Consider the following 115,343-nt stretch of genomic DNA (forward strand, 5'->3'; position numbering starts at 1 on the left):
TGCTCGGTGGTTTATTTACCGCAAATGTCCCAGGTGCCATGCCTGCGGCAATGAATGTGATCGCCAATTTTATTCCGCAAGGCTGGGTGTTGAAATCCTGGCGCATGGTCATGGATGGTCAATCCGCTGGTGAGTTGCTCGGACCGTTCGTGGTGATGGTTGGGATGGGTGCGGTGATGTTCGTCATCGGTGCGATGATGTTTAGGAGACGCTTCGCTTAGACAATGGACGATTGACCATTGTCTGCGGTCTTTGGTCCACCGTCAGGAGAAATTATTATGAGAATACTCGATCTTGCCCTCAAAGATTTATCCCAGATGTTTCGTGACAAACGGTCATTGTTGTTTCTTGTTGCGATGCCGATCGCGTTCACGTTCTTTATGGGATTTGCATATAGGAACGCAGGTGGCGACCCGAATGCGGACACTCGAATCCCGTTGGCGGTGGTTAACCCCGAACCAGATGCTGTTTTGAACAAGGCGCTTGTTGAACGGCTTGAGACTTCCACTTCAATTCGTGCAGAAAGCATGAATGAAGAAGATGCGATGAACGCCTTTTATAAAGGCGATATGGCTGGGGTGTTGAAAATCCCTGTTGGGTTCAGCGAGCAAGCCTCGGCGGGGAAAGATGCGCAGATACAATTGATTGCAGATGCAAACTCCGCAGATGGACAATCGCTGTATCAATTGTTACGAGTCCCAATATCCCAACTGATGGGCGCGGTGGAAGTCAGTCGCGAGAGTGTCGATGTGGTCAATGCGTCGGATCCATCGGCTGAACAAAGCGCAGCATTCGAGCTGGCATGGAGCAAATGGACGGAATCGTCGAAGGTTTCGTTAGTGAAGGTGGAACAGGAAGTCGCTAAATCATCCGATTGGACGGGTGGCAATCCGTATAATCAATCGTCGCCTGGAATTTTGGTGCAGTTTGCGATCTTCGGTTTAGTCACCTCGGGGCAGATCCTCGTCCAGGAGAAAAAGACTCGCACATTGCAACGTTTGATCACGACCGCGATGAAGCCGTGGGAGATCGTGATGGGGCATATGTTGGCGATGTTCACGGTCACCTTCTTGCAGACCATGATGTTAGTGCTGTTTGGTCAGTGGGTGTTGAAGGTTGATTATTTGCGTGAGCCATTGGGTGTGTTATTGATAGCAGTGACGTTGGGATTGTGGATCGCCTCGATGGGATTGTTGATCGGCGTGACCGCAAAGGAAGAACAAAATGTGATCCTATATGCGATGATCGCCATGTTCCTGTTCTCTGCATTGGGTGGCACATGGTTCCCGCTGGATGTAACTGGTGGTGCATTCGCAACGATCGGTAGGGCGATGCCTTCCGCCTGGGCAATGAATGGCTTGCAAAACATTTTGATCCGTGGACTGGGGTTGGAATCGGTGTGGACGGCGGTTGGGATGTTGCTTGCCTATGCGGTCTTTTTCTTCTTGCTGGCAGTTTGGCGATTTAGGAAGATCGAAATATAAGCGATTGAAGAGAACCTGGTTCCCCTATCCACTCGGATAGGGGAAAACCATACTTCTGCATGATGTATAGTGCTTTTGGCTGTATATACTGTTGATAGAGACCAAAAGGAGGTTTCTTATGAACATGAAAAAGTCGAATATCTTTTGGGGGTTGTTGCTGATCGTGGGCGGTGGGTTCGCATTGGCGCAACAGCTTGGATATATTAAAAACCTATCGCCTCAAGTAGGCATGTATGCCTTTGCTGTGATCGCCGTGATCGCCTTGGTGATGTATGCCCTGAGCAATTGGAGGGAATGGGGCTGGCTCTTCCCTGCAGGTGTGTTTGGCGGGTTGGCTGTGACCGCTGCGCTGGCGATCAATAAATTTGACAATCCAGCGGTTGGCTCACCATTATTCTTTGGGCTTCTCATTCCATTTGTTGCCGCATACCTCACAGACCGCGCTCGCAACTGGTGGGCGTTGATCCCTGGCGCTGTAATGTTGTTCCTGGCGCTGACCACGTTGTTGGTGGAGAATGTCGGCGGAGAATGGGTGGGTTCCCTGTTCCTGTTCCTGATTGCACTCAGTTTCTTTGTGGTGTATCTGAATAACCGCACACGCACCTGGGCTTTGCTGGTTGCCTACATTATGTTTGTATTGAGCATTGCTCCTGCCATGGCATCGGGTGGAGAATTGGCAGCCTACTATGGCGCGATCTTCCTTTTGGCTGTAGCATTGCCTTTTTTCATTGTCTACTTCCGATCCATAAAAAACTGGTGGGCGATCATACCTGCTGGTGTAATGACAACCCTTGCTGTCATCACAGGGGCGGCCATCGCGGGGTGGATAAAGAATGAAGACCAAGGTGGATATGTCACTGCCGTATTGCTGGGCGGATTTGCCGCAACGTTCGCTGTCGTCTGGCTGCGTCATGCCATGCCGTGGGCGAAGATCGTGACGATCGTTCTCGCTGTGCTGGCAGTTGGTTCTGTCTTGTTCGCTTCATACACCGAAGTCTTCTGGCCGTTGGCGATCATTTTGGTGGGAGCCTATCTGCTCTTCACAGCACTGAGACCGAAAGCAGTCTGACCGGTGATCTGATAACCAATACACTCAAACCGCGTCCCGTTTTAGAGACGCGGTTTTTTGTCATATGCTTCTATTCACAAATTAATTCGAAAAAGTGTAATTTGTGATTGCACTGGGTATACTTGGCTAAATTATTTCTCGGTATACATTCCCCATTTGGGGATGGTGTTCACTACATCTTACGGGTAACATAGAATACATTATGGAAATCTCACAAACCATTCACCTGCTCGGCGATTTGCTAGGGGAAGTTATCTCTGATCTTGAATCTCCTGCCATCTTTCAAACGGTGGAGCGGATCCGCGCGGAAGCCAAGGCGCGTCGTGCCGGTGATCGTGAAGCGGCCGGGCGCTTACAGGAACTGATCTCAGCTTTATCGTCCGATGAAGCGCGTGCTGTATCTGCCGCATTTGCCACATACTTCGACTTGGTGAATATTGCTGAAGATCATCAACGCGTCTTGTTGATGAGGCAAAGGCAGGATCAGAAATACCCGAACCCTGTGGATGAATCCATTGGCGAATCCATTGCCATACTTAAACAGCGTGGCGTCACCAGTGGACAGATGAAAGAACTTTTGGAAAATCTTTCCATTGAGTTGGTGCTTACGGCGCATCCGACCGAAGCGCGGCGGCGTACTGTCTTATCGAAGATAGAAGGCGTGGCGCAGTTGGTTCAGGAGTTCAGCGATAACCAATCATCGGAGCGTAGAAGCGCCGAGATATTGCAGTCCCTGCGAACCGAAATTTCAGCACTATGGCTCACCGAACGTGCCCGCCTTAATCAATTGGCCGTGACCGATGAAGTGAAGACCGGTTTGTATTATGTGGATGCGTTTTTCTGGAAAGCCATTCCCGCTGTCTATGAAGACCTCGAGAGAGCACTAAAGATCCATTACCCCGAACTGCGTGCCCCTGCCACATGGTTGAAGCTGGCCTCGTGGATCGGTGGCGACCGTGATGGCAATCCAAATGTTACCGCTGAAGTGACAGCTGAGACGCTTCGTTTGCATCGCGGCCTTGCCGTTGAAAATCATCGACGCAATATGCAGGTACAGTCACGCCACTTGAGCATCAGTTCACGGCTTGTGCCTCCTCCTGAAAAATTAATGAATTGGGTTGAGGAGCGGCGTCCGTTTCCATCCCATGTTGCTTATATTGAAGAACGATATGCCACCGAGCCGTATCGTCTTGCGCTTTCCCTGTTGGTGGCCGATCTTGCTACCGCCTCGCATGACGATATGAAGGCTAACCTTATGAGCAACAAACCGCATGAGGCGCAGATCTCGTTGGAGAAATTGCGTGAACCTGTCGATATCATCGTCAATGCCATGCCGAAAGCACTTGCCGAGAGTGGGTTGAAGACGACGCAAAGCCAGTTAAATATTTTTGGACTCCACGCCGCCCGACTCGATATCCGCGAAGACTCATCCCGTTTCAACGCTGCCTTAAGTGAAGTGTTGCGTGCCTTGGGGATTGCATCGGACTTTGAGCATCTTCCCTATCCCGAGCGGACGCTTCTTCTCTCCCGATTGCTTGGTGAGAAAACGCCGGAGCTTTCTCAACATCCGGGCGTTACCTCCGCCACCGCCGAGACGTGGGCCTTGTTCCAACTCATCGCCCGCGTTTGCGATGTTTATGGGAGTGAAATGCTGGGGGCGATTGTCATCTCCATGGCGCATTCAACAGCCGATGTGTTGACGGTCCTTTTGCTTGCTCGTTGGGCAGGTTGTAAGTATGTACCTCCCATTGCCCCGCTCTTTGAATCGATTGATGATCTGCTGGGCGCCTCACAGATTTTGGAATCATTGTTTACCTGTGAACCGTATCGTAAACATCTTGAGTTGCACAACAATGAACAGATGGTGATGATCGGCTATTCTGATAGCAACAAGGATGGCGGTTATCTGATGGCGAATTGGTCGCTATATAAGGCGCAAGAGGAAATTACCCGCACCGCCCACGATCATCACATTGGCCTGACCATTTTCCACGGCCGTGGCGGGACCATTGCTCGTGGTGGCGGCCCGGCTGGTCGTGCCATCCGTGCCCAGCCTGCGGGGAGTATCAATGGTCGCTTCCGTCTCACCGAACAGGGAGAGATCATTGCCTCACGATATGCCAACCCGTATCTGGCGCATCGACATCTTGAACAGATCGCGAGCGCTGTCCTGTTGGCTTCGGCCCCAGTGGTGGGGGAGCAGGTTCAGGTCCCGGCCAAGTGGCGTGAGGCGATGGATGAAATGTCTGTCGTGGCGAAAAAGCAATATCGGCAGTTAGTCTACGAAACGCCCGGTTTCATTGACTTCTGGCAATCGGTTACGCCCCTTGATGAGATCAAACGTCTACAAATTGGTTCTCGCCCGGCTTCGCGGTCCAGCACCAGTGCCGTGGATAAGATCCGCGCCATTCCGTGGGTATTCTCGTGGATGCAAGCCCGCTTCAACCTGCCAGGTTGGTATGGACTTGGCACCGGCTTGGAGTCCTTTGCGGACCAATCCTTGTTGCGCGAGATGTACAACAGTTGGCCCTTCTTTAGGAGCTTGTTGAACAATACAGAAATGTCCCTGATCAAAGCGGATATGGACATTGCGTCGTTATATATGGAGTTGGCGCCGAATCATGAAGCGGCCCACGCAATGTTCAATCATATTACCGATGAATACAAACGGACACGTAAAGTTGTATTATCCGTCAGTGGGCATACATCTTTGATGCAAATGGAGCCGATCACCCAGAATGCCGTCCAAATGCGCAACCCGTATGTGGACCCGTTGAACTATATTCAAGTGGAAGTCTTGCGACGTTTGCGTTCTGTGAAGAATCTCGATGTGACGGAAGCCGAGACGCTTCGTGAGGCGATGGCGCTCACGATCAATGGCATTGCGGCTGGGTTGAAGAATACAGGCTAATGTTGTGATTTTGGCATCAATCAGTTTGTTGGTTGATGATGCGACTACAGAAAAAATCCCGAAGGAATATCGTGACCTTGTGCAAGGTCAATGATATCCCTTCGGGATTATAAAAATATTTCAACGATCGATATTTATGTGCCCCTTCATGGTCGTTGAAAGAATAATCGATCTTATTCGCTCAATAGTGTTTTGAACTTGTTATCCCCGGCCACTTTGGCGGTGGCGGCGGAGCGGGTGTGGACATCCAGTTTTTCGAAGATGGCTTTCAGGTGTCTCTTCACTGTGTTGGTCGTGATGACGAGCCTCTCGGCGATCTCTTTGTTCGTCAACCCTTGTGCTAACAGATCCAATACTTCGCGCTCACGGTCGGTGAGTGCGCTCAATTCGCTGAGCGATTGGTGAGATTGTTTGGTTTCATCGATCACACGACGGAAGGCCACGCGGTCAAAGGCTTGCTTCTCGATGTAAGCGGAGATCGAATATTCCGAATACACTCTTTGTATCTCATCTGGGTCAGATGTGCCGCTGACAACCACAGTGGGAATATTGTTTGCTTTTGCGGCAGATAACAGGTGATAACCGTCCATGTTCATTTCGCCGGTGTCTTTGTCCCACACGTTGCTGGTGGTGCCTTGGAGCGAAAGGTCAATGACTGCCAGTGTGAACCGTTCTCTGCGTAGGTAACCGAAAGCATCGCCGAAACTGGCGCAAGTGCGCACCTGGAAACCGGCATCCGTCAATTGTTCCTCCAGGATGCTTCTCCAACCGGCGTCATCTTCCACGACAAGGGCTTTTTCGTTTATAGGTTTGGGTGGAGGGTTATATCCCTTGATCGGGGAGGTGGGGGGATTCGAAGCAGAAGCAGGCGTCGGGTTGGTCTGAGCCGGGGGGCTGACGAGGATACGGTACACCACATCGCGGAACTGACTGCGGTGGAAACTTTCCTTCCGAAGAAATGTGAAAGCCCCATAATCCGTAAGGGCGGTGACAGCCAACTCAACAGTTGCGAAGCCGGTCAAGAGAATGGCGCGGCAGTTGGGGTCGAGCTTGCGCACGGCATCAAGTACGCGCAGGCCATCTATGTTGTTATGGTCGTTTGGCGAGAGCGAGAGGTCAACGATGGCAACACGATGGGGCTGTGCCTTAAGGCTTTGTGTTGCCTGTTCAAGATTTTCAGCAACATCCACCTCAAGACCGCAATCAATGAGGATCTCGCTGAGGATCTGTTGCCAGGAATGATCGTCTTCGATCACAAGCGCGCGCGGGGTTTGTGGTTTCATTTTATTGTTGCTCCGTATTCACAGGTAGGCGCAAGCGGAATGTTGTGCCATGTTGCCCGTCACTCTCAACGGTAACAGAACCGCCGAGGCGGGTCATAAGTGTTTTGACCCACCATAGGCCAAAACCCATTTTGCCGGGGTGCGCACCCGCTCGCCCGGAAAAATTTAACTCAAAGATTTGGTTATGAAGTTCAGGTGAAATGCCGGGACCGCTATCAGTGAGCGATATCTCAACCCAGCCATTGCCCGATGTACCTTGTATAACGATCAAGCCGTGGCCGTGCATGGCGGCGATGGCATTCTCGATCAGGTTGACGAACACAAACGTCAGGTTCTGGCCGCCTGCGATAACAGTGGGGAGTTCATCCAATCCATTAATTTCAATGCGGACCGCGGCAGGCACTTGCACGTTACGAAGCGCATCGGCCACGCGTGAGGCGATCTGCACTTTGCCCATGCGAATGGGGCGTAAGTGCGAAAGATTTTCCTGTGCCACTTGCATCGCTTCACCGGCGCTTCGTTCGATCTCTGCCAGATTGTTGGAAAGATAGGTGTCTTTCTCCAGTAATTTTTTATATTTATCTTGAATGGATTGAATACGCACAGGGATCGTGCCGACCTTGTTATTCATGTTGTGCAAAAGGTTGGCCGAAATATCACCAACTGCCGCAAAGGTTTCGGCTGTCCAATGTTGTTCTTGCGAGGCGCGTAATGCCTTTTGATGGGATTCATTCTGGACGGCAAGCACTGCGTAATTAGCAAGACACGCCAACACTTTCTTATCCCATTCGGACTGGACGCTTCTTCCTCCGCCCGGTTCTGTATTGAACACCCCAAACATTCCCAACGCTCGAGCCTGCTCTCCTTTCGGGAGAGGCATGAGCAGGGAGTTTGGTTCGTCTATTTTTTCCGAAATTTTCCCTACGTTTTTCACTGAACCGTTCGATGATACAAGTTGCAGTTCGCCCGATTCGTTCGAAAGCCAGATCGCGCTTGATGTTGTATTGAGCAACTCACTCGCCATCACACAGAGACGGTCCAGCACTTTTTGGGTGGGTTGTGAGATCAAGAGTTGCGCAATTTCCTGTAAGGCATCCAACAGACGTACTTCCTGAATGGCAGTGATGGCATGAGTTGCCAATGACTGCAACATGTGATTATCTTCTTCTGTGAACCCGTTTGGCTTGGGGCTTTCGAGGTTCAACACACCTTCGAGACGTCCGCTGGCATCGATCAAGGGCACGGCCAATTCTGAGCGCATCTCCAATTCAGAATCCAGTGGGTAGTAGATCTTTGACCATTGTTCGTTGCGCAGGTCTGGGATGAGAAGGGGCTCGCGCGTTTGTGCGACCCGTGCCATGATGCTGTTTCCACTCAATGGGATTCGTTCGATCAATGGATGTTCGAATTGAACGCCGCTGACAGCACTGGTCACCAGATAGTTACCGCTCTTGTCCACAAGACGGAAGATGCCGTATTGTGCGTTGGTGATCTCAAGCGCCAGTTGCAAAATGGAATCCAATGTCTCTTCGAGGCGCAGGCGGGAGGAGATCACAAGCCCTGCGCGGCGTAGTTGGTTGAGTTCCTCATCTTTGCGTGTCAGGTCGCGCTTGATGCCAGCCAATCGGTGTGAATGATAGATCGCCATAGCGGCTTGATTCACAAAATTATCGAGCATCAATTGTTCGAGGTGAGTGAACTGTCGCTCTTCATGCAGATAGATATAGAGAATACCCACAGCCTGTTTCGCAACGATCAACGGGAAACAAGCCACTGCCTTGACGCCCAATGCGGCGTGATAGGGATGTACATCTACATCTGCCTCTGTGTAAGAGAAGGCGCGTTGTCGGCGTTTGAGAACCCGCATGCCGATACCGTTGGGACGAGGTGCATCGTCCTGCCAGTTCGTTGTAGCGGCAGATTTGCGTTCTTCCGGTTCGGCAGATACGCGCGATTCTTTCTCGAACGAGTCTGTGATCTGGTTATAGGTGTAGATCACTGCCGAAGAACCCGGTACTACGCGGATGGCACTGTCCACGATCAATTGCAGACTCAATTCGTTTGAGCTTTCATCGTCTGAGCCGATGTGATTGATCGCGTTGCTGATCTGGTTGAGGATCGCCAGTGCTTCGAGCAAGCGGGGGTCTGAATCTTCCGAGGAGGGGGAGGATGGTGTATTCATCTTAAACAGGGGGGCCGGTGATGATAATTTTCCCATTGGAATGCCGTCTGTGCAAGTTATTAACCGTTATAAAACTGGAGCAATTTCCAGCCAAGTTGTAGCGCGAAGAAGGCCAGCGCAACTCCACAGAAGATGTTTACCCAGCGGAAGAACACCGGAGTGAGGTACTTGCGTCCCCAAGCCACAAGGCCTGCCACAACGAAACACCAGAGTATTGCGCCGAACAAGAATCCAGCGAAGAACAAGGCAAAATGGATGGGTTCAGGTTTCCCTGAGATGGAGGCGAAGACTGTCGTCCCCAGCCCGGTCCAAAAGACGATGTTCATCGGATTGCCGAGCGAAAGGAATGCGCCGCTGGCAAAGTCACCACGGTTGAATGTAGGTGCATTGGTATTGAGCTCTTTTCCATGTTGTGCATCTTTGAAGGCGTCCCACGCGAGTTTTAGCATCAATGCGATGCCGATTAGGCTGAGAATGACTCGGGCAACAGTGTTTTGAACAATGAAGGCCAGGCCGGTCAGCGCGATGATCGCCCATGTGGTATCTCCTACAAGCGAGCCGAACTGCACGAACAACGCCGGGGTGAAGCCACGTACCGTGCCGCGTCGAACTGTCTCTGCCGTCACTACACCGGGCGGAGCACAGAATGCAATTGCCAGAAAGAAGGAGGAAATAAAGAGAGACATGGAATTTATGTGGGAAAGGCCGAGGAACACCTCGGCCTTTCCACTTCAACCAACCAGGAGAAACTATTTTTGTTAATTAGCAGTCGTAGTACAAGGTGAATTCGTAGGGTGTCGGGCGCAAGCGGACGGGGTCAACTTCGACCTGGCGCTTGTAGCTGATGTACGCTTCGAGCAGGTCCTTGGTGAAGACGTCACCCTGGAGCAGGAAGTCGTGATCGGCTTCGAGGGCATCGAGCACAGCGCTGAGGGAGGACGGCACCTGCTTGATGAGCTTTGCTTCCTCTGCGGGGAGTTCGTACAAGTCCTTGTCGGTGGGATCGCCGGGGTCAATGCGGTTCAAGATACCATCGAGACCAGCCATGAGAATGGCGGAGAAGCACAGGTACGGGTTGCTGGAAGCATCGGGTGCGCGGAATTCAACGCGTTTGGCCTTGGTGCTCTTGGTGACCGGGATGCGGCAGATGGCCGAGCGGTTGCGCTGTGAGTAAGCGAGGTTGACGGGTGCTTCGAAGCCCGGAACGAGGCGGCGGAAGGAGTTGGTGGTGGGGGAGGTCAAGGCGAGAAGTGCAGGAGCGTGCTTGAGCAAACCACCGATGTAGTATTTGGCGTTCTGTGAGAGACCAGCGTAACCAGCGGCATCATAGAAGACGTTGGTGTCGCCCTTCCACAGGGAGGAGTGACAGTGCATACCAGAGCCGTTATCACCGAAGAGGGGCTTGGGCATGAAGGTTGCGGTCTTGCCGTTCTTGCGGGCAACGTTCTTGACGATGTATTTGTAAGTGAGGAGCTGATCGGCCATGCGGGTCAGGGTGGCGAAGCGGATGCCCAATTCAGATTGACCAGCGGTGGCAACTTCGTGGTGATGAACTTCCATCGGGATGCCGGCTTCTTCGAGAGCCATGAGGATTTCACCACGAACGGTTGTGAGAGTATCGGTGGGGGGAACGGGGAAGTAACCGCGCTTGGGGGAAATCTGTCCGCCTTTGCCATCGGCAACGCCACTGTTCCACCAACCTTCATCGCTGTCTACATGATAGAAGGATTCGTTCGTGCTGCTGCTGTAGCTAACACTGTCGAAGATGAAGAACTCAGCTTCAGGTCCGAAGAAGACCGTATCAGCAATACCGGTCTGCTTGACATAGGCTTCGGCTTTGCGGGCGATGTAGCGTGGGTCACGGCCGTAAGGTTCGAGGGTGATGGGGTCATGCACGTCACAGGTGAGGACGAGGGTCGGGATCTCAGCAACAGGATCAATGAAGGCGGATGCGGGATCGGGAATCAGGAGCATATCCGATTCATGAATCTCCTGGAAACCGCGGATGGATGAACCATCGAACGGAACACCTTCCTTGAAGAGATCTTCATCGAGGCGGCGTACAGGAATTGTGAAATGCTGCCAGGTACCGGGAAGGTCAACGAAGCGGATATCCACCATCTTGACTTCCTTACCCATTTTGATGACATCAGCAACTGTCTTTGCCATTTTCTATCTCCTTATTCTTTTGGTATTAATTGTTTCAAATAATTACGCGGGTCATTGTAGTGGTGCGGTAGGTACCCGTCCATTACCCAAACGGAGTATATTTTTTGTGGTTGAAATTAATTCAAGTTGTTGTTTTTAAAGAGCATAAGAGTGTAGTGTTGTAAAGAGAATATAGTAGTTTTGCGTTAAGGAATTTTGGTAAAACAATATCTTGACCTTCTCCACTCATCAAGTACTCTCAACAAGTCCTTATTGCCATGTACTTGTTTCTTTGAAGATAGCACCAGCCAATAGAATACAACGTTTGGCGATCTCTTCAGGTGGATATGGCCTTCCCTGTTCAAGCCACCAAGTGATTGCTTCCACAAACATGGTTGCTACAAGATCTGGAACAAACTCATCTGATGTTGGGTAAATGGGTGGAGCGGCATCGGGGCTCCATTGGGGGGATAAGCGCCCAAATTCTTTGACCAGGTCCACTAGAGCTGCGCGCATTTTCAGCACAAACCACGGGCTACCTTTCCGTCCAAGTAAAGCACGATAGAGTCTTTCGTATTCTGCAATGTGCTCGAAGAACTTCACCCAGATCTGCGGTGAATGTGCTGTTTCTATTTCTAAGACAGCATTGAATAAAGCCTGCATGGCCTCTGCGAAGATTTGCTCCACCAGATCATATTTATCCTGATAGTTGCGATAGAACGCCGCCCGACTAACCATCGCACGTTTGGTTATCTCGCCCACGGTGAGTGCATCAAAACTTTGCTCCTCAATTAACTCAATTAATGCATCCCGCAACAGTTTCTGCGTTCGCCGAACGCGTAAATTGTTCTCTGGCTGGGTCATTTTGCGCTCCTTGTCTCGTTTGAGACAAATATCTTAGATTGAATCTTGTTTCTCCGAGTCTGTCTGAATACACTAAAACTTGGACAGAATAACTCATGCGACACAACATGTATCTTATACATCAAATTTTCAATATTAAGGAGTAAACAAAATGAATGATCCTGAGCGCAAGAAAACAATTTGGTACGTTGTGATATTTTCTCTTCTCATAGTGGCAGTGACCTTTATCGCTCCACTGTTGGGAGGTAGCCTAAGCAAACCTGGACCTGGAGTCATACTCTGGGGAATGGCTCCCATGCTCGTAGCGCTTCTGATGCGGACAGTAACTCACGATTGGTCTGATGCGGGTTTCAATCCTGCGATTCGAAAAAATGTCAGGTGGTATATCTTCATTATTTTAGCCAGCTCTGTCATGGTGGTGTTGCTGTTGCTTGTGGGGACAATGACTTCATACTCATCAGTCTCTGGTTTCTCCATGGCACCATATCTAAAAATGGTATTACCGGGTATGGCTGTGTTCTTCATAACTGCAACCTTTGAAGAAGTTGGTTGGCGGGGATACATGGTTCCCAAATTGGCTTCCATTGGAATAAACACATACCTTGCATATGCGATTGGTGCGGTTGTATGGGCGACATGGCATCTACCCTATCTTCGCGAACTTGCGTGGGTTTCTTCCGTGCAGGAAGATGTTCTATCCTCTATTCCCAGACTCTATTTGATGTTTTTTGCCTACTCGATTCTTTATAACGAGATAAGGCTCATTACAGGCAGCGTGTGGTCAGCCGTACTATTTCACAGCTTTGTCAATGCGATTCAGCATCCGTTGGCTGCCGAATATCTCAAAATCGTACCCGGCCAAGAGTATCTTATCTCATTCAGTGGACTCTTCATGATTGCTTTCGTTGGCATCCTGGGAATAGCCTTGAACCGGTGGCGAATGAGAAATGCCGGCCTTCCAAAATCATTCACCCTCAAATCGAGTGTCGCAAAATAATACAAATCACGGGCATGGTAAAAAATTCGGCCCATGGATAAAGGAGATACAAATCATGAAAACGTTAGAAAAGCCAGAAACAGTCCGTCCCATTGAGGAAAACAGCGCGGCAGAGTCGCTAATCACTCTCCAGAATGTGATCAAGACCTACACCACGCCTGCCGGTTCCTTCAAGGCGCTTAGAGGCATTAATCTACAAATCAAAAAGGGTGAGTTTATGGCTGTTGTCGGTAAGTCGGGTAGCGGTAAATCCACCCTGCTTAACATGCTCACGGGGATTGACCGGCCTACATCCGGAGATGTGATTGCCGGGCAAACGGCCATCCACCAATTGAATGAAGGGGAAACTGCCCGTTGGCGCGGACTCAATGTTGGAATTGTCTTTCAGTTCTTTCAGCTTCTACCCACATTGACTATTGTGGAAAATATCATGCTGGCAATGGACTTTTGTAAAACCATCCCGGTGCGTGAACGCAAGCCGCGGGCGCTGAGTTTGCTCGACCAGATCGGAATTGTCGAGCAGGCGTACAAACTCCCAGCCATGCTTTCTGGCGGACAACAACAACGTGTTGCTCTGGCGCGCGCCCTGGCAAATGATCCGCCTATCCTTGTGGCGGATGAGCCTACCGGGAATCTGGATACCGAGACCGCCCGTGATGTTTTTCAATTGTTGCAGGCTCAAGCGGCTGTCGGGAAAACGGTTATCGTCGTCACCCATGATCTGGATTTGGCGGCGCAAGTCAACCGGACGGTTTCCATCGTAGATGGCTGTGTTGTCAAAGAGAGTTGACCATGATTATCAATGCTTCCTGGCGCAAAGCCTTTCGTGATGTGTGGGAAAACAAAGCCCGTACCCTGCTGGTGATTTTAGCTCTGGTTGTTGGAATTGTCAGTGTAGGCACAGCAGCAGTTGCCTATTCGATCCTCCCACGTGAAATGGACAAGAATTATCTCTACACCGATCCCGCCTCGGCAACCTTGTGGGTTGAACCTATAGATGATGAGCTGATAAAAACAGTGGCCGCGATGCCTCAAATCGCTGGAACTGAAGCAAGCTCCTATATTGTTGGACGCTTCCAAATTGCCCCGGGGGAGTGGCGTGAACTCTGGTTATATGTCATTCCCGACTTCAATAAGATACAACTCGATAAGTTCACGCCAGAGCAGGGAGCCTGGCCTCCAGCCACTGGCGAAATCCTGTTGGAGCGGACCGCCGTAAAGGTTGCCCAAGCAAAAATGGGTGGTGACGTTATTGTCAAGATTCCCAATCAGAAAGAACGTACCCTATCCTTTACCGGCACAGTGCATACGCCTGGGTTGCCGCCAGCCTGGGTGGAAAGCCGCGTTTACGGATATATCACCCCGGAGACTCTGGCTCTTTTTGGCGGCGCCTCAACATTGGGACAGTTGAAGATTCTTGTCGCCGAAAATCAATTCGACAAAGCTGCCATCACTCAAACGGCTTATGAACTCAAGGGTTGGCTGGAAGAAAATGGCCGAACCGTTTCGCGGATTGATATTCCTGAACCCGGCAAGCACGTCCATGCTGACCTGATGTCAGCCTTTATCACGATGATCGGAGCCATGGGTTTACTTGCCCTGATCATGAGCGGTGTTTTAGTGACCGTTATGATTTCCGCCATGTTGGGTCAGCAAATCCGCCAGATCGGTATCATGAAGGCGATTGGCGGCAACGCCGGGCAAATCGCCGGTATCTATCTGGTCATGGTTTTGGCGCTGGGGCTGGTGGCATTGGCTATTGGTTTGCCTATCAGCCTTGCGCTGGGGCGCGCCCTGTCCAACTATGAAGCCGTGCAAATGCTGAACTTTGAAATCTTTGATAATCGTGTTGACCTGTGGGTTTATGCACTGATCGTCATTGTGGGATTGCTCGTTCCGTTGCTAGCTGCTGCAAACCCGATTATCAAGGGGAGCCGGACAACGGTTCTAGCCGCGCTGAGCGATTATGGAGTCGGAAAAGGAAAATTCGGCTCCAGCCGGATGGATGTCTGGCTCAGCGCCTTGAAAGGGGATACCCGAATGTTTTTACTTTCGCTGCGGAATACATTTCGCCGCCGCAGTCGTCTGGTGTTGACGTTGTTGACTTTGAGCGTTGCGGGTGCCAATTTCATGACCGCCATGAATGTTGGCGCTTCCATTGATGAGTCGATCAAACGTAAATTCGACGCCATGCCTTATGATATCGAAATCGCTTTCAGCCGGTCATATCAGTCGGGCGAAATCGAACAAATCATCAATCAGGTAAATGGTGTGGAACGTGTGGAAACCTGGGGTGGCGTCCAATCATTCGTTGTGTTGCCGGATGGCACGCTGGGAAAGCCATTGCGCCTAACGGCTCCCCACCTTGATACAAAGCTTTCGCCGAAGCCGCCCATCCTCAAGGGACGTTGGTTACAGTCAGACGATCAAAACGCGATCGTGGCAAGTGATGCTCTGCTGGAGTTGTACGGTATCGATGCGGTAATCGGCGAAAAAATCCTGCTGGACATCAAGGGTCAAAAGACAACCTGGCAGTTGGTTGGCGTCTCGCGGGAATTCATGGCTTCAACTGCGTATGTTCCTTTCGATTATTTCACGCAAGTAACGAAGTATGAAACGAGCACCATAGTGAAGACGACCAATCCGGACTTAACCAGTTGGGTAACCAGAAATCTGGAAATTCAACTCGACAGCGCAGGATTCGATGTGTTCACGATGTGGAAAACAGAGGATGTTCGCAAGGTTATGGAAGATCACATGGTGCTGATTACCGGTATCCTGTTGATTATGGCGGCTCTGTTTGCCACCATCGGCGGGTTGGGCCTGGCTTCAACGATGAGCCTGAATGTGCTGGATCGAACTCGGGAATTGGGGATTATGCGAGCTATTGGCGCCACCACCCAAAATGTTCTGCAAATTATCCTTTTGGAAGGTGCGCTCATCGGAGCGCTGAGTTGGGTATTGGCAGTCATCCTTTCCATTCCATATAGCGGGATGATGGGTCAGGTATTCGCTCTTTTACTGAAAAATCCCATCAATCTCACCACTTCCATAACTGGATGGAGCATCTGGTTTGTGACTATTATTTTTATTGGCACTATTGTCAGTGCCTTGCCTGCCTGGAACGCTGCAAAGCAGCCCGTAAATGAAGTGTTAGCTTACGAATAAACGTAATTTGTGCCGAGGCGACAGTCGTCGTTTTAGACGGCTGTCGCTCAAACACATCGAATTAGCAGATGGGTGAGATTTTGCGTAATCCCTAAATGATTGCATACATGCAACGGTATAATTCACATCCATGAGCGACCATTTGCACAACATTGCGAAACGATTTGGGAATTCATTTGGTGTCGTTGAACCGCATCTGAAAACCGCGCTCGCCTCCGCCGCTGACCCTGAGCGTTCGCTGGTCTATCTCGAACGTCTCCTCGAGAGCGCGGACGAATCTTTGTTGCACGCGCTTGTGCAAAACCCACGCACGATTGAAAGCCTCGTTACTATTTTCTCTGGCAGTCAATTTCTGACAGAGATCATTCTGCGCAATCCCAAACATGTTCATCTTCTCTATCATCGCACAGCACTGACCAAACGCAAAAGCCCCGGCATGATCCATGTGGAAGCATCAAAGATCATCAGTGATACGCCAGATGAACATGCGCTGGATGCCATCCGCCGTTATCAACGCGGAGAACTTTTGCGGATCGGTGCCAGTGACTTACTCGACCTTTACGATTTTCGCACCGTTACACAACAACTCTCCAACCTTGCTGATGGACTCGTCCGTGCCTGTCTTGACCTGGCCAGCAAACAAAGTGGCATCAGCGCCAATGATTTTGTGGTCATCGCCATGGGCAAACATGGTGCTGAAGAACTCAACTACAGTTCCGATATTGATTTACTCTTTGTCTCTGCAAATGATCCCATTGAAAAGCTTAAACTTGGCGAGCGTCTGATCGAGAACATTGGCGGTGTCACATCGGAAGGCTTCCTCTACCGCGTAGACATGCGTCTCCGTCCGTGGGGGAGAGATGGCTTCCTCGTTACCACGCTCGACGGTTACCTTCAATATATTCAGCAGAACGCACGACTGTGGGAAAAACAGGCGCTTCTCAAAGCCCGTCCGATAGCAGGAGACATCACGCTCGGTGAAAGACTCCTCGCCCAAACTGAGCCGCACATCTTCAGTCACGAACCCGAAGAAGTACGCGCCAGCGTCTTCTCGATGAAACAACGTACCGAACAAGTCCTCCAGCAAAAGGGACGTGATTGGGGCGAAGTCAAACTCGGCGAAGGTTCGATCCGCGATGTGGAATTCGTTGTCCAATATTTGCAACTCGCATATGGCAATCATTATCATGATCTGCATGGACGTGCCACATTACAGATATTGCCTCGTCTCGCTCGCCATCATCTTCTCACCGAAGAAGAAACGCGCATCCTTGCCGATGGCTATACTTTCCTCCGCACCATCGAACATTACATTCAGGTCATGCACTATCAACAGACCTACACCATGCCGTCTGAGCCTGAAGCCCTCTCATTACTTGCAGGTCGCCTCGGTTTTGCAAATACACAAGCGCTCACGCATCGTTATGAGGAACATCGCAAAGCCATCCGTGCCATCTACCTTCATCGCGTTGGCAACGAACCTGTCAAAGAGACCCAGCCGCAGGTTGTACAACACATCGCACGCCTCGGCGCTGATTATGTTGATTCTTTTTCCAACGAAGAGATCCAACATCACGCTGACCTTGCGCGCGGCGTCAATGAGCAAACTCCTGCCATCGTTGAAGCCAAGCCACTTGGCAAAGACGCTTGGCGTGTGACTGTTGTTGGCTACGATTATCTTGGTGAGCTTTCCATTATCTGTGGTCTCTTCTTCGTCTTTGGATTTAATATCGTGGACGGGAACGCCTTCACCTACGAACCTTTGCCCGAAGCCCCAACTTCATCCCGTCCGAGATTCAATCGCTTCGATGAATCTCCCCGACGCCTGCCTCCGCGCCGACCGGCCTCATCCTCCCCTGAAACAGATACCCGTCGCAAGATCGTGGATGTGTTCACTGTAGAATCGAATCCTTTCATTCATCACGATGCCTCGATCTGGGATACTTACACCAGCAACCTCCATCATCTTTTACGCATGATGCGCACAGGTCAAAGGCGTGAAGCGCGTGGCGAATTAGCCGTCCGTGTGGGGCAGGCATATCAGAATGTATCCAGAAAAACTTCCTTTCTGCCTCCCATCAATATCGAAATCGATAATGATGCCGACGAACGCTACACCATCCTTCGCATTGACGCGCCGGATACATTTGGGTTCCTCTACGAATTCACCAACGCTCTTGCATTGACCCATACCTATGTCACGCGCATGATCGTGCAATCCATTGGTTCCCGCGCGCAGGATATTCTGCATGTGACAAATGACAACGGTGCCAAGATCACATCCCCTGAAAAGCAAAGGGAGTTGCGCTCAGCTATTGTGTTGATCAAGCACTTTACGCATTTACTCCCGCATTCCCCAAATCCATCCACTGCCTTACTGCACTTCCGTGAATTCCTTGCTGAACTCTTCAAGCGTCCCAACTGGACGGATGAGATCATCTCCATCGAAAGCCCGGATGTCTTGAATGCGCTTGCTCGTTTGCTTGGCGTGAGTAACTTTCTTTGGGAGGATTTCTTGCGCATGCAATATGCCAATCTCTTCCCCGTAGTCACAGATATGGACGCACTCTCCTCGTCCAAGCTCCGGCCACAACTTGAAAGCGAACTGACAGAGGCGCTTGAAAGCAATAAAGTGGGCGATATCGAATACCCCGATTGGCGTGCCACGCTCAACGCCTTCAAAGACCGTGAACTCTTCCGCATTGACATGCGCCACATCCTCGGGTTGACCAAGGAATTCGAAGATTTCTCGGCTGAACTTACCGACCTTGCCGAAACAACTTTGTGTGCCACCCTCGCCCGTTGTGACTTGGAACTGCGAGCTGTACACGGCGATCCGATCTTGGAAGACGGTCAACCATGCGGTATCTCACTTCTTGCCCTCGGCAAATGCGGCGGGCGTGAGTTGGGCTTCGCCTCTGATATTGAATTGATGTTCGTGTACGCAGGCAACGGTAAAACGAACGGGACCGAAATCATAGACACGGCAACTTATTTTGAGAAACTTGTTCGCTCTGTCCTCAATGCCATGCAGACTCGTCAAGAAGGTATCTTCCAAATCGACTTGCAACTACGCCCCTATGGTAAAGCGGGAAGTATGGCTGTCCCCTTTGATTCGTTCCGCAAATATTATGCACCCGATGGCGCGGCTTGGGCATACGAGAGGCAGGCTTTGGTCAAGATGCGACCGATCATGGGCGATGCAGAACTCAATGCTGAGTTATGCAGATTGCGAGATATTTATGCCTATGAAAGTGGTCCGTTCGATGTGACCGCCATGCGTGCCATGCGCGAGAAACAGGTCCGTCACCTCGTCACAGGCGGAACGTTCAATGCCAAGTTCAGCCCCGGTGGGTTGGTGGATATCGAATATCTCATTCAGGGATTACAGATCGATCATGGCTCTCAAAACACCGCCTTGCGCTTGACCAATATTCGTGATGCCATGTCCGCGTTGCACACGGCCGGGATCCTTTCCGACGATGATTACAGTGTTTTGAGAAAAGCTCATACCTTCCTACGCTGGTTGATCGACTCTTTACGTGTTGTGCGTGGTAACGCCAAAGATGTGACTGTCCCGCTTTTTGGAAGTGAAGAGTTTGTTTTCCTTGCCCGCCGCCTACGTTACGAAATGGATGTGGAACATCTGCGCGATGACCTGACTCGTTATATCGCTGATGTGCAAGAGATCAATAGCCGCTTGCTGGCATAGATTCTGTTTGAAAAGTTAACTTTTCAAACATCTCCACTCTTCTGCCAAAAGCCCACATCGATCCATTTTTCAAACTTTCTACCCACTTCTGAAAAATGCGCAACTTTTTTGAAGCCGCATTTTTCATGGAGCCTAACACTTGCATCATTGGGTAAAGCTATACCCCCAATGATGGCATGGTATTTGTGGGAAACTCTAGAAAGTAACTCCGAATACAGCTTGTATCCACTCCCTTTTCCACCAAGTCCGTTCTTTAGGTAGATTGTAGATTCAATGGAATTTTCGTAGGCTTTTCTTTCCCGAAATCTTGAAACATAAGCATAACCGATCACTTCTTGGTTTTCTTCATATACAAGATAAGGTCCGACTTGCCTGTAATTTTCCATTCTGCTGACAATATCCTCGGGCGTGATCGTTTCGGTCTCAAAGGTTATTGAAGTATGGAGAATATAGTAATTGTAGATCTCAGAGATCGTTTGGGCATCGGAATTAAGGGCTTCTCTTATCATTTATTCTTCCTTTGAGACAATATATATGGCGGTTGGAGAAAATCCCAACCGCCATGTTCTTTGATACCTATTCGTGACGTGAATGATTTTCTAATACGTCAATAAATAATTTTCAAGTTCCCAGTTTGTCACTTCAAGCCGATAATCATCGTACTCAAGTCGTTTGGCATTGATGAAGACCTCATGGGTGTGGGCTCCCAGCGCATTGCGGACAACTTCGTCCTCTTCCAATGCCTTGAGTGCCTGATTGAGTGATGTGGGCAATACGTCTTTCGATGAGTAGGTGGGTTTCTCAAGCAAGTAGATATTTTCTTCCGTCGCTTCAGGGACAGTCAATTCACGGCGAATGCCATCCAACCCGGCGGCAAGCATGACTGCAAAGGCGAGGTAGGGATTGCAACTTGGATCGGGGCAACGCAATTCAATTCTTGTTGAGTCGCTTTCTGACGCTCGCGGCACACGGATGAGTGCTGAACGGTTGATGCGCGCCCAACTGATGTATACGGGGGCTTCATAACCAGCCACCAATCTTTTATATGAATTGACCAAAGGTGCAAGAATGGCGCACATCCCGCGGGCATGTGCTAATTGACCCGCGATAAAGTGCTTGGCGATCTTTGAAAGTCCATGCGGATCGCCGTGATCGGAGAAGGCATTTTTGCCGTTAGCGATATACGTGAGACTTTGATGAACGTGCATACCACTGCCGTTGATTCCGCGAATGGGCTTGGGCAGGAAGGTGCAATACAATCCATTGAGTTGGGCAATGACCTTGAGGGCCACGCGCAAAGTTACGGCGCTGTCAGCGGTGGTCAAAGCATCAGAATAACGGAAATCAATTTCCTGTTGGCCATGAGCGCCTTCGTGATGCATCGCCTCTACTTGCAGGCCGAGCGCCTCGAGCGTGGTCGCCATCTGGCGTCTCAATCCAGCAGACATATCTGAAGGCGCATCGAAGTAACTTCCGCTATCGTAGGGGACGGGCGGGATCAGGCTTCCATCGGCATTGGGTTTGAGGAGAAAGAATTCAAGTTCTGGGCCGGTGTTGTAACGGAAGCCCATTTGAGCGGCTTCATCGATCACAGTCCGCAAGATCGAGCGCGGGTCGCCGGGGAAAGGTTGCCCATCGGGGGTGAACACATCGCAGATCAGGCGGGCGGTGGCTTCTTCACCTTTCAACCAGGGGATGATCGCAAATGTGGCAGGGTCGGGGCGCAAGTGCATGTCGCTCTCTGCTACACGGGCAAACCCTTCGATCGCTGAACCATCGAACCAAATACCGTTTTCAAGCGCGGGGATCAACTGATGCGCAGGAATGGTAACGTTTTTGACCACTCCCACGACATCGGTGAATTGCAGGTCAATGAACTTGATATTATGTTGTTCAGCCTGTGCCAGAATGTTTGCAACTGAGTCTTTTGAGTGATTCATGGTTAATCCTGTGCCCAAAATGGACGCTCTTTCGCCTGATTTTCTTTTTCCACCCTATTATGCACTGTCCCGAACGTTTCTGCAACTCGACATTACCATCCACATGTCTTATGCATGTTTACTTTGGATTTAAGAATGCGGCTCTTTTTTGACCTTTAGCCTGCTTCGGCTTAACAGAACATTTTCGCCCGATAGATTTTCTCTACGTTTTTATCTGTCAAACGGTTCTTCAATCCCGAAGGGATGCAAAAAAATCCAAGTGATGAATCAAATCCCGAAGGGATGTCAGATGGTTATCATAAAACCGTGGCATCCCTTCGGGATTATTGTAAAAACAATGTACAAATCTATAATCCTTACACTCCTTACGGAGTTGCTTTCCGCTTAAGCGAGTGTAAAGACAGCTTCAATTACTGATTAAGATACTGTAACCCCAACGCTAACAGAACCAAACCGACGATGATGCCAACAGCGATCAATACACCGCGGACTACCTGCATCTGTGCCATGGACATGGACGAGCCAGAAGATGCGTTTGACGATTTTTCCAAGATAGAGAGGTCAGCGTTTTCAGGATGATCGAGTGCCTCGATGAAGGCAGTCATATCCGAATAGCGATCATCAGGGTTACGAGCCAGACAAGTAGCAACGATGGCGGCAATCTGTGGAGTAATGGCGGGGTTGACGTGGTCAAGACGCGGTGCTGTGTTATTTAGGTGTTGTGCCATGACGACCATATTGTTATCGCCAGTGAAAGGCATTTTCCCCGAAAGTAGTTCAAACATGATCGTACCGAGAGCGTATAGATCGGTACGTTGATCGCCTCGTTGTCCTTCAATTTGTTCGGGGGCCATGTAGTCGGGCGTGCCCATTGTGGCGCTGAGATTCGAATAGGTGACGCGGTGAGAGCCTTTTGTCAGTGCCAGACCAAAGTCCATGATGACGGGTTGTCCGCTGGCCGTGATGAGAATATTTTCGGGTTTGATATCGCGATGGACTACATCGTGGGTGTGGCAGTAAGCCATCCCGTCGGCAATTTTTCGGATGAGCGAAACAACTTGATCGGTCGGTAGGGGAGCGGAGCTTTCGATCAAGGACCGCAACGATTTCCCATCCACGAATTCTGTTACGAGATACGGGACGCGGTTATATTTCCCAGAGCCAAGACCCTTGAGTATGGCGGGGTGATCGAGTGTTTTCATCACTTCCAGCTCGCGTTGGAAGCGTTCGAATTGGGCGGGGTCACCAAGCATGGATTGATCAGGAATCTTAATGACTACCTCACGACGATTCACTAAATCGAAGGCACGGTAGATATCGCTCATGCCTCCCTGAGCCATGTGTGCCTGAATCTGAAAGTGATCGAACTGATCCCCGATCTGTAGCATCTTACCGGCAATTATAGCATAGGAGCTCATGACAAAAATTTCCTCAAACCTTTAAACCAACTATTCTCTTGCGGGGATTCGTGTTCGGTGGATGTTTCTACTAATTTTTTTAGGTGGAAGACCACTACAGATGCATTATCGTCTGTGTGGTGTTGCAAGGCAAGCTCAACTAACTTTTGGCTGATCGAATTGGCTGATGTATGCTTGGCGGCGACCCGTGCAAAATCGTTATCTTCGATCACCGACCAGACACCGTCAGAACACAAGATCAAGCGATCATCCTCTTTTAGTTTGTGCTGTGTAATATCAGGCTGGACGAACAAACCGATGCCAATGGCTTTATTCAATACCGAGCGTTGAGCATGTGTGCGTATCTTATCGGGGGAAAGGATTTTGGCACGGACCATATCGCCTACGGTTGTGTGATCGGCGGTCAAGCAGGTGGCTTGCCCATCACGGATAAGGTACACGCGGCTATCGCCTACATGTGCCAGATAGGCCATATTGCCAACTACATAGGCGGCAGTCAGTGTGGTGCCCATGCGCCCGGCTCCTAGTTGTTGTGCCTTCTGATATACCTTGAGGTTGGCATTTTCAACGCCACGTTGTAAAGTCTTGGGGATCGAATTGCCATTCTGACTGGCTATGATCTGAGAGAAAGATTCCAATGCAAGCGAACTTGCCATGCCGCCATGAGCATAGCCACCCATGCCATCTGCAACTGCAAATAATGAGCCGTTTGCGGTTTGTTTATCGTTTGCCCAGTGAATCGAATCTTGATTGTCCTCCCTTACGGGACCGACGACGCTCAAGCCGCTACTTTCAAATTCTGGGATGTACTTTCTCAAAATAGATGGTCTCCCATTTCAAGCCGTGCAATCATCTGGGGTATTCATAGTGACAGTCGGTAGCCCGCGCGTTACATGAAAATTCTATGGATGTACATGCAATTTGTGAAGGGGCTCTTTGATAGATGGATAATTCAGCATATCCATCTCGTGTATCTTTTGAAGTGGTTGATGACAACAAAATACGAGGTGAGTAGATTCTATTTGGGTAATTCCCCGCACACTATTACCCGAATGGGCCATTTAGATATGAACATAGAACCAAAATGAAAAGGCTTGAGACCCCATTTATAGATTAAGCGCTCTTGAAATAATTACTTGATGATCTATTTTTGTTTGACAAAATAATAGGCTATGTTTATCAACAACCAGATCCCTGCAATGCTGAGTGCGACTGTGCTGGCTTGGGCGGTAATGCCCCCGGCGCTTAATCCAATTCCTAACGCCGCAACAACAATACCGATATTGACCAACAAGCCAACGATGGGGAGGAGTATATGGCGGAAGATATTGAAAGAAGGGTCGCCAATAAAAGTAACGATGGTCAACAAACACAGCAAACCATACAGCAGAAATGCACCTAGGTTGGATGCGAGGATAATGCCCATCAAAACAGGCAAGCCGCCAATGATGCCAGCCGCCCCAACGATTGCTGAAACAATGCTGATGAGAATGACCGTGTTATAGGGCGTTGCATATTGAGGATGTAAGAAGCCAAGCACATCTGGCATTTCTTCATCCAGTGCCATGGCAAAGCTGATGCGAACGCCGTTGTTGATGGCGGTCAATGTGCCGCCAAGCAGAGCGATGCCAACCATGAAACCAATGAGGAGCATCAATGTAGCTCCATAGCCACCTAAAAGCAGGTCACCGATCTGAAGCGTTAGATCCCCAATGGGAGCATGAGAAGCCGTCGCATTGATGTGTACATTCAAAGCAAAGCCTGCGGCGAAATATCCGATCAGGTATGTGAATACACCTTGAATGATCAAAGCAAGAACCGCACTGCGCGGAATATCACGTTGTGCATTCGAAGCAGATGCCGCCAATGCTGTGGATGATTCGAATCCAACCATCAAGATCATTGCCAGCACTGACTGGAAAATCACGCCCTTTACATCATGCGGAATCAACACCGAAACCGCGGAGGGATATACCCATTCGGATGGTGAGAAGCCCGCTGGGTTCACCAAGCGGAATGCAATCGCCAACGCGCCAAAAATAACCAGTGTCGTTAATTGGATGGTGTTCAACACCACGCTGGTTGTGGTTGTTCCAGTAATTCCACGTAAAGCCAGAAAACCAATGAATGCCGCGAACGAAGCGGCAATCAACGCCTCACCATATACGGTGGGGCTATTGCCAAAATAACGTAACAAATAATCTACAAGAATTCCCAGGAAAGCGATGAGCACACCCGGATAGACCCAATAATATAAGTGGGCCGTCCAGCCAGTCGCAAACTTGACCATGCGTGCCAAAAATTTAAAACGTGGATCGACCTGACGGGCGAAGAAACGGTCAGCAAAATGATATGCACTACGGAAGCCCGCTTCAGGATAACGCCGGGCCAGTTCGCCAAACGAGAAAGCTGTCAACAACGCGGACAGCAATGCCAGCAAGACCCCAGCCCAAATATCTGCGATGCCGCTGAAATTAGCAGATACCTGCACTTGATAGAGCAACCACAAGAACGCGCCGGGCGCAGTTAAGGCCATGGCGTTGATGGTGATGCCCGTCAACCCGAGCGTTTTGCGGACAGGGTTGAGGTCGGTCTTATTGGTCATGCTTTACCTCGTTGCTGGAATCGGATTTTAACCAGCTTTCAAATTTTTCTATAAATAATACCAAAGGCCATAACATGACGATCCGTGCGGCATCTACAAGGAATTGGAGCCATTGCAACCAGTTGAAGTGACGGGTATTCGTCCCATCAAGCAGGATGCGTGCAATGACCATTCCCATACCGAGATAGATCAAAGCAGGCGCGGAGATGTTCGTAGCGGTTTCATGCATGGTGTTTTTCTATTTACTCAAAGAATGAATAATACCTGAAAATATTTTGTAGACCTGACAGGTCGTATGAGAACCTGTCAGGTCCATAAATTTACCTAAGCGATATTACTTTGCGTCAGCCGCAGGTTCCCAGTCAACAGGGTAAGCCACGGATCCCATTTCGGGCATATCGAGACCGCCCAATTCGTCTTCACGGGAAACACGCAACAGTTTGAACGAGTTGCAGACCTTGAAGAAGAGATAGGATAAGCCAAACACTGTGATGAAAATTGCAGCAACTTCAGTAAGTTGAGCCAAAATCTGGGTTGAGCCACCGTAGAGCAAACCAGTGACAGCGCTTTCGACACCGTTCCAGGCGGCAGTATCGGGGTTGCCATTGGCAAAGATACCTACTGCGAGCACGCCCCAGGCGCCGTTGAACATGTGGACCGGCACAGCACCGACGGGATCGTCGATCTTGAGTTTCTCAAGCAAGTTGGTAGCGAAGATCACCAACACACCAGCGATGAGACCGATCACTACAGCGGCCCACGGATCAACAAAAGCACAGGGAGCAGTGATAGCAACGAGACCAGCGAGAAGACCGTTCACAGACATGCCGGCATCTGGTTTCTTGGAAGGTCCGAACAGCCACATGTAAGTCATGGCAGCTGTACCACCAGCGGCACCAGCCAACAAGGTGTTGATAGCAGCGACCACAGCGAGGTTACGGAAAGCGCCAACGAAGCCGAGGGATGAACCAGGGTTGAAACCGAACCAACCGAAGAACAGAATGATGGTACCAAGAACACCAATCGTGATGTTACTGCCGGGGATGCTGTTGGCGGAACCATCCTTGTTGAACTTGCCGATGCGAGGTCCGAGTACGAGTGCGCCAGCCAGACCAACACAACCACCGATCATGTGTACAACGCCGGAGCCTGCGAAGTCTACTGCGCCGTTACCGAGCCCGGCAACACGACCGAGATTCTGTAACCAACCGCCGCCCCAAACCCAGCCACCGACCATCGGGTAGATGAACATACTGACCCACAAGCCCATCGCAACGAAGCCGATGAAGCGCAAGCGTTCAGCCATTGAACCAGTCGGGATGGTAGCTGCGGTATCCATGAAGACCATCTGGAACAGGAAGAAAGAGAGAATACCAGCGTTCGTTCCGAGACCAGCGAGCATGAAGCCACTTCCGCCAAGGATGCCGAACTGGCCGATGCGGATCAAAGGTGTAGCCATGAGACCCTGCCAATCACCAAGTGTGATGGGGGAGTGTGCCCATTCACCAGCGATGACGCCGGCGCGGGCGATCTCAGGATATGCCGCATTGACGCCACCGAACTGGAAGGCGAAACCGGTCAACCAATAGCCAACTGCGCCGATACAGAAGACCATCATGTTCATCATCATGGTGTGGGTAACATTCTTGTTACGGGTGAAGCCCGTTTCCACCAATGCGAAACCAGCCTGCATGAAGAAGACAAGGAAGCCGCCGAGAAGCATCCAGAAGATGTTGAGGCTTACGGTAATATCGTTCACCTGATCTGCGGTAGGACCTTCATCCTGGGCAAAGGCAGGGCTGGCAATGGCGAAGGTAAAGATTACGACCAAGGCCAGCAAAATCAATGACAATTTCTTTTTGTTGGTAATTTTCATTTCTCAATTCTCCTTTGTTTGATTTATTATTTTGTCTTGACGTATTGCTCAGCGTATTTCAGCACATTGCTCATTTCGGCGGGCTTGATGAACAGTGTGAGACGTCCAAAGAAAGAGGGATGGTCAAACTTCAGTTTCGATCCCGAAGCGGCAAATCCTGAAAAATCGCTCCACGGATAGAAGATGCCTTCGCCGACGGATACACCTTTGGTTGTGAACGTGTATCGCATGGGCAGGAGTAAAGTGATGACCGCTACGGCGGCGATGATCCCGGCCATGCTCAAGGGGAGCCAGCCAGTGACCACACCAAACACAATGCCCGTCAACAAGGCGAGTAAACTTGAGCGATGCAGTACAAAGCGTGATGGCAATCCCATCGGGATGCTCTTCAATGCTTTGCCGGGCGCAGGCTCTTTGATCTTAGGGCGAGCCTTGGCAACCATGCTCATCAACAGCAGGGCGATCATGACGTAACCGACATAAGAAAGTATGACCATATGTTTAACTCCTTTGATTTTCTAAAAGATCAATACCAGCCAATTTGAAATTTGTAGAGCAGTATGATCGATGTCACTATCATGACGATCAGTGTGGGTGGGACCGCGATGATCAGCCAACGTTTCCAGCCAATGGACCCGTGATTGTGTTCCATATAAGAATAGGCAACCACATTGGCAGAAGCGCCGATTGGCGTCAGGTTGCCGCCTACATCTACACCCATTGCCAGAGACCAAACCATCATGGAGAGCGCCGGTGTGCCGGGAATGGCCGCCAAATCTTTGAGCACAAAGGTCATTGCCAAGGCCAGTGGCACGTTATCTAAAATTCCACTGGCAAGGCCAGGTCCCCAGTGCAGGGCCATGATCAAAGTATTTGGGTTGGAGGCTGTGGCCAATGCCAATGACTCTGCAAGTGTTTCGAACAGGTGGACCTTCTCTAGGCCGCCGATCATCATAAACAGCCCAGCAAAAAACAGAATGCTTTCGCCGTCTACAGTGACCAGAACTGTTTTGCGTTGGTCATCGCGTAATGCGATCAGTGCGATTCCAGCAGGGATCAAAGCCGCTACCGCCGCATTGATCGGCAAACCGGTCAAATTACTCAATGGGATGTGGAAGATTAAAAGGGTCACCGCCATGAGAAAACCAGTCAGGCCGACGCGGGTCAGATGAACGTGGAGAGGTTCGTTGTGTAGTTCGTCGATCTTCTCGATCATTTCAGGGGTAAGTGCTACATGTGCTTCTTTCAAAGACTTTCGGTTTTTCAAGAAGGCATATATCACGATGATCAGCGCCCCGATTAATGCAATTGGGCCTGTGTTGGCAACAAAATCTGAAAAGCTAAAGCCCAAAGTTGTGCCTAGAATTACATTGGGTGGGTCGCCCACCAATGTAGCGGCGCCGCCTGTATTGGCGGCGCATACTTCAGCGATCACAAGCGGGACCGGGTCAAGCTTCAACAGTGTGCAGAGCTGAAGCGTCAATGCCCCGAGGAACAACATTACAGTGATGCTATCCATGAATGCCGCAAGGAAGGCGGCCAACAAAATCAAGATAATAAATAAAGGTACGGGATGATAATTGACCTTGCGGAGAGATGTCATCGCCAGCCAGGTAAAGAAACCTGCTTTTACAAGGATCGCCACGAGTGTGAACATACCAGCCACTAATCCCAGTGTTTCCCAACTGATATAGGTCAAAGCTTCAGCGGGAGTGAGCACACCGAACAGGATCAACAGTGAGCCACCAAGGAGCGCCACCCAATGACGTGGGAATTTTTCACTTGCTATCGCGATGTATGCCAGAACAAAAATAGTCAGGGCGAATATCATGGGGTTTATTTTATGGATTCAAGGTGATGCGCCTATTACCCCGATGGAGCAAATTCATCTATACAGTCATGAATCGCGCAATGAGTAGTAGTTAAAACGTCACCCAAATGGAGCATTAAGGTGGGATTTGAATCTCGCGAGTCCATTTCGTCGCCCAACTGTGGAATGTTTGTATTGTTCAACTCCCAATTAGTCATTGCCCAAACAGGTAATTATGTACCACTTAAAAGCCACGATAACGGAGCTGAGTATTCAAACAGATGGCGGTCTTATAAGCCATTACAACGTTATGTATGGTTTTGGCATCCTCGAACTTTTTCGCAAATGAATGTCTCAAAACCATTGACATATATTCAATGCAGAGTAGAATACCGTCCAACATGTTTAGAGATAAAGCAAGTATCCTTATGGAAGCCAAATCAAAGCGCAAGCCCGTCTCCACAACCTCAGTTGTCGGGATCGGGCTTGTTTCGGTAAAGCAGAAAAAGGATAACGTCTCTCTGTAGTTCTTTGTGTCTATCTGTATGCCGTCATAACGCCTTCCGACAACGGAAGGCGTTTTTTATTTTCACTCAAAGGAGAGTTCATGGTTGAAATTCTTGATACAACACTACGTGAAGGAGAACAGACTCCCTATGTCAACTTCACAGTAGACGAAAAGATCGAAATAGCAAAAATGCTGGATCGCGTCGGTGTGGACATGATCGAAGCTGGTGACCCATCCGTTTCGCCAAATGTTGCCAAAGCGATCGAACGCATCGCCTCTCTCGGACTTCGGGCTGAGATCGTGGCCCATAGCATTGCCTCACGCCCCGGCATTGACAAGGCCAAAGCCTGCGGCGCAGACCGTGTTGCGATCTTCTATGCCACATCGAAGATCCACCTCGATGCCAAGCTACACAAAACGCAAGATCAGGCGATTGACATCATCCGCGAACATGTCAGCTATGCCAAAAGCCTTGGCTTGAATGTACGATACACACCCGAAGATGCCACGCGCACAGACTTTGAGTTCTTGGTCAAAGTTTGTAACGCCGCCATCGAAGCAGGCGCGGACCGTATCAGCTTTGCCGATACGCTCGGCATCATGCAACCTCACACTATGTTCGAGCGTGTGCAGGCGCTTCGTGAGCGACTCGATCCTTGTAAGATCGATTTGCATTGTCACGATGATTATGGCCTTGCGCTGGCGAACGCCATGGCAGGTATTCGTGGTGGCGCGAACTGCATCCATACCACGGTCAATGGTTTGGGTGAGCGCACCGGCATTCCCGATCTGGCAGAGACGATTGTCTCATTCCATAATCTTGAAAGTGTGGAAAAGTTCAACCTGCAACCGTTGATGGAACTTTCCAGTTATTTGGAAAAGGTCTCTGGCGTTTTGCTTGCACCGAACAAACCCATCACAGGGCAGAATGCCTTCAGCCACAAAAGCGGAGTTCACACCAACGGTATTCTCAAAGACCCACGAACCTACGAACCGTTTGACCCAGCCATTCTCGGACGTGAACGTAAGATCGTCATCGATAAGTACACGGGCAAAAGTGCTGTCGCTTCACGGTTGGAAGAATATGGCATTGAGGTCAGCGCGGCCGAGTTGGAAGTGATCGTGACGCGCATCAAGAATATCGGCGATCAGCGGAAACAGCTTTTCGATGCGGATATTCTCGAGATCGCTGAGCAGGTTACGGGTAGAGAGATCGATGTCATCCCACGGGATATCAGCGCGATGGTGATGATCGAGGTCGAATCGCATGTGTACACTTCGGCTGTGGTACGTCGCATGCGCGGATTTACCAACGTGTCGAATGTCTATGAAGTGACAGGCGACTACGATATCAGTGTGTTCGTCAGCGTGGAGAATGTGGCCGCATTGAATAATCTGATCGAAGAGATACGCACTGTGCAGGGCGTCAAACGGACCGAGACACGCATGGTCTTGAAAAAATATAACGGAAACGGAAAGTAGTGACGGGCAGCTGCCCGTCACTACACAAGAATTAAAGGAGATTTTATGGGAACCCTAATTGAAGAAATTTTTGGACGTAGAGCAGGCCGACCCGTGCAAGCGGGCGAGATCCTGTTGTTGGATGTGGACTACATCATGAGTCACGATAACACCACACCGCTGGCGATCAAGGCATTTCGTGATATCGGCAAACCGATCCATGATAAGAACCGCATCGTGCTTCATCTCGATCATGCTTATCCCGCGCCGAATGTGTTGGCGGCGGAGAACCACAAGAAGATCATCGAGTTCGTCAAAGAACAGGACTTGCCCCATTTCTTTCATCAGGGCGTTTGTCATCAAGTGATGCTTGAAGAAGGTTTCATCACGCCGGGTGCCATCGTCATCGGCGCGGACTCACATTCGAACACGTATGGCGCGATGGGCGCTTTTGGTGCTGGCCTCGGCTCAACGGAGATCGGTGTGGCATGGGTGACGGGTAAATGCTGGTTCAAAGTGCCTGAGACGATCCGCATTGAGTTGAAGGGCAAAGCGCAACCTGGAGTTTATGCCAAGGATGTAATGATCTACATCGCGGGCATGATGGGCATGGATGGCGGTACGTATCGTTCGGTGGAGTTCGGTGGTGAGTATATTGATAACCTGCCGATGCACGAACGCATCATCTTCCCGAACATGTCCACGGAGATCGGCGCGAAGTGCGGTTTGATCGCGGCGGATGATGTGACGATCGATTATCTTGAAAACCAGACTCCCGCCAAAGGTCCGTTCGAGAAGATTCAACCTGTGAATCCGAGATACGAGCGTGTGATCGAAATTGACGTTGCTACGCTTGCACCGCAAGTGGCTTGCCATCCTGATGTGGATAATGCCAAACCGTTGACGGAAGTCGAGGGGCTGGAAGTGCACGAGGTTTATATCGGCACCTGCACCAATGCTCGTTATGAAGATCTGGAGATCGTAGCGAACATGTTGAAAGGTAAAAAAGTAAATCCGCACACACGTGTCATCGTCACACCTGCCAGCAATCGCATTTACAAAAAGGCATTGAACAACGGCTTGATCGAAATTTTGATGGACGCAGGTTGTACCGTGACCGGCTCAGGCTGTGGCGCATGTATCGGGCGTCACGGCGGCATTCTTGCGGCAGGCGAACGTGCCTTGACCACGATGAATCGCAACTTCATTGGGCGTATGGGCAGTCCGCTTTCGGAAGTGTATTTAGCCAGCCCGGCCACTGCCGCGGCAACAGCTTTGACGGGTCGTATTACTGATCCGCGCAAAAGTTTGGAATTAATTTCTTAACACAAAGGACACGAAATACACAAAGTCTTTTTTAAATCCCTTAGTGACCTTTGTGCCCTTCGTGTTTGAAAAAAGGAGAACATATATCATGGGAAAAGCTTGGACATTTGGCGAAAACATGAATACGGACGAGATCATTCCCGGCCGTTATAACATCACGATCGACCCGCTTGAATTGGCAAAAAACGTTTTTTGCGAGGTCAAGCCTGAATATGCAAAGAATGTAAAACCCGGCGATGTCATCGTCGGTGGGCAGAATTTTGGATGCGGTTCTTCACGTGAACACGCACCGATCGCGATCAAAGGCTCGCAGGCGAAATGCATCATCGCTCCGTCGTTTGCGCGTATCTTCTTCCGCAACTGCATCAACATCGGCCTGCCCATCCTCGAATGCCCCGATGCCGTTGCCGATATCACCGAAGGTGACGAAGTGGACGTTGACCTCGCTACGGGTCAAATTTTCAACCGCACCAACGGTCATCAATATCAAGCGAACGCTTTGCCCGATTTCGTTTTGAAGATCGCCGAGGCAGGCGGCATTGTCAATTTCTTGAAGACGCACGATATTCAGGAATTGATGTCGTAGATGTCATAGCGAGGAGCGCTCGTGTTTTTTGCGACGAAGCAATCTCCAACTTAACAAGGAGATTGCTTCGAGCGAAAAGACATCGCCCTCGCAACGACATGGAATGAGATTTATGACATATAAAATTTGCTTACTCCCCGGCGATGGCATCGGCCCCGAAGTGATCGCTGCCGCCGAAAAAGTTTTGCGCGCCCTGCCTTTGGATTTTGAATTCACCCGCGCAGATATCGGATTCGGCGCCTACGAACGACTCGGAACGCCATTGCCTGATTCGACCCTTGAACAGATCCGCCTCTCTTCTGCAACGTTGTTTGGTTCTGTTACGACGCCTCCCAACATCCCCGGATATTTCTCTCCTGTCGTGCGGATGCGTCAATCGCTGGACTTATACACCAACCTGCGCCCGTGCCGCTCCATTCCACATGAGTCATCGCGTTCGGGCATAGACATGGTCATTGTCCGTGAAAACACCGAAGGACTCTACTCTGGGATCGAGCGACTTGAAGATGATGGGAACCGCGCGATCACTGAAAGGGTTATCACTCGCAAAGGTTCGGAAAGAATCATCCGCAAGGCATTCGATATCGCAAGACAACGAGAACACAAGATCGTACATGTTGTCCATAAAGCGAATGTGCTTCGCCAAACCTGTGGATTGTTCCGTACAGTGGCGTTGGAAGTTGCAAAAGACTATCCCGATGTCACCATGTACGAAATGCTCGTGGACACTTGCGCGATGGAACTTGTCCGTGCGCCCGAGCAATTTGATGTGATCGTTACCACGAATCTCTTCGGCGATATCTTGAGCGATGAAGCCTGCATGTTCGTTGGCGGACTTGGCGTTGCCTCCTCTGGCAATATCGGAGTAGATGCGTCAGTGTTCGAACCCGTCCACGGAAGTGCGCCTCCACTGGTGGGCACAGGCAAAGCGAATCCAGTTGCGACCTTCCTTGCTACAGCGATGATGTTGGATTACCTGAACGAAACAGAATCTGCTGAACGTTTGCGAAAGGCCGTTGAGACTTGTATTGCGAATAAAGAGTCCACGCCTGATCTGGGTGGAACGTTAAATACCGATCAGGTGACGGAAAGAGTTATTGGATATTTGTAAAAGAGTACACAAGAAAACAAGTAGACAAGTAAAAGAAACACGTAAACAACGGAGCACCTATATACCTGTCTACTTGTTTACCCATCTACCTACCCTAAGGAGAATTTATGACCCGAGTTGGATTTTTATACACCCGCCTCCGCGCTGAGGAAAAATATTTACTGGAAGAGTTGGAAAAGCGCCCTGACCTTGAAGTCGTCCGCATCAACGATGGTGATTCGTTCTTCGATATCCATAAACTCCCTGAGCCTGTAGATGTATTGTTTGAACGTTCCATTTCCTATTCACGTGGGTTGTACATTTCACGCATCTTTGAAGCGCATGGTGTCCCTGTTGTGAATCCATCTGTTGTTGCCGAACGATGCGGTGACAAATACATCACGAGTCAGATCCTCGCGGCGAACGGAATCCCAACTCCCAGAGTGCTGATGGCTTTTGACGAAGAGGCAGCTCTAAAGGCGACAGACGCGATGGGGTATCCATGTGTATTGAAACCCGTGGTCGGTTCATGGGGACGTCTCATCGCAAAAGCGGATAATCGTCACATGGCTGAATCGTTGATCGAACACAAGTCATCGCTGGGAGTCAATCATCAGGTGTTCTACATTCAGGAATACATCAACAAACCCGGACGTGATATTCGCGCGTTTGTGATCGGCGATCAATGCATCTGTGCCATCTATCGTTCATCCGAAAATTGGATCACCAACACGGCGCGTGGCGGCGTTGCCACGAATTGTCCTGTCACTGACGAGATCGCGGATCTTTGTCAACGTGCGGCTCGTGCGGTGGGTGGGGGATTGCTCGCGCTTGATCTGTTCGAAACTGATAACGGCCTCACGATCAACGAGATCAATCACACGATGGAGTTCCGCAACAGCATCGCAACGACAGGTGTGAACATCCCTGAAAAGATGATCGAATATGTCATACAACAAGCGAAGTGATGTAACCTTCATTTCCAATTCGTTTGTTGACTAGACATTGTACACAGAGGTACAATGTCGACGATTTCATAGGAACAACATGCCCATCTATAAATTCCTCGTCCACAACAAAACCAACGACCCGCGCAACGGCGGGTACTTACGAGATTCTCAGGCACTCGGCTTTCAGGGCTTGCAACGGATCAGTGTGCAAGACCTGTACTTTGTTGAGGGTCAACTGTCGCAGGAAGAATTGCAACAGTTGACCCTCAAACTTTTAAGCGACCCTGTCACGCAATCGGCTTCATGGACTGAATTGCCATCGCCTCATTCTACGGGTGAGCCTGATTCAGTTATTCTGGAAGTTGCCCTTCGCCCCGGCGTGACAGACCCCGTCGCCGAACAACTCGTCCGCGCCGCACATGAGATCGGGCTCAAGGGAGTCCATCGTGCCGCAACGGGTTCAAGGTTTCAGGTTGAGGGTTTGCAGGTTGAACAGGTTGAGAAACTCGCAAAAGCATTATTAGCGAACAACGTTATCCAACACTGGGCGCTTGGCGAGATCAAACCTTCATTCCCTGAAGAAGTTGCTTCAAGCGGAGCCGTTGAACTCATCCTCATCCGAGACCTGTCCGATGATGAACTGCTCGCCCTCTCGAAAGAACGCCGCGCCGCATTGGACCTGGCCGAGATGCAAGCCATCAAGGATTACTTCGCTAAAGAAGGCCGTGACCCAACCGACGTTGAATTTGAAACCATCGCTCAAACATGGAGCGAACATTGCGTCCATAAAACATTCAAGGCGAAAGTGACCATAGACGATAGACGACAGACCATATCTCCCGATGGTCAATTGTCCATGGTCGATAGTCTGATCAAGACCTATCTCAAATCAGCAACCGATAAAATTGCTGCTCCCTGGGTCATCTCTGCTTTTGTAGATAACGCAGGCATCATTGACTTTGATGATGAATACGAGATCAGTTTCAAAGCCGAAACACATAATCATCCCTCTGCGGTCGAACCGTTCGGTGGAGCGAACACAGGCGTCGGTGGAGTCATCCGTGATGTGTTGGGTGTCTCTGCAAAACCGATAGCGAATACAGACATCTTGTGCTTCGGTCCGCAAGACCTTGACCCGAAGTCCCTGCCTGAAGGTGTCTTGCATCCGCGTCGCATTCAATCGGGCGTTGTCGCAGGTGTGCAGGATTATGGCAACAAGATCGGCATCCCCACTGTCAACGGTGCGATTCTGTATGATGAAGGCTATACAGCTAATCCACTCGTCTTTTGCGGATGTGTTGGCATCGCTCCCAAAGGCAAACATCACAAAGACCCTCAAGTCGGTGACCGAGTCATTGTTCTGGGCGGTCGCACAGGACGTGATGGTTTACGTGGCGCAACCTTTTCATCCATGACGATGGACGCACAAACTGGCGAAGTCTCTGGTGCGTCGGTGCAGATCGGCGACCCTATCACCGAAAAGGGATTGATCGATGTCATCGTTCGCGCCCGTGACTTGGGACTCTACAACGATATCACTGATTGTGGCGCAGGTGGCTTGTCCTCCGCAGTGGGGGAGATGGCTTCTACCATCGGCTGTGATGTGGACTTGACGAAGGTCCGTTTGAAATACCCCGGACTTGCTCCATGGGAAATTTGGCTCTCTGAAGCACAGGAGCGTATGGTTGTCGCAGTTTCACCGGATAAAGTTTCTGCTTTACAAGAACTTTGTGACACCTTCGATACCGAGCTGACGGACATTGGTGCATTCACAGGTGAAGGTCGCTTGATTGTGCGTTATGGCAAATCCCCTGTCGTCAACATGGACAATGAATTCCTCCACGATGGTATTCCGCAGAGGCAGTTAAAAGCAGTTATCAGTGACCAGTCATCAGAAATGGTCCATCGTCCATCGTCTATCGTCAATATCAAAGACCAGCTGCTTTCCCTCCTCTCTTCTCCTAACATCGCATCCAAAGCGTCAGTCATCCGCATCTACGACCACGAAGTGCAAGGCGGGACAGTCGTCAAACCGCTCACTGGTATCGAAATGGATGCGCCCTCCGATGCGACTGTGCTCAAACCCATTGGCACAAAGGGCACAAAAGGGATTGTCCTTTCGAATGGAATCAACCCCGAATACGGCAAACGCGACGCTTACAAAATGGCATGGTCCGTCATGGACGAAGCTATTCGCAATGCGGTTGCTGTTGGTGCGGACCCGAAACGTATTGCTGTTCTCGATAATTTCTGTTGGGGTGATCCACTCCGACCTGAAACGCTTGGCACATTGGTTGAAGCCTGTCGCGGATGTCACGATGCGGCGCTCTTCTATGGTGCTCCATTCATCAGTGGCAAGGACTCGCTCAACAACGAATATCTCGGCACGGATGGTCTGCGCCACTCTATTCCGCCCACGTTGCTCATCTCTGCCATCGGTGTCGTTGACGATGTGAGCAAATCCATCACAATGGATTTGAAAGAAGCGGGCAATCTCATTTATCTTGTTGGCGAATTCACAGCCGAACAAAAAGCTGTGCCCGATGTGCCGCAATCCACGATGCAGGTCTATCAATCCTTGTATCAAGCCATCACAAGCGGACTTGTCCGTTCGGCGCATGATCTCAGCGAAGGTGGTCTTGCTGTCGCTGTCGCAGAGATGTGTATCGGCGGCCGTCTCGGTATCCAGCTTGAAGTCAAGGATGACGCGCTCTTCAACGAGGTCAACGGCTGTCTGCTTGTTGAAGTCACACCAGCGAACATATCCGCTTTTGAAAAACAATTTGCTAATCTGCCTTTCCAAAAAATTGGCGATGTCACTGCTAAACCCATTCTAAAAATTTCAAACGTTGAGATCGCTGTGGATGATCTGGTCCATGCATTCAACAACCCTGATGCCCTATGAAACCAAAAGCACTCGTCCTCCAGGCCCACGGCTCCAATCGTGATTTCGACGTGATGGAAGCGCTGACCCTCGCAGGTGCGGACGCAATCGGCGTTCCACTCAATGAACTGCGACAAAACAAAACGCTTCTCACGGACTTCAACCTGCTCGTTGTCCCCGGCGGCTTCTCCTACGCGGACGCCCTCGGCGCAGGCAAACTCCTTGCCCTTGACCTCGCTTCCTATTTTCAAGAAGAGATCACTGCGTTCGTTGATGCAGGCAAACCTGTTATCGGTATCTGTAATGGGTTTCAGGCGTTGGTCAAGTCGGGTATCTTGCCGGGAGAATCCCCCTCTCACAGCGGGAGAGGGGATAGGGGTGAGGGAGAAGTCACCCTCACCTTCAATGCTGAAGGTCATTTCGAATGTCGCTGGGTGAACCTTGCTCCTGTATCGCAAACCTGCATCTGGACAAAAGACTTGGAAGAGTCGATTATTTGCCCCATCGCTCATGGTGAAGGCAACTTCCAAGCCTCCCGCTCGTTTCCACTTTCCTCGTTCATCGAAAGTGACCAGGTTGCACTTACGTACACTTACCCTGATGGCGCCCCTGCCAACGGAGATTATCCCGCCAATCCGAACGGCTCTATTTTAGACATCGCTGGCATCTGTAATCCACAGGGCAATGTGCTGGGACTCATGCCGCACCCAGAGAATCACATTTATCCACATCAGCATCCGCAGTGGACTCGTGGTATCAAAGGCAATAGCGGATTGGCATTATTTGAAAACGGCGTGAAATACGCGAGCGCACTATAAGTACTCGGTGGTTGAGTAGCCGCGAGTGAAACGAGCGGCGTATCGAAACCACCAATAAGCAAATTTCTTTTGTTATATGTTGGTTTCGATACGGGCTTCGCCCTACTCAACCAACGGAGTAAAACTGGTAATCATGATTGACAAACAGCATCTCACTGAACTTCTTCCATCTGCTCTTGGTGAAACAAACTTGCCTTTGCCCAATAAGCAGATGGGCAAGGTCCGCGAGTGGTATGACCTGCCCGATGGTATACGCCTCATCGTCACAACGGATAGACTCTCGGCGTTTGACCGAATCCTTGCCAAGGTTCCATATAAGGGGCAAGTATTGAATCAACTCTCCGCATGGTGGTTCGATCAGACCAAAGACATTATCCCGAATCATTTGTTGTCTGTACCCGACCCGAACGTCTCGATTGTCACCACTGTTAAGCCGCTCGCCATCGAAGTCATCGTGCGCGGATACATCACAGGCGTAACAACAACCGCTTTGTGGTATCGCTACTCCATCGGCGAGCGGGATATTTATGGCTATAACTTCCCCGAAGGCTTGAAAAAGAATCAAGCCTTGACCGAACCCATCATCACGCCTACCACCAAAGGCGGCGAGACGGGACACGATGAACGCCTGACCTGCGCTGAAGTGACCGAGAAAGGTTTGCTCGATGAAAAGACTTGGAATCAAGTTCAATCCGCCGCACTCGCCATCTTCAAACGTGGGCAGGAAGTTGCGGATAAAGCAGGCTTGATTCTCGTGGACACCAAATACGAATTTGGCATTGCTCCTGACGGAAGTGTGATGTTGATTGACGAAGTCCATACGCCTGACTCATCTCGTTATTGGAAAGCGGACACTTACCAAGCAAAATTCACCGCAGGCGAAGAACCTGAAAATTTCGACAAGGAATTTGTCCGCATCGCTTACGCCGAAAAAGGCTATCGTGGCGACGGCGAGATTCCGTCCATGCCCAATGAACTTTGGACGGCGGCAAGCGAACGCTACATCACCATCTATGAAATGCTCACGGGCAAAGCGTTTGAAGCAGGCGCGTATCCTGTCGAAAATCGCTTGATTGAGAATATGAGAAAGTTAGGAATTTCCTAAACAGGAATAAATAATTGGAACCAGATTGTATGAAGAAGTTTTGGGTTGTTGGTTTTATTGTAGTTTTTCTGTTTGCTGCCATGTATTTTGCAGTCAATAATTTTTTAACCCCAATCAATTTGGGGGCACAACCATTTCCTTTGACAAAAAAATGGGCGGTTTCTTTAAATAGCGGATCAATATTCGACAGTATTGTTGAATTATCAAAAACTGGAGACGGAGTTTTACTTGCAAAAACAAAAGAAGGTATTTATGCTTTGCAGGAAAATTCTGGTGCAGTGATGTGGTTCTTTGGGCTAAAAAATCAACTCCAACCACGCCCAGCCATTGCATTTGATGGAATCATTTATACATCAGACAGCAAATATCTTTTAGCAATCTCTCAAAAAGATGGAAAACTAATTTGGGAGCAGGCAGTTGGTAGCGCCAATTGGATAGTTGATGTTTCAAAAGACATGGTGCTTGTCAATGAAGTTGCGAACGATATAGTTTCTTTTGATGCTAAGACAGGCAATTTGCTTTGGCGTAAAGGGGTTGGACGAGGCTTTGTTGCTGCATATATCGATGGTGATTTAATTTATATTCCAGACAACGGTATAGAAGCAGTCGACGCTCAAACAGGTTCAGTAGTTTGGGGTGATGGGGATGATCCAATCGGTGATTCTGCTTTCCTAGATGGGGTTATTTACTATGCACTGGGAGACAGCATTATAGCTTTCGATGCTAGAAAAAGAATTGAATTGTGGAGTGTGTTTTTATCAGGCTTTGGTTTCAAACGTCCATTAATTCACGGAGACTATGTATTTGCGATTGACAGGGATTATCTATATGCTATTCGTCGTTCCAATGGTTTTCTGGAGTACAAAATCGCATTAGATGCCCCACAAAGCCCAAGTTTTTTAGATGACGAAGTATATGTTAGAGGTCTATTTAATCGAGCTATTTGGGTTTTTGATGTAAATACTAAAAAACAAATAGGCTTGTTAGGTACTGCAATGCCAGTATTGCTAGGCGTTGAAAATCAAGACATGATATCTGGTAGAGATATGCTGGTATTTGCTACAGGCAATCGCCTGTTCGCTTACAAAAAATAATTGAGGAATATCGATGAATTCATTAATTGCCATCATCATGGGTTCCAAGTCTGATTGGGAGACGATGGAACATGCTACCAAGGTTCTCGATGAGTTGAAGATTCCATATGAAGTGAAAATCGTTTCGGCGCATCGCACGCCTGATCTGCTTTTTCAATTTGCAGAGTCGGCTCATGAGCGTGGCATTGAAGTCATCATTGCGGGAGCAGGCGGTGCGGCGCACTTGCCTGGCATGACTGCCGCCAAAACGCATCTGCCTGTGCTTGGTGTGCCTGTCCAATCGAAGGCGCTCAATGGCATGGATTCGCTGCTCTCCATCGTGCAGATGCCTGCGGGCATTCCTGTCGGCACGCTCGCCATCGGTCGTGCGGGAGCGGTCAATGCGGCGTTGCTAGCGGCGTCCATCGTTGCCAACAAACATCCCGAGCATCTCGATGCCTTGCTTGCCTATCGCGCCAAGCAGACTCAGTCCGTTTTGGATAACCCCGATCCGCGAGCAGATAACGGATGACAATGATCGGTATTTTAGGAGCGGGACAACTGGGACGGATGCTGGCATTAGCTGGATATCCACTCGGACATCGCTTCCGCTTCTTAGACCCCGCTTCGGACTCACCTGCAGGTTTGCTCGCTGACCATTTGGCATTGGACTACGCTGATACATCTGCCCGCGAGCAATTCGCAAATGGACTCGATGTAATCACATACGAGTTCGAGAACGTCCCTGTGGATGCGGCGCGACATCTGGAGAAGTTCGTCCCTGTCTACCCGCCTTCAATTGCGTTGGAGAAAGCACAAGATCGATTTGTTGAGAAATCATTTTTCTGTGAATTAGGCATTCCAACTCCCAAGTTCACAACGGATTTATCAAAAACAGATGCTATTGGTTTTCCTTCTGTGTTGAAGACTCGCCGTATGGGATACGATGGCAAAGGTCAAAGCATTGTTCATTCTCAAGCAGAATTGGCTGCTGAAAAAGCAAAAGATTGGATTTTAGAAGAATTCGTTTCATTCGACCGTGAACTTTCCATCATTGCTGTGCGGAATAGATCTGGCGAGACGAAGTTCTATCCATTGATCGAGAATCATCATCGTGATGGGATCTTGCGGCTGTCTCTTGTGACTGGGAATGTCTCGGTAGAGTTACAGAAGCAAGCGGAAGAGTATGCAACAAAGATAATGTCTGCTTTGAATTATGTTGGTGTGTTGACAATTGAGTTCTTTGAGAAGGACGGTCACTTGCTGGCAAATGAAATGGCGCCACGCGTTCACAACAGCGGGCATTGGACGATCGAAGGGGCGGTGACGTCTCAGTTTGAGAATCAGGTTCGGGCGGTGACTGATGCGCCGCTTGGGAGCACGAATCCGCTTGGGGTGTGTGCCATGGTCAATTTGGTAGGAACGCTTCCAGATGAGACATCCATTCTGAAGATCGAAGGCGCGCATTTGCATTTGTATGATAAAGCTCCACGACCGAAACGTAAGATCGGTCATATTACATTGGTTGAAAAAGATTTAGAAACTTTGCAGGAAAAACTTAACGAGATAAGGAATGTGTATGACGAATTTTGATGAATCACCAAAAGAAGAGTGCGGAGTTATTGGTATCTTTGCGCCGAATGAGGACGTGGCGCGCATGACTTTCTTTGGGTTGTATGCCTTACAGCATCGTGGACAGGAAGCCGCGGGGATGGCGGTTGCGGATGGACAGGTGATGGCGATGCATAAGGGTGTGGGTTTTGTGTCGCGTGTTTTTACACCAGAGACGATGGCTGATCTGAATGGACATTATGCGATTGGACATACACGTTATTCGACGACAGGCTCATCATCGTTGCGAAATGCACAGCCGTTCATGATCGAGACGATTCATGGTCCGTTGGCGTTGGCGCATAATGGGAACTTGGTTAACTCGGCGGAGTTACGCAATGAGTTGATGGGGCAGGGTGTTGGTTTTTCATCGTCATCGGATACCGAAGTGATGACGATGATGTTGGCTCGTAATGAAGGCGCCACGTGGGAAGAACGCATCCGCAATGCGATGAAGAAGTGGGTGGGTGCGTATTCGTTGGTGATCTTGACGCGTGATTGTGTGTATGCGGTGCGTGACCCGTGGGGCTTTCGCCCGTTGTGCGTGGGATTGTTACCTGGCGGCGGACATGCGGTTGCATCTGAGACAGGCGCTTTGCACACATTGGGATGCGAAGCCATCCGCGATGTGAAACCTGGGGAAGTGGTGTCTTTATCGAACAGTGCGTTGAAAGTGATGCAAGCGATGAAGCCTGTGTCGCCAACAGCGATGTGTATCTTTGAGCATATTTATTTCGCCCGCCCCGACCAGACATGGGACAAAATCAATGTTCATCATGTGCGGCAAAGATTGGGAGAGGAGTTGGCGGGAGAAGTCATAAACGGACTTTCTCACGGACTCACGGAAGAAAACGGACAATTTGCTGACGTGGTTATCCCTGTGCCTGATTCTTCGATCCCTGCGGCGGTTGGGTTTTCGCGGGTGAGTAAGATCCCATACAACGATGGCTTTATCAAGAATCGTTATGTTGGCCGAACATTTATTGAACCAACGGATTCGCTTCGTAAGCGCGGTGTGGCATTGAAGTTCAATGTCATCAATGAAAATGTGCAGGATAAGCGAGTTGTGGTGATTGACGATAGTATCGTGCGCGGCAATACAACGGGACCGTTGATCAAATTGTTGCGCAATGCGGGAGCGAAGGAAGTACACATGGCTATCACATGCCCGCCGATCGCTCATCCGTGTTTCATGGGCGTGGACATGGGACGACACGAAGATTTGATCGCTTATCAACGCACCGTGGATGAGATCCGTGAATTGGTGGGGGCGGATAGTTTGCACTACTTGTCAGCAGATGGAATGATGCGCGCGCTCAAGCGGAAAGATGGGTTCTGTCAGGCGTGCTTTACCGGACAGTATCCGATCCCTGTAGATTTGTCGAATGTGAAGACTGGGTTTGAAAGGGTGACGAAGTAAATATGAATATTTTGGTCATTGGTTCGGGCGGGCGGGAACATGCGATTACATGGAAGGTGTGTCAATCGCCAAAAGCGGATAAGGTTTTTGTTTTGCCTGGTAACCCTGGGACAAGCCTGATTGCGACAAATGTTGAAGATGTATCTGTTGAGGACCATGTCGCAGTGGCATCTTTTTGCAAAGCCAATCAAGTTGATTTGGTCATCGTTGGTCCTGAAGTGCCTTTGGCAGGTGGGTTGGTGGATTCGTTGTCAGAGGCAGGCATTCACTGTTTCGGACCGAAGCAGGCATCGGCTGAGATCGAGGCGTCGAAAGTCTTCTCCAAAGATTTTATGGCGCGACATAATATCCCGACGGCTAAATATTTCACCTTCACGAGAATTGACGAAGCCACGCGTTGTTTGCAATCCATTGATTATCCGATTGTTATCAAGGCTTCGGGGCTCGCGGCGGGGAAGGGTGTGATCTTGCCTAAGACGGATGAAGAGGCGACGTCTGCTCTTGAAGATATTTTGACAAAGAAAATTTTTGGTGATGCTGGTATGGAAGTTGTCGTCGAAGAACGGATGACGGGGCCAGAAGTTTCGTTGATGGCGTTCACAGATGGAACAACGGTTGTGCCGATGGTTCCTGCGCAAGATCACAAGCGATTGTTAGATGGCGACAACGGACCGAACACGGGCGGCATGGGTGCGTATGCGCCTGCACCAGTGTTTACCGATGCGATGTTACAGGAAACGATTGAAAAAGTTTTGCAACCTGCTGTGGATGGATTACGAAACGAAGGACGCAAGTTCGTTGGCGTGTTATATGCAGGTTTGATGCTCACGCCGAATGGTATTCGTGTGCTGGAGTTCAACTGTCGCTTTGGTGACCCCGAAACGCAGGTGGTGCTTCCGCTTTTGGAAACGGACTTGGTCGAGATCGCCGAAGCATGTGTGGATGGTCGTTTGAAGGAAGTTAACATTCGCTGGAAAAGTGGCGCGGCGGTTTGTATTGTGCTGGCAAGCAAGGGCTATCCAGAAAAACCTGAAAAAGGACAGGTCGTTTCGTTTGGCAAATTGCCTGAAGATATGATCTGCTTCCATGCAGGGACGAAACAAGATGGTGCGAATGTCCTCACGGCAGGCGGGCGTGTGTTTGGTCTCGCTGCATGGTCGGGTGATATCGCGAGTGTAGTTGAGAAAGTGTATGCAAACATTGATAAAGTTGAATTCGATGGAATGCAATACCGCAAAGACATTGCCCATCGTGCTCTGGAAGGTGCCAAATGACAAACTCGTATGCTTCTTCTGGTGTAGATATTGACGCAGGCAATCGTGCCGTTGAGTTGATGAAGGATGCAGTCAAAGCCACATATAACGAATCCGTGCTTGCTGGCATCGGTTCGTTCGGCGGTCTCTTCGATGCGTCTGCCCTCAAACAAATGAATCACCCTGTGCTCGTCGCCTCCACCGATGGCGTTGGCACCAAGGTCAAGCTTGCTGCGTCCGTTGGTCGTTATCGCGGCATCGGGCACGACATTGTCAATCACTGCATCAACGACATTCTCGTGCAGGGTGCCCGTCCGTTTTTTTTCATGGATTACTTCGCCACGTCCAAGCTCAACCCTGAACAAACTGCGGAAGTAGTGACGGGTATCGCCGAAGCCTGCAAAGAATCAGGGATGGCATTGCTGGGTGGCGAGACTGCCGAAATGCCAGGCGTGTATCGCGATGGAGAATTTGACGTGGCTGGGACGATCGTTGGCGTATTGGAACGTGACCGCATCTTGCCCCGCCCGAACCTGCTCGCTGGTGACCTGATCCTTGGTCTACCCTCAAGCGGACCTCACACCAACGGTTATTCGCTCATCCGCAAAGTCTTTGAAGGCGCGGACTTGGAAGTTATCGTCCCTGAACTCGGTGGTTCATTGGCAGATGCCTTGCTTGCATCACATCGTTCTTACTTCAATGTGTTGTATCCTCATCTCGATAAAGTCAAAGCGCTGGCTCATCTCACTGGTGGTGGATTCATAGAGAACATTCCTCGCATCCTGCCTGAGAACTTGAATGCAGTTATTCATCAAGGTTCATGGCAAGTCCCGCCGTTGTGGAAGTTGGTCCAAAAAACGGGAAATATCTCCACCGAGGAAATGTTCCGCGTCTTCAACATGGGTATCGGCATGGTCGTCATTGTTGATAAAACTGATGCCGCCGATTTACAAAACGCTATTACCGAACCAACCTTCATCATCGGTGAACTAGTCGATGGTGAAAGAAAAACCATTTTGGCTTAAGTCCGTTCTTGTCCGTGAGTCCGTGACAAAGTCCGTTTATAAAAAGGAATCAAAATGAAAGACCTCACTCTTCGTTATGGAACAAACCCTAATCAATCTCCCGCTCGTGTGTATTTGCAAGATGGGGGAGACTTGCCCATCACCGTCCTTGGCGGCTCGCCAGGCTACATCAACTTGCTGGATGCGCTCAACGCGTGGCAGCTGGTCAGGGAGTTGAAGCAGACTATCGGTTTGCCTGCTGCGACTTCGTTCAAACATGTCAGCCCGTCGGGAGCGGCAGTCGCTGTCCCGTTGACCGATGTCCTCAAGAAGATTTACTTCGTGGATGATATGGAACTCTCTCCATTGGCTACTGCCTACGCCCGTGCCCGTGGCGTGGACAGGATGTCATCCTTCGGTGATTTCATCGCGCTATCGGATACGGTGGATGTGCCAACAGCAAAACTGATCGCGCGTGAAGTGTCCGATGGTGTGATCGCGCCTGCGTATGAGCCCGAAGCGTTGGAGATTTTGAAGAAAAAGAAACAAGGCAAATATGCCGTGGTGCAAATTGACCCTGCCTACGAACCGCAGTTGACCGAGGTGCGTCAGGTCTTTGGCGTGAGCATGGAACAACGCCGCAACGACCGCCCCGTGACGCGCGAAGACTTTGCGAATATCGTAACGAAGAAGAAAGACCTGCCTGAATCGGCTGTGCGTGACATGTTCATCGCGTGGATCACGCTCAAGTTCACGCAATCGAATTCTGTTTGTTATGTGACCGATGGACAGACCATCGGTGTTGGCGCTGGACAGCAATCGCGTGTGCATTGTGCACGTCTTGCTGGCTCCAAAGCGGACTTGTGGCGACTGCGACAACATCCATTTGTTTTGGCGTTGCCATTCAAAGAAGGCGTCAAACGCCCTGATCGTGACAATGCCATTGACCAGTTCCTGCAGCCAGATGTCACTGAAGAAGAGAAAAAGAATTGGGTGAATGTGTTCACTGAGATACCCAAGCAGTTGACAGCCGAAGAACGCCGCGCTTGGTTGGATGGCTTGACTGATGTCACGCTCGGTTCGGACGCCTTCTTCCCTTTCCGTGACTCAATTGACCGCGCTGTCAAAAGTGGAGTGAAATACGTTCTACAGCCTGGCGGCTCCAATCGTGATGAAGATGTCATCACCGCTTGTGACGAATACGGCATGACGATGGTCTTCTCGGGTTTGAGGCTTTTCCATCACTAGTAAGGGCGGATCGCGATCCGCCCCTACAAAATATGCTTATGATCAAACGCCTCGTCGTCCTTATCTCTGGTAATGGCTCTAATTTGCAAGCCATCCTCGACGCCTGCGCATCAGGTGAGCTTCCTGCATCGGTTGTCTGCGTCATCTCCAACAAAGCGGATGCATACGGACTCGTCCGTGCGAAGAATGCAGGAGTTGAAGCTATCCACTTCGCAAAACAGGGAGATGAGTCTCGCAATGAATATGATGCCCGACTCGCTGAACTCTTTCTCACTAAACAACCTGATTATGTAGTTCTTGCGGGATGGATGAGAATATTGACCTCATCGTTCCTCAATCACTTTCCCAGTCGAGTGGTCAACCTTCATCCCGCCTTGCCCGATACCTTTCCAGGGACTCACGCCATCGAACGTGCCTTTGAAGCTTATGGACGTGGCGAGATCGAACACACAGGAATCATGGTTCACCTTGTCCCTGACGAAGGCGTGGACAATGGTCCCGTGCTGGCAACAGAGATTGTTCCCATCAACAAGGACGATACACTTGAATCTCTCGAAGCACGTGTTCATCAAACAGAACATACTTTGCTGGTAAATACTCTAAAAATGGTGTTTGCCAATTCAGAGAAAATAATAGACGAAAAATGAAAACAAGAATTATTCTGATTCTGGTTGCTTTGTTGTTATCGGCGTGTGGCGCAAATAACACCGAAATCACACCAACGGTGACACCAGAAACAAAAGGAAGGCTACCCTTCCCATTCATAACAGATGTAAATCGTTATTCAGAGGTAATGGAATCGATTACTCCTAAAACTGTTATTGAACATTTTCCTGAAAGCGTTCCTTCTGAAGCTAGCAATGTAAAGTTCGCATATCAGCCACGAATAATGCAAGGCGCAATGTTTCTTGAGTTACTAATGACTCTCCCTGAAAGCCAAATCAATGAATTACAAGTCAAATACGGTGACTTAGAACAATATCATTACTCTGAGGAAAAAGGGCTTACAGATATTCCCGAGCCAATCTTGTATTTAATAAATGATGAAAGCACTGGCTTTGCTCAAAACTTCTCTATCTTTTTAATTAGTGCACAACCTGCTGGCAGTGAAGATTTTATTTGGAATCATGGAACGATGTATGGAGTCGGATTAAATAAAACAACATCTCAAGTAATCTACTGGTTTCAATACTGGTAAAACAAAATCATCTAATAAGGAAGATATCAAATGCCAATAGCAATTCTCTCTGTCCACGACAAAACTGGAATCGTCGAATTCGCCAAATCTCTCGCTGACCTCGGCTGGACTCTGCTTGCCTCAGGCGGGACCGCCAAACTTCTGCTTGACAACGGACTCCCCGTCACCGAAGTTGCGGATTACACCAAATCCCCCGAAATCCTCGGCGGACGTGTCAAGACTCTCCACCCCGCCATCCACGGCGGATTGCTTGCCCGTCCCACAGACGCCGACCACAAACAACTGCTTGACCTCGGCTGGGATTACATTGACCTCGTCGCTGTCAATCTCTATCCATTCGAAGAAACCATCGCCAAGCCCGATGTCACCTATGCAGACGCTATTGAAAACATCGACATCGGCGGTGTGACCCTCATCCGTGCTGCGGCAAAGAACCATGAACGTGTAACACTCGTCTGCGATCCATCCGACTATAATTCTGTCCTAGGCGAAATCCGTTCAGGTGGCATTACAGAGAAGACTCGCCAACGCTTGGCTATCAAAGGATTTGCATCCACTGCTCATTACGATACCGCCATACATGCATATTTGAAGAAACAGGCTGAATAAATACATTAACAACCATTTGTAGGGGCGACCCGCCCAGAGAAATCAGATCGTTTTGATTTCCAGTGATGGGTCGCCCCTACTTTACAACATAAGGAGAATACATGAACGAAGAACTTTTTGATCGCTTTGAATCCCTCACCTTTGACGATGTTCTCATCGTCCCTGGCTACACCGAAGTGTTACCAAATGAAACCGATGTCAAAGTCCAACTCACGCCGAACATTCAACTTAACATCCCGATTCTCTCCGCCGCCATGGACACAGTCACCGAAGCGCGATTGGCGATTGCCTTGGCGCGCGAAGGCGGTCTTGGCATCATCCACCGCAACATGCCGCCCGATGCACAAGCCGCCGAAGTCGAGAAGGTCAAGCGTTCGCAATCAGGCATGATCGTTGAGCCGATCAGCTTACAGCCTGATGCACCGCTCAGCAAAGCTGAAGAGATCATGTCCACGTATCACATCAGCGGTGTGCCGATCACAGATGAAAAAGGGAAACTCGTTGGCATCATCACTAATCGCGATATCCGTTTTGTCGAGGACTCGGATTACAACCTGCCCGTCAGGCAATTTATGACGGCGCAAGATAAGCTCATTACTGCAAAAGTTGGCATCTCAGCAAAAGATGCAAGAGACATCCTCCAAAAGCATCGCATTGAAAAACTTCCGCTTGTAGATGAGAACGGCATGTTGAAGGGGTTGCTTACGGTCAAAGATATTCAGAAGGCGCGCGAATATCCCAACGCCGCCACAGACTCCAAAGGACGTCTCATCGTCGGCGCGGCTGTCGGTGTTGGCAAAGACGTGGAGACTCGTGTTGAGTTAATGGTCAAGGCAGGTGTGGATGCGGTCACCATTGACACCGCTCACGGACATTCCAAAGGTGTGCTCGAAGCTATTCGTCGCATCAAAAGTGCGTGGAAAGATTTGCCTGTATTCGCTGGCAATGTTGTGACAGCCGAGGGTGTAGATGCGCTTGTCGAAGCAGGAGCAGACGCAATTAAAGTCGGAGTCGGTGCAGGATCCATCTGCACAACGCGCGTTGTATCTGGTGCGGGCATGCCACAAGTCTCTGCCATTTTCGAATGTTCACGTGCCGCACAAAAGCATGGCATCTCAGTCATCGCTGATGGTGGTATCAAATTCAGCGGCGATATCGTCAAGGCAATTGTCGCAGGCGGCAACGCGGTGATGCTCGGCAGTATGCTCGCGGGTCTTGAAGAAGCGCCTGGCGAAGTGATGATGTATGAGGGGCGGCGCTTCAAGGAATATCGCGGCATGGGCAGTCTCGGCGCGATGAAGGGCTACGGTGTTGATCGCTATGCCACAGGTCAAAGCGGAAGCGGAAAACTTGTCCCTGAAGGCATCGAAGGGCGCGTGCCGTATAAAGGTGCGCTTGGTGAATATGTGTATCAACTCGTTGGCGGTCTGCGTTCGGGCATGGGGTATGCAGGCGCGGCGTCGCTGAATGATCTGCGGACTAAAACCCGTCTCACGCGCATCACCAATGCGGGACTCATCGAAAGCCACCCGCATGATGTTATTATTACGAAAGAAGCGCCGAACTATCAATTGAGCCAACGCTAGTTTCGTCATTGCGAGGAGCGCACTTGCTCTTCGCAATGACGAAGCAATCTCCCGCTTATTGGAACACATTACATGACTTTACATCTAATTTCTTCTCTGGATGGACGCTACGCCTCAACCGTTGCACCACTAACGGACTTCTTTTCCGAATTTGCGTTTCTGCGCGATAGAGTCCGCGTCGAACTTAACTTTCTGTCTGCTCTTTCCAAAACGGACCTTGTTCGCACTTTGAGCGATTCTGAATCCGCTCAAATCGAATCCATCATCACAAACTTTTCCGACGCTGACGCAGAAATGATCCTTGAACACGAACGTAAGACTCGGCACGATGTCAAAGCGATCGAATATTTTATTCAGAACAAACTTATGGACTCAGCCAGCTCGCTGGCGGAAGGCGGGAGCAAGCTCCCTGAATCCAAAAGTATGGCGGATTTAATTCCGTGGATTCACTTCGGATTAACTTCAGAAGATACCAACAGCCTTGGGCAAGCCATCTCTCTGAACGAATCACGGGACAAAGTTATCGTCCCTGCTCTCGACTCTCTTATCTCGAGCCTCTCTGAACTTGCCCTTCGCTACAAATCCGTTCCCATGCTCGCCCGCACACACGGACAGTTTGCTGTCCCCACTACAGTGGGCAAAGAAATTGCAGTCTACATCGCCCGCCTCAAAAAGACCCGCGATGATATTGCATCTCATAAGTTCGAAGCCAAGCTGACAGGTGCCGTTGGTAACTTCAATGCCTTGCAAGCCGCTGTCCCCAACATTGACTGGATTTCATTCAGCAAGAACTTCGTTTCTAGTTTTGGGCTTGAGCCTAATTTACTCACTACCCAAATCCTCCCGTACGATAATTGGGTTCGTTACTTTGATCTCGTCCGCTTGACCAATTCCATCCTGATCGACTTTGCTCAAGATATCTGGCGTTACATCAGTGATGGTTATTTGAAGCAAGCTGTCGTCGCTGGGGAGGTGGGTTCGTCCACGATGCCGCAGAAGGTTAACCCGATTGACTTTGAGAATGCAGAGGGAAATCTCGGCGTAGCGAATTCACTGTTCGTGCATTACGCCCAAAAGCTGACGGTTTCTCGTTTGCAACGTGATCTCACGGATTCAACTGTCCGCCGTACGTTCGGTTCGGCGTTAGGTCACAGCTTGATCGGTTGGACCAACTTCCAGCGTGGATTGAAGCGTATTGCTCCTGATGAGGAAAAACTCAAAGCGGAGTTGAATGCCCATTGGGAAGTCGTCTCCGAAGGCGCACAAACCATCCTGCGTGCGGCTGGAAAATCAGACGCATACGAATCGCTCAAAGAACAAACTCGCGGACGAGTCCTCACGGAATCTGATTACAAGACTTGGTGTGACTCGATTGATGTGGATGATACAACGCGAGCAAAGTTGAAAGTGCTTTCGCCTGAAAGTTATATTGGGTTGGCTATCCAATTAACGGAGCAGGTGGTGAAAAAGGGATAATATAAAGATTACCCAAATGGGTAACACATTACCCATTCGAATATGTTGACAGATACTACGGTGAGTCCGTAGAATAGGTCAATTTAATAATCTCCCGGGTGTGTTTGGAAGGTCGAACGAGTTAACCAATTTTGTGGTTAGGTGTTGTAATACTTCCTTGACCATTAAAAGTATCGACTGTCCCCTTAATTGAAGACTGGCAATTTAAAGATTTTTATAGCATGCGTTTGCATGAGATTGAATCATAGCTCAGTGACGAAGGATGAATGCCATGAAGAGAAGCAACTCCCCCCAGCAAATGGGTCTGCCACCCAAACAGGGTATGTATGACCCACAGTTCGAACACGATGCTTGTGGTTTGGGTATCGTGGTTAATATCAACGGTGAGAAGTCACATCGTATTCTCGAACAAGCTTTAACCGTTTTGGAGAACCTGACACATCGTGGTGCACGAGGTACCGAGCCGAACACGGGCGATGGCGCAGGGATCGTCATTCAAACGCCTCACAAGTTTTTGAAGAAGAAAGCCGCGCGTCATAACTTTAGTATTCCTGAGTTGGGACAATATGGTGTGGGTATAGTCTTCCTGCCGCCTGATTCCAATCAACGCCGTGCCATCGAAGTACATTTCGAAAAGATCATTGCCGCTGAAGGACAGCGCGTGCTGGGCTGGCGTACGGTCAAGACGTACAATGCTGAGTTGGGTGAATCAGCCAAGCGGGCTGAGCCCAAAATGCGCATGATCTTTGTCGGCCGCAATCCGTCCATCATCGAAGATATGGATTTCGAGCGCAAGCTGTATGTGATCCGTCGTCGTGCTGAAAAAGAGATCCGTTATGGAGCTCAGTTTGAAGGCGGAAAATATTTCTACATCGCGAGCCTTTCGTACAAGACGCTCGTTTACAAAGGGATGCTTGTCTCTGACCAATTGAAGGGATACTTCCCTGATCTTTCTGACCCTGATATGGAAAGCGGGTTGGCTGTCGTCCATTCACGTTTTAGCACGAACACATTCCCAAGTTGGGAACGCGCCCATCCTTATCGGTATGTTTCCCATAACGGCGAGATCAATACTGTGCGTGGCAATGTCAATTGGTTGCGAGCGCAGGAAGAATACCTTGAGTCCAGTCTGTTTGGCAGTGAACTGAAAAAGGCCCTGCCCATCATGCAACCGGATGGCAGTGATACCGGCATGTTCGATAACTGTCTCGAATTATTGACCTTGTCCGGGCGTTCCCTGCCTCATGCCATGATGATGATGATCCCTGAGCCGTGGTCACGTCACGAAACCATGCCTGACGACAAGCGTGCTTTCTATGAATTTCATGCCAACTTGATGGAGCCTTGGGATGGCCCTGCTGCGATGTGTTTCACTGACGGTGTGATGGTTGGTGCTTCGCTTGACCGTAACGGCTTACGCCCTGCGCGCTATTACGTGACTAAGGATGGTCAGGTCATCATGGCCTCAGAGGTGGGTGTGATCGATATCCCGGTTGAGAACGTGGCCTATAAAGGGCGCCTCAAGCCCGGACGCATGTTGCTGATCGATACCGGCGAAGGCCGCATCATCAGGGACGAAGAGATCAAACAGAAACTGGCATCTGAGCATCCGTATCGTGACTGGTTGAATAAATATCAGGTGACTCTTGAAGACTTGCCCAAACCCAAAGCGGAACTTATTCCGCAGGCTGACCATGCGTCCGTAATGCAGCGACTCCAGGCGTTCGGATATACCGATGAAGATTTGAGTGTGATCCTGACTCCGATGGCAAAAGACGGGGTCGAACCGCTGGGATCGATGGGGAATGATGCGGCGCTGGCAGTCCTTTCTGATAAACCCAAACTACTTTACAACTATTTCAAGCAGTTATTTGCACAGGTGACCAACCCGCCGATCGATGCGATCCGCGAGGAATTGGTTATCTCCACTGAGGTAATGGTCGGTGCGGAGAGCAACATGCTTGAGCCGACACCTCAAAGTTGTCACCAGATCCGTTTGGAGATCCCGTTGTTGACGAACGAGGATATGGCGAAGATCAACTATAGCAAGATACCGGGCTTTGCTTCTACCAAGTTGCCGATTCTGTTCCCGGCTGGTTCAGGTGGGGCAGGGCTTGAAAAAGCTCTGGAAAACATATTCAAGGCGGCTGATGCGGCGATCGCGCGTGGCTTCAACCTCATCATCCTCTCAGACCGCGGCATGGATAAGGATAACACTCCCATCCCGGCATTGCTGGCTGTGGCAGGTATGCACCATCACCTGATCCGTCAGGGCAAGCGTACACAGGTCGGTTTGATATTGGAAAGCGGTGAACCGCGTGAAGTACATCACTTTGCCGCACTCATCGGCTATGGAGCCACGGCTATCAACCCGTATCTGGCTTATGAAGCAGTGGAAGACCTAGTCGCTCAAGGTGTGCTCAACGGCACCGAATCGAAAAAGGCTGTAAAGAACTATTTGAAAGCTGCTACCAAGGGCATTGTCAAGACACTCTCGAAGATGGGTATCTCGGCCATTCAAAGCTATTGCGGTGCACAGATCTTCGAAGCGATTGGTATTCACCAGAGCGTGATCGATAAGTACTTTACATGGACTCCCTCACGCATCGGCGGTATTGACATTGACGTTATCGCGCAGGAAGCAGAGATGCGCCATAAACAGGGTTTTCCCAAACGTCCGATGGTTTCGAACGTCCTGCCGACAGGCGGCGAATATCAATGGCGGCGCGAGGGTGAGTATCATCTGTTCAACCCGCAGACCATCCACAAATTACAGAAGGCTGTGCGTAACAACAGTTACACTGACTTCAAAGAATATTCGGCCTTGCTCAATGCCGAGGTCGCACAAAAAGGGACCTTGCGCGGCCTGTTCGAATTCAAGGATATGGGACGTTCCATTCCCCTTGAAGAAGTGGAATCGGTGGAAGACATTATGCGCCGTTTCAAGACGGGCGCGATGAGCTATGGTTCGATCAGTAAGGAAGCACACGAGGCGCTCGCCATTGCGATGAACCGCATTGGTGGTAAGAGCAACACCGGTGAAGGCGGTGAAGACCCGGAACGCTATACCCCAATGCCCAATGGCGATTCAAAGAACAGCGCCATCAAGCAGGTGGCTTCGGCGCGTTTCGGTGTGACCAGTGAATACCTGGTCAATGCGCAGGAGTTGCAGATCAAAATGGCGCAGGGAGCCAAGCCTGGTGAAGGTGGTCAACTGCCCGGACGTAAGGTCTACCCGTGGATCGCAAAGGTACGTCATTCCACGCCCGGTGTAGGACTCATCTCACCTCCACCGCACCATGATATTTACTCAATCGAGGATCTGGCAGAATTGATCCATGACTTGAAGAATGCCAATCACGAAGCACGCATCAGCGTCAAGCTGGTTTCAGAAGTAGGTATTGGAACCATCGCGGCTGGTGTAGCCAAAGCTCACGCGGATGTTGTGCTCGTCAGCGGTCACGATGGGGGAACGGGTGCTTCGCCTTATAGCAGTATCAAACACGCTGGTTTGCCATGGGAGTTGGGCCTCGCAGAGACGCACCAGACTTTGGTGATGAATAATTTGCGCGACCGCATCGTGGTTGAAACGGATGGCCAATTGAAGACCGGTCGTGATGTGGTCATTGCCGCATTGCTCGGTGCCGAAGAATTTGGTTTTGCCACGGCTCCATTGGTTGCATTGGGCTGTATCATGATGCGCGTTTGTCATCTGGATACCTGCCCTGCAGGTGTCGCTACGCAGAACCCCGAACTTCGCAAGAGATTTGCCGGTGACCCTGCACACGTGGTCAACTTTATGCGTTTCATCGCAACTGAGATGCGCGAGATCATGGCACAACTTGGCTTCCGCACTGTGGACGAAATGGTCGGTCACTCTGACTTGTTGCAGATGAACAACGCAGTCACGCACTGGAAGTCCAAGGGACTCGATTTCTCCAGCCTGCTCTATCAGCCTGATGTGGATGCGAGTGTCTCGCAGACCTGCAAGGTCAAACAGGATCATGGATTAGAGCGAACGTTGGATGCGAAAGTGTTACTCGATCTGTGCAAGCCTGCTTTGGAAAAGGGAGAACCTGTCCGCGCGGAAGTGCCGATACGCAACATTCATCGTTCGGTCGGTGTAAGGCTTGGGAGTGAAGTCACGCGTCGGTATGGCGCGGCAGGCTTACCCGACGATACGATCCGCTTGTCCTTTAAGGGATCAGCAGGCCAAAGCTTTGGAGCATTTATCCCGAAGGGAATCAGTCTCATCCTGGAAGGTGATACGAACGATTACGTTGGCAAGGGACTTTCTGGCGGGAAGGTCGTTGTATATCCGCCCGCTGGTTCGACGTTTGTTGCGGAAGATAACATCATCATTGGTAACGTGGCCTTCTATGGTGCGACAGGTGGTGAAGCCTATGTACGCGGGCGGGCAGGGGAGCGCTTCTGCGTGCGTAACAGCGGCATGGAGGCAGTAGTCGAGGGTGTGGGCGATCATGGTTGTGAATACATGACTGGCGGACGAGTCGTTGTGCTGGGCGGTACCGGACGCAATTTTGCGGCGGGTATGTCTGGCGGTATTGCCTATGTATTCGATGAAGAAGATGAACTGCCCTCCCGCTGTAACAAGGAGATGGTGAGTCTGCAAAAGTTGACCGATGCGTCTGAGATCGAATATGTGAAGGGCATGTTGCAACGACATGTAGCGGCTACACAAAGCGATTTCGCAAAACACATTCTGAGCAATTGGGAGGAAAGCCTGCCCAAGTTCGTTTGTGTATTGCCCAATGATTATGCCCGCATGATGCAGATGGTCAAGGAAGTGGAAGCATCTGGCCTGAGCGGTGAAGAGGCTCTGATGGCGGCGTTTGAGTTGAACACAAAAGATGTTGCCCGCGTCGGCGGTAATTAAGACCCTTTAACCACAAAGGGCACAAAGATCACGAAGGAATTTTCTAAGCCCTTCCCTTTGTGTACTCACCTGCACTTGCGTGCTGGTGCAAGTGTCGTGTCCTTCGTGGTAAGTGCTTTATGGAGAATTAACAATGGCGAAACCAACTGGATTTATGGAATACCCCCGCGAACTCCCTGCTGACCGTACACCGGAGGAACGCATTAAGGATTGGAAGGAATTCCACCTGCATTTCGGCGATGAGAAATTACAGGTACAGGCCGCGCGTTGTATGAACTGCGGCATTCCGTTCTGTCACACAGGCGGACTCATCAGCGGCATGGCTTCAGGCTGCCCGATCAACAACCTCATCCCTGAATGGAATGATCTTGTCTATCGCGGTTTGTGGAAGCAGGCATTGGATAGTTTGCTCAAGACAAATAACTTTCCCGAATTTACCGGGCGCGTATGCCCGGCCCCGTGTGAAGGTTCTTGTACGTTGGGCATCAATGCTCCTGCCGTAACCATCAAGACTGTCGAGCAAGCCATCATCGAAAAAGGATTTGAAGAAGGCTGGATCGTCCCAACCCCTCCCGCTGTTCGTACAGGAAAGCGGATCGCTGTTGTGGGTTCGGGTCCTGCTGGATTGGCCTGTGCTGATCAGCTTAACAAGGCGGGCCATTGGGTGACGGTGTTTGAGCGCGCCGATCGTATCGGTGGTTTACTTGAATATGGCATCCCCAATATGAAACTAGATAAGAAGGTCGTCCGCCGCCGTGTGGACTTGATGACCGCCGAGGGCATCAAATTCGTCACGAACATTGAGATCGGCAAGAATTACCCCGCCGATAAATTGCGTCAGGAATATGACGCGGTCATTCTGTGTTGCGGTGCTACCAAGCCTCGCAACCTTCCCATTGAAGGACGCGACCTCAAGGGCATTCACTATGCGGTTGAATTCCTGCATGCCAACACCAAGCACCTGCTTGACCGCAAGTACGGCGATACGCAAAGCTTTGGCTCATTCACTTATCCCTACGTCTCTGCCGAGGGCAAGGATGTGGTTGTCATCGGCGGTGGGGATACCGGCACCGACTGCGTGGGTACATCTCTGCGTCAGGGATGCAAGAGTTTGATGCAACTTGAGATCCTCAGCCGTCCTCCTGATGTGCGCCAGCCGAACAACCCCTGGCCTGAATGGCCCAAGGTCTACAACCTTGATTATGGACAGGAAGAATATAAAGCCATTTATGGAGATGACCCGCGCCAGTATCTTGTCACTGCCAAGTGTTTCATCGGTGATGAGAACGGCAATGTGAAAGAGATCGAAACTGTGGGTGTGGAATGGGTCAAGGATGAGAACGGACGCTTCGGCCCTCGCGAGATCCCGGGCACGAATCAAACCCGACCTGTACAACTGGTCCTGCTTGCTATGGGCTTTCTTGGCCCCGAAGATTCCGTCGCTGACGCGTTGGGCGTGGAACGTGATGAACGCAGTAACGTCAAGGCTGAGTATGGAAAATTCAACACCAACCTGCCGGGCGTTTTTTCCGCTGGCGATATGCGTCGCGGACAAAGCCTCGTGGTCTGGGCGATCAACGAAGGCCGCGGTGCCGCACGTGAATGTGACCGTTACCTGATGGGCGAAACGGTTCTGCCGTAAGTAACAATGAGAGTGCGTCGCCCCACACAACATGGTGAGGCGACGCACTTGTAAGTCAGTAGGGAATATGTCTGAAGTACAGGAACTTTTTGTTATCTCTATTACCACGCGTGATCGCGTTGGTATCATCCATGAAGTGACAAAGGCGATCAGTGAATTGGGTGGGAATATTGCCGATATTCGGCAAAGCATCTTGTGTGGATATTTCACCATGATCTTGCTCGCCTCCTTCCCAAAAGGAACAACCCAGCGTTCAGTGGAAAGAAAGCTTGCCGAAGCAGATTCAAACAGCGAGTCCGTGATTGAGGCGATGGTCAGAAAAGTAGATGATGCCTCGCTCATCACGAGCACATCCATGCCTGAAACTGCCTATGTCCTCACAGCCACCGGTCATGACCGCATTGGCTTTGTGGCCACAATGACCTCCTTTTGCGTGAAGAACAACATCAATATCATCGACCTTTCGACCACGATCTCCGATGGCGCCTATGTGATGATCCTTGTCATTGACTTGAACCATATCACGTCGATCAGTGACATGCGCCGCGACCTGCAAACATTCTCGCAGGAAAACGGCATCAAGACTGTGCTCCAGCACTATGATATCTTCAAGGCAGTCAACGAGATCAGTTTGCCAATTCGATAATCTGTATCAAGAAAGAACCCATGATCCGAACCGAAGAAATTCTCAATACTGTGGATATGATCCAGAAGGAAAATCTGGATGTACGTGCTGTGACGATGGGCATCAGTTTGCTCGATTGTCATCGTTCAACCGTCGCAGAGACCTGTAAAGCGATCAAAGAAAAGATCAAACTGCATGCCGGGCGTTTGGTGGAAACCTGTGAAGCCGTCAGCGCGGAATACTCCATCCCTGTGGTGAACAAGCGCATTGCGGTTACGCCCATTGCACATATCGGCGCGGGATTTGATTCGGCGGGCTTTGTAGAAATTGCAAAAGCGCTCGATGAAGTTGCCACAGAAGTGGGTGTGGACTTTCTCGGCGGTTTCTCCGCAGACGTCTCAGGCGGGACCTCGGGCGGGGATCGCGAATTGATCCTTTCCATCCCTGAAGCATTGACGAACACACAGAAAGTCTGTGCTTCGATCAATGTTGGTACAACTCGTTCGGGCATCAATATGGATGCGGTGGTCATGCTTGGGGTGACGGTCAAGGATCTGGCGGAACGAAGCAGTGATCAGGGCGGATTCGCCGCGGCGAAATTTGTCATCTTTACCAACCAGCCCGGTGACAATCCATTCATGGCCGGTGCCGTGCATGGGCTTGGTCAACCGGAAGTGGTCATCAATGTGGGCGTCAGCGGACCGGGCGTCATTGCGCGTGCGCTTGAACGAAGGATCGCGCAGGACGGCAGTGAGAACTTGGGACTGCATGACCTTGCGGATGAGATCAAGCGTACGACTTTCCGTGTGACGCGCAGTGGCGAGTTGATCGGGCGGCGTGTGGCAAAGGCGCTTGGCGTTCCGTTCGGTGTAGTGGACTTGTCGCTCGCGCCGACACCGAATGTTGGCGATAGTGTAGGTGAGATTATTCAGATATTGGGCGTGGATGCTGTTGGTGCGCCCGGCTCAACGGCGATCGTGGCTTTGTTGAATGATGCCGTGAAAAAAGGCGGCGCGTTCGCAAGTCAGAGTGTGGGTGGGTTGAGTGGCGCGTTCATCCCTGTGTGTGAGGATCAAGTATTGGCAAATGCCGTGCGTGATGAAAGCCTTGTGTTGGAAAAACTTGAAGCGATGACCAGCGTTTGCTCGGTGGGCCTCGATATGATCGCCATCCCCGGCTCTGTGGATGCGGCTACGATCTCTGCCATCATCGCAGATGAGATGGCGATTGGCATGATCAACAACAAGACGACCGCGGTGCGTGTCATCCCTGTGCCCGGCAAGGAAGCGGGCGAGTTCGTTTCGTTCGGCGGTTTGTTTGGTGAGAGCGCAATTGCACCCGTGCGCAATGCAGGAAAGTCATCACGCTTTATTCAGTTTGCGGGGAAGATCCCTGCGCCAATCCATAGCTTGAGAAATTAAGGATAGGACTTGTTTGACATTTTCATTGACATATTTTTTATGAATGGTAGAATACCGCCCAATATGTCTACACACGTAATGCGTCGTACCCGTCGTGCAAAACTCGCCTTCCTCGAGAGGTTGGATGTTTTTGATTTGCCGCAGATGCAATGCATTGCATAAACTGAATCACAAACAGCCCTCCCTTTCGGAGGGCTGTTTTTTGTGTACGGCTCTGGCACTTTATTGAAAGGATCATGAATGACAGCTACACTCGTATTGGAAGATGGAACCATTATCGAAGGTCGCGCGTTTGGCGCGGAGACTGATACCGTGTTCGAGTTGGTGTTCAACACCAGCATGACAGGCTATCAGGAAATCCTCACTGACCCCTCTTATCGCGGACAGGGTGTGTTGTTTACCGTGTCGCATATTGGAAATGTGGGTATCAATCTCGAAGATGATGAATCGGCAAAGCCACAGGTCTCTGCCGCTGTGATTCGTTCGTTAAGTCCTTTGGTGTCGAACTGGCGTTCGGCACTTTCTTTGTCTGACTGGCTCAAGCAGAATGGAGTCCCTGGAATCGGCGGTGTGGACACGCGTTGGTTGACTCGCAAACTGCGCGATGGCGGGACGCAAAAAGCGGCTCTTTCTACTAAAGGGACGCCTGCTGAGGCGCTATTGAAAATGGTCCACGCGTGGAGCGGACTCGATGGACGCGATATGGTCAAGGAAGTGACGTGTGAAGAGTCCTATCATTGGGTGGATGATGAAGGCAAGAAATGGATAGCCGACCATCGACCATCGACAATGGACAATGGAAAGACGATGGTCAATCGTCCATTGTCTATTGTCGCTTACGACTTTGGTATCAAAGAAAATATCCTTCGCCACTTGTCTTCTTATGGCGCGAATGTGACCGTTGTCCCTGCGGATGCGACGGCGGATGAAGTGTTGGCGTTGAAACCCGATGGAATCTTTTTGTCGAATGGACCTGGCGACCCAGCGGGTTTGCCTTATGCGGTTGAAGCCGTGAGTGGACTCATCGAAAGCGGCGTGCCGATGTTTGGGATTTGTTTAGGGCATCAACTCATTGGGCGGGCGCTCGGAGCGGATACTCATCGTCTCAAGTTTGGGCATCACGGCGGGAATCATCCTGTGCAATATTTGCCCAATGGAGAAGTGCTCATTACTGCACAAAATCACAACTATTGTGTTACCGAAGGTGATTTGAATAAAGATGAAGTGGAGATCACTTACAAGAGTTTGAACGATGACTCGCTGGAAGGTTTGCGGATGAAGAACAAACCTGTATTTAGTGTGCAATTTCATCCCGAAGCAGCGCCTGGTCCGCATGATGCTCATGATATTTTTGGGGAATTCTTCCGCTTAATGAAGAATGCAGAATGATGAGTGAAGAATGACGAATGATGAATGCAAAATGCAGAATCATTGGCAAGGAGGTTTGCAATGGCTCGTGATGTGATGGATTTACGGGAAAGAACGAAGAAGTTTGCATTGCGGATTATCAAGCTGTATCAGAGTCTCCCAAAGTCGGGAGAAGCGCAAGTTATTGGAAAACAGATTTTACGAAGTGGAACTTCTGTTGGGGCACAATATCGTGAAGCTTGCAGGGCAAAATCTCCTGCTGACTTTGTGAACATGATGGGCGGCGGGTTGAAAGAGTTGGACGAAACTGCGTATTGGCTTGAGTTACTAGTTGAGGGTGAAATCATTCCTGCCGTAAAACTTGGTGACCTGCAAAAAGAAACGGATGAGTTGACTGCGATTTTTGTTGCGTCTATTAACACATCGAAACGAAATAATTCCAAGAAAGGATAAATGAAAATGCAAATCACAAATTCTGCATTCTTCATTCTAAATTCTGCGTTATGAAGCGAAGCGACATTCACACAATACTTGTCCCTGGCTCGGGAGCCATTGTCATCGGTCAAGCCGCGGAGTTTGATTACTCGGGCACGCAGGCGGTCAAGGCTTTGAAAGCGGAAGGGTATCGCGTGGTGCTGGTGAATTCGAATCCAGCCACGATCATGACCGACCCTGAAATTGCGGATGCAACGTACATCGAGCCGCTCACACCTGAGTCATTGGAGGCGATCATCGCACAGGAGAAACCTGATGCGATGCTGCCCACTGTTGGTGGACAGACGGGACTCAACCTTGCGCTGGCACTCAGTGAAAACGGTGTGCTTGAAAAATATGGCGTGCAACTGATCGGTGCAAAACTGACTGCCATCAAAGCCGCGGAAGACCGTCTGCTGTTCCGTGAGACGATGCAGAAGAACGGCATCCCTGTTCCGCGGGGGGGAGCGGCGTATTCGTTGGCAGAGGCGGAAGAACTTGTGAAAGAGACGGGCTATCCTGTTCTCGTGCGTGCTTCGTTTGCGATGGGTGGGACGGGCGCATCGTGGGTGTATGATCACGCACAACTGAAAGAAGCAGTTCGCAGCGCTATATCTGAGTCACCGATTCATCAGGCTTGGCTCGAAGAGTCTGTCATTGGTTGGAAGGAATACGAACTTGAGGTGATGCGCGACAAAGCGGATAACTTCGTGGTGGTGTGTTCGATTGAAAATCTCGACCCGATGGGTGTGCATACGGGTGATAGTATCACGGTCGCGCCTGCGCAAACGCTCACCGACCGCGAGTATCAAATTTTGCGTGACCTCGCACATCGCGTGCTGAGCGCAGTTGGTGTGGAGACGGGCGGATCGAATGTGCAATTCGGTGTGGACCCCAAGACGGGACGTGTGGTAGTCATCGAGATGAATCCGCGAGTGAGTCGTTCGTCCGCATTAGCGTCGAAGGCGACGGGGTTCCCGATTGCGAAGTTGGCGGCGTTGGTGGCTGTGGGATATACACTCGATGAAATCACCAATGACATTACCAAGCAAACAAAAGCCGCGTTCGAACCGTCGCTGGATTATGTTGTGACAAAGATCCCGCGCTGGGCGTTCGAGAAATTCCCAGGCGTAGACCCGACCCTCGGACCGCAGATGAAATCTGTCGGTGAAGTGATGGCGTTGGGACGGACGTTCCCTGAGTCGTTGTTGAAGGCTGTGCAATCGCTTGAGATCGGTGTGGACTTTTTGGATGGAAGTGGACCGAACCGAGAGGCGGTTGCTTTCGATGTTGAGAAACTTTCGATACCAACGGCGGATCGATTGTTTAGAGTGTATCGAGCGATTCAAGAGGGTGTGTCACTGGATGAAATCTCCAAGGCAACAGGATATGATCTTTGGTTTTTGGCGCAAATGAAAGAGATAGAGAATGTAGAACGCAGAATGCGGAATGCAGAATTTGGAATGCAGGATGCAGAATTGAAGAGTTTGTTGCGTGAAGCAAAACAACTTGGTTTCGCAGATGCACATATCAGGCGGCTCTTAAATTCATCTTTCTTCATTCATCATTCTTCATTCAGAGAGCTACGGAAATCGTTAGGAATAATACCGACATTCCAACGCGTGGACACTTGTGCCGCAGAATTTGAGGCGCAGACGCCGTATCTGTATTCTGCGTATGAGATGGATGATGAGTCACGACCGACGGATAAGCAGAAGATTTTGATCCTCGGCGGCGGACCGAATCGGATCGGGCAAGGGATCGAGTTTGATTATTGTTGTTGTCAGGCGGCGTTTGCTTTGTCTGAGATGGGATTTGAGACCATCATGTACAACTGCAACCCTGAGACCGTATCCACGGATTATGATACGGCTGACCGCTTGTACTTCGAGCCGTTGACGTTGGAACATGTGTTGAATGTCATTGACCGAGAACAGCCCATCGGTGTGATCGTGCAGTTCGGCGGGCAGACGCCGCTCAATTTGGCAGCAGGACTCGAGGCGGCAGGCGTGAAAATTTTGGGCACGTCGCCGCATGCGATTCAACTTTCGGAAGACCGCGAAGAGTTTGCGAAACTGCTCAAAGAGTTGGATATCCCTCAGCCCGAGAATGGAATCGCCCGTTCGTTGGAAGAAGCAAGAGTCGTCGCGGAAAGAATCGGATATCCCGTGTTGGTGAGACCGTCGTTCGTGTTGGGGGGCAGGGCAATGGCTTTAGTGGATTCAGAAGCCAATTTGGCAGGATTCATTCAACAGGCGATCGAAGCGGCTCCTGGTCAACCGATATTAATTGACAAGTTTATGGAAGACGCGTTCGAGATCGATGTCGATGCGTTGGCGGATGGAGAACGAGTCGTTGTCGGGGCGGTGATGCAACATATCGAAGAAGCGGGCGTCCATTCGGGAGATGCGGCGTGCGTCCTGCCTCCGTATAAGGTCAGCGCGTATCATCAGGGCATCATGCAGGAATACACCGAGCAGTTGGGTCTGGCGTTGGGCGTGCGCGGATTGATGAACGTGCAGTTCGCGTTGAAAGATGAAGTGGTGTGCGTGCTGGAGGTGAACCCGCGCGCTTCGCGGACCGTGCCGTATGCGAGCAAGGCGACGAATTTGAATTTGGCTTATAAAGCCGCGCAGGTGATGGCGGGCAAGACGCTGCTGGAATTGGGCGTGACCGAGGAGCCGCGCGTGGACGGGTTCTTCGTCAAGGAAGCGGTATTGCCGTTCAAGAAACTGCCTGGCTCGAGCGCACTGCTCGGACCTGAGATGCGCTCGACGGGCGAAGTGATGGGACACGCTTCTCATTTCGGTCATGCGTTTGCGAAGTCGCAGACCGCCGCAGGTGTCAGTCTGCCAGAGAGCGGTGCTGTTTTGGTGACGGTGAATGATATGGATAAAAGTGCGGGCTTGAAGTTTGCGCGCGATATGCACCGCATGGGTTTCAAACTGTATGCGACGCCTGGCACGGCGGATATGTGTATGCGCGCGGGCTTACCTGTGGAAGTGGTGGAGAAGGCGCAGGACGGTTCGACTCAAATCGTAGACCTGATTCGCGGTGGACAGATTCAACTCGTCCTGAACACGCCGCTGGGTCCGCATGCACACAAAGACGGAGCCGAGATCCGCAAGGCGGCGATCGCGATGAACGTGCCACTGCTTACGACTCTCTCCGCGGCAATGGCGGCGGTCTCTGCGATTCAGGCGTTGGGGAAGAAGGAATTGAGGTATCGGAGTTTACAGAGTCATTTTGGGGGAACGAAATAGAAATTTATAGACCTGACAGGTTTTATCGTAACACGAGTCCGTTGGGCTTCTGCGAGTGGAAAAGCGACTCGATCAATCGCGGTTCTGTGAAAACCTGTCAGGTCTTTTTGTAAAGCAGCGATGGCGGCGGTCTCTGCGATTCAGGCGCTGGGGAAGAAGGAGTTGCGGTACAGGAGTTTACAGAGTCATTTTGGGGGGAACGGATAGGAAACGGATAAACGGATCGCTTCGCGTCACGGACTGCTTCACGCAGACGGAAACGGATTTGGGTTCGTTTGTTTGTGAGTTGATGTAAAAAATATAGACCTGATAGGTTTTCTTTTGGGAACCTGTCAGGTCTTTTTGTATGGCTTGTTTTGGCGGACTGAAGCCTTACGGTATCGAAGTTTACAGAGTCATTTTGGGGGAGGATAGTGGTTTGTCTCAGCGTAACAAATTCAGAGTGATTCGATATGTAAACCGTAAAAAATCATATTGAAAAATCATAAACATAGTTTTTGTTATAAACCCACTCGGGATAGTCATGCATCAAATTATCGCAATAGTTCCGAAGCATAGGAATTAACCATCGAAATTCAGACTCGGCAAGTTGAGCTTTGTCTATTTCCTTTGTTTCATCTATCATTTTGTTGAACTTGGCAGCCAATTCAATATAGTCATTTAGTCTTGGGATATATGCAATTAGATTTGTTTCACCCATGCCACTAAGAATCATTTTAGCTACGTTTACTCTGAAGTGAGGGGAAGTGTTACTTTCTAATATTACAAAGTTTTCAGTTAGCGCTTTCAAGTGAAACTGTATGACCTTAAGGTTGTAGTCTATCTCGTAGATCAGAGCCCATAATATCTTGCGTTGTTTCTCTGCTTTGCGATAGCGCGAACTCCACTCTTTATCAAGAATCCCTAGCGAAAATGCAATACAAGCAAAAATTATTTCTCGAAGCAAAAAGGCTTCTTCGCCATAGTGGCAAGTTATGCTAAATTCAGAGCCTTTCCATTCTATTTCCTTTGCTTCAAAATTAGGTGTGTCAAGCAAACCATCTACTAGCGCTTTACGCATAAGACGAATTTCACCAAAGGTCGGTACAGTTTTTGCTGAATGTGTGTATTGATGACGTCGACAATCAAGTAAATAATCGAGAATAACCTTCAATTTCTGTTCGTTATTTTTGCTACTCCACGAATCTGGGGCGCTGTTTACTTTATGAATGGTGTAGGCGTTGACGATTTCAAGTTTAAGGTATTCGGGGAGGCTTTGTACAAGGTTATGTATGTTTTTGATTACTCCATAATATTTGCTATATATACCTATTAATCCTTCTATTATCGAAAGATAAATATCTTTGTTGAAAGTTTTCAAGGAGTCGAAAAGTTCATTGAGAAAACTATCTCTTTCCTTGACGCCAGAATAAACCCCTTTAGAAGTTCGAGCCCACCCAGGAAAATCAATAAAATTGTCTTTTCCAGCTAATGTATCTAGACATGTACAGAGTAAATAAAGTTCAAGGTCATTCCTATGAAACCCTTCTAGCGCGTCGTCAATATCTGTAGTAACTAAACTTGACGGTGCTTTAAAGCGCAAATAATCAGTAAAATGGACTCGGCTTACTACTCGAACCAGACGATCAAAAAAAGCTTGATCTCTATGTCCAATGTCTCGAATCTCTTCTACGCTAAGTATTCGAAACGCGACTAGATGTGCAACGCTAATTCCTTCATATGTTGCGCTATCCATGATTGGCAAGTCCATTAATCTTTATCCTTATCCTATCTATATTTCAAACATTATAGAGCTACACAAACGAAAACATAACAATTGACCTCACCCCTAGCCCCTCTCCTGAAGGAGATGGGAACTGGTCACGAGGCTGGATTGTTTTGAAGAATTACAGCTTAAGCTTAGTATCCTCCACCTGAATAATCAGGTGGTTCTGGTTTTGTATATATGGTGCTTGGGAAACTTGGTATATTTATATTAGGATGTCTTGCTGCATATTGTAATTCTTTTTGCTCCCGAGTATGTTCATCAGCACTTTTCTTTAGTGCGTCTTCTACAATGAAACTGAAAGTCCCACCAATCAAGTAAATTAATAGCATAGTGAAAACCCCGATACTCCCACCAATTGTCATTAGACTTTGCCCTATCGTCGGTATTGTGACTAAAACAGTAATGGCAATTAAGCTAAGCCTATCAATGAACCCCAAATAACCCTTCCATATGCTTTGGTCTATTAGTGTCATTATGAAGACGATAATGCGTCCTGCAAAACTATACTTATCTTTTGTTTTCAGATAGAACCTCTGCGTGCTTTCACTGCAACGTTCAAGAACTTCCTCATCTTGTTTAGCAGCTTTCCAAACTCCAGCGCCAAACGCAAAAGGAAAACGAATAATTGATCTTACTAGGTATATATAACCTGTAAGAAAGATTAAATCGATGAAAGCCAACAAAATATTGTCTGTGTGTAATGGGAAAGTCAGACCAAGGATATGACACAAGGTTGCTGTCATTAGAACAACAATTACAGTTCTTTGTTCGACGAGACCAAATCCTAAATCTTTCATTTTTGCCTCCTATTACTGTGCCTACTTAATGAGCAAGGACTCATCTAATTGCTATCTTTAGATTATCTAGTTTATAGGTTACGTAGTTCCCTCGTTTCCAGCATTATAGAACGAGGGGAAGAAAAAGACAACGGAGGGGGATGACCTCTCTCCCGTCTCTCCTAAAGGAGAGAAGCCCAGACCCTTCTCGAACAAGACTATCTTTGGAAACTCAACACGCCACTCATTCAAATATGTTGTCTGCCTTGCTCAATCTCGCAATCGGATTGCCAGGTCAACCTGCCAATTTTTCTTTCTGGGTTCCGTTCGATAATCTGTAAGATATGCTTCGTAGCGGCAGGCAAACGCGTCGCCCTTTGATGTGTCTTCTCGATCTGTTTCCAGTTTCTGCTCTTTTATCCATGTCAACAATGCCTGATTTCCCCGCAGTGCATATCGTGAATAGGTGAGGTGTGCATAACGTCCAGCAGGAAGGACTCCGCTTTTCACACGCTCGTCTCCTGCCTGCTGTGATGTCACCACAAATCCAGCTTCCACATCCATCAACCCTTTCATGTCAATGACATGGTATCGAAGAAAATATGGACCTTGGTCCGCTAAACCTTGTGCATTGACCCACTGACGCAGTTCTTTAAAGAGCTTGTCTGTCTGGGCAAACATGCCTTCGAAAGGGGTAATGATTCGAAGACCAACATACTGCTTCGCGGCGCGCTGGTCGATTCCTCGGGCGCCTATTTCTGGTGGAAATTGTAAGGTTTTCATCTGTGATTCACCAGATTACTTGCTAAGTTGTTTCATTCTCTTAACAGATGCGGTCACCAACTGTTTCAAGACCTTCTTATCCACATCGTCCAGTTTCTTGATGTATAAACATCCTACGCTGGTGGTGTGCTTTCCAAGTTTTTTAAGCAGGTCGGTGTGTTCATCAAAACCGCCCATCATGTATAAGGTCAGGCTTTGTTTGCGGGGCGAGAAACCCGTCAACATCCAGTCGCCTTCGCGTCCGCTTTTGCCTTTGTAGTGATAACTGCCAAAGCCCACGATGGTCGCACCCCACATCTTCGGCTCCTCTTTGGTGACCTGTTTCATCATCTTGAGGATCTCGAAACAGTCATTCCGTTTCACCTCGTCCGCGACACTGTTGAGGAGCTTTGTCACACTAGCTTTGTTCACCTTGGTCTTGAGTTCAGCTTTTGCCACGTCAACCTCCAAATCTTGGGTATGTCCTAAGCGATGTCACAATTATATATGTTTCGCCCGTCAAATTTTGCAGACCGTTTTGATGGCGATGGAACAGTCGCTGGTTGTGGATTGCTCATGTGGGGATGATGTTTGGTGACCTAGACGGTAAGCTCTAAGCGATTCCCTTCGGGGTCGAGGATCACGCTTTCGTAGTAACCGTCACCGGTTCGGCGCGGACCGTCAAGCACTGGTACACCCTGGGCTTTTAACTCCGCTGTTAGTTTATCCACGGCAGATTCAGATCCGAGAGAAACGGCTATGTGCGTAAGTCCCATTCGCTGGGCACCATCGGGCAGTTGAATGGGTGACAGGGTGGTGGTTGTCATCGCTTCGATCCGCGCACCCGTTGAGAATGATAGAAAGCGGGAACGAAAACCATTGGCTGGGTTTTCGTACAAGGGACCAACGGAAGCGCCAAAATTGTGCTCATAAAAAGCACAGAACGCATCCAGGTCATATACCCAAAAGGCAATATGTTCGATGTTGATCATAAACTCTAATATCCAAAATTATAGGACCAGCTGAACAAAAGGACAACGAGGTTTGGATGAAAATACAACAATCGGTGGTTAGGGGTTATTAGCCTTGACGGATGAACTCCATCGACCAGTTTGTTTCCCAAGTGCTGCCATTGTCTGGCGAGAATGCCTGTTCCCATCGTAGGTGATCAGGTGACAAAACGGACCAGGTAAAGCGTACTTTGATCGCGACACCCCGAAGAACATCATCGGCAAGAAATATGCCAACCCCGTCTGAGAAGCGTCCAACAACAGGTGTGTCAATGGCGTGAGGAAACCTTCCGTCCAGCCACCAGATTGACCAAAGTCCATTGTCTGAATTGTAGGAACGAAGCGCAATCGCCCGAACCTGTCCGTCTGGCAGGAAGAGTTGATTGTCTTCGATATTACCAAAGCCGCCAAGTATTTTTTGAGTGCACGACAAACCGTCGAATTCAATCCATTCGTTGCAGTTGTTCAGCCTTTCCTTTAGTTTGCGGTGCTTCACAGACCAGGTGCCGATTTCAAAGTCGAAGTCCGATGGTGCGTTATTTTCTAATGAAAGAAGCATAATTCTCCTAAACTGCATAAATATGTGGGCGAATTGTGTGTGTAAGACTCAAGATTAAGTCTTATATCTCAGAGATTACACAATATTATTAAAAGGAACTGTTTTTCTGGGAACAGGACAATCGGTGGTTATATAAAATCTTTCACTTCTTATAATGTAACGCCACAACTCCCGAACCAAACGTTTTTTGCCCGATAAGTTTCAACGTGCGATCCTTGACCGCTCCGAACAAGCGCGGACCTCTTCCCGCAATAATGGGGTGAACGACAAAGTGATACTCGTCGATCAGATCCCATTCTGCAACTTGCGATGCGATGCTCAGGCTGCCAATGGCAATATTTTTCCCTGGCTGTCCTTTTAACTTCATGATCTCTTCTCGCAGATTGCCGTGAAGGAGCATCGTGTTGTTCCACTCTACGCTCTTCAACGTCGTTGAAAAGACGATCTTCGGCATGGCATCGTATATGCGGGCGAATTCGTTGATCGCTTTTGATTCCGATCCGTTCACTGCGACATCGTGCCAATATGGATACATCAAGTTGTAAGTGTTGCGTCCGAAAATGTCAACGCCTGTCTCGCGCAAGAGCCCAGTGAAGTACTCATGCAATTCGTCATCGGCGATCCCCGTTTCATGTCCACAGTAGCCGTCTATCGTGATGTTGATCGCAAAAACAACTTTTCTCATGGGTTGGTCCGACATTATTTTGCTCCTTGAAAATAGGACAATCGGTGGTTAAGTATTTATAAAAATTTGGGCGGCCGTTTTTCGATGAATGCGGCAACGCCTTCTTTATGCTCTGCGCTCTTGCCTGCGATTTCCTGAATGTGCCCCTCGTAATCAAGTACATCTTCCAGGTTTGGCAACATGGCTTTGTTGAAGGCACGCTTTGTCAGCCCAAACGCGCCGATGGGTGCTTTCGTCATGGCGCGCGCTACTTCATGAATTGTTTTGTGAAGGTCATCGAATGGAATAACTTGATTCACCATGCCCCAATCTATTGCCTGTTGTGCGGTGATCTGCGCATTGGAAAGATAATATTCCATGGCGCGACCCAGACCGATCAACGCAGGCAGTAATACCGTCACTGCCGAGTCGGGGATGAGCGCAATGCCGCCGAATCCCACCACGAATCGGGCTGTATCCGCCGCGATGCGCAGATCACAGGCGAGGGCGATTCCCAACGACGCGCCCGCACACATCCCATTGACGGCGGCGATGACTGGTTTTTCGATCTGGCGGATCTGCAAAATGAGCGGATTGTAGGTCTTGAGCAAATGCTCGCGATATGAGATCGACTCGCCCTCGGTTCTCATCTCTGTGATATCCTGCCCAGCCCCGAAGATATGTCCACTGCCTGTCAGCACCACCACACGCACTTGCTTGTCCTCTGCGGCTTGCCTGAAAGCGGATTGCAACTCACCGATCAGTTCGAGGTTATACGCGTTCGCTTTGGGGCGATCCACGGTGAGAGTCAATACGTTCGCATTCAAGTCTGTTCGTAAAAACGGCATGAGAACCTCCTATGGATTCCATTTTAGAACTACGTCGATATGATCATCGGTGGGGATGGGTTGGTCCGTGAGGATACTATTACGCATCCGCTATATGCTTGATCTGGTTTACATGACTTCGCTCATGGAGGACAAGTCGCCTCGCATACGAGAACACGGTTGAGTTGAGTGGCTTCCCCGCGCCTGTCACAGTCGCTGAACGGGACCAGCTTTTGTGGGGCAAAGCGTTCAAGGCGGCTAAAAGTTTTGTCCGCTGTTTGGTGAAAGCCTGCAAGGATGTTCGAAATGGCTGTTCAGGATAGTCCGCTTGTTTGATCCATGTTCGTGGGCTGATCGCCTTGATGGTTGGCTGGTCGTGCGCGATGATCGTTTCCATGGCGTTGCCCCACACATCGGAACAGGAACGCAGATGCGCGAGTATGTCATTGATGGACCACTCACCTTGCTCTGGAGACGTGTGTAATTGATCCGATTTCAAGTCCGCGGTGTATTCGGCGATTTGTATCGGATGCTTTGTCAGCAGATCGAGAATCTGTTCGATAGTGAGTAGCGACTTGGACATGGAGCATATACCTCTAAGAGACTGTTTCTTAACTTCTTTTTTGGACACGGATGCCACGAAAAAGAGCTTTAAAAAATTGTCTTTTTCCGTATGTTCCGTGAAATCCGTGTACAAAAGAACGAAATTCAAGACTTAAGAAACACTCGCTAAGAAAAGATCAGGATTTTTGCTTAAGCATTCTTATTGAGGGCCGTGGTGAAATCGAAATTGCCCGGCGATTGACCATAACTGGTCAACAACATGGCGGCTTCACTGCGGTGTTGTGTGGCATGGATGATGAGATCGATAAGGATGTGCCACACAAAACGTTCGCGTATCGCGCCGGGGATGACATAACGGATTGTGCTGTTCAACGTTTCATCGGTCAATGTGTTGAGATAGGCACGCATCTCCTGTTGTTCTACCATCCAGCGCTCTTGCAACGCGGCGAAGGTCGGAATGGCATCTTCGTGAAGCTCAGTTGCATCGTACGCCGCATCGTTTGCCAAAGGTTCCTGATAATACCCTTGAAGCGTGATCCGCTGTTGCCAGATGTTATCCAGTATGTGGACCATCGTGGCGCGCAAACTTCCATGCCCATAGGGGTTCGGGGCGGCGTATTGCTCCGGGCTCACTTTGGCGCAAGTTGTCAGGAGGCGTGTGTCAGCCCAGTCATTGTAATCGTACAGTAGTTTGATTTCATCAACTTTCATCGTAGCGTCTCCGTTAAGGGAATAACATGTAGATACAGGGAAGACAATCAGTGTTTATCGTGGATAAGAATTCGCAGGTGGATGCGATGGTATTTCAGAGACCATTGCATTTCTTCAAAAAGTCCAACACCTGCATCTTGATATCCTGGTCCATTTCCAATAGGGACGGTCCATTTCCCAGTGTGTCTGGAACAATGATCAATGACTTTGGTTCACCTGCCGCATTGAAGCCCGCCTCTGTCGTTTCTCTCCAGGGGTTCGCCTCTTCACCAGCAATAAAGAGTTTGGGCAATGTAACTTTGGAGAGGTTGGCGGCACCATGATAGGTGATTAAGAGAAGGCCTGTGATCTCTGGATACTTTAAGTTGAATGCGCATCCACTGGCCCCATTACTTGCTCCCGCGCAGACAATGCGGCGGTATCCATTGTTCCGCAGGAATTCAATGGCCTGTTTCACCAACACAGCCGTGTCTCCCTGGCTATCGGGCGAACTGATCGCCAGGACGGTGAAATCATTTTCAGCGAGAAATTTGGCAAAGACGGCCCATTGTGACTCACTCATACCTCCCACGCTGGCAAGGATCACAGCCGTTTCCCCATGTCCATAGGCAGTCCCAGTGACGGGCAGGCCGTCGGTCTCTTTGATGATAACCCGCCCCTCAGCTAACGGCGTCATCGTCAGGCTGGGTGGCTTCGTGGCCGTCAGTGTGGGACGAGGCGTTAACGTCATGCGAGGTGTTTGCGTGGCAGTTATGGTCGGTACGGTGGTGGCGGTCAATGTAGGGAGTGCCGTCGAAGTGGGAGGTGGTACTTCCGTTGCTGGGGCACATCCGTTTATAAATAATATGGCAATGATAATGATGATGCTGAACCGATGCATGTTGCACTCCTTGTGATTACCAAACTATGAATGTTGATACAGATTATAGGTCTGCCTCAACAGAAATACAATAATAGTTGGGGATGGATTAAAGAATCTGATCGAGGATCAACTTCAACGCCGCGAGGCTGGCAAGGATCATCACAACGTTATTGAATAGACTTTCTGAGATGCGCGGCAACAACCACTTCCCAATAAATGCACCAATGATAATGACGGGCAACATGACTAGGTCAAAGAGCAGGGTCGTCGCGTTGACCATGGGATTCGTAGGCAGAACCAGACTGAGGAACGCATAGAGCGGGAGCTTGGTCAGATTAAAGATGAAGAAATACCAGGCGGACGTCCCCATGAACTCATTCTTCGAAAGTCTCATCATACCGCTGAGATAGATCGTCATGATGGGACCTGCCGCATTGGATACGGCTGTGGAGAAGCCTGCCAGCACGCCAGTGGATACGAGTCCTGCCTGTGACGTGGGTATGAGTTTGTCCCCCCAATGCTTGCGTGCCAAACTGACGGCCATCATTGCCAACACCAAAACACCGATGATGATGTTCAACCAGTCCACGCGCCCGCCTTGTGCCCCGGTGTACCACAACAATCCAACACCAATGACAATGCCGACGATCACCCACGGAAGCAGACTGCGCAAGTTATCCCAACGTGCATGTTGACGGTACCACAGCACGGCGAAGACATCGCCAAAGATCAGCAAGGGAAGTGTTGCGCCCACGGACAACCGCCCACCAAACACAAGCGCCATCAATGGGACGACTAGGATGCCGATGCCGGGCAATCCCGTTTTGGTGATGCCGACCGTCAGCGCGGCGAGGATGCCGATCATCCATTGTTCAGGGGTTAAGGACATAAATTTAGCGCAGTCTCCAAAATTTGGAAGATGGGGAGGAAGTGAAGGCCGGTGTTTATTAGATTTCTTGCAAAAGCCTCGGCCTTAACCACGGAGGCACAGAGTCACGGAGATTTTCAAAGTTTTTCTCAGTGTTTCCGTGTCTCCGTGGTTCAAAAAAATTGAGGGTGACCGAACTCTTCACGTATGCAAGAGATCTATGGAGTTGTTTTGGAAACGAAGAATCAATCCCACCTTGCGTACACAATTTGTTATTCACTAACCAGCCACTCTTTTGCCTCGTCGATGTCGCTAAACCTTTTCGGCGGGTGTGGAATGACGTAACTAAATGAATCTAGAAGAATCTTCTGGGCTGGGTTTGCTTCAATGATCAGTGCGCTTTTGCGAAAATAGGGCGCCGCGCGGATGGCGTTTCTCATCAGCCCGATCAATGCCGTGTTGGTGAGGTGTGTGTTACGCAGGTCAGCCATGGCCAAAATAGATTTTTTAGGCTCTGGCTGTAATAGTGAAACCAATGTTTCCAGTTTGGCTATTAAAGACACATGATCGTCCATCAAATTGGCGGCGTTGATGAAGATAATTCTTTTTTCTTTGTGTTCGATCCAGTTTACAGGCATAGGTGCGTATTATACATGGCAAAATTGATCGCTGGTTAGATTCTGTTTTGGTAATTCCACCGCCAACGAGGCGATGATACTGATGGACCATTGTTCAGATGGCAAGGACATGAGATCGACGATTCCCTATGAAATATGTAAAATAACGAGCTTGGTTAACTCGTTTCTTTGTCCTTGATGAACTTTAGCAAATCATCGCTTAGACTAAGAGACTTTGGATGGGGCATTATTATGTCTTTTCGCGCGATATAAACAAACATGCCTATAAACACTATTACATAACCCGCCATAATAAAAACGGCCAAAAGATTTGCGATTACATTGTTTTTACTAATAATTTTTTCTTTGATATTAATTACGTTTTGTTCGCTTGCCTGTGGAAACTCTGACTGCAACGCTTCTTCAAACTTTACAGTAGTAGTTGATATACGGGGATTGTAGTTTATGTCATATAGCATATATCCAAACATTCCAATCATTATCGCAATTGTTATTGTTGAAAATGTATAGAAAGATTTCGGACTCTTTCTATAGTCGAGCAATGAATTAATGCGCAGTATTGCGCGTCTAAAAAAAGATTTTTTTGCTGTTGTTGTCCGTATTATTTTTAAGCCTTCTGGAACCCCTAGAATCACCCCTTCAGATTGTAGCTCGGTATCTGAGCTACCTGTATGTTGAACTTCTAAAACAGCACCGTCGTCTTGGTCTAAGAAATCAAAACTAATGGCTAGTGCAGTCTCGCCACTGTGAAAAGCTGAAAAATTTATCTCTGGACGTGATACTTTAACGATTTTATAGTCCAGTATCTTTGGCGTAAACTCTTCGTCACAGAAATTTATTTTCACACTTGATTGTGAGGGGATATCAGTCTTGTTTATTGGTTTTCTACCGCCATTCCAAACCCAGACATAAGTTGTAAAGATTCTTGTAACTTCTTCTTGTCCGTAAGTAATCTTAATCTTTGTGTCTTTTTCGTCGGAAAGCTTTGAAATATTTTTAAAGGTTTTGTAATAACACCGGGGATCTTTAGACTCTATTCCTTTTTTGTATAAATAAATACTAAGTAATATGCCCAAGATGCCGACGATAAAGCCTGCATAGTTAATAATATCCCTTATTTCCATGTTCCTGACTCCTTTTGCAGATTTATAAGCTTTTTGGAACAACCAGTATTTGTCTATTGTGATGTGTAAATATCTGTCTTGGTATGCTATTTGGCAAAATTGTTTTTGGTTTTTGATTATTAGCGAGCAATTCCCTATGTCTGATATTATAGAACTACCCTAACAAAAACACAACCTCCCCTTGACTCATTCCCCGCCAGCCCATACAATAGCCCCCAACATGAACCTGTACGCGCATCACCACCACCATCATACACAACCCCCGCAAGGTCGGGAGGCGTCTGTGCGCGTACCTGTGATCCACTAACAGGAACTCGTAATTTGTCTCATCAGTCCCCGACCCTGCGTCGGGGATTTTTTGTATCAATTGCAAACAGACCATGGACCATAGACGATGGACAATGGTTGCAACATGGTCAACGGTCTATCGTCTATGGTCTATCATCCATCGTCAATCTCTTGAAAAGGAATTTTTATGAATCAACCAGCAATTCGACTCTCTCTCCCCTCGAAAGGACGTCTGCAAGACGACTCGCTCGATTTCCTCGCCGCCTGCGGACTCTCCGTCCATAAGCCCAACCCGCGCCAATACGAAGCGGAAGTCCCCTCATTGCCTGAACTGGGAATCATCTTCCAGCGCCCGGGCGATATCGTTGTCAGTGTGCGCCAAGGCTCTGTAGATTTTGGCATCACGGGCATTGATGTGCTCGAAGAGAAGCGCGGCGAGAACGGCGACATCATCGTTCTGCACGATACGCTTGGCTACGGTCATTGCTCGCTCAAACTGGCCGTCCCTGAAGCATGGGATGATGTCACCGACATTCCATCGCTCAAAAAACATTCCACTACATTGAGCCATCCATTGCGTGTGGCGACCAAGTTCCCTGTCCTCACGGAACGTTTCCTCGCAAAGCATGATATTCCGCACACACTCATCTATGCAGAAGGCACACTCGAAACCGCGCCGACCATTGGATACGCCGACATCATCTCGGACCTCGTCTCCTCGGGGCAAACGCTAAAAGATAATCGTCTACGTGCATTGCCCGATGGACTTATCCAGGCATCGCAGTCCGCGCTCATTGCGAATCGCAAGAACCTGAAAGAGAAACCTGAAATTCTCGAAATGGCGCGCCGTTTGCTCGAATACATCGAAGCGCATCTCAGGGCTGAGGAAAATCTCCTCGTGATCGCCAACATGCGCGGGTCCAGCCCCGAAGCGATAGCAGAGAAACTCTTCACGCAAACATCGGTCGGCGGCTTGCAAGGTCCCACCATCAGCCCCATCGTCACGCGCGAAGCGAATCAAGGCTGGCACTCGGTCACAGTCATTGTGCGTCGCGATCATCTTCCGCGTGCCATCACCGAACTGCGCTCCATCGGCGGCAGTGGCATCATCGTCTCGCCTGTCAAATATATTTTCGAAGAAGAACCCCCGCGCTACAATGCCATGCTTGCCGCGCTGAAAGGATAACCATGAAACAGCTCGACCCACAAACCGCAAGACAAACGATTTTGAAACGCACGCCGCCCGATGAATTCCCCGTGAGCGAACGCGTGATGGATAACATCGAAAAACTTTTCGGTGAAAGATTAACCGCCGAAGCAGCCGTGACACGCATCTTGAAAGACGTGCGGACCAACGGAGACTCCGCGCTGCAAAACTGGACAAAGCGCCTCGATTCGATCGACCGAAAGCCTGCTCCCGTTTCGAAAGAACTGATCCAATCTGCATTAGAGTCCATCTCACCTGCCGAACGTGATGCGCTCGAAAAAGCCGCCGCCCGCGTGGAAGCCTTCCACAAAAAACAACCGCTGACCTCATGGTTCACCAATGAACTTGGCGGCACGCTCGGGCAGATCATCCGTCCGATTCAACGTGTGGGTTTATACGTTCCTGGCGGCACTGCTCCCTTGCCTTCGACAGTCTTGATGAGCGCCATCCCTGCAAGAGTAGCAGGCGTTAAAGAAATTGCGGTTGTAACTCCTCCAATGAAAATGCAGAAGGCAGAAGGCACGCAAAGCGTGCAGAATCAAAATTCATCATTCGACATTCCGCATTCTTCATTTATTCCCCCGATCATTCTTGCCGCCTGCGCCGTCGCTGGCGTGGACGAGGTCTATCCCTTTGGTGGGGCGCAGGCAATTGCCGCATTGGCTTACGGCACCGAAACCATCCGCCCTGTTGACAAGATCTTCGGCCCTGGTAACTTATTCGTCACCCTCGCCAAGCGACAAGTCTATGGCGTCGTTGGCATTGACGGACTCGCTGGCCCAACTGAGACAGTTGTCATTGCTGATGACTCTGCCAACCCCAGTTGGGTCGCGGCGGATCTGCTTGCCCAAGCCGAACATGATCTCTTAGCATCTGCCATTCTCCTCACTCCCTCGCAAACCTTAATTGAAAAAGTCCAAGCCGAAGTCTCCAAACAGATCGAAGACCGCGGACGTGCCGACATCATCGTTGCGTCGCTTGAAAACCGTGGCGGCGCTGTGCTCACTCGTGACCTTGACGAAGCCATTCAAATTGCTAACGAATACGCCCCTGAACACTTGGGCTTGTCTGTCAGTGAACCGTGGCGCTGGGTCGAAAAAGTGACCAATGCAGGCGGTGTCTTCATGGGCGAGCACTCCTTTGAAGTATTGGGAGATTACCTCGCAGGTCCCAGCCACGTCATGCCGACAGGCGGCTCTGCGCGATTTGCCTCTCCGCTCAATGTGTGGGACTTTGTGAAAATCGTCAGTCTTGTTGCACTTGATGGAAAGACGGCGCAAGAGGTAGGTCCTATTGCCGCCACCCTCGCCCAGTCCGAAGGATTGGATGCACATGCCAATGCGGCTTTAATGCGGACGATGGACAATGGACGGTAGACCATCGAAGACCTTTCATCGTCCACCGTCCATTGTCCATGGTCAGGAACAATCATGAAAATCCGTAAACACCTCGAATCCCTACCTCCATACACTCCCATCGAACCCTTCGAAGTCCTCTCCGAACGGATCGGTCGCGCTCCCTCCGAGATCATCAAACTGGATGCGAACGAAAATCCATACGGCCCGTTGCCTGTTGTCCGTGAAACTTTGGCAAACATGGAATTCCCTCACATCTATCCCGACCCTGAAAGTCGCACGTTGCGTAAGTCCCTGGCGAAGTTCACCGGCGTGGACGAGGAATATCTCATGGCAGGGCAAGGCGCAGACGAATTGATCGACCTACTCATGCGTGTCTTCCTTGAGCCAGAGGATTGTCTCTTGTCCTGTCCGCCCACGTTTGGTATGTACTCGTTCGACGGCGAACTCAATGCCGCACGCGTGATCGAAGTTCCGCGCAACCCAGATTTTTCGCTGGACATGGACGCCATCTGTAAAGCAGTAGAAACGTATCAGCCGAAATTATTCTTCATCACATCGCCCAACAACCCCGATGGCTCTGTAATCCCTCCTGAGACAATGGATGAGTTATTATCCTTGCCGACCATGATCGTGCTCGACGAAGCCTATATTGAATTTGCTGATGATGCCCTGGGTGCAAAGTTAAGTCGCATCCGCGAAGTGCCTGCACGTGAGAATTTGATTGTGTTACGCACATTCAGCAAATGGGCGGGGTTGGCAGGCTTGCGTGTTGGATATGGTGCCTTCCCTAAATGGCTCATGCCCACGTTATGGAAATCGAAACAGCCGTATAACGTCAACGTGGCCGCAAGTGTCGCAGCGCAGGTTTCACTGGAACATAAAGATGAGTTGAAGAAGTACGTTGACTTGTTGAAGACCGAGCGTGAACGGTTGTATGAAGACCTGCACGATATTCCGTACTTGAAACCCTATCCCACCCGCTCGAACTTTATCTTGTGCCGAGTCGTTGACAAGGATGCCGTGCAACTCAAAAAGGATTTGGCTGAGAAACATGGGATCTTTATTCGCTATTTCAATAAGTCAGGGTTGAAGGATTGCATCCGCATCAGTGTGGGACGTCCGCAGGATACGGATAAGTTGTTGGAAGCGTTGAAATTCCTCGCTGAGCGGAGTGAGGACAGTTCTACCGTCCGAACGTAGTCGAAGCGTAGACTGGAAAGAAGTTAGTCTTGTAACTGTCCTTCGACTACGTGGCGCGAAGATCACGCGCCACTCCGCTCAGGACGGAATAATTAAGGAGAAAATATGCGAACCGCAGAAATATCAAGACAAACAAACGAAACACAGATCGAGATTAAACTGGATTTGGATGGCACGGGCAAACACGAGATTTCCACAGGCGTTGGCTTTCTTGATCACATGCTGACCCACCTCGCCGTGCATGGACTGTTCGACCTCACCGTCAAAGCACAAGGCGATTTGCACATTGACGTTCACCATACAGTGGAAGATGTGGCGCTGGCGTTGGGTCAAGCCTTCGATAAGGCATTGGGCGACCGCAAGGGAATTGTCCGCATGGGAGATTGCTTCGCACCGATGGATGAAACATTGGCACACGTGGCGATTGACCTGTCAGGTCGTCCGTATGCGGTGATTCAAGCAGACTGGCATACGCCGTATGTGGGAAACATCCCGACCACGTTGTTTCCACATTTCTTTGAGTCGTTTGCTGTGACTTCACGATGTAATCTCCATGCTCGCGTGTTATATGGGCGTGATGACCATCACCAAGCCGAGGCATTGTTCAAAGCCTGGGCACGTGCACTAGATGCGGCAACGCAGTTTGACCCGAGACGTGGAGGAAGCATACCGTCTACAAAAGGAACATTGTAAAACGGGACGATAGACCATAGACCGTTGACCATCGTCTATCGTCCACGGTTTATGGTCAAGGATTGGAGTATTTATGAAAGATATTATCTTGATTGACGCAGGCACAGGCAACCTCCGCTCGGTGCAAAAGGCGTTGGAATCTGTCGGTGCGAAGGTGGAAAGAACTGACGACCCGGGTAAAGTTTTATCGGCGAAGAAGGTTGTGTTGCCTGGTGTGGGTGCGTTCGGTGATTTTATGTCGGGCATGAAGGCGAAAGGACTCGATACAGCTGTAAAGCAAATTGTCGAACGAAATGTGCCGATGTTGGGAATCTGCGTTGGGATGCAAGCCTTGTTCGAGATCGGCGAAGAGATGGGCGAGCACGAAGGCTTGGGGCTGTTGAAAGGCACAGTCGTGCGGTTTGCTGATTCGCTATCAGTGAAGGTTCCGCATACGGGGTGGAATCAAGTTCGAGTTAAGAAAGACGCGCTGTTGTTTCGTCAGGTGAATGATGGGGCGTATGTCTATTTCAATCACTCGTATTACTGTCAGGCGAGCGATCACACAGATGTGATTGCCGAAGTGGATTACGGCATTCGATATGCGTGTTCGGTGAGACGTGAAAATGTGTTTGGCGTGCAGTTCCATCCTGAAAAGAGTCAGGCGGTGGGTTTGCAGATATTGAAAAATTTTGTGGAGGCGGCATGAGCTTCACGATCTATCCCGCGATTGACTTGCGCGGCGGCAAAGTGGTGCGATTGAAAGAAGGCGACCCCGCGCGGATGACATCGTACAGCGATGACCCTGCCGAAACGGCGCGTCGTTGGCTCGATGCGGGCGCGCAGTGGCTGCATGTGGTGAACCTCGATGGCGCGTTCGGCGAAGGCGATAATGCGAACCGCAAAGCGCTCGAATCGATTTTGAAGTGTGGTGCGCGTGTGCAGTTTGGCGGCGGGATGCGTTCGCTCGACGCGATTGCGGATGTGTTGGAATTAGGCGTGACGCGCGCAATACTCGGGACGATTGCGATCGAACACCCCGACGTGGTTGCGGATGCGTTGACTCGATTCGGTGCAGAACGAATTGCTGTGGGGATCGATGCGCGTGATGGACTCGTCCGCACGCGGGGATGGAAAGATAACAGCGGCGTGAAGGCTACCGACCTTGCGCTTCAAATGCGGACTTTGGGCCTGCGTACTGTTATCTTTACAGATGTCAGCCGCGACGGTTTGGGTAGCGGGTTGAACATTCCGTCCACGCGCGAGTTGGCTGAAGTGAGCGGACTCGATGTTATCGCTTCAGGCGGCGTGCATACGATTGACGATGTCATTGCGGCGAAAGAGGCTGGGCTTGCAGGTTCGATCATTGGTCGCGCGTTGTATGATGGGACGGTTGAGTTAGAAAAAGCGTTGCAAGTTTAAAGGTTGAAACGTTGGAAGGTTTGTGCTCTTAACGTGTAAACGTTCCAACCTGCAACCTTCGAACGATTGGAGTCTTTATGTTAGCAAAACGAATCATTCCTTGTTTGGATATCAAAGATGGACGTGTAGTAAAAGGCGTAAACTTTGTGAATCTGCGCGATGCAGGTGATCCTGTGGAGCAGGCGCGACTTTACGATGAACAAGGCGCGGACGAGTTGGTCTTCCTCGATATTTCCGCCACACATGAAGGACGCAAGACAACTCTTGAGTTAGTGAGCCGAGTTGCTGAGACTGTATTCATGCCTCTTGCTGTCGGTGGTGGAATCCGTGAAGTGGACGATATGCGGAATCTCCTGCTTGCTGGCGCGGACAAGGTCAGCGTCAACTCGGCGGCGGTGAAGCGACCTGAGGTAATTTCTGAAGGCGCATCCCGTTTTGGTGCACAGTGCATCGTTTTGGCAATTGACGCACGCAGGAAAGGTTCCAGTTGGGAAGTCTATGTCGCTGGCGGGCGGACTCCGACGGGCATCGATGCGGTCGAATGGGCAGTCCGTGGCGTGGAGTTGGGTGCAGGTGAGATCCTGCTCACAAGCATGGATGCGGACGGTACGCTCGCAGGTTATGATATTGAGTTGACGCGCATCATCTCTGACATGGTGTCTGTGCCTGTCATCGCTTCAGGCGGTGCAGGGACAATGTCGCACTTTACAGAAGTCCTTACCAAAGGTAATGCTGATGCGGCGCTGGCAGCATCATTGTTCCATGATGGGAAGTTGAAGATCGCGGACTTGAAGCAGGAATTGCAGAGTCAGGGTGTACCGGTTCGGTTATAACGTTGTAACGTTTGAACGTTCAAACGTTGGAGAAAATATGAAAGTATCAAACTCTGAGATTAAATATGACGCCAACGGACTTGTCCCTGCCATTGTGCAGGATGCAGAGACAAAAGAAGTGTTGATGATGGCGTGGATGAACGCCGAGTCCCTGCGGTTGACCGTCGAAACAGGCGAGACAGTGTTCTGGTCACGCAGCCGAGGCGAGCTGTGGCACAAAGGCGCGACTTCAGGGAATACTCAAAAAGTTGTCGAAGTCCGCGTGGATTGTGACGCGGATACGTTGTTGGTGTTGGTTAATCCCGCTGGGCCTGCATGTCATACTGGCGAAAGAACCTGCTTCTATCGTGAGTTGGGCAAAGAGTTCTAACCACGGAGACACGAAGGCACGGAGAAATTAAAACTCAGTGTCTCCGTGACTCCGTGGTTCAGGTTTTGAATTATGGAGAATTGAAAATGGATATTCAATGGTTGTTTGATGTGATCGAAGATCGGAAAAAGAATCCCTCTGAGAAATCGTATACAACAAGTCTGTTCAATGATGGCTTGCCGAAGATCGCGCAGAAAGTGGGGGAGGAGGGGACGGAGGTCGTTGTTGCCGCATTGGCACAAGAAGATCAACGTCTTATCGAAGAAGTAGCGGACCTCACGTTCCACACCCTTGTTCTACTCTCCGCGCGTGGATTGACTCCCGCTGATGTGGTCGCTGAATTGGAGAAGAGGCATCGGAAATAGCGGATGGCTATCTCAGCGATTCACGTGATGTATTAAAAAACGAGCATCCATGATATCTATTTCATTTGGGAGAAAAATAATCTAGCAAGTTGCGAAGTAAAGAATTCCTTTTTGCGTTCTTTCGATGTGGTAAGGGTTCTAATATCTTCGACTCACCTAATTCCACCTGAAGTCGATGCCGAATATAACTGTCAGGATGCTTTCTTGCAATTTGAATCGCTTCTCCTACCAGTGGTGCAAGATGTTCGGGGTATTGTTGCGAATCAAGTACCAATTTTGAAATAAGGCTTCTCCGAACATCGATGTTACGGTTGGAAACGAACTCTTGTAAATATATAGATCGTTTGCGAACACGAATATCCTTTAGATCATCTTCTCCCTTGGGGATTCCTCCTAATACCCAATATAAAGCATTAATAGCGCCAGCCTTTTCGTAATTAGTGCCAGTAGAGACGAGGTTAAGAAGTGCCTCACTTGCACGTCTTCTTCCAAATATCCTGATACATGGATTTACAAAATCACGGTTATAACTTGGGTCTTCTTCGTAAACTGCTGCCCGAACCAGAGGTATAAAAAAATCGTCGGGGAGAGTGTCAACCCTTTCACAAAGAAGCTGGACAAACCATTTCTTTCTGACATTACTTAGAGCTTTTATGAGCCATCTAGTATCCTCTGTTGAAAGTGTCGCCATTGCTTGCAAAGCCGCAGGCACAAATTGCTCTATCACTTTCATGGGGTGGGGGCCACGACTGGCTTTCAAATACTGTTTGTAATAATCATCCCAGATCACAATGAATTATCCTTAGTAGATATTATAGAGTCGTTTCTACAAAAAAAACATAACAATTCCTGTATTACCCGTTTGGGTAATATTCAAGGGTAGTTTTTCAAAATCATTGACACATTTTGTATTTCAGGTAGAATTTCGCCCAACATGTCTGCAATAGTTGCATTGCGCCGTACACGTCGTCCGAAGCCGACTTCTCATAACGAGAAGGTTGGGTCTTTTTAGTTTGGATGACGGAGTAAATGCGAACGCGCACTGCACTACGCTAATCCACACAAACAGCCCGCCTTCTCGGCGGGCTGTTTTTATTTTCCATTTTTCCACATCCGTTCCTTTTCTTTTGGAAAAGGGTTAGGATGAAGGAGAACATACATCAAAAGGAGCAAGGAAATGAATCCGAAACCGAAACCGCAAGTGAAGAAAGTCGTACTCGCCTATTCAGGCGGCCTCGACACATCCGTGATTGTACCGTGGTTGAAGGAAAACTACGGTTGTGAAGTCGTCTGTTTTTGTGCAGACGTGGGGCAGGGCGATGAAGATCTGCGTGGGCTGGAGCAAAAAGCACTCAATAGTGGCGCGAGCGAATGCATTATTCACGATATGAAGGAAGAATTTGCTTCCGAATACCTTTTTCCCATGTTGAAAGCGGGGGCTATGTATGAACACAAGTATTTATTAGGTACATCCGTTGCACGTCCACTGATCGCCAAACACATGGTGGAGGTTGCTCACAAAGTCGGTGCCGATGCCATTTCGCACGGCGCTACAGGCAAAGGGAACGATCAAGTCCGTTTTGAATTGACTGTCATGGCGCTCGATCCACGCCTCAAAATTATTGCTCCCTGGCGCGAATGGGATATCCGTTCCCGCGAAGACGCGATCGCGTACGCTGCCAAGCACAACGTCCCTGTGACCGCCACCATTAAATCCATTTATTCCCGCGATTCAAATCTTTGGCATCTTTCTCATGAAGGCGGCCTGCTCGAAGATCCCTGGAACGAACCCGAAGAGACCATGTACCAACTCTCCACTTCGCCCGAGAACGCTCCCGAACAAGGCGAATACGTTGAGATCGAATATGAGACTGGTATCCCCGTTGCTGTGAACGGAGAAAAACTTTCGCCTGCCAAGATCATCACCAAGTTGAACGCTATCGGTGGCGCGCACGGCATCGGGCGCGTGGACCTCGTCGAGAATCGTCTCGTGGGCATGAAGTCACATGGTGTCTATGAAACCCCGGGCGGCACGATCCTGCTCTATGCCCATCGCGAATTGGAAGCGCTCGTCCTCGATCACGAGACCATGAGCTTCAAACAAATGGCCGCATTGAAATATGCCGAACTGACTTACAACGGTCTTTGGTTCACACCTCTGCGCGAAGCCCTCGATGCTTTCGTCAATTCCACACAAGGTCCTGTCACTGGTACGGTGCGACTCAAACTCTACAAAGGCAATATCATCTCCGCTGGTCGCAAATCCAAGTTCAGCCTCTATCGCGAAGACTTTGCCACCTTTGGTCAGGAAGATGTATACGATCAAAGCCACGCCGAAGGTTTCATCCGTTTGTATGGACTCAGCCTCAAGGTCCGCGCGTTGAACGGCCTGCCCGTCTCTGGCATGAACATGCCCAAACCCGATTACTCACGCTTCAAGAGAGACTAATGACCGTAGCTCTGAATTCACGTTTTGCATCCCTGAATGATTGTTCCCTGCTGGCTGAGTGGAATCATCAGTTGATTCAGGATGAAGGACACAGCAACCCCATGACCATCGAACAACTCGAAGAGCGCATGCGTGGGTGGCTGGCCTCTGGTGAATATCAGTCTGTTATTTTTGAGGCGCAGAATGTCTCAGTTGCCTATGCCTTGTTCCGTGAAACCAATGATGAAATTTATTTACGACAGTTCTTCGTGGCGCGTCATCAACGGCATACGGGCATCGGTTCACAAGCGATGCGAAAATTGTTTACAGATTTCTGGTCACACAATAAACGCTGGACCGTTTCTGTTCTTGTAAAAAATATTCCAGCGGTTGCATTCTGGCACGCGATGGGCTATGCTGATTATGCCCTGACGCTTGAGATCACGCCGAACGCGAAACTGCCACAAGGAGCCTGACATGACGACACTTTGGGGCGGACGCTTCGCCCAACAGCCCGACCAACTCGCCTTTGACCTCAACGCTTCATTATCTGTTGATCAGCGTATGGCGATTCAAGATGTGGACGGAAGCATTGCTTGGGCTGATGCGATTCGCAAAGCGGGCATTCTTTCGGATAAAGAGCACGCCTCGATCTTGACCGGGCTTGCTACCGTCCGAAAAGAATTTTCTTCGGGAGAGTTTCACTTCCTACCCGCCGACGAGGACATTCACACTGCCGTCGAACGACGCCTCACAGAGTTGATCGGTGAAGCGGCTGGCAAACTTCATACAGGCAGAAGCCGCAACGATCAGGTCGCCACCGACTTCCGCTTGTGGATGTTGAGCGCGATCCCCGCCCTTGATTCTGTGTTGAAAGATTTACAGTCCGCTATTGTGGAGCAGGCCGAAAAAGCAGGTGAGGCTCCCATGCCCGGTTACACCCACCTCCAACGCGGACAGCCCATCTTGCTGGCCCATTGGTGGCTGAGTCATTACTGGCCTCTGCAACGCGACCATGCCCGTCTCGTGAACTTAATTTCACGTGTTTCCGTTATGCCTCTTGGCAGCGGTGCCTTGGCAGGGACACCTGTCAACGTAGATCGTATTGCAATGGCTGATGCGCTTGGCTTTGCGGATATTTCGCAGAACAGCCTTGATGGTGTTTCTGACAGAGACTTTGCCGCTGAGTTCCTGTTCTGCGCTTCGATGATCAATATCCATTTGAGCAAATTGGCAGAGCAGATCGTTCTGTATACCAGCGCTGAGTTCGGGTTCTTCGAACTGTCGGATGCCTACTCAACAGGCTCCAGTCTGATGCCGCAGAAGAAGAACGCTGATGTGTTCGAGTTGACGCGCGGTAAAGCTGGCACAATGATCGGTTTGTTGACTGGTCTGCTTGCCACGCTCAAAGGGTTGCCATCTACGTACGATAAGGATTTGCAGGAAGATAAAGCGGCTGTGTTTCAGGCGACGGATACGTTGCTTGCGATATTGCCCGTCATTGCCGGTGCTTTGCGGACGATCACTCCTAAACCTGAACGCATGAGAAATGCAATTGACTCGTTCATGATGGCGACTGACTTGGCAGATTATTTAGTGAATAAAGGTATTCCGTTCAGAGAGACGCATGTGATTGCAGGGAAAGCTGTCCGCTTGGCGGGGGAGAAGAAGGTTGGGATGGATGAACTGCCACTCGAAGCGTATCAGGCTCTCTGTCCAGCCTTTGAAGCGGATGTGTATCAAGTGTTCGACCCGATGAGTTCCATTAATAAGAGAAACGCGATTGGCGGCACGAGTCTCCAATCCGTAAAAATACAAATAGAAAAGATCAAAGGAGTTTAATAATGTCTACAGTTGTATGCCCCGAATGTGAAGCCCAGATCGAGTTGACCGCTGGGACCGAAGTTGGTGAGATCATCGTATGCTCAGATTGCGGTGTGGATCTCGAAGTGACCTCGCTCGACCCTGCGGCGGTTGAACTTGCGCCCATGGAACAGGAAGACTGGGGAGAATAGACCACGGACGATTGACCGTGGACGATGGAGTAATGGTTTATTGTCCATCGTCCATGGTCGTCTGGTGGAGATATTATGCAACGACGATTAAAGATTGGTGTTTTGTATTCGCGTGTGCGTGTGGAAGAGAAGTGGATCTTCGGTGCGTTGGAGAAGCGCGGTATTGATTATACGAGGCTCGATGATCGTGCGATCCATTTTGATCTGAATAACTCTGAACCGTGGCGCCAATATGATGCGGTGCTGGAGCGCAGTATCAGTTACAACAGCGGCTTGTATGCGTTGCGATTGTTGAATGCATTCGGTGTGCCGACAGTGAATACGGCTTCGGTAGCTGAGATCTGCGGCGATAAGTTGATGACAAGCGCAGTGTTGGCGCGTGATAATGTGCCGCAACCGCATAACATGACGGCCTTTACGCCCGAGGCGGCTTTGGAAGCTATCGAAACGTTTGGGTATCCTGTTGTGTTAAAGCCTGTTGTAGGTTCATGGGGGCGGTTGTTGGCAAAGGTCAATGACCGCGATGCGGCCGAGGCGGTGTTGGAACATAAAGCCACGCTGGGTTCGGTGCAACATTCCGTGTTTTATATTCAGGAATATATCAAGAAGCCTGGGCGCGATATCCGTGCCATCGTGATCGGTGACAAGGTGTTGACTGCGATGTATCGCATGTCACAGCATTGGATCACGAACACGGCACGCGGTGGTGAGGGTGAGTTGTGTCCCATCACGCCTGAGATCGAAGAGTTGTGTCTGCGCGCGGCAAATGCCGTGGGCAATGGCGTCTTAGCCGTGGATCTGATCGAGCATCCTGAACGTGGTTACTTGGTCAATGAGATCAACCATACGATGGAGTTCCACACGATGCAACCCGTGAGCGGTATCGATATTGCAGGTGAGATCGTGGAATACACGGTGAAAGCGGCGCAAGAAAAAATCTAGCGTCATTGCGAGTGGCGCTTCAGCGTCACGAAGCAATCTCCAATTATGTCGGGGATTGCTTCGTCGGGAAGAGCACCCTCCTCGCAATGACGAAAATAGGAGCAATTATTGATGACTACGGTTTCGATCATCGGCGGTTCTGGTTATGGGGGCGGAGAATTATTGCGATTATTATTGAATCATCCCAATGTGGAAGTGAAACAGGCCACATCGCGTTCGCGGGTGGGTGAGTATGTGTATCAAACGCATCCCAATCTGCGCAAGCGGACACAGTTGAAGTTCACCGATCCTTCCCAGCTTGAGCCTGTAGATGTGTTGTTCCTTGCCCAGCCACACGGACAAGCGCAGAAGAACATCAACGAGTTAGCAAAACTTGGCACGAAGATCATCGACCTCGCGGCAGACTTTCGTTTGCGAGATGCGGCGTTCTATAAGGAATGGTACGGAGAAGACCATGCCGCACCTGAGTGGTTGAGTAAATTCGTTTACGGATTGCCCGAATTGCATCGTGAAGAATTGAAGACGGCAAGTTACGTCAGTGGGGTGGGATGCAATGCCACGGCGAGCAATCTTGCGTTACTGCCATTGGTCAAAGCGGGATTGATCGATCTGTCAGCACCTGTGATTATCGAGATAAAAGTTGGTTCGTCAGAGGGTGGTGCGGAAGGTAACTCTGGTTCACTGCATGCAGAACGCGCGAATGTCATCCGCACGTTCTCTGCATTTGGTCATCGTCATACGGCAGAAGTGATTCAGGAAATGGGCGTCAAAGACGTCTCATTGACCATGACCGCTGTGGACTTGGTCCGTGGTGTGTTGGCAACGGCTCATGCGAAGGTCAAGCCTGGGGTTGCTAACAAAGATTTGTGGAAAGCCTATCGCGCGGCCGCGAACGAGAATCCGTTCATCCGTGTGGTGAAGGAACAGCGCGGCATTTACCGTGTCCCTGAACCGAAGATTCTGGCTGGTTCGAATTACGCCGACCTCGGCTTTGAACTGGACGAGAGCAACGGTCACATTGTGGCGATGTGCGCGATCGATAACTTAATGAAGGGTGCCTCGGGTACGGCTGTGCAGTGTATGAACCTGATGATGGGTTGGGATGAGTCGTTGGGCCTGGAGTTTATGGGCCTGCACCCGATTTAGAGATATTTCGCCCTGAGCGGAACGACGAGCGGTAGCGAGGAGTGAAGTCGAAGGGTGATCGATAAGTAACAAACCTTTGTAAATATTGTCCTTCGACTGCGTGGCGCGAAAATTATGCGCCACTCCGCTCAGGACGGAAGATGGAAAATAATGAGCAATGAAATCACAGTAGTTAAACTTGGCGGCACCGAAGGCGTGGATTTTTCTGCGATCTGTAAGGATGCTGTTGAATTGTTGAAACAGGGTAAACGGCTTGTACTTGTGCATGGCGGTTCTGCCGAAGCGAATGCGCTTGGTGAAGCAGTTGGCGCGCCGCCAAAGATGATCACGTCGCCTTCGGGATACACGTCACGTTATACAGATCGCAAGACACTGGAGATCTTTTTAATGGCGGTCAATGGCAAGGTCAATTCGTTGTTGACAGAGCAACTACAGATGTTGGGTGTCAATGCGTTCGGTTTATGCGGGCTTGATGGTAAACTTCTACAAGCCACTCGCAAAGAATCGGTTCAAAGCATCGAGAACGGCAAACGCAAGATCATCCGCGACGATTACACGGGGAAAATTGAAACGGTCAACAGTGAATTGTTATTGATGTTGCTCAATGCAGGATATTTGCCAGTCATCGCGCCTGTTGCTGTCAGTGAAAAAGGTGAAGCGCTCAACGTAGATGCAGATCGCGCCGCGGCGATGGTCGCGTCCGCGCTCAAGGCGGATGCGTTGTTGTTGCTTACGGCAGTACCCGGATTGATGAAGAATTTCCCAGATGAGTCCACGCTTATTCGGCAACTGCCGCAGAGTCAGCTTGCGGCGGCGAGTGAAGCGGCGCAGGGTCGCATGAAGAAGAAAGTTCTGGGCGCAGAAGAAGCGCTCAAAGGCGGCGTAAGTCGCGTCATTATTGCGGACGGTCGAATTCAAAATCCAATTTCAAATGCTTTAGCAGGAAACGGAACGGTGATCCAATGAATGCACAGGAAATTTTAAAGGTTGAAACAGAACACTCAGCGGGAACATATGCCAAACAATCGTTGGTGATCGTACGTGGACAAGGCGCGTTGTTGTACGATGCGGACGGTGTGGAATATTTAGATTGTGCATCTGGACATGGCGTTGCCAATCTCGGTCATGCTCACCCGAAAGTTGCGGAGGCCATCTATAAGCAGGCTTCTACGCTGATCACTCTTTTTGAGTCATTCCCCAACGATAAGCGCGCCGAGTTGATGCAGAAGCTCACATCATTGGTAAATGGACTCGATCGCGTATTTCTTTGCAATTCTGGTACTGAGTCTGTAGAGGCCGCGTTCAAATTCGCGCGGCTTTCAACGGGACGCAAGAATATTGTCGCGGCGATGCGTGCATTTCATGGACGAACTTATGGTTCGCTTTCAGCAACATATAACAAAAAATATCGCGAAGGCTTCGAACCTCTTGTGCCCGGGTTTAGCCATGTCGCTTATAACAATATCGAAGCGTTAGACAAAGCAGTGAACGAAGAGACTGCCGCAGTAATTCTAGAAGTTGTGCAGGGGGAAGGTGGAGTGTATCCTGCCACAAAGGAATATATCGAAGCCGCACGTCGTATCTGTGATGAGCGTGGCGCATTGTTGATCGTGGATGAAATTCAAAGTGGCTTCGGTCGCACGGGACGCATGTTTGCGATCCAGCATACGGATGTAGTACCTGACCTATTGACGTGTGCCAAGTCCTTGGCGGGCGGCGTGCCGATGGGCGCGGTGTTGATCGGGAAGAAAGTAAAGAACTTGACCCCGGGTGTGCACGGCTCGACGTTTGGCGGTAATCCGCTTTCATGTGCGGCCGCGATCGCTACGTTGAATGCAATTGAAGAAGAAGACCTGGTGCGTGAGGCTGAAGTAAAAGGCGCATATTTTATAGATCGGTTGCGTGAGATCACTTCGCCGAATATTCGTGAGGTTCGCGGATGTGGTTTGATGATCGGTATTGAGATGAAGCAAAAGGTTGCACCGTATATCAAGGCATTGCAAGAAAGAAAGATCATTGCCTTGAACGCTGGCATGACCGTTATCCGTTTACTGCCGCCACTGGTCATTACCTATCTTCAGATCGACCATGTGGTAGACACATTAGCGGAATTGTTGACAGCTGAATTGGAAACCGAGTAGTTGTAAGCGGACTTTATAACAGGCACACGGACATAAACGGATGAATAACCTTGAGACCCTGATCGGATTGGTTTCGCAGTACAGCCCGTCAGGACAGGAACGCGGGACGGTGGAGTGGCTCGTGGCGCGGATGAAGTCGTTGGGATATGACAATGCGTTTGTTGACGATGCAGGCAACGCTGTAGGTGTGATGGGGAAGGGGCCAAAGCAGGTTGTGTTGTTGGGTCATATTGATACGGTGCCGGGTGAGATCAAAGTAGAGCAGAGTGATAATCTGCTCTATGGACGTGGCTCTGTGGATGCGAAAGGTCCGCTGGCGTGTTTTACAGACGCCGTGGCACAGGTTGGCGCAAAAGATGGTTGGCAGTTCATTGTCATTGGTGCAGTGGAAGAAGAACGCGATTCAGAAGGTGCGCAGTTTGTTGTAAACCAATACAAACCAGATTTTGCGATCATCGGTGAACCGAATCAATGGGATCGGATCGCGCTTGGATATAAAGGTAGTGCGTGGGCGAATGTCACAGTCAAGCGCGGACAGGCTCACACTGCCAGTGGCGAAGAGACTGCGGCCGAAGCGGCTATTGAAGCATGGCTAAAGATTAAAGCGTATGTAGAATCGTTCAACGCTGATAAGAAAAAAATATTCGATCAACTTTTGCCCACATTACGTGGTATGGAATCTGGACAGGATGGTTTCGAGCAGTGGGCAAGGCTGAAGGTGGGAGTCCGTTTGCCGGTGGAAGTTTCGCCGAATGATTGGTATGAAATGTTAGAAGAGACCCTAAAGGTCTTTGCGAAGCACCCCCGAAGTGAAACGGAGGGGGCAGAGACCTTTAGGGTCTTAATTGAACGGGTTGGATATGCTTTGCCTGCATGGGGATGTGAGAAAAACACTCCGCTTGTACGAGCTTTCTTAAGTGGGATCAGGTCGCAGGGCGGAGAGCCGCGTTTCGTCTATAAAACAGGAACAGCAGATTTGAATATTGTCGCGCCGGTGTGGAAGTGTCCCGCTGTTGTGTATGGTCCCGGGGATTCAGCATTGGACCACACGCCTAACGAACATATTTCGCTCGAGGACTACGCCAAGTCTGTTGACGTGCTTTCGGGTGCTTTGATCAAGTTGACAATCTAATCTGTTCTACTCTTTATTGTTTCCCTAATAACTCATCATATTTTCTGCGAACTTCGCGAATGTCATCCCACATCAAAGACTTGGGGGAGCCAGGTGCTTTGGATTGATTCCGCAATAGATAAGAAGGGTGAAAGATCGGCATGATCCAGCGTCCATGCACTTGATTCCACTGTCCGCGCAGGCTGGTGATACCTGTCTTTCCAAGAACAGACTGGCACGCCACGTTACCGGTCAACAGGATGATGAGCGGGTCAATGAAGTAGATGATCTCCGCTACATATGGGCGGTAGTATTCGATCTCTTTATCAGTGGGCTTACGGAAGTTCGCTCCATTTTCACCGGGTGGCATACGAAAAACTGAATTGGTGATGTACACATCTGTTTCAGATTTGAAATCTGCGGCTTCCAATATCTTATCTAGTAATTGACCGGCTTTCCCTACAAATGGCTTTCCTTGAACGTTTTCCTGTGGCCCCGGCGCTTCCCCAACAAGGAGCAATTTTGCGTGAGGGTTCCCCCGGCTAATAACAACATTTGTCCCTGCATTCGCAAGCGGGTCATCCTTCATCTGCATCATTTCAGCAAACAACTCATCAAGAGATGTATGTTTCGGTGAACCTGAATTGAATAGATCGAATTGGGACATGTTCGTTTCCTTGTTGTGTAAATTGGTAATTCGAATTTTACCGTATGTGGCGGAGGAATGGTTTTAAATTACAAAAGGCTGTCTGTATTTTGGACAGCCTTTTGTAATTTTGTGTTTATTATGGTTGATTCAGTTCGAAGGTTAAATAAGGGGAATAGGAGCCATAGCCGTAGGTACTGCCATAGTCACGGACACTCCATTTGTAACTACCATTTGCCAGACTTGCCAATTGAGTGGGGGAGATGAAACAACTTGTGTCAGTGTCACAACTTGCTTGAGCGACTGTGTACCACTTGGCCAATACAACAGTGTTGTCTGCCTTTCGTACTTCCACAAAGTAGTTCGTCGCGGCAGTGTGCCCGGTCCAACTGAAGGCGTTGCTCCAACTTGTCAACAATCCGCTCGGTGCGATCAAGGTCTCGCCACGGAAGGTGGCAGTGATGCTTTTGTTCGCATTCATGGTGATGCTGACTGGATTGCTTGTTCCACTGGCATCACCACTCCAACTTCCCAATGCAAAACCAGCGCTCGGCACTCCCGTGACCTGGATCACGGATCCGGTTACATAGCCGCCACTACAGGTTTGGGCTGGTACCAGAACCGAACCACTGCCAATCACATTTGTCGTGAGTGTGTAGCAGGTAAGGGTGAGGTCGAAGGTCATGTAGGGAGAGTAGGGACCGTAGCCGTAGGTGCCATAGTCACGTACACGCCACTTGTAACTGCCTACCCCAAAGTTTGCGAGTTCTGAAGGAGTGATCGTACAGCTTGTATCGGTGTCACAACTTGCTTGAGCGGCTGTGTACCATTTGGTCAATACGACAGTGTTGTCTGCCTTTCGAACTTCTACAAAGTAATTCGTTGCGGCGGTGTGACCGGTCCAACTGAAGGTGTTGTTCCAGCTTGTCAACGGTCCACTTGGTGCGATCAGGGTTTCTCCAAGGAATGAGGCGGTGACACTTTTGTTTGCATCCATGGTGATGTTGACTGGGGTACTTGTCCCACTGGCATCGCCACTCCAGCCTCCGAAGGCAAAGCCTGTGTTTGGCAGGGCAGAAATCTGGATGGTGGAACCAGCTGTGTAACCACTGCCACAGGTGTAAGCAGGAGCTTGAATCGTTCCACTTCCAGATGTATTTGTGTTGAGGGTGTAACAAGTCACGCTGAGATCAAAGTTCAAGTAGGGGGAGTAGGGACTGTAGCCGGAAGAGCCGTAGTCTCGTATGCGCCATTTGTAGTTGCCTGTGCCGAGGGTTGCGAGTTCTGAGGGTGTGATGGTGCAGCCGGTGTCGGTGTCGCAGCCTGCTTGTGAGGCTGTGTACCATTTGGTCAGTAGGGTTGTTCCGTCTGCTTTTTGCACTTGTATGAAGTATTGTGTGGCATCGCTGTGTCCGATCCAACTGAAGGTGTTGTTCCATGATGTTTTTGTGCCCACTGGTGCGATGGGAGTGAATGTATTGACTTCATAGGCACCGATGTCGCAGTGGTTGCCTTGCGGACGGGTCACACCGCGCTGATCGGTGGTGGGGCAATTGGCATCGTTGCCAGCATCGATGGCGGAGCTGCCTGCAAGAAGTGGTATGGTTTGTGTAAACCCACCATAGTTGCCTAAAGTTCCGAGCATTGGATCGGTTGTGATGATGTTGGTACAAGTACTTCTTGCAGGGCATCCGCCTTGCACTATACTATAACTTATAAGAGGGATAGATGTATTGTTGTTGTATATTTCTTGACTACTTGTAGCTGTATCGCCCCATAAAATGACATTAGTTAATATTGGTTTGCTACCTATATTATAGATTCCTCCACCGCTAGTTGCACTATTACCAAAAAAAGTCACATTTGTCAGTCTCGGGCTTCCTCCTTGGCTCATCAGCCCGCCTCCGAAAATGGTTGACGAGTTACCTTCAAAAGTCACATTGGTCAATACTGGGTCACAATAAAGGTTAAGTATTCCGGCGCCATACTCTGCATTGTTGCCAGTGAAAGTGACACCTGTCAGGTTTGGATTACTATTTTCCCCGTTGATCATACCGCCTCCAAATGTAGCTGAGTTATTGATAAAAGCTACATCTTGTAATGACGGACTTGAACTCTTATTGAAAAGTCCCCCACCTTCGCCATTTGAAACTGTCGAATTATTGCTAAAAATTACATCTGTAAGTGTCGGACTGCTTCCAAAGTTATATATTCCTCCACCTGCAGAGACTGCTGTATTGTTGTTGAAGGTTACATTTGCCAGAACGGGGTTGCTATTAGCATTATTACTCATTCCAGCACCATAAACTGCTGAATTAATGTTGAAAATAATGTTTGTCAATGTAGGACTTCCTAAATTACTGTACATTCCGCCGCCATTGTCATATGGTGATATCCCATTTGCATTCCCGCCAGTGATAGTAAAACCATCCAACACTGCGGTATTATCTGTGTTGTTCCCTACCACAATATGATAGGAATTATCGGATGTATCTCCTGCTATACCAATATCCCCGCTCAGGGTTGTGACGTTTGTTTGCACATTCCGTTGACTACGGAGCGTCTCGGTACCTGCAAACCCGCCATAGATTGCGATGCTGTTCTTGAGAGTAAAGGAAATTGTGCGATCTACTCCATTGGTTGGTCTATATGTCCCTGCCGCAACCCAGATCTCATCTCCACTTTGAGCGGCGGAAAGGGCAGATTGCAAACTGGTATAGGCATCGATCCACGAAGAACCGTTGTTCGCTCCCATTGCATCCCATTTAACATAATAGGTTATAGGTTCATGAACCTGCTGCCGATGTACAAATACATCAGGTAGTGAATTCGTATCACCTGTTACGAGATCCTCAAAATAAGAGGTAAATGCTATGTATTGGCCATCAGCTGAACTGGATAAGGAGAAAGAATAACAGGACATCGAACAAGGGTACTGAACTGCCTGTTCCCCATTGGAATTTACCGATACCCGGCTTGTTGAGCCTGATTGCACATCATATACAAAAATATCTACACGCCCATTTGTGTCGTTGGGAACAAGATTCGTGGCACGCGATTCAAAGATCACATAAGACCCATTGGCTGAGACAAAAGAATTTCCTGAAAAGCCATTTCCTGGCACCCCATTCGAATCTGTTGAAGCACGTAGAGTATTTCCTGTTTGTTGATCATGAACAAAGACATCATATGTTGCATTGGTGTCGCCTGATACAAGATTCGTGGCCCCCGATTCGTAGGTGATATAGCGCCCATCTGCAGAGATGGATGGGTTTTGAGATACATCATTTGCCTGAATGCCATTCGAATCAATAGAAACACGTGTTGTAATTCCTGTTTGCATATCATGCACAAAGATATCCATCTTGGCATTCGTGTCTCCCGCTACAAGGTTGCTTGCTGTGGACTCGAAAGACACGAAACGCCCATTTGCTGATATTGATGGGTTTACCGAATTGCAGCCTGCCTGTGTGCCGTTTGAATCAACAGAAACACGCGTTGTTATTCCCATGTACAAATCTCTCACGAAAATATCATTACAACCATTCGTATCGCCAGACACGAGATTGTCATCACCAGAACGGAATGCAACATAACGCCCATCTGCAGAGATGGATGGGGATGTTGAGCCCATAGTCCACTGTGTGCCGCTTGAACCGACTGATACAAGAGTTGTTGTACTTGTTTTCATATCATGGATAAAGACATCAGATTTTCCATTTACATCCCCGGGTACAAGATTTGTGGCCTGAGAAGCAAATGCAATATAGCGTCCATCTGATGAGATGGATGGGGAGCCCGAGTAGTTATTTGCCTGCAACCCGTTTGAGTCGGTTGAGATTCGCGTGGTCACACCAGTTTGTGTATCATGCAGTAAAACATCACCCTGACCATTTGTATCGCCCGAGACTAGGTTAGCAGCACCAGAACTAAATGATATGTAGCGCCCATCATCTGAGATGGATGGATCATAGGAGTAGCCTAATCCCTGTTCTCCACTTGAACTTATGGAAACACGGATGGTCTCGTTAACAGCTAACGCGGCGTTTCTACCTATCTGGGCTTGTGCAGGTGTAACACCATAAACTCCAATTATAAAAATTAGGATCATGACGGATCTTATTATGAGCGAGATGTGAATTTTTGTGAACATAAGTATCTCCCCGGGAGTTATTCCTCCCTAATGTGGATGAAATCTATCTAAATAGAAGATTCCATTAAAAATATTGTAGCCCAACTTCTTTTCATACTACAAGATGCAGAATGTCACAGTTTGGTTACATTGGATATGAGTTATCTTTCAAATGATTTTTCTCGTTTCGAGTACAATGACGATAATTCTTTTCATACATAGGAGTCGACCATGTACAATTCGGGGAAGTCGGTTGTTTGGAAAGTTGTCATCATCTGGTTTGTTTTTGCATTTTTACATTATGCCAATGACTCATTTCCGAATCCTATTCTCGCGTTTTTTGGCGAAGCAGATGGACAGGAAAGCGTATGGGGACATTTGAAGATGAACTTCTGGACGTATATCTTCGTGACCGTTGGTGAGTTTTTCATCTTCCGCAAAAAGATACAGGATGTGAGCCAATTCTGGATCACACGCCTCTTGAGTTCCATCATGTACCCCTGGTTTTCGATGACTTTCTGGATGACCGGGTCCGCGCTCAATGGTGGGGCAGAGCCTGCGCGTGCGGTTGAATTATCCTTCTCCATACTCTCGAACGTGTTTGGCGCGTATCTTGCCGTGCGTTTGGAGCAGGTCTTCGATACGGTCAAGTTTCGCAAAGCCACGCAATGGACGATCCTCTTCTTCTTTATCATGGCGATGATCCAATACATTTCGTTCGAATTGAACATGCCTTGGTGGAAATTGTTTGGAAGTAGCCACTAAACGATAATCATCGACAACAAAAAACCGCCGACTGGACAACCAGTCGGCGGTTTCGCTTCAGACTTTCATCACGTGCTGGATTTTAACGCCCGACAATTTGTCAGCGGCTGAAAGTGATACGCCCCCACCTGTGCAGGGACAACGGCCGTCTGGAATTGTTCCAATTCCACTTGTTCATCGCCTACCTTCAACAACGCTTTTCCTTCAATGACCGTAATGGCATGGAAAGATTCGCCTTTTGTGTTCAACTCAATACTCTTTGCTACAGCGGATAACATCTCAAGCGTGAAGTACTCACACTCTACAAGCGTGTGACGTGTGCCATCGCTTGCTTTAGGCTCTGGGATGACAGGCGCTGTGAAGTCGGCGCGCGTCACTGCAACAGACTTTTCGATATGCAACGGACGTTTCTCTGTAGCAGGTCGTCCCCAATCGTAGACGCGATACGTCCAATCAGAGGTTTGTTGCACTTCATATACAAGCAAGCCGGGGCCGAGTGCGTGCAACGTCCCTGCAGGCATAAAGACCGTGTCACCTTGTTTGACGTTGACGTATTGCACATGGTCGATGATCGTCCCATTGCGGATCGAAGCGGATACTGTTTCAGTGGAGATACCGGCTTGTAATCCGGCGACCAGCTTTGCGTTAGGTTCTGAAGCGAGGATGTGCCATGCTTCCGTCTTGCCGAATTGGCCGGGGCCTTCCAACGTCACAGCTTGTTCATCGTTTGGATGTACTTGTAAAGAAAGCCATTGTGCGCAATCGAGAAGTTTGATCAACAATGGGAAACGTGTTCCGGTATGCGCGAAAGTTTTTGCACCGAGAAATGCCTCGCCAAATTGTGACGCCACCTCGCCCACGGTCTTGCCCGCGAAGTCGCCCGATTCGATCACATCGCCTTCCCATACCACCCAGGCTTCGGCAGTAGGGTAGTGGCCGGGGCGTAATTTTTCCCCGCCCCATACATAATCGCGGAACGAGGGGGTGAGTTTGAGAAATGGATTTAAAGTTGTCATGTGGATGATTGTACTTGTTATTGACGGTTGAAGAAAGCCTGCACACCTACGATGGCCTATGGTTTATGTGTATAATGCTCAGACTTCGTTTACAGGAACTGCTATGAATCTTAATCAGCAATTCGAACTTGTGCGCCAATCGCCGACTGTTTCTCTTTCTGATCGTGTCAACGTTCTCAAAGCCAGCGGACGTCAACTTGTGGGTTTGCAGGTGGGCGACCCCGATTTCAATTCGCCGCCTGAAGTGATCGATGTAGCACTGAAAGCCATGCAAAGCGGATTGACCCATTACGGCCCCGCCATCGGCACGTTGGAGTTGCGCAAGGCCATCGCCGCAAAACTTTTACGCGATGAAGGCGTTACTTACGATCCCGCTTCCGAGATCATGGTCACGCACGGTGGCATTCATGCGTATTATCTTGCGATGCAGTCCATTTTGAATCCGGGGGATGATGTGTTGGTACCTGACCCTTCGTGGGCGACTCATGAAAACATGGCGACGATGCTTCGCGGAAATGTGATACGCGTCCCTGCCCCGGCTGAGGCTGGATTCATCCCTCAATTCGAATCATGGCTGAAAGCTTTGACCCCTAAAACCAGAGTCATCGTCTTGAACTATCCCTCGAACCCGACGGGTGTATATCCCTCGCGTGAATATTTGCAAAAACTGCAAGACTTTGCAAAAGCTAATAACATTTGGGTCGTCAGTGACGAGGTCTATGGAAGTTTGTATTACGGTGAACGTCCTACCTCTGCCGCGGCTGTGGATGGCGCAAAAGAACGAACTCTTCTCGTCAACAGCCTATCCAAATCCTACGCAATGACGGGGTGGCGTGTGGGTTTCCTTGCCGCGCCTGCGCAAGTGATCGAGAACGCGCTAAAAGCAGGGCAAAACTCTATCACCTGTGTTGCTCCTTTCATTCAGAAAGCCGCCGCCTTTGCACTTACCGACCCCGAGATTCAGAACGTCACAGCCAACATGCGTGCCGCCTATGCACGTCGACGTGAGTTGGTGATTCGTCTTTCGCATGAGTTGGAATGTGAGAAAGTTTTGGTCACGCCTCCACAAGGTGCATTCTATTTCTTCCTTGATTTCCGTCCCTTGAAGATGACCTCAACAGAAATCTGCGAACGGATTCTCGAAGAGGCCGGCGTGGCGCTTGTGCCCGGCTCTGCTTTTGGTGAACAGGGCGAGGGATTTGTCCGCATGACGATAGCTGCCTCCGATGAAGAAGTGGAAGCGGGTTTCCGTAAGATCATTGAGTGGGCGGAGAAGCAGTAAAAAGTAGGGGCGAGGTCCTCTCGCCCGATGGAGTTATATATGAAAGTAGCGTTTCAGGGTGAACCCGGTGCGTACAGTGAGCAAGCGGTTTTCAACTATTTTGGGGATGTTGAGACTGTTCCTTGTGAGTCGTTCGATGTGATGTTCGATTCGGTTGTATCAGGTCAAAGCGATATGGCTTTGGCTCCCATCGAAAACTCACTTGCAGGGAGCATTCACCAGAACTATGACTTATTGTTGCGTCATGACCTTCATATAGTAGGGGAGTATCTGTTGCGTGTGCAACATTGTCTGATCACCATGCCCGGTGTGAAGAAGGAAGAGATCAAGAAGGCCATCAGCCATCCACAGGCGTTGGGTCAATGTGCAGGCTATTTGCGTTCGCGTGGCATCAAAGCGGAGCAAGTCTATGATACGGCGGGAAGCGTGAAGATACTCAAAGAGTCAGGTGCGAGGGATGTGGCGGCAATCGCATCGCGACGTGCGGCGGAATTGTATGGGATGCAGATCCTTGAAGAGGGGATCGAAGACAATGCGGAAAACTATACGCGTTTTCTCGCTGTCGGACGAGAGACAGTTATCCCGATGGGCGAAGCGAAAACGTCGATTGTCTTCACGTTGAAAAATATGCCCGGGGCATTGTTCAAAGCGATGAGCGTATTTGCTCTCCGTGATATTGACCTGACGAAGATCGAGTCTCGTCCGTTTCAGGGCAAGCCGTGGGAGTATTTGTTTTATATCGATCTGATCGGTTCAACGTCTGACGATGTTACAAAACGCGCGCTCGACCACTTGGGGGAATATGCGGTGACATTACGTGTGCTGGGTTCGTATCCGCGTTTCAAGGGGTAACGAACTCCTGTGGAATGGTTTTATCCAGTTTTTGTATTGTTCGGCACAGCGATCCATGGAATTGCTTCCACAGTAAGATATCCTGCTTTCACTTTTGGGTCGGCTTCTGCCATGGCAATGGCATCCTCTAATTCAGTATCATAGATGCTGATGCCGAGGATGTCATGATCGGTAAGTACGGGTCCGTTCAGGATTAATTTCCCTGATACTTGGAGCTTCGTCAGATGTTGTAAGTGCTCCAGTTGCAGACGTTCATTGCGCTCTTCATCATCACGCGATGCGGGACCCTTCCGTAAAAAGATGACCGTAAACCGTTTGGCGAACTGCCTGCGCGCGACCATTTCTTCTTCGGCGGGGGTGGGGATACTATCCAATAATTCCTGTATATTCATGGCGCCTCACTTATTTCATGAATCAAAATGTACTTTTATTATATTACAGTATTGACAAAATAGAATTTCTGTTCTAAAATGTTTTGTAATAAGTAACCAAATGGTTACATAAAGGAGACCATGAGACGAGACGTATTTCAAGCCATTGCAGACCCCAACCGGAGGGCGATTCTTTCTTTGCTAGCAAGACAACGGATGACATTGAACGGTGTTGCTGATAATTTCCGTATCAGTCGGCCTGCCGTTTCGAAACACATCAGGATATTGAAAGAGTGCGGACTGGTGGTTGTCATCCCGCAGGGACGTGAACGTTATGTTGAGGCGAAATTTGACAAGTTGAATGAAGTGACCGATTGGATCGAAGAGTATCGTCAGATCTGGGAAGCAAGATTCAGCCGCCTTGACGATTTATTGGAACAAATGAAAAAGGAGAAATAATATGCCCTCGAAAAATAAAACGATTGTGACAGCCGAATCCGGTAAACAGGAACTCTTTATTACACGTGAGTTCGATGCGCCGCGAGAGTTGGTCTTCAAGGCACATGTTGACCCGAAACTGTATGTGCAGTGGCTTGGTCCGCATGGATATAAGATGATCCTTGAAGAGTTTGAACCAGTCAGCGGCGGGAAGTATCGCTATGTTCACAAAGACAACGATGGGAACGAGTATGGTTTTCATGGCACGTTCCATGAAATGTCGATCGACAACATGGTGCAAACATTTGAGTTCGAAGGATATCCCGGTCATGTTTCGTTGGAGACACTTACTCTGGAAGAGTTACCTGGTGGACGGACAAAAGCCACGATTCATTCTGTCTATCAATCTGTTTCTGACCGAGATGGCATGGTCCAAAACGGAATGGAGACCGGTGTCCGTGAAGGATATGAACGTCTTGATGACATCTTGGCAGCGACAGGAAAGTAAATTCTGCACCAATTAAAGAGACCATGGAGAAAATATGAATAGTTTAAAGATGATAGAAGTCCCTTCCAGTGGCGCATTTTTAGCAATTGGTGCTTCCGTTGCGGTCTTGGTTTTGCTTGCTGTTTTACATATGCTAAGCCCGGAATTCAATCCTGCCTGGCGCATGGTCAGTGAATATGCAAATGGAGAATATGCCTGGATATTGTCGTTGATGTTCTTTTTATGGGGCGCAAGCTCATGGGTTTTAGCGTATACACTTCGGACACAAGTACAAACAACAGCTGGAAAGATCGGTTTGCTTTTTCTTGTTGTGGCAGGAATCGGTGAAGTGATGGCGTCTGTGTTTGATATCAACCACAAACTTCATAGTGTCTCGGCGATGATTGGCATTCCAAGCCTGGCTATTGCTGCCATGTTGATCAGTGTAAATCTTGTTCGTGTTGAACAATGGTCCGTTGCAAGGACTTCCTTGTTGTGGACGGCGAACCTGACATGGATCAGCATTCTTCTGATGGCACTTGCTTTTGTGGTTATGATGGCTACCTACGCTCAGGCAGGTGGGGATATATCTGCGAATGCAGAAACGGTTACAACCTTGCCGAAGGGAGTCATTGCCTTGGTGGGGTGGGCGAACCGTTTCTTGATCTTTGTATATTGTGCCTGGGTAATGACAATCGCATGGTGGACGATCAAACTGGGTAGTTAAGAATCACCGCGTTACAATGAATTTTGCTCTTTTACATAAAAAGGAGATGTCTCGATGAAAATGAAAAAACCAGGTTTTACCTCCATGGATGAATATATTGCCGCCTGCCCTGAACAATCCCAAAATTATTTGCAGGAAATCCGCAAGATGATCAAGACAATTGCCCCCGATGCGAAGGAAAAGATCAGTTATCAGATCGCGACGTTTGAACGGAATGGCAAGAACTTGATCCATTTTGCGGGGTGGAAAAAGCATGTGTCGCTGTACCCGGTTCCGGCGGGGAGCGAAGCGTTCGAGCGTCAGATCAAGCCTTATGTAAGTGATAAGGGCACAGTGAAATTTTCGCTCGATGAGCCACTTCCGATCAAGTTAATTGAAAGAATTATCAAGTTACATCTCGAAGTAAATAAGAAGAAAACCAAAGGAGAATCAAAATGAAAAAAATCACCCCGTTTTTATGGTTCGATACGCAAGCCGAAGAGGCGATGAATTTTTACGTGTCTGTTTTCAAGAATTCGAAAGCCGGTGAAGTCTCTCGCGGACCCGATGGTAAGGCCTTTACAGTTAACTTTCAACTCGACGGACAGGATTTTATAGCATTGAATGCCGGGCCGCAGTTTAAGTTCAATGAATCCATTTCCATGTTTGTCAACTGCGAAGATCAAGCTGAAGTGGATCATTTCTGGAATGCATTGACAGCCGATGGTGGGGAAGAGTCCATGTGCGGCTGGTTGAAGGACAAGTATGGTCTTTCGTGGCAGATCGTGCCAAAGCAGTTGGGCGATTACATTGGTGGGCCAGATCCCGTTAAAGCTCAGCGAGGGATGCAGACCATGCTCAAAATGCAAAAGATCATTATCGCCGATTTAAAAAAGGCGTATGACGGATCATGATGTAGAGCGATTTGTCACTAGCGATCTTTTTGAACTTTCTTGCGTTCATCATCCCATAGTTTCGCGAATCGCTCAAAGGCATCAGCGATGATTTCCAATTCGCTTTCAGAGTAACTGGAGATCAATTCGCTTTGTGCAATTCTCGCCGACTCAAACCATGACGCCGCTTTTTCACCGCTCGATGGGGCGGGGGCAATGAGACTTCCTCGGCGGTCATTGGGATTGGGTCGGCGTTCAATTAAGCCAGCCCTTTCTAGCCGGTCGAGCATGGCTGTTGTTGCACCAGATGTGAGGCCTGTTGTCTTGGAAAGTTCGGAAGGTGTGGCAACCCCTTTGAAGAAAAGGAACCGAAGACATTCCATATCGGTGACGTTGAGTCCCGCCCATTCGCTCATGGCGTTCCGGAAGTGGGTGAGATTCACTCCGTAATCCCTCACAGCCATCAAAGCTCGTTTTTTCAGTTCTGTTTTTGTTGAGTTGGTCATAGAAATTTACCCTTGACATTATCTTGATTATAAAGTATCTTTATTATATAACTAAATTCGTTTCGACGCAAGGGTTCAACACAACCCAAAATCAGATAAGGAGATTATCATGAGTCCCAAGAAGGATACGAAGAAGTCCGCCACAACCAGTAAGAAGTACGCGGGATTATCGGCTGAAGAAATAGCAGCCATGAAGGAAACCCTCAAAGAGAGGAAGGCGGCTGCGAGCAAGGAAGAGTCGGAAAAGATCGCACTCGCAGCGATTTCCGCGATGAAAGAACCAGATCGCTCCATGGCAAAACGCATCCATGAGATCATCAAGGAAAACGCGCCCGTCCTCTCGGCGAAAACCTGGTATGGGATGCCTGCGTATGCTAATAACGAAGGCAAGATCGTCTGTTTCTTTCAGACCGCGCAGAAGTTTAACTATAGGTACGCGACGCTCGGCTTCCAAGATGTGGCGAACATTGATGAAGGTGACATGTGGCCCGTTGCTTTCGCTTTGAAGGGATTGAACGCTGCCGACGAGAAAAAGATCATCGCACTCGTAAAAAAAGCGATAAGTTAAGATTTGCCATAAGTACAAACCTGTGACAGGCAGTATTCCGTAATGAGAAACGAGAAACTATAATGAGCTGGGAAACCTTGGAAAAGCAGGACCCTGAGCTTGCGGCATTTGGAAGTGAACGATTGAATGGTAAAGTTGCCTATTTGGCAACGATTCGTAAGGACGGGGCGCCGCGGGTGCATCCAATGACACCAATCATTGGCGAAGGTCATTTGTTTGTATTCATGGAACCGACCTCGCCGAAAGGGCGTGACCTTCAGCGAGATGGACGTTATGCGATCCATTGCGCAGTTAACGACACAAGTGGTGCTAGTGGTGAGTTCATTATTACGGGTCAAGCGCGCATGATTGATGCTCCTGAGTTGCGCACCTTGGCAGTCCGATTTGCCAGCTATACACCTGCCGATCGATACATTTTGTTTGAATTCGAAGTTGACGGTGCGGTTTCGACAATCTATCCAGGAGATCAGCCTGTTCGACGAATTTGGAAGCGAGACAACTGAAGAAGCGAAGGTTGTCCCACTTGTAGAGAAAGCAATGAGCTAAAGAGAAGAGAATGTCGATAATTCGTTTTGAATCTAAACCGCTTAAAATCGGCGACTGGACCATTCTTCGGTTGCCCGAGAGCGCAAGCGCAAAACTTCCATCACGTGGTATGACCTTGGTTGAAGGAACCATCAATGGTTTCCGTTCAAAGATCGTGCTTGAACCAGATGGTAAGGGAAGTCACTGGTTTAGTGTTGCCTCTGCTCTACGCGATGTTGGTATAGATGCAAGTGATACGGTAACGATAGTGGTTGAGCCTTCTAAAGAATGGCCAGAACCTGATGTGCCAGCGGATTTAAGTAAGGCACTAAAGTCTGATCCGCAGGCGAAAGCTCTGTGGGGGAAACTCACACCCATGGCGCGCTGGGACTGGCTCCGTTGGATACGTGCCACCAACAACCGGGAGACGCGTAGTCGTCACATCGAGGTGGCATTATCAAAACTCAAGGCAGGCGAACGACGGCCATGCTGTTTTAATCGTAATCTATGCACCGAACCCGAAGTCTCGAAAAATGGAGTGCTCATCGAACCAACGCAAAGGACGAAGTAAAAAGGATCCGAAGAATCTCTTCAATACGCGTTTAGATAGCAAAACAGTTCGTGCTATCGATTTCTACGAAGGCGTATCGGTAGATGAAGCGGCGCTAAAGGAACTCATTCTCGATGCAGTCAGGTTGAACACATCAAAAAAGCGAGCTAAGGACAAATTAATTTCTCTAGGGGATACTAAGGCGAAAACATTGCTGTTTGCCTTGACGAATTAGAAAAAATGTTCTAAAATATTTGTTCCTTTGTCATGGGTGGGTGAAAGCAATTTTGCTTTTACCCACTTGTTACTTTAATGTTCGGCAGAAAATTTAGAGGAGATACTATGCCGCAGGAATATATTGAAATTCATGGTGCATGTGAAAATAATTTGAAGAATGTTTCATTGCGCATCCCCAAACGTAAGATCACAATTTTTACAGGTGTCTCTGGCTCGGGCAAATCGTCCATCGTGTTCGATACGATAGCGACCGAATCACAGCGCCTGCTCAACGAAAACTTCAGCATGTTTGTGCGGAATTTCTTGCCGAAGTATTCACAACCCGAAGCGGATTCTATCGAGAACTTGAGTATGTCCATCGTGGTAGATCAGAAGCGGATGGGCGGCGGTTCACACTCGACCGTGGGCACGATCACCGACATCAACACGATCCTGCGCATGATGTTTTCTCGCATCGGACAACCCCATGTGGGACCCACCAACGTTTTCGGCTTTAACGATCCACAAGGGATGTGCCCGAACTGTAACGGCCTCGGCCGCAAGCTGGATGTGGACATGGATAAGTTCCTGGACAAATCCAAATCGCTGAATGAGGGCGCTATTTTGTTTCCAGAATACAATGTGGATAGTTGGGGCTGGAGCAATGTAATTAATACCGGTTTGTTCGATCCTGATAAGAAAATATCCAAATATTCCCAGAAGGAATTGCACGACCTTTTATACAGCGAACCCATCAAGGTTAAGACCAAGATGGGAGCAAAAGACTTTAACATAACCTACGAAGGCATTATCAACCGCTTCACCAACAAGTACATCAAGCAGGATCTAAAAACCAAGTCCGAGCGGACTCAAAAGTCAGTGGAGCCTTTCATGACGATGGGACCTTGTTCCGAATGCAATGGCGCGCGGTTGAACAAGACCATCCTGAGTTGCAAGATCAACGGGTACAGCATCGCCGACCTGACGAGCATGGAAATCCCTGAATTGATCGAAGTCGTAAAGAAGATCAAAGTGCCCGCAGCCGAACCGATCGTCAAAGCGCTTGTGGAGCGTTTGCAGAACCTTGTGGATATTGGCTTGGAATACCTCAGCCTTGACCGTGAAACGGACACGTTATCAGGTGGAGAGTCTCAGCGCGTAAAAGTCGTTAAGCACCTCGGCAGTAGCCTGAGCGATGTGATCTATATCTTCGATGAGCCGAGCGTGGGGTTGCATCCGCGTGATGTGCATCGTATGAATGAGTTGTTGCAGAAACTGCGTGACAAGGGCAACACGGTCATCGTGGTGGAACATGACCCCGATGTGATCAAGGTGGCAGATCATATCGTGGACGTGGGTCCGCATGCAGGTCCGAAGGGAGGCGAGATTGTCTTCGAAGGCAGTTATGCAAACTTGCTCAAGGCAAAGACTCTGACGGGCACGCACATGCAGCAATCCGTCCCGATCAAGGATTCGTTCCGCACGCCGACAGGCAAACTGCCGATCAAGAATGCGAAAGTCAATAATTTACAAAATGTCAGTGTGAACATTCCAACTGGCGTGTTGACCGTGGTCACGGGCGTGGCTGGCTCTGGCAAGAGTTCGCTTATCAATGAAGTGTTCCAGCATCAACATCCCGATGCGATCGTGATCGATCAATCGGCTGTGGGAGTCAACAGCCGTTCCAATCCCGCTACATACACAGGTATTCTAGACGATGTCCGTAAAGCGTTCGCATCGGCAAACAAGGTACAAGCTTCGTTGTTTAGTTTTAACTCGAAGGGCGCCTGTGAAAACTGTCAGGGGCTGGGCGTGATCTATACCGAGTTGTCATTTTTCGATAGCGTGAAATCGCCCTGTGAAGTGTGCGAAGGCAGGCGCTTCAAAGACGAAGTGTTGGAATATAAACTGAACGGAAAAAATATTTCAGAAGTCTTATCCATGAATGTTCAGCAAGCGTTGGAGTATTTCGAGCTTCCAGAAGTAAAGAAAAAATTACAAGCCATGAGCGATGTGGGCTTGGATTATCTCGGACTTGGTCAACCCTTGAGCACACTTTCGGGCGGTGAATGTCAACGCATCAAACTCGCCAGCGAACTGCATAAGCAGGGCAGTATCTACATCATGGACGAACCGACTACGGGTTTGCACATGTCTGATATTGGTCACTTGATGGAAGTGATCAACCGCCTCGTGGATTCAGGCAATACCGTTGTTGTTATCGAACACAATTTACATGTCATCAAAAATGCAGATTGGATCATTGACATGGGGCCCGAAGGTGGCCACAAAGGCGGGCAGGTCATGTTCGAAGGTACACCCAAGGAGTTATTGAAAGCAAAGCAATCGCTTACCAGTGCGTATTTGAAAAACTAAGTACACACCTTACAGAAATTCATTGTAGGGGCGACCCGTCAGGATCTGACTTTTATCTAGTCAAGAAGAAAGGGTCGTCCCTACTGCAAGTATTATTTTAAAAATATTTCGACCTTTAGAGAATTTGGAGACTTTAATATGACGACACAAACAATCCTTCCCCCTTCTATTTCAGAATTGAGAGCCTTGTTCAACGGCAAAGTCATCGCCCCCGATGACTCACGTTATGAAGAAGCACGAACTCCCTTTTATGGGGGCGTGGATAAACATCCCGCCGCCATCGTCCGCGTAGCAGATGCGGGTGATGTTTCGCGCCTTGTTTCGTTGGCGCGTGAACACAGCTTTGAACTCGCTGTTCGCAGTGGCGGTCATAGCGGAGCAGGTCACAGCACGAGTGAAGGCGGCATTGTGCTTGATCTTTCTGCGATGAAAAAATTGGAGATCGATCACGAAACTCAAACCGCTTGGGTTGAAACAGGCATGACCGCTGGCGAATATACCGCTGCTGTCGGCGCACATGGATTTGTCACTGGCTTTGGTGATGCGGGTTCGGTCGGTCTTGGCGGCATCACGCTCGGTGGCGGCGTTGGGTATCTTGTCCGCAAATATGGCTTGACCATCGATAACCTGCTCGCCGCGGAAGTTGTTACTGCCGATGGTCAATTACTTCACGTTGACGAAACTTCTCACGCCGATCTCTTCTGGGCGATCCGCGGTGGAGGCGGTAACTTCGGCGTAGCGACGCGCTTCAAGTTCAAGCTTCATAAATTGGATCAAGGCTACGGTGGGATGTTAGTTCTGCCAGCCACAGCGGACGCTATCGCTTCTTTCTTAGCCGAAGCTGATTCAGCTCCCGACGAACTTTCCGCCATCCTGAATGTGATGCCCGCACCGCCCATGCCTTTCCTTCCACAAGAATTACATGGTAAGCTGATTTTATTGGCGATGATGTTCTACGCAGGTGACGCGACAACAGGGGAACAAGTCATCTCCAAATTCCGCGTGATTGCCACACCTCACGCAGATATGCTGCACCCAATGGCATATACTGAAATGTTCCCCCCTGAACAAGGCGGATATCATCCCGTGGCGGTTTCCACCACGATGTTCCTCGATCACGTGGATAGTTCTGTTGCACAATTCATGCTCGATACTTTAGCAAAATCCACAGCGATGATGGCTGTGACTCAGTTGCGTGTGCTCGGCGGTGCAATGGGGCGCGTCCCTGCCGATGCGACAGCATTTGCCCATCGCGAATCCAAGATCATGGCAAACCTCGCCGCCTTGTATGGAAACCCAGATGAAAAAGAACAGCATGAGGCTTGGGTCACTAAATATGAAAAGAAATTACGCCAAAGCGACAAAGGCGCCTACGTCAACTTCCTTGGCGCGGTAGACCAAAAACGAGTCCGCGCGGCGTATCCGGGCGACACTTGGAAGAGACTCGGTCAGATCAAAAAGAAATATGACCCGACAAACTTGTTCCACTTGAATCAAAACATCATCCCAAAATAGGATTCGACATGAGCAAAGTCGTTTTAGATATGTCCATGTCACTGGACGGTTTTATCGCAGGTGCGAATGTGAGTAAAGAATATCCCATGGGCGTGAACGGCGAGAACCTTCATACCTGGCTATTCAGCACACCTAAAGATAAAGTGGACGCTGACGTGGAACGCGAGATGTTCGCGAAAACGGGAGCAGTGATACTGGGGAATCGCACATTCGAAGTCGGTGTGGATCTGTGGGGAGATGTTCCTTTTCCTGTGCCATCTTTTGTGCTTACCCACAAGAAGCGCGAACCGTTAATAAAGAAGAGCGGAACCTTTACTTTTGTAACCGACGGCATCGAAAGTGCACTTCGACAGGCTCAAGCAGTTACAGGTGATAAAGACATCCGTTTAATGGGAGCTGATATTGCTCAACAATTTCTCAGCGCAGGTCTGATCGACGAAATACAAATTAACCATGTGCCGATCCTCCTCGGTGATGGTGTGCGCTTATTTGAAAATTTGGGCATAAAAAGTAGTCAGCTAGAAAAAGACAGGGTTCTTGACTCTCCACATGCCACCCATATTCACTATCGCGTCTTAAAGTAGTCGTTTCGTAAAGGAAAAAATTTTGTGAAAACCTTTTATCAAATACTCGGTAATACCCTCCTCGCCAACGTCACCAACATGACCGTCTGGTTTGCGATGATCTTCTTTATCTATCTTGAAACAAAATCCGTCACAGCGACCTCTGTTGTTTCGGGCATTTATCTCGTTGCTGTTGCTGTCTCGGGCATCTGGTTCGGCAGTCTTGTTGACCATAACAAGAAAAAGAACGTCATGATCCTTTCGGGCTTTGTTTCACTCTTCATTTATGTGATTGGATTTGTGATGTACCTGAACGTCCCCGCCGAAACATGGAAAAATCCCACTAGCCCTACACTCTGGGTCTTCGTCCCACTTCTGCTTCTCGGCGTGATCGCAGGCAACCTGCGTGGCATCGCACTGCCAACATTGGTCACGATCCTCATCCCCGAAGATTCTCGTGACAAGGCAAATGGTCTCGTTGGCACAACAACGGGCGTCATCTTCCTCATCACATCCGCCGTCAGTGGATTCCTTGTCGCACATTCGGGCATGTACCTCGTTTTGATCCTTGCAATGGTTGTGATGACTCTTTCGATCGTACATCTTTTCTTCACGGACATTCCAGAAAAGGAGATCGTCCATCTCGAAGGTCAACCTCCCAAAGTGGATTTGCGTGGCACGTTCGCTGTAGTCATCGCCATCCCTGGCTTGATCGCGTTGATCTTCTTCAGCACCTTCAATAACTTTTTGGGCGGCGTCTTCATGGGCTTGATGGACGCCTACGGACTGTCGCTGGTTTCGGTTCAGGTGTGGGGCGTGCTGTGGGCAGTCCTCAGTTGCGGCTTTATCGTCGGCGGCCTCCTCATCGCAAAATTCGGTTTGGGCAAAAACCCCATCTTCGCCATGTTTGCCGCCAACATCGTTATTTGGATTATCTCCAGCGTTTTCACCATCCAGCCGTCCATCGTGTTGCTGTGCATCGGCATGTTCATTTACATCAGCGTTGTTCCATTTATTGAAGCGGCGGAACATACCGTCATCCAGAAAGTTGTCCCGCTCGAAAGGCAGGGACGTGTCTTCGGCTTTGCCCAAAGCGTGGAAATGTCCGCCTCGCCTCTGACGACCTTTATGATTGGTCCTGTTACCGAATTGTTTTTCATCCCCTTTATGACCGTCGGTGCAGGCGTTGAACTGATCGGCAGTTGGTTCGGCACGGGAGCGGATCGTGGTATTGCCCTCGTCTTTACGGTAACAGGTATCATTGGCTTGATCGTCACATTGATCGCGATGAACACGAAATACTACGGCTTGCTCTCGAAGCGCTACATGGAAGAAAACGAAGTTGCAGTATTACCCGAAGGGGAACCTGCATGACGAAAGATTCTCAAAGTAAAAGTGATCTTCCCAAGATCGGCGCTCCTGCCACACGTGCCTTGGAAGCAGCGGGATACACCACTCTAAAGCAGTTGACCAAAGTCACAGAAGCGGAGATTGCTCAGTTACATGGAATGGGACCCAAAGCGCTTGGCATTCTACGTGATACATTGAAGGCCCAGGGCTTGTCCTTCAAACATGGGCAAGCAGGGGAGAAGCCGAACAAGAACGGCTCACTCGTCAACCGCACTGACAAGGTGAATGAATTTCTCGAGAATCTCAGTCACCCGCTCAAGGCGGAAGTGGAGGCGGTGCGGTCCATTATCAAAGGTGTGAATAAAGACATCAATGAAGAAATTAAATGGAAAGCTCCATCCTTCAATTACAAAGGCGAATATCTTGTGACGTTTAATCTCCGAGATGAAAAGCGCATTCATCTTGTGTTCCATAATCCACAGATTTCGAAAATCAAGAGCAAATTGTTGGAAGGGGATTATAAAGATAGACGTATGGCTTATTTTGAGGATATAAAGGATGTGAAGGCAAAGAAACCAACGCTGGAAAAAGC

At 49.5% G+C, this 115,343-nt stretch carries 103 protein-coding genes (2 of these 103 only partly in view); 69 read left to right on the top strand and 34 right to left on the bottom strand.

The window, feature by feature from the left end:
• From IPP66_08115 to ppc, 4 genes are all read left to right on the top strand, one after another.
• On the top strand, window positions 1-221 hold the final stretch of the coding sequence (locus IPP66_08115; protein MBK9925244.1) for an ABC transporter permease. Its footprint begins 1,063 nt before the window's first position; only the last 221 of its 1,284 coding nucleotides appear in the window; its start codon lies off the left edge, out of view; its stop codon occupies window positions 219-221.
• A gap of 57 nt (window positions 222-278) precedes the next feature.
• Window positions 279-1,484, top strand: a complete 1,206-nt coding sequence (locus tag IPP66_08120) for an ABC transporter permease (protein MBK9925245.1) — start codon at window positions 279-281, stop codon at window positions 1,482-1,484.
• 118 nt (window positions 1,485-1,602) lie between these two features.
• Window positions 1,603-2,553, top strand: coding sequence for a hypothetical protein (locus IPP66_08125; GenBank protein ID MBK9925246.1), 951 nt, complete (start codon window positions 1,603-1,605; stop codon window positions 2,551-2,553).
• A gap of 202 nt (window positions 2,554-2,755) precedes the next feature.
• Window positions 2,756-5,464: a phosphoenolpyruvate carboxylase gene (gene ppc, locus IPP66_08130; GenBank protein ID MBK9925247.1), complete on the top strand. Its 2,709-nt coding sequence runs from the start codon at window positions 2,756-2,758 to the stop codon at window positions 5,462-5,464.
• Window positions 5,465-5,637: 173 nt separating this feature from the next.
• Here ppc and IPP66_08135 read toward each other — a convergent pair whose 3' ends face one another.
• The 5 genes from IPP66_08135 to IPP66_08155 form a co-directional block, all read right to left on the bottom strand.
• On the bottom strand, window positions 5,638-6,747 hold the full coding sequence (locus IPP66_08135; protein MBK9925248.1) for a response regulator: 1,110 nt from the start codon (window positions 6,745-6,747) through the stop codon (window positions 5,638-5,640).
• A 1-nt stretch (window position 6,748) separates the two neighbouring features.
• Complete coding sequence (locus IPP66_08140) at window positions 6,749-8,929, bottom strand: GAF domain-containing protein (GenBank protein MBK9925249.1); 2,181 nt, start codon at window positions 8,927-8,929, stop codon at window positions 6,749-6,751.
• 59 nt (window positions 8,930-8,988) lie between these two features.
• On the bottom strand, window positions 8,989-9,615 hold the full coding sequence (locus IPP66_08145) for a LysE family transporter (protein ID MBK9925250.1): 627 nt from the start codon (window positions 9,613-9,615) through the stop codon (window positions 8,989-8,991).
• 76 nt (window positions 9,616-9,691) lie between these two features.
• Window positions 9,692-11,098, bottom strand: a complete 1,407-nt coding sequence (gene glnA / locus IPP66_08150) for a type I glutamate--ammonia ligase (protein ID MBK9925251.1) — start codon at window positions 11,096-11,098, stop codon at window positions 9,692-9,694.
• 249 nt (window positions 11,099-11,347) lie between these two features.
• On the bottom strand, window positions 11,348-11,941 hold the full coding sequence (locus tag IPP66_08155) for a TetR/AcrR family transcriptional regulator (protein ID MBK9925252.1): 594 nt from the start codon (window positions 11,939-11,941) through the stop codon (window positions 11,348-11,350).
• A 151-nt stretch (window positions 11,942-12,092) separates the two neighbouring features.
• Here IPP66_08155 and IPP66_08160 point away from each other — a divergent pair, with 151 nt between their 5' ends.
• The 4 genes from IPP66_08160 (at window position 12,093) to IPP66_08175 (ending at window position 19,818) form a co-directional block, all read left to right on the top strand.
• Window positions 12,093-12,938 (top strand): CPBP family intramembrane metalloprotease, encoded by an 846-nt coding sequence (locus tag IPP66_08160; protein ID MBK9925253.1) that lies wholly within the window; start codon window positions 12,093-12,095, stop codon window positions 12,936-12,938.
• Between the two features lie 55 nt (window positions 12,939-12,993).
• Window positions 12,994-13,728 carry an ABC transporter ATP-binding protein gene (locus IPP66_08165; protein MBK9925254.1) on the top strand — a complete coding sequence of 245 codons (735 nt, stop codon included), beginning with the start codon at window positions 12,994-12,996 and terminating at the stop codon, window positions 13,726-13,728.
• 2 nt (window positions 13,729-13,730) lie between these two features.
• The gene (locus IPP66_08170) at window positions 13,731-16,106 is read left to right on the top strand and encodes an FtsX-like permease family protein (GenBank protein MBK9925255.1); all 2,376 of its coding nucleotides are present in this window, start codon (window positions 13,731-13,733) and stop codon (window positions 16,104-16,106) included.
• 130 nt (window positions 16,107-16,236) lie between these two features.
• On the top strand, window positions 16,237-19,818 hold the full coding sequence (locus tag IPP66_08175) for a glutamine synthetase adenylyltransferase (GenBank protein MBK9925256.1): 3,582 nt from the start codon (window positions 16,237-16,239) through the stop codon (window positions 19,816-19,818).
• Between the two features lie 23 nt (window positions 19,819-19,841).
• Here the strand turns inward: IPP66_08175 and IPP66_08180 are convergent, their stop codons facing one another.
• The 9 genes from IPP66_08180 to IPP66_08220 all read right to left on the bottom strand — a co-directional run bounded on the left by IPP66_08180 (window position 19,842) and on the right by IPP66_08220 (window position 29,488).
• The gene (locus IPP66_08180; GenBank protein MBK9925257.1) at window positions 19,842-20,327 is read right to left on the bottom strand and encodes an N-acetyltransferase; all 486 of its coding nucleotides are present in this window, start codon (window positions 20,325-20,327) and stop codon (window positions 19,842-19,844) included.
• 90 nt (window positions 20,328-20,417) lie between these two features.
• Complete coding sequence (locus IPP66_08185; protein MBK9925258.1) at window positions 20,418-21,758, bottom strand: glutamine synthetase; 1,341 nt, start codon at window positions 21,756-21,758, stop codon at window positions 20,418-20,420.
• Between the two features lie 410 nt (window positions 21,759-22,168).
• Window positions 22,169-23,176 carry a serine/threonine protein kinase gene (locus IPP66_08190; GenBank protein ID MBK9925259.1) on the bottom strand — a complete coding sequence of 336 codons (1,008 nt, stop codon included), beginning with the start codon at window positions 23,174-23,176 and terminating at the stop codon, window positions 22,169-22,171.
• A complete protein-coding gene (locus IPP66_08195) occupies window positions 23,173-23,994 on the bottom strand; it encodes a serine/threonine-protein phosphatase (GenBank protein ID MBK9925260.1) in 822 nt (273 codons plus the stop codon). The genes IPP66_08190 and IPP66_08195 overlap by 4 nt, the downstream gene beginning before the upstream one ends.
• Window positions 23,995-24,320: 326 nt before the next feature.
• Window positions 24,321-25,781: an APC family permease gene (locus tag IPP66_08200; protein ID MBK9925261.1), complete on the bottom strand. Its 1,461-nt coding sequence runs from the start codon at window positions 25,779-25,781 to the stop codon at window positions 24,321-24,323.
• Window positions 25,771-26,010: a hypothetical protein gene (locus IPP66_08205; GenBank protein ID MBK9925262.1), complete on the bottom strand. Its 240-nt coding sequence runs from the start codon at window positions 26,008-26,010 to the stop codon at window positions 25,771-25,773. The genes IPP66_08200 and IPP66_08205 overlap by 11 nt, the downstream gene beginning before the upstream one ends.
• A gap of 105 nt (window positions 26,011-26,115) precedes the next feature.
• Window positions 26,116-27,657 (bottom strand): ammonium transporter, encoded by a 1,542-nt coding sequence (locus IPP66_08210; GenBank protein ID MBK9925263.1) that lies wholly within the window; start codon window positions 27,655-27,657, stop codon window positions 26,116-26,118.
• A gap of 26 nt (window positions 27,658-27,683) precedes the next feature.
• Window positions 27,684-28,154: a hypothetical protein gene (locus tag IPP66_08215; GenBank protein ID MBK9925264.1), complete on the bottom strand. Its 471-nt coding sequence runs from the start codon at window positions 28,152-28,154 to the stop codon at window positions 27,684-27,686.
• A 29-nt stretch (window positions 28,155-28,183) separates the two neighbouring features.
• Complete coding sequence (locus IPP66_08220; protein ID MBK9925265.1) at window positions 28,184-29,488, bottom strand: anion permease; 1,305 nt, start codon at window positions 29,486-29,488, stop codon at window positions 28,184-28,186.
• A 586-nt stretch (window positions 29,489-30,074) separates the two neighbouring features.
• Here IPP66_08220 and lysS point away from each other — a divergent pair.
• From lysS to carB, 27 genes are all read left to right on the top strand, one after another.
• Entirely contained in the window at window positions 30,075-31,457 is a 1,383-nt protein-coding gene (lysS, locus tag IPP66_08225; GenBank protein MBK9925266.1) for a homocitrate synthase, read from the top strand.
• A gap of 45 nt (window positions 31,458-31,502) precedes the next feature.
• Entirely contained in the window at window positions 31,503-32,762 is a 1,260-nt protein-coding gene (locus IPP66_08230; GenBank protein ID MBK9925267.1) for a 3-isopropylmalate dehydratase large subunit, read from the top strand.
• A gap of 88 nt (window positions 32,763-32,850) precedes the next feature.
• Window positions 32,851-33,348: a 3-isopropylmalate dehydratase small subunit gene (locus tag IPP66_08235; GenBank protein ID MBK9925268.1), complete on the top strand. Its 498-nt coding sequence runs from the start codon at window positions 32,851-32,853 to the stop codon at window positions 33,346-33,348.
• A 112-nt stretch (window positions 33,349-33,460) separates the two neighbouring features.
• On the top strand, window positions 33,461-34,459 hold the full coding sequence (locus IPP66_08240) for an isocitrate/isopropylmalate dehydrogenase family protein (GenBank protein MBK9925269.1): 999 nt from the start codon (window positions 33,461-33,463) through the stop codon (window positions 34,457-34,459).
• A 107-nt stretch (window positions 34,460-34,566) separates the two neighbouring features.
• Window positions 34,567-35,406 (top strand): lysine biosynthesis protein LysX, encoded by an 840-nt coding sequence (gene lysX / locus IPP66_08245; protein ID MBK9925270.1) that lies wholly within the window; start codon window positions 34,567-34,569, stop codon window positions 35,404-35,406.
• Between the two features lie 79 nt (window positions 35,407-35,485).
• Entirely contained in the window at window positions 35,486-38,293 is a 2,808-nt protein-coding gene (purL, locus tag IPP66_08250) for a phosphoribosylformylglycinamidine synthase subunit PurL (protein MBK9925271.1), read from the top strand.
• Window positions 38,290-39,090, top strand: coding sequence for a phosphoribosylformylglycinamidine synthase I (gene purQ, locus IPP66_08255; GenBank protein MBK9925272.1), 801 nt, complete (start codon window positions 38,290-38,292; stop codon window positions 39,088-39,090). Before purL ends, purQ begins: the two co-directional genes overlap by 4 nt.
• Before the next feature lie 133 nt (window positions 39,091-39,223).
• Window positions 39,224-40,195: a phosphoribosylaminoimidazolesuccinocarboxamide synthase gene (locus IPP66_08260; protein ID MBK9925273.1), complete on the top strand. Its 972-nt coding sequence runs from the start codon at window positions 39,224-39,226 to the stop codon at window positions 40,193-40,195.
• Between the two features lie 29 nt (window positions 40,196-40,224).
• Entirely contained in the window at window positions 40,225-41,289 is a 1,065-nt protein-coding gene (locus IPP66_08265) for a PQQ-like beta-propeller repeat protein (protein MBK9925274.1), read from the top strand.
• 13 nt (window positions 41,290-41,302) lie between these two features.
• The gene (gene purE / locus IPP66_08270) at window positions 41,303-41,800 is read left to right on the top strand and encodes a 5-(carboxyamino)imidazole ribonucleotide mutase (protein ID MBK9925275.1); all 498 of its coding nucleotides are present in this window, start codon (window positions 41,303-41,305) and stop codon (window positions 41,798-41,800) included.
• Between the two features lie 2 nt (window positions 41,801-41,802).
• Window positions 41,803-42,861 carry a 5-(carboxyamino)imidazole ribonucleotide synthase gene (locus tag IPP66_08275; protein ID MBK9925276.1) on the top strand — a complete coding sequence of 353 codons (1,059 nt, stop codon included), beginning with the start codon at window positions 41,803-41,805 and terminating at the stop codon, window positions 42,859-42,861.
• Entirely contained in the window at window positions 42,848-44,299 is a 1,452-nt protein-coding gene (purF, locus tag IPP66_08280; GenBank protein ID MBK9925277.1) for an amidophosphoribosyltransferase, read from the top strand. Before IPP66_08275 ends, purF begins: the two co-directional genes overlap by 14 nt.
• A gap of 2 nt (window positions 44,300-44,301) precedes the next feature.
• On the top strand, window positions 44,302-45,573 hold the full coding sequence (purD, locus tag IPP66_08285) for a phosphoribosylamine--glycine ligase (protein ID MBK9925278.1): 1,272 nt from the start codon (window positions 44,302-44,304) through the stop codon (window positions 45,571-45,573).
• Window positions 45,570-46,577: a phosphoribosylformylglycinamidine cyclo-ligase gene (locus tag IPP66_08290; GenBank protein MBK9925279.1), complete on the top strand. Its 1,008-nt coding sequence runs from the start codon at window positions 45,570-45,572 to the stop codon at window positions 46,575-46,577. The genes purD and IPP66_08290 overlap by 4 nt, the downstream gene beginning before the upstream one ends.
• 54 nt (window positions 46,578-46,631) lie before the next feature.
• Window positions 46,632-47,804, top strand: a complete 1,173-nt coding sequence (locus IPP66_08295) for a phosphoribosylaminoimidazolecarboxamide formyltransferase (GenBank protein ID MBK9925280.1) — start codon at window positions 46,632-46,634, stop codon at window positions 47,802-47,804.
• Between the two features lie 38 nt (window positions 47,805-47,842).
• Complete coding sequence (gene purN, locus IPP66_08300; protein ID MBK9925281.1) at window positions 47,843-48,451, top strand: phosphoribosylglycinamide formyltransferase; 609 nt, start codon at window positions 47,843-47,845, stop codon at window positions 48,449-48,451.
• Window positions 48,448-49,002: a hypothetical protein gene (locus tag IPP66_08305; GenBank protein MBK9925282.1), complete on the top strand. Its 555-nt coding sequence runs from the start codon at window positions 48,448-48,450 to the stop codon at window positions 49,000-49,002. Before purN ends, IPP66_08305 begins: the two co-directional genes overlap by 4 nt.
• A 30-nt stretch (window positions 49,003-49,032) precedes the next feature.
• Entirely contained in the window at window positions 49,033-49,611 is a 579-nt protein-coding gene (locus IPP66_08310; protein MBK9925283.1) for a hypothetical protein, read from the top strand.
• 101 nt (window positions 49,612-49,712) lie between these two features.
• A complete protein-coding gene (gene guaB, locus IPP66_08315) occupies window positions 49,713-51,197 on the top strand; it encodes an IMP dehydrogenase (protein MBK9925284.1) in 1,485 nt (494 codons plus the stop codon).
• A gap of 72 nt (window positions 51,198-51,269) precedes the next feature.
• A complete protein-coding gene (gene purB, locus IPP66_08320; protein MBK9925285.1) occupies window positions 51,270-52,673 on the top strand; it encodes an adenylosuccinate lyase in 1,404 nt (467 codons plus the stop codon).
• Window positions 52,674-52,944: 271 nt separating this feature from the next.
• On the top strand, window positions 52,945-57,570 hold the full coding sequence (gene gltB / locus IPP66_08325) for a glutamate synthase large subunit (protein ID MBK9925286.1): 4,626 nt from the start codon (window positions 52,945-52,947) through the stop codon (window positions 57,568-57,570).
• A gap of 133 nt (window positions 57,571-57,703) precedes the next feature.
• Window positions 57,704-59,212 carry a glutamate synthase subunit beta gene (locus IPP66_08330; GenBank protein MBK9925287.1) on the top strand — a complete coding sequence of 503 codons (1,509 nt, stop codon included), beginning with the start codon at window positions 57,704-57,706 and terminating at the stop codon, window positions 59,210-59,212.
• A 67-nt stretch (window positions 59,213-59,279) separates the two neighbouring features.
• Window positions 59,280-59,858 (top strand): ACT domain-containing protein, encoded by a 579-nt coding sequence (locus IPP66_08335; GenBank protein MBK9925288.1) that lies wholly within the window; start codon window positions 59,280-59,282, stop codon window positions 59,856-59,858.
• A gap of 20 nt (window positions 59,859-59,878) precedes the next feature.
• Window positions 59,879-61,258, top strand: a complete 1,380-nt coding sequence (locus IPP66_08340) for a PFL family protein (GenBank protein ID MBK9925289.1) — start codon at window positions 59,879-59,881, stop codon at window positions 61,256-61,258.
• A gap of 240 nt (window positions 61,259-61,498) precedes the next feature.
• Window positions 61,499-62,647 (top strand): glutamine-hydrolyzing carbamoyl-phosphate synthase small subunit, encoded by a 1,149-nt coding sequence (gene carA / locus IPP66_08345; GenBank protein MBK9925290.1) that lies wholly within the window; start codon window positions 61,499-61,501, stop codon window positions 62,645-62,647.
• 24 nt (window positions 62,648-62,671) lie between these two features.
• Window positions 62,672-63,079 (top strand): four helix bundle protein, encoded by a 408-nt coding sequence (locus tag IPP66_08350; protein ID MBK9925291.1) that lies wholly within the window; start codon window positions 62,672-62,674, stop codon window positions 63,077-63,079.
• A 50-nt stretch (window positions 63,080-63,129) separates the two neighbouring features.
• Window positions 63,130-66,363 carry a carbamoyl-phosphate synthase large subunit gene (gene carB, locus IPP66_08355; protein ID MBK9925292.1) on the top strand — a complete coding sequence of 1,078 codons (3,234 nt, stop codon included), beginning with the start codon at window positions 63,130-63,132 and terminating at the stop codon, window positions 66,361-66,363.
• A gap of 469 nt (window positions 66,364-66,832) precedes the next feature.
• Here the strand turns inward: carB and IPP66_08360 are convergent, their stop codons facing one another.
• The 14 genes from IPP66_08360 to IPP66_08425 form a co-directional block, all read right to left on the bottom strand.
• Complete coding sequence (locus IPP66_08360) at window positions 66,833-68,113, bottom strand: hypothetical protein (GenBank protein MBK9925293.1); 1,281 nt, start codon at window positions 68,111-68,113, stop codon at window positions 66,833-66,835.
• Between the two features lie 149 nt (window positions 68,114-68,262).
• The gene (locus tag IPP66_08365; protein ID MBK9925294.1) at window positions 68,263-68,928 is read right to left on the bottom strand and encodes a hypothetical protein; all 666 of its coding nucleotides are present in this window, start codon (window positions 68,926-68,928) and stop codon (window positions 68,263-68,265) included.
• A gap of 249 nt (window positions 68,929-69,177) precedes the next feature.
• Window positions 69,178-69,690, bottom strand: a complete 513-nt coding sequence (locus tag IPP66_08370) for a GyrI-like domain-containing protein (GenBank protein MBK9925295.1) — start codon at window positions 69,688-69,690, stop codon at window positions 69,178-69,180.
• A 15-nt stretch (window positions 69,691-69,705) separates the two neighbouring features.
• Entirely contained in the window at window positions 69,706-70,128 is a 423-nt protein-coding gene (locus tag IPP66_08375; GenBank protein ID MBK9925296.1) for a DUF1801 domain-containing protein, read from the bottom strand.
• 140 nt (window positions 70,129-70,268) lie between these two features.
• A complete protein-coding gene (locus IPP66_08380; protein MBK9925297.1) occupies window positions 70,269-70,658 on the bottom strand; it encodes a VOC family protein in 390 nt (129 codons plus the stop codon).
• Window positions 70,659-70,749: 91 nt separating this feature from the next.
• Window positions 70,750-71,238, bottom strand: a complete 489-nt coding sequence (locus IPP66_08385) for a DUF1579 domain-containing protein (protein MBK9925298.1) — start codon at window positions 71,236-71,238, stop codon at window positions 70,750-70,752.
• Window positions 71,239-71,380: 142 nt separating this feature from the next.
• Window positions 71,381-71,923 (bottom strand): dihydrofolate reductase family protein, encoded by a 543-nt coding sequence (locus IPP66_08390; protein ID MBK9925299.1) that lies wholly within the window; start codon window positions 71,921-71,923, stop codon window positions 71,381-71,383.
• Between the two features lie 56 nt (window positions 71,924-71,979).
• Window positions 71,980-72,750, bottom strand: a complete 771-nt coding sequence (locus tag IPP66_08395; GenBank protein ID MBK9925300.1) for an enoyl-CoA hydratase/isomerase family protein — start codon at window positions 72,748-72,750, stop codon at window positions 71,980-71,982.
• A gap of 79 nt (window positions 72,751-72,829) precedes the next feature.
• Complete coding sequence (locus tag IPP66_08400) at window positions 72,830-73,312, bottom strand: DinB family protein (GenBank protein MBK9925301.1); 483 nt, start codon at window positions 73,310-73,312, stop codon at window positions 72,830-72,832.
• A 170-nt stretch (window positions 73,313-73,482) separates the two neighbouring features.
• The gene (locus IPP66_08405) at window positions 73,483-74,004 is read right to left on the bottom strand and encodes a DinB family protein (protein MBK9925302.1); all 522 of its coding nucleotides are present in this window, start codon (window positions 74,002-74,004) and stop codon (window positions 73,483-73,485) included.
• 94 nt (window positions 74,005-74,098) lie between these two features.
• Window positions 74,099-74,884 carry an alpha/beta hydrolase gene (locus IPP66_08410; GenBank protein MBK9925303.1) on the bottom strand — a complete coding sequence of 262 codons (786 nt, stop codon included), beginning with the start codon at window positions 74,882-74,884 and terminating at the stop codon, window positions 74,099-74,101.
• 88 nt (window positions 74,885-74,972) lie between these two features.
• A complete protein-coding gene (locus tag IPP66_08415; GenBank protein ID MBK9925304.1) occupies window positions 74,973-75,755 on the bottom strand; it encodes a sulfite exporter TauE/SafE family protein in 783 nt (260 codons plus the stop codon).
• A 251-nt stretch (window positions 75,756-76,006) separates the two neighbouring features.
• On the bottom strand, window positions 76,007-76,372 hold the full coding sequence (locus tag IPP66_08420) for a hypothetical protein (GenBank protein ID MBK9925305.1): 366 nt from the start codon (window positions 76,370-76,372) through the stop codon (window positions 76,007-76,009).
• Between the two features lie 155 nt (window positions 76,373-76,527).
• Window positions 76,528-77,496 carry a hypothetical protein gene (locus IPP66_08425; protein ID MBK9925306.1) on the bottom strand — a complete coding sequence of 323 codons (969 nt, stop codon included), beginning with the start codon at window positions 77,494-77,496 and terminating at the stop codon, window positions 76,528-76,530.
• A gap of 475 nt (window positions 77,497-77,971) precedes the next feature.
• Here IPP66_08425 and hisG point away from each other — a divergent pair, with 475 nt between their 5' ends.
• The 9 genes from hisG to hisE all read left to right on the top strand — a co-directional run bounded on the left by hisG (window position 77,972) and on the right by hisE (window position 85,211).
• Entirely contained in the window at window positions 77,972-78,970 is a 999-nt protein-coding gene (gene hisG / locus IPP66_08430; protein ID MBK9925307.1) for an ATP phosphoribosyltransferase, read from the top strand.
• Between the two features lie 2 nt (window positions 78,971-78,972).
• Window positions 78,973-80,367 (top strand): histidinol dehydrogenase, encoded by a 1,395-nt coding sequence (hisD, locus tag IPP66_08435; protein ID MBK9925308.1) that lies wholly within the window; start codon window positions 78,973-78,975, stop codon window positions 80,365-80,367.
• A 54-nt stretch (window positions 80,368-80,421) separates the two neighbouring features.
• The gene (gene hisC / locus IPP66_08440) at window positions 80,422-81,549 is read left to right on the top strand and encodes a histidinol-phosphate transaminase (protein MBK9925309.1); all 1,128 of its coding nucleotides are present in this window, start codon (window positions 80,422-80,424) and stop codon (window positions 81,547-81,549) included.
• 105 nt (window positions 81,550-81,654) lie between these two features.
• A complete protein-coding gene (hisB, locus tag IPP66_08445) occupies window positions 81,655-82,242 on the top strand; it encodes an imidazoleglycerol-phosphate dehydratase HisB (protein ID MBK9925310.1) in 588 nt (195 codons plus the stop codon).
• Between the two features lie 73 nt (window positions 82,243-82,315).
• On the top strand, window positions 82,316-82,930 hold the full coding sequence (hisH, locus tag IPP66_08450; protein MBK9925311.1) for an imidazole glycerol phosphate synthase subunit HisH: 615 nt from the start codon (window positions 82,316-82,318) through the stop codon (window positions 82,928-82,930).
• Window positions 82,927-83,643: a 1-(5-phosphoribosyl)-5-[(5-phosphoribosylamino)methylideneamino]imidazole-4-carboxamide isomerase gene (hisA, locus tag IPP66_08455; GenBank protein ID MBK9925312.1), complete on the top strand. Its 717-nt coding sequence runs from the start codon at window positions 82,927-82,929 to the stop codon at window positions 83,641-83,643. The genes hisH and hisA overlap by 4 nt, the downstream gene beginning before the upstream one ends.
• A gap of 77 nt (window positions 83,644-83,720) precedes the next feature.
• Window positions 83,721-84,476, top strand: coding sequence for an imidazole glycerol phosphate synthase subunit HisF (gene hisF, locus IPP66_08460; protein MBK9925313.1), 756 nt, complete (start codon window positions 83,721-83,723; stop codon window positions 84,474-84,476).
• A gap of 37 nt (window positions 84,477-84,513) precedes the next feature.
• Window positions 84,514-84,846, top strand: a complete 333-nt coding sequence (gene hisI / locus IPP66_08465) for a phosphoribosyl-AMP cyclohydrolase (protein ID MBK9925314.1) — start codon at window positions 84,514-84,516, stop codon at window positions 84,844-84,846.
• Between the two features lie 86 nt (window positions 84,847-84,932).
• Window positions 84,933-85,211, top strand: coding sequence for a phosphoribosyl-ATP diphosphatase (hisE, locus tag IPP66_08470; GenBank protein MBK9925315.1), 279 nt, complete (start codon window positions 84,933-84,935; stop codon window positions 85,209-85,211).
• 61 nt (window positions 85,212-85,272) lie between these two features.
• Here hisE and IPP66_08475 read toward each other — a convergent pair whose 3' ends face one another.
• Window positions 85,273-86,001, bottom strand: a complete 729-nt coding sequence (locus IPP66_08475) for a hypothetical protein (GenBank protein ID MBK9925316.1) — start codon at window positions 85,999-86,001, stop codon at window positions 85,273-85,275.
• Window positions 86,002-86,388: 387 nt separating this feature from the next.
• On the opposite strand from IPP66_08475, the gene IPP66_08480 reads away from it, so the two are divergent.
• The 9 genes from IPP66_08480 to IPP66_08520 all read left to right on the top strand — a co-directional run bounded on the left by IPP66_08480 (window position 86,389) and on the right by IPP66_08520 (window position 95,015).
• Window positions 86,389-87,660 (top strand): argininosuccinate synthase, encoded by a 1,272-nt coding sequence (locus IPP66_08480; protein ID MBK9925317.1) that lies wholly within the window; start codon window positions 86,389-86,391, stop codon window positions 87,658-87,660.
• An 11-nt stretch (window positions 87,661-87,671) separates the two neighbouring features.
• The gene (locus IPP66_08485) at window positions 87,672-88,115 is read left to right on the top strand and encodes a GNAT family N-acetyltransferase (protein MBK9925318.1); all 444 of its coding nucleotides are present in this window, start codon (window positions 87,672-87,674) and stop codon (window positions 88,113-88,115) included.
• 1 nt (window position 88,116) lies between these two features.
• Window positions 88,117-89,481 (top strand): argininosuccinate lyase, encoded by a 1,365-nt coding sequence (gene argH / locus IPP66_08490; GenBank protein ID MBK9925319.1) that lies wholly within the window; start codon window positions 88,117-88,119, stop codon window positions 89,479-89,481.
• 2 nt (window positions 89,482-89,483) lie between these two features.
• Complete coding sequence (gene lysW, locus IPP66_08495; GenBank protein MBK9925320.1) at window positions 89,484-89,654, top strand: lysine biosynthesis protein LysW; 171 nt, start codon at window positions 89,484-89,486, stop codon at window positions 89,652-89,654.
• A 75-nt stretch (window positions 89,655-89,729) separates the two neighbouring features.
• A complete protein-coding gene (gene lysX / locus IPP66_08500) occupies window positions 89,730-90,596 on the top strand; it encodes a lysine biosynthesis protein LysX (protein MBK9925321.1) in 867 nt (288 codons plus the stop codon).
• A gap of 108 nt (window positions 90,597-90,704) precedes the next feature.
• Window positions 90,705-91,742: an N-acetyl-gamma-glutamyl-phosphate reductase gene (locus IPP66_08505; protein MBK9925322.1), complete on the top strand. Its 1,038-nt coding sequence runs from the start codon at window positions 90,705-90,707 to the stop codon at window positions 91,740-91,742.
• Window positions 91,743-91,904: 162 nt separating this feature from the next.
• Complete coding sequence (locus IPP66_08510; protein MBK9925323.1) at window positions 91,905-92,708, top strand: [LysW]-aminoadipate kinase; 804 nt, start codon at window positions 91,905-91,907, stop codon at window positions 92,706-92,708.
• Complete coding sequence (locus IPP66_08515) at window positions 92,705-93,883, top strand: aspartate aminotransferase family protein (GenBank protein ID MBK9925324.1); 1,179 nt, start codon at window positions 92,705-92,707, stop codon at window positions 93,881-93,883. The genes IPP66_08510 and IPP66_08515 overlap by 4 nt, the downstream gene beginning before the upstream one ends.
• Window positions 93,884-93,923: 40 nt before the next feature.
• On the top strand, window positions 93,924-95,015 hold the full coding sequence (locus tag IPP66_08520; GenBank protein ID MBK9925325.1) for a [LysW]-lysine hydrolase: 1,092 nt from the start codon (window positions 93,924-93,926) through the stop codon (window positions 95,013-95,015).
• Between the two features lie 13 nt (window positions 95,016-95,028).
• Here IPP66_08520 and IPP66_08525 read toward each other — a convergent pair whose 3' ends face one another.
• Both IPP66_08525 and IPP66_08530 read right to left on the bottom strand, forming a co-directional pair.
• Window positions 95,029-95,661, bottom strand: a complete 633-nt coding sequence (locus IPP66_08525; GenBank protein ID MBK9925326.1) for a uracil-DNA glycosylase — start codon at window positions 95,659-95,661, stop codon at window positions 95,029-95,031.
• A gap of 118 nt (window positions 95,662-95,779) precedes the next feature.
• Window positions 95,780-99,601 (bottom strand): PD40 domain-containing protein, encoded by a 3,822-nt coding sequence (locus IPP66_08530; GenBank protein ID MBK9925327.1) that lies wholly within the window; start codon window positions 99,599-99,601, stop codon window positions 95,780-95,782.
• Window positions 99,602-100,003: 402 nt separating this feature from the next.
• Here IPP66_08530 and IPP66_08535 point away from each other — a divergent pair, with 402 nt between their 5' ends.
• Entirely contained in the window at window positions 100,004-100,537 is a 534-nt protein-coding gene (locus tag IPP66_08535; protein MBK9925328.1) for a hypothetical protein, read from the top strand.
• A gap of 68 nt (window positions 100,538-100,605) precedes the next feature.
• Here IPP66_08535 and IPP66_08540 read toward each other — a convergent pair whose 3' ends face one another.
• Window positions 100,606-101,553, bottom strand: a complete 948-nt coding sequence (locus IPP66_08540; protein MBK9925329.1) for a class I mannose-6-phosphate isomerase — start codon at window positions 101,551-101,553, stop codon at window positions 100,606-100,608.
• A gap of 103 nt (window positions 101,554-101,656) precedes the next feature.
• Between IPP66_08540 and IPP66_08545 the strand changes: the two genes are divergently transcribed.
• Both IPP66_08545 and pheA read left to right on the top strand, forming a co-directional pair.
• Entirely contained in the window at window positions 101,657-102,835 is a 1,179-nt protein-coding gene (locus tag IPP66_08545) for a pyridoxal phosphate-dependent aminotransferase (GenBank protein ID MBK9925330.1), read from the top strand.
• A 39-nt stretch (window positions 102,836-102,874) separates the two neighbouring features.
• Window positions 102,875-103,687, top strand: coding sequence for a prephenate dehydratase (pheA, locus tag IPP66_08550; GenBank protein ID MBK9925331.1), 813 nt, complete (start codon window positions 102,875-102,877; stop codon window positions 103,685-103,687).
• A 20-nt stretch (window positions 103,688-103,707) separates the two neighbouring features.
• Here the strand turns inward: pheA and IPP66_08555 are convergent, their stop codons facing one another.
• On the bottom strand, window positions 103,708-104,079 hold the full coding sequence (locus tag IPP66_08555) for a hypothetical protein (protein MBK9925332.1): 372 nt from the start codon (window positions 104,077-104,079) through the stop codon (window positions 103,708-103,710).
• Between the two features lie 120 nt (window positions 104,080-104,199).
• On the opposite strand from IPP66_08555, the gene IPP66_08560 reads away from it, so the two are divergent.
• From IPP66_08560 to IPP66_08580, 5 genes are read left to right on the top strand one after another with little or no spacing between them, the layout of a single operon-like run.
• The gene (locus tag IPP66_08560; GenBank protein ID MBK9925333.1) at window positions 104,200-104,517 is read left to right on the top strand and encodes a winged helix-turn-helix transcriptional regulator; all 318 of its coding nucleotides are present in this window, start codon (window positions 104,200-104,202) and stop codon (window positions 104,515-104,517) included.
• Window position 104,518: 1 nt separating this feature from the next.
• Complete coding sequence (locus IPP66_08565; protein ID MBK9925334.1) at window positions 104,519-105,004, top strand: SRPBCC family protein; 486 nt, start codon at window positions 104,519-104,521, stop codon at window positions 105,002-105,004.
• 34 nt (window positions 105,005-105,038) lie between these two features.
• On the top strand, window positions 105,039-105,710 hold the full coding sequence (locus tag IPP66_08570) for a DUF998 domain-containing protein (GenBank protein ID MBK9925335.1): 672 nt from the start codon (window positions 105,039-105,041) through the stop codon (window positions 105,708-105,710).
• A 60-nt stretch (window positions 105,711-105,770) separates the two neighbouring features.
• A complete protein-coding gene (locus tag IPP66_08575) occupies window positions 105,771-106,148 on the top strand; it encodes a DUF1801 domain-containing protein (GenBank protein MBK9925336.1) in 378 nt (125 codons plus the stop codon).
• Complete coding sequence (locus IPP66_08580) at window positions 106,145-106,603, top strand: VOC family protein (GenBank protein MBK9925337.1); 459 nt, start codon at window positions 106,145-106,147, stop codon at window positions 106,601-106,603. The genes IPP66_08575 and IPP66_08580 overlap by 4 nt, the downstream gene beginning before the upstream one ends.
• Window positions 106,604-106,620: 17 nt before the next feature.
• On the opposite strand, the gene IPP66_08585 is transcribed toward IPP66_08580, so the two are convergent.
• Window positions 106,621-107,088, bottom strand: a complete 468-nt coding sequence (locus tag IPP66_08585; GenBank protein MBK9925338.1) for a MarR family transcriptional regulator — start codon at window positions 107,086-107,088, stop codon at window positions 106,621-106,623.
• 109 nt (window positions 107,089-107,197) lie between these two features.
• Between IPP66_08585 and IPP66_08590 the strand changes: the two genes are divergently transcribed.
• From IPP66_08590 to IPP66_08625, 8 genes are all read left to right on the top strand, one after another.
• Window positions 107,198-107,656 carry a DUF1801 domain-containing protein gene (locus IPP66_08590; GenBank protein MBK9925339.1) on the top strand — a complete coding sequence of 153 codons (459 nt, stop codon included), beginning with the start codon at window positions 107,198-107,200 and terminating at the stop codon, window positions 107,654-107,656.
• 62 nt (window positions 107,657-107,718) lie between these two features.
• The gene (locus IPP66_08595; protein ID MBK9925340.1) at window positions 107,719-108,159 is read left to right on the top strand and encodes a pyridoxamine 5'-phosphate oxidase family protein; all 441 of its coding nucleotides are present in this window, start codon (window positions 107,719-107,721) and stop codon (window positions 108,157-108,159) included.
• 53 nt (window positions 108,160-108,212) lie between these two features.
• The gene (locus tag IPP66_08600; protein MBK9925341.1) at window positions 108,213-108,752 is read left to right on the top strand and encodes a DUF1905 domain-containing protein; all 540 of its coding nucleotides are present in this window, start codon (window positions 108,213-108,215) and stop codon (window positions 108,750-108,752) included.
• Between the two features lie 321 nt (window positions 108,753-109,073).
• The gene (locus tag IPP66_08605; GenBank protein ID MBK9925342.1) at window positions 109,074-111,323 is read left to right on the top strand and encodes an excinuclease ABC subunit UvrA; all 2,250 of its coding nucleotides are present in this window, start codon (window positions 109,074-109,076) and stop codon (window positions 111,321-111,323) included.
• A gap of 138 nt (window positions 111,324-111,461) precedes the next feature.
• Window positions 111,462-112,838: an FAD-binding oxidoreductase gene (locus IPP66_08610; protein ID MBK9925343.1), complete on the top strand. Its 1,377-nt coding sequence runs from the start codon at window positions 111,462-111,464 to the stop codon at window positions 112,836-112,838.
• An 8-nt stretch (window positions 112,839-112,846) separates the two neighbouring features.
• Window positions 112,847-113,422: a dihydrofolate reductase gene (locus IPP66_08615; GenBank protein ID MBK9925344.1), complete on the top strand. Its 576-nt coding sequence runs from the start codon at window positions 112,847-112,849 to the stop codon at window positions 113,420-113,422.
• Between the two features lie 24 nt (window positions 113,423-113,446).
• On the top strand, window positions 113,447-114,775 hold the full coding sequence (locus IPP66_08620) for an MFS transporter (protein ID MBK9925345.1): 1,329 nt from the start codon (window positions 113,447-113,449) through the stop codon (window positions 114,773-114,775).
• On the top strand, window positions 114,772-115,343 hold the 5' portion of the coding sequence (locus tag IPP66_08625) for a DUF1801 domain-containing protein (protein ID MBK9925346.1). The gene runs 31 nt beyond the window's last position; the window shows 572 of its 603 coding nt (coding positions 1-572); its start codon is at window positions 114,772-114,774; its stop codon lies off the right edge, out of view. The genes IPP66_08620 and IPP66_08625 overlap by 4 nt, the downstream gene beginning before the upstream one ends.

The sequence above is a fragment of the Candidatus Defluviilinea proxima genome (assembly GCA_016721115.1).
Classification (GTDB): Bacteria; Chloroflexota; Anaerolineae; order Anaerolineales; family Villigracilaceae; genus Defluviilinea; species Defluviilinea proxima.

Bases quoted from the DNA above. Each gene is read 5' to 3' on its own strand.
- IPP66_08350 (MBK9925291.1), top strand. From the start codon at position 62,672: ATGCAAAATGCAGAATCATTGGCAAGGAGGTTTGCAATGGCTCGTGAT.
- hisI (MBK9925314.1), top strand. From the start codon at position 84,514: ATGAAAGTATCAAACTCTGAGATTAAATATGACGCCAACGGACTTGTC.
- IPP66_08520 (MBK9925325.1), top strand. From the start codon at position 93,924: ATGAATAACCTTGAGACCCTGATCGGATTGGTTTCGCAGTACAGCCCG.
- IPP66_08265 (MBK9925274.1), top strand. From the start codon at position 40,225: ATGAAGAAGTTTTGGGTTGTTGGTTTTATTGTAGTTTTTCTGTTTGCT.
- hisC (MBK9925309.1), top strand. From the start codon at position 80,422: ATGAAAATCCGTAAACACCTCGAATCCCTACCTCCATACACTCCCATC.
- lysS (MBK9925266.1), top strand. From the start codon at position 30,075: ATGGTTGAAATTCTTGATACAACACTACGTGAAGGAGAACAGACTCCC.
- IPP66_08600 (MBK9925341.1), top strand. From the start codon at position 108,213: ATGTCGATAATTCGTTTTGAATCTAAACCGCTTAAAATCGGCGACTGG.
- pheA (MBK9925331.1), top strand. From the start codon at position 102,875: ATGAAAGTAGCGTTTCAGGGTGAACCCGGTGCGTACAGTGAGCAAGCG.
- hisB (MBK9925310.1), top strand. From the start codon at position 81,655: ATGCGAACCGCAGAAATATCAAGACAAACAAACGAAACACAGATCGAG.
- IPP66_08220 (MBK9925265.1), bottom strand. From the start codon at position 29,488: ATGATATTCGCCCTGACTATTTTTGTTCTGGCATACATCGCGATAGCA.
- IPP66_08235 (MBK9925268.1), top strand. From the start codon at position 32,851: ATGGGAAAAGCTTGGACATTTGGCGAAAACATGAATACGGACGAGATC.
- IPP66_08275 (MBK9925276.1), top strand. From the start codon at position 41,803: ATGATCGGTATTTTAGGAGCGGGACAACTGGGACGGATGCTGGCATTA.
- IPP66_08540 (MBK9925329.1), bottom strand. From the start codon at position 101,553: ATGACAACTTTAAATCCATTTCTCAAACTCACCCCCTCGTTCCGCGAT.
- carB (MBK9925292.1), top strand. From the start codon at position 63,130: ATGAAGCGAAGCGACATTCACACAATACTTGTCCCTGGCTCGGGAGCC.
- purF (MBK9925277.1), top strand. From the start codon at position 42,848: ATGACGAATTTTGATGAATCACCAAAAGAAGAGTGCGGAGTTATTGGT.
- IPP66_08560 (MBK9925333.1), top strand. From the start codon at position 104,200: ATGAGACGAGACGTATTTCAAGCCATTGCAGACCCCAACCGGAGGGCG.
- IPP66_08410 (MBK9925303.1), bottom strand. From the start codon at position 74,884: ATGCATCGGTTCAGCATCATCATTATCATTGCCATATTATTTATAAAC.
- IPP66_08525 (MBK9925326.1), bottom strand. From the start codon at position 95,661: ATGTCCCAATTCGATCTATTCAATTCAGGTTCACCGAAACATACATCT.
- IPP66_08185 (MBK9925258.1), bottom strand. From the start codon at position 21,758: ATGAATCACTCAAAAGACTCAGTTGCAAACATTCTGGCACAGGCTGAA.
- IPP66_08580 (MBK9925337.1), top strand. From the start codon at position 106,145: ATGAAAAAAATCACCCCGTTTTTATGGTTCGATACGCAAGCCGAAGAG.
- IPP66_08480 (MBK9925317.1), top strand. From the start codon at position 86,389: ATGAATCCGAAACCGAAACCGCAAGTGAAGAAAGTCGTACTCGCCTAT.
- IPP66_08180 (MBK9925257.1), bottom strand. From the start codon at position 20,327: ATGATAAGAGAAGCCCTTAATTCCGATGCCCAAACGATCTCTGAGATC.
- IPP66_08555 (MBK9925332.1), bottom strand. From the start codon at position 104,079: ATGAATATACAGGAATTATTGGATAGTATCCCCACCCCCGCCGAAGAA.
- purD (MBK9925278.1), top strand. From the start codon at position 44,302: ATGAATATTTTGGTCATTGGTTCGGGCGGGCGGGAACATGCGATTACA.
- lysX (MBK9925270.1), top strand. From the start codon at position 34,567: ATGACCCGAGTTGGATTTTTATACACCCGCCTCCGCGCTGAGGAAAAA.
- IPP66_08565 (MBK9925334.1), top strand. From the start codon at position 104,519: ATGCCCTCGAAAAATAAAACGATTGTGACAGCCGAATCCGGTAAACAG.
- hisG (MBK9925307.1), top strand. From the start codon at position 77,972: ATGAATCAACCAGCAATTCGACTCTCTCTCCCCTCGAAAGGACGTCTG.
- purL (MBK9925271.1), top strand. From the start codon at position 35,486: ATGCCCATCTATAAATTCCTCGTCCACAACAAAACCAACGACCCGCGC.
- IPP66_08290 (MBK9925279.1), top strand. From the start codon at position 45,570: ATGACAAACTCGTATGCTTCTTCTGGTGTAGATATTGACGCAGGCAAT.
- IPP66_08170 (MBK9925255.1), top strand. From the start codon at position 13,731: ATGATTATCAATGCTTCCTGGCGCAAAGCCTTTCGTGATGTGTGGGAA.
- IPP66_08585 (MBK9925338.1), bottom strand. From the start codon at position 107,088: ATGACCAACTCAACAAAAACAGAACTGAAAAAACGAGCTTTGATGGCT.
- IPP66_08305 (MBK9925282.1), top strand. From the start codon at position 48,448: ATGAAAACAAGAATTATTCTGATTCTGGTTGCTTTGTTGTTATCGGCG.
- IPP66_08330 (MBK9925287.1), top strand. From the start codon at position 57,704: ATGGCGAAACCAACTGGATTTATGGAATACCCCCGCGAACTCCCTGCT.
- IPP66_08420 (MBK9925305.1), bottom strand. From the start codon at position 76,372: ATGCCTGTAAACTGGATCGAACACAAAGAAAAAAGAATTATCTTCATC.
- IPP66_08415 (MBK9925304.1), bottom strand. From the start codon at position 75,755: ATGTCCTTAACCCCTGAACAATGGATGATCGGCATCCTCGCCGCGCTG.
- IPP66_08390 (MBK9925299.1), bottom strand. From the start codon at position 71,923: ATGAGAAAAGTTGTTTTTGCGATCAACATCACGATAGACGGCTACTGT.
- IPP66_08590 (MBK9925339.1), top strand. From the start codon at position 107,198: ATGAGTCCCAAGAAGGATACGAAGAAGTCCGCCACAACCAGTAAGAAG.
- IPP66_08175 (MBK9925256.1), top strand. From the start codon at position 16,237: ATGAGCGACCATTTGCACAACATTGCGAAACGATTTGGGAATTCATTT.
- IPP66_08595 (MBK9925340.1), top strand. From the start codon at position 107,719: ATGAGCTGGGAAACCTTGGAAAAGCAGGACCCTGAGCTTGCGGCATTT.
- hisH (MBK9925311.1), top strand. From the start codon at position 82,316: ATGAAAGATATTATCTTGATTGACGCAGGCACAGGCAACCTCCGCTCG.
- IPP66_08125 (MBK9925246.1), top strand. From the start codon at position 1,603: ATGAACATGAAAAAGTCGAATATCTTTTGGGGGTTGTTGCTGATCGTG.
- IPP66_08240 (MBK9925269.1), top strand. From the start codon at position 33,461: ATGACATATAAAATTTGCTTACTCCCCGGCGATGGCATCGGCCCCGAA.
- IPP66_08365 (MBK9925294.1), bottom strand. From the start codon at position 68,928: ATGAAAGATTTAGGATTTGGTCTCGTCGAACAAAGAACTGTAATTGTT.
- IPP66_08545 (MBK9925330.1), top strand. From the start codon at position 101,657: ATGAATCTTAATCAGCAATTCGAACTTGTGCGCCAATCGCCGACTGTT.
- IPP66_08155 (MBK9925252.1), bottom strand. From the start codon at position 11,941: ATGACCCAGCCAGAGAACAATTTACGCGTTCGGCGAACGCAGAAACTG.
- hisF (MBK9925313.1), top strand. From the start codon at position 83,721: ATGTTAGCAAAACGAATCATTCCTTGTTTGGATATCAAAGATGGACGT.
- IPP66_08335 (MBK9925288.1), top strand. From the start codon at position 59,280: ATGTCTGAAGTACAGGAACTTTTTGTTATCTCTATTACCACGCGTGAT.
- IPP66_08605 (MBK9925342.1), top strand. From the start codon at position 109,074: ATGCCGCAGGAATATATTGAAATTCATGGTGCATGTGAAAATAATTTG.
- IPP66_08610 (MBK9925343.1), top strand. From the start codon at position 111,462: ATGACGACACAAACAATCCTTCCCCCTTCTATTTCAGAATTGAGAGCC.
- purE (MBK9925275.1), top strand. From the start codon at position 41,303: ATGAATTCATTAATTGCCATCATCATGGGTTCCAAGTCTGATTGGGAG.
- IPP66_08205 (MBK9925262.1), bottom strand. From the start codon at position 26,010: ATGCATGAAACCGCTACGAACATCTCCGCGCCTGCTTTGATCTATCTC.
- IPP66_08515 (MBK9925324.1), top strand. From the start codon at position 92,705: ATGAATGCACAGGAAATTTTAAAGGTTGAAACAGAACACTCAGCGGGA.
- IPP66_08535 (MBK9925328.1), top strand. From the start codon at position 100,004: ATGTACAATTCGGGGAAGTCGGTTGTTTGGAAAGTTGTCATCATCTGG.
- IPP66_08120 (MBK9925245.1), top strand. From the start codon at position 279: ATGAGAATACTCGATCTTGCCCTCAAAGATTTATCCCAGATGTTTCGT.
- IPP66_08310 (MBK9925283.1), top strand. From the start codon at position 49,033: ATGCCAATAGCAATTCTCTCTGTCCACGACAAAACTGGAATCGTCGAA.
- ppc (MBK9925247.1), top strand. From the start codon at position 2,756: ATGGAAATCTCACAAACCATTCACCTGCTCGGCGATTTGCTAGGGGAA.
- purQ (MBK9925272.1), top strand. From the start codon at position 38,290: ATGAAACCAAAAGCACTCGTCCTCCAGGCCCACGGCTCCAATCGTGAT.
- IPP66_08165 (MBK9925254.1), top strand. From the start codon at position 12,994: ATGAAAACGTTAGAAAAGCCAGAAACAGTCCGTCCCATTGAGGAAAAC.
- IPP66_08260 (MBK9925273.1), top strand. From the start codon at position 39,224: ATGATTGACAAACAGCATCTCACTGAACTTCTTCCATCTGCTCTTGGT.
- lysW (MBK9925320.1), top strand. From the start codon at position 89,484: ATGTCTACAGTTGTATGCCCCGAATGTGAAGCCCAGATCGAGTTGACC.
- IPP66_08395 (MBK9925300.1), bottom strand. From the start codon at position 72,750: ATGCCGTTTTTACGAACAGACTTGAATGCGAACGTATTGACTCTCACC.
- IPP66_08135 (MBK9925248.1), bottom strand. From the start codon at position 6,747: ATGAAACCACAAACCCCGCGCGCGCTTGTGATCGAAGACGATCATTCC.
- purB (MBK9925285.1), top strand. From the start codon at position 51,270: ATGACTTTACATCTAATTTCTTCTCTGGATGGACGCTACGCCTCAACC.
- IPP66_08575 (MBK9925336.1), top strand. From the start codon at position 105,771: ATGAAAAAACCAGGTTTTACCTCCATGGATGAATATATTGCCGCCTGC.
- IPP66_08405 (MBK9925302.1), bottom strand. From the start codon at position 74,004: ATGAAAGTTGATGAAATCAAACTACTGTACGATTACAATGACTGGGCT.
- IPP66_08210 (MBK9925263.1), bottom strand. From the start codon at position 27,657: ATGAAAATTACCAACAAAAAGAAATTGTCATTGATTTTGCTGGCCTTG.
- IPP66_08360 (MBK9925293.1), bottom strand. From the start codon at position 68,113: ATGGACTTGCCAATCATGGATAGCGCAACATATGAAGGAATTAGCGTT.
- guaB (MBK9925284.1), top strand. From the start codon at position 49,713: ATGAACGAAGAACTTTTTGATCGCTTTGAATCCCTCACCTTTGACGAT.
- IPP66_08385 (MBK9925298.1), bottom strand. From the start codon at position 71,238: ATGCTTCTTTCATTAGAAAATAACGCACCATCGGACTTCGACTTTGAA.
- purN (MBK9925281.1), top strand. From the start codon at position 47,843: ATGATCAAACGCCTCGTCGTCCTTATCTCTGGTAATGGCTCTAATTTG.
- gltB (MBK9925286.1), top strand. From the start codon at position 52,945: ATGAAGAGAAGCAACTCCCCCCAGCAAATGGGTCTGCCACCCAAACAG.
- hisD (MBK9925308.1), top strand. From the start codon at position 78,973: ATGAAACAGCTCGACCCACAAACCGCAAGACAAACGATTTTGAAACGC.
- IPP66_08570 (MBK9925335.1), top strand. From the start codon at position 105,039: ATGAATAGTTTAAAGATGATAGAAGTCCCTTCCAGTGGCGCATTTTTA.
- hisA (MBK9925312.1), top strand. From the start codon at position 82,927: ATGAGCTTCACGATCTATCCCGCGATTGACTTGCGCGGCGGCAAAGTG.
- glnA (MBK9925251.1), bottom strand. From the start codon at position 11,098: ATGGCAAAGACAGTTGCTGATGTCATCAAAATGGGTAAGGAAGTCAAG.
- argH (MBK9925319.1), top strand. From the start codon at position 88,117: ATGACGACACTTTGGGGCGGACGCTTCGCCCAACAGCCCGACCAACTC.
- IPP66_08230 (MBK9925267.1), top strand. From the start codon at position 31,503: ATGGGAACCCTAATTGAAGAAATTTTTGGACGTAGAGCAGGCCGACCC.
- IPP66_08200 (MBK9925261.1), bottom strand. From the start codon at position 25,781: ATGACCAATAAGACCGACCTCAACCCTGTCCGCAAAACGCTCGGGTTG.
- IPP66_08160 (MBK9925253.1), top strand. From the start codon at position 12,093: ATGAATGATCCTGAGCGCAAGAAAACAATTTGGTACGTTGTGATATTT.
- IPP66_08140 (MBK9925249.1), bottom strand. From the start codon at position 8,929: ATGAATACACCATCCTCCCCCTCCTCGGAAGATTCAGACCCCCGCTTG.
- IPP66_08295 (MBK9925280.1), top strand. From the start codon at position 46,632: ATGAAAGACCTCACTCTTCGTTATGGAACAAACCCTAATCAATCTCCC.
- IPP66_08615 (MBK9925344.1), top strand. From the start codon at position 112,847: ATGAGCAAAGTCGTTTTAGATATGTCCATGTCACTGGACGGTTTTATC.
- IPP66_08400 (MBK9925301.1), bottom strand. From the start codon at position 73,312: ATGTCCAAGTCGCTACTCACTATCGAACAGATTCTCGATCTGCTGACA.
- hisE (MBK9925315.1), top strand. From the start codon at position 84,933: ATGGATATTCAATGGTTGTTTGATGTGATCGAAGATCGGAAAAAGAAT.
- lysX (MBK9925321.1), top strand. From the start codon at position 89,730: ATGCAACGACGATTAAAGATTGGTGTTTTGTATTCGCGTGTGCGTGTG.
- IPP66_08190 (MBK9925259.1), bottom strand. From the start codon at position 23,176: ATGAGCTCCTATGCTATAATTGCCGGTAAGATGCTACAGATCGGGGAT.
- IPP66_08370 (MBK9925295.1), bottom strand. From the start codon at position 69,690: ATGAAAACCTTACAATTTCCACCAGAAATAGGCGCCCGAGGAATCGAC.
- IPP66_08145 (MBK9925250.1), bottom strand. From the start codon at position 9,615: ATGTCTCTCTTTATTTCCTCCTTCTTTCTGGCAATTGCATTCTGTGCT.
- IPP66_08215 (MBK9925264.1), bottom strand. From the start codon at position 28,154: ATGGTCATACTTTCTTATGTCGGTTACGTCATGATCGCCCTGCTGTTG.
- carA (MBK9925290.1), top strand. From the start codon at position 61,499: ATGACAGCTACACTCGTATTGGAAGATGGAACCATTATCGAAGGTCGC.
- IPP66_08340 (MBK9925289.1), top strand. From the start codon at position 59,879: ATGATCCGAACCGAAGAAATTCTCAATACTGTGGATATGATCCAGAAG.
- IPP66_08425 (MBK9925306.1), bottom strand. From the start codon at position 77,496: ATGGAAATAAGGGATATTATTAACTATGCAGGCTTTATCGTCGGCATC.